This is a genomic window from Virgibacillus sediminis, assembly GCF_042643265.1.
GTDB lineage: Bacteria > Bacillota > Bacilli > Bacillales > Amphibacillaceae > Virgibacillus_O > Virgibacillus_O sediminis.
In genome coordinates this window covers 1-115343 of sequence record NZ_JBHRRZ010000017.1, presented here as the reverse complement: position 1 = coordinate 115343, position 115343 = coordinate 1, and the positions used below count along the sequence as shown (strand labels likewise).

General features: G+C 49.0%; 120 protein-coding genes and 2 pseudogenes (1 of these 122 running past the window's edge). 94 read left to right on the top strand and 28 right to left on the bottom strand.

The window, feature by feature from the left end:
* From ACFODW_RS11575 to csaA, 5 genes are all read left to right on the top strand, one after another.
* A protein-coding gene (locus ACFODW_RS11575; protein WP_390306566.1) for an aminopeptidase crosses the window boundary here: on the top strand, nt 1–1142 show its 3' portion. Its footprint begins 103 nt before the window's first position; the window shows 1142 of its 1245 coding nt (coding positions 104–1245); its start codon lies off the left edge, out of view; its stop codon occupies nt 1140–1142.
* A gap of 100 nt (nt 1143–1242) precedes the next feature.
* Nucleotides 1243–1482 (top strand): hypothetical protein, encoded by a 240-nt coding sequence (locus ACFODW_RS11570; RefSeq protein ID WP_390306564.1) that lies wholly within the window; start codon nt 1243–1245, stop codon nt 1480–1482.
* A complete protein-coding gene (locus ACFODW_RS11565; RefSeq protein WP_390306562.1) occupies nt 1458–2387 on the top strand; it encodes a DMT family transporter in 930 nt (309 codons plus the stop codon). The genes ACFODW_RS11570 and ACFODW_RS11565 overlap by 25 nt, the downstream gene beginning before the upstream one ends.
* Before the next feature lie 144 nt (nt 2388–2531).
* Nucleotides 2532–2777 carry a DUF6958 family protein gene (locus ACFODW_RS11560; RefSeq protein WP_390306559.1) on the top strand — a complete coding sequence of 82 codons (246 nt, stop codon included), beginning with the start codon at nt 2532–2534 and terminating at the stop codon, nt 2775–2777.
* Nucleotides 2704–3033 carry a chaperone CsaA gene (csaA, locus tag ACFODW_RS11555; RefSeq protein WP_390306557.1) on the top strand — a complete coding sequence of 110 codons (330 nt, stop codon included), beginning with the start codon at nt 2704–2706 and terminating at the stop codon, nt 3031–3033. The genes ACFODW_RS11560 and csaA overlap by 74 nt, the downstream gene beginning before the upstream one ends.
* A 78-nt stretch (nt 3034–3111) precedes the next feature.
* Here the strand turns inward: csaA and recQ are convergent, their stop codons facing one another.
* Nucleotides 3112–5253 carry a DNA helicase RecQ gene (gene recQ / locus ACFODW_RS11550; protein WP_390306555.1) on the bottom strand — a complete coding sequence of 714 codons (2142 nt, stop codon included), beginning with the start codon at nt 5251–5253 and terminating at the stop codon, nt 3112–3114.
* A 409-nt stretch (nt 5254–5662) separates the two neighbouring features.
* Nucleotides 5663–6970, bottom strand: coding sequence for a branched-chain amino acid transport system II carrier protein (brnQ, locus tag ACFODW_RS11545; protein WP_390306553.1), 1308 nt, complete (start codon nt 6968–6970; stop codon nt 5663–5665).
* Nucleotides 6971–7214: 244 nt separating this feature from the next.
* Between brnQ and ACFODW_RS11540 the strand changes: the two genes are divergently transcribed.
* Entirely contained in the window at nt 7215–9080 is a 1866-nt protein-coding gene (locus tag ACFODW_RS11540) for a cation:proton antiporter (protein WP_390306551.1), read from the top strand.
* A gap of 173 nt (nt 9081–9253) precedes the next feature.
* Here the strand turns inward: ACFODW_RS11540 and ACFODW_RS11535 are convergent, their stop codons facing one another.
* Both ACFODW_RS11535 and ACFODW_RS11530 read right to left on the bottom strand, forming a co-directional pair.
* Nucleotides 9254–9433, bottom strand: coding sequence for an SE1832 family protein (locus ACFODW_RS11535; RefSeq protein ID WP_390306857.1), 180 nt, complete (start codon nt 9431–9433; stop codon nt 9254–9256).
* Between the two features lie 73 nt (nt 9434–9506).
* Entirely contained in the window at nt 9507–10610 is a 1104-nt protein-coding gene (locus ACFODW_RS11530) for an AI-2E family transporter (RefSeq protein WP_390306549.1), read from the bottom strand.
* Between the two features lie 219 nt (nt 10611–10829).
* Here ACFODW_RS11530 and ACFODW_RS11525 point away from each other — a divergent pair, with 219 nt between their 5' ends.
* The 3 genes and pseudogenes from ACFODW_RS11525 (at nt 10830) to ACFODW_RS11515 (ending at nt 13750) form a co-directional block, all read left to right on the top strand.
* The gene (locus tag ACFODW_RS11525) at nt 10830–12566 is read left to right on the top strand and encodes a phospho-sugar mutase (RefSeq protein ID WP_390306547.1); all 1737 of its coding nucleotides are present in this window, start codon (nt 10830–10832) and stop codon (nt 12564–12566) included.
* Between the two features lie 304 nt (nt 12567–12870).
* Nucleotides 12871–13225, top strand: a pseudogene (locus ACFODW_RS11520) (DUF488 domain-containing protein).
* An 84-nt stretch (nt 13226–13309) separates the two neighbouring features.
* The gene (locus tag ACFODW_RS11515) at nt 13310–13750 is read left to right on the top strand and encodes an OsmC family protein (RefSeq protein WP_390306545.1); all 441 of its coding nucleotides are present in this window, start codon (nt 13310–13312) and stop codon (nt 13748–13750) included.
* Between the two features lie 72 nt (nt 13751–13822).
* Here the strand turns inward: ACFODW_RS11515 and ligD are convergent, their stop codons facing one another.
* Complete coding sequence (gene ligD, locus ACFODW_RS11510) at nt 13823–15613, bottom strand: DNA ligase D (RefSeq protein WP_390306543.1); 1791 nt, start codon at nt 15611–15613, stop codon at nt 13823–13825.
* Between the two features lie 154 nt (nt 15614–15767).
* On the opposite strand from ligD, the gene ku reads away from it, so the two are divergent.
* Nucleotides 15768–16625 carry a non-homologous end joining protein Ku gene (ku, locus tag ACFODW_RS11505; RefSeq protein WP_390306541.1) on the top strand — a complete coding sequence of 286 codons (858 nt, stop codon included), beginning with the start codon at nt 15768–15770 and terminating at the stop codon, nt 16623–16625.
* A 327-nt stretch (nt 16626–16952) separates the two neighbouring features.
* Nucleotides 16953–17954: an acyltransferase family protein gene (locus ACFODW_RS11500; RefSeq protein WP_390306539.1), complete on the top strand. Its 1002-nt coding sequence runs from the start codon at nt 16953–16955 to the stop codon at nt 17952–17954.
* Nucleotides 17955–18583: 629 nt separating this feature from the next.
* On the opposite strand, the gene ACFODW_RS11495 is transcribed toward ACFODW_RS11500, so the two are convergent.
* The gene (locus ACFODW_RS11495; protein WP_390306537.1) at nt 18584–19924 is read right to left on the bottom strand and encodes a YjiH family protein; all 1341 of its coding nucleotides are present in this window, start codon (nt 19922–19924) and stop codon (nt 18584–18586) included.
* 157 nt (nt 19925–20081) lie between these two features.
* Here ACFODW_RS11495 and ACFODW_RS11490 point away from each other — a divergent pair, with 157 nt between their 5' ends.
* The 5 genes from ACFODW_RS11490 to ACFODW_RS11470 all read left to right on the top strand — a co-directional run bounded on the left by ACFODW_RS11490 (nt 20082) and on the right by ACFODW_RS11470 (nt 23312).
* A complete protein-coding gene (locus ACFODW_RS11490) occupies nt 20082–21746 on the top strand; it encodes an ABC1 kinase family protein (RefSeq protein ID WP_390306535.1) in 1665 nt (554 codons plus the stop codon).
* Entirely contained in the window at nt 21739–22044 is a 306-nt protein-coding gene (locus tag ACFODW_RS11485; RefSeq protein WP_390306533.1) for a phasin family protein, read from the top strand. Before ACFODW_RS11490 ends, ACFODW_RS11485 begins: the two co-directional genes overlap by 8 nt.
* A 293-nt stretch (nt 22045–22337) precedes the next feature.
* Nucleotides 22338–22469: a hypothetical protein gene (locus ACFODW_RS11480; RefSeq protein ID WP_390306531.1), complete on the top strand. Its 132-nt coding sequence runs from the start codon at nt 22338–22340 to the stop codon at nt 22467–22469.
* A 142-nt stretch (nt 22470–22611) separates the two neighbouring features.
* Nucleotides 22612–22929, top strand: coding sequence for a YwdI family protein (locus ACFODW_RS11475; RefSeq protein ID WP_390306528.1), 318 nt, complete (start codon nt 22612–22614; stop codon nt 22927–22929).
* 14 nt (nt 22930–22943) lie between these two features.
* Nucleotides 22944–23312, top strand: a complete 369-nt coding sequence (locus ACFODW_RS11470; protein ID WP_390306526.1) for a DUF423 domain-containing protein — start codon at nt 22944–22946, stop codon at nt 23310–23312.
* Here ACFODW_RS11470 and ACFODW_RS11465 read toward each other — a convergent pair.
* The 3 genes from ACFODW_RS11465 to ACFODW_RS11455 all read right to left on the bottom strand — a co-directional run bounded on the left by ACFODW_RS11465 (nt 23307) and on the right by ACFODW_RS11455 (nt 24594).
* Nucleotides 23307–23558: a hypothetical protein gene (locus tag ACFODW_RS11465; RefSeq protein ID WP_390306524.1), complete on the bottom strand. Its 252-nt coding sequence runs from the start codon at nt 23556–23558 to the stop codon at nt 23307–23309. The two genes, ACFODW_RS11470 and ACFODW_RS11465, sit on opposite strands and share 6 nt — an antisense overlap.
* 115 nt (nt 23559–23673) lie before the next feature.
* Nucleotides 23674–24144, bottom strand: coding sequence for a spore coat protein GerQ (gene gerQ / locus ACFODW_RS11460; RefSeq protein ID WP_390306522.1), 471 nt, complete (start codon nt 24142–24144; stop codon nt 23674–23676).
* A 24-nt stretch (nt 24145–24168) separates the two neighbouring features.
* The gene (locus ACFODW_RS11455; RefSeq protein WP_390306520.1) at nt 24169–24594 is read right to left on the bottom strand and encodes a cell wall hydrolase; all 426 of its coding nucleotides are present in this window, start codon (nt 24592–24594) and stop codon (nt 24169–24171) included.
* A gap of 117 nt (nt 24595–24711) precedes the next feature.
* Between ACFODW_RS11455 and ACFODW_RS11450 the strand changes: the two genes are divergently transcribed.
* A complete protein-coding gene (locus tag ACFODW_RS11450; RefSeq protein WP_390306518.1) occupies nt 24712–24852 on the top strand; it encodes a hypothetical protein in 141 nt (46 codons plus the stop codon).
* A 160-nt stretch (nt 24853–25012) separates the two neighbouring features.
* Here ACFODW_RS11450 and hemQ read toward each other — a convergent pair whose 3' ends face one another.
* Nucleotides 25013–25762 carry a hydrogen peroxide-dependent heme synthase gene (gene hemQ, locus ACFODW_RS11445; protein ID WP_390306516.1) on the bottom strand — a complete coding sequence of 250 codons (750 nt, stop codon included), beginning with the start codon at nt 25760–25762 and terminating at the stop codon, nt 25013–25015.
* 193 nt (nt 25763–25955) lie between these two features.
* On the opposite strand from hemQ, the gene pta reads away from it, so the two are divergent.
* A complete protein-coding gene (gene pta, locus ACFODW_RS11440; protein WP_390306514.1) occupies nt 25956–26927 on the top strand; it encodes a phosphate acetyltransferase in 972 nt (323 codons plus the stop codon).
* A 109-nt stretch (nt 26928–27036) separates the two neighbouring features.
* Here the strand turns inward: pta and ACFODW_RS11435 are convergent, their stop codons facing one another.
* Nucleotides 27037–27933 carry a lipoate--protein ligase family protein gene (locus ACFODW_RS11435; protein ID WP_390306512.1) on the bottom strand — a complete coding sequence of 299 codons (897 nt, stop codon included), beginning with the start codon at nt 27931–27933 and terminating at the stop codon, nt 27037–27039.
* Nucleotides 27934–28026: 93 nt separating this feature from the next.
* Between ACFODW_RS11435 and ACFODW_RS11430 the strand changes: the two genes are divergently transcribed.
* The 4 genes from ACFODW_RS11430 (at nt 28027) to ACFODW_RS11415 (ending at nt 31124) form a co-directional block, all read left to right on the top strand.
* Nucleotides 28027–29346, top strand: coding sequence for an HD domain-containing protein (locus ACFODW_RS11430; protein WP_390306509.1), 1320 nt, complete (start codon nt 28027–28029; stop codon nt 29344–29346).
* Nucleotides 29336–29830, top strand: a complete 495-nt coding sequence (locus ACFODW_RS11425; RefSeq protein WP_390306507.1) for a YwgA family protein — start codon at nt 29336–29338, stop codon at nt 29828–29830. The genes ACFODW_RS11430 and ACFODW_RS11425 overlap by 11 nt, the downstream gene beginning before the upstream one ends.
* Before the next feature lie 236 nt (nt 29831–30066).
* Complete coding sequence (locus ACFODW_RS11420) at nt 30067–30582, top strand: YwhD family protein (RefSeq protein ID WP_390306505.1); 516 nt, start codon at nt 30067–30069, stop codon at nt 30580–30582.
* A gap of 242 nt (nt 30583–30824) precedes the next feature.
* Nucleotides 30825–31124 carry a TIGR04104 family putative zinc finger protein gene (locus tag ACFODW_RS11415; protein WP_390306503.1) on the top strand — a complete coding sequence of 100 codons (300 nt, stop codon included), beginning with the start codon at nt 30825–30827 and terminating at the stop codon, nt 31122–31124.
* A 25-nt stretch (nt 31125–31149) separates the two neighbouring features.
* On the opposite strand, the gene ACFODW_RS11410 is transcribed toward ACFODW_RS11415, so the two are convergent.
* On the bottom strand, nt 31150–33177 hold the full coding sequence (locus ACFODW_RS11410; protein ID WP_390306501.1) for a transglycosylase domain-containing protein: 2028 nt from the start codon (nt 33175–33177) through the stop codon (nt 31150–31152).
* Between the two features lie 169 nt (nt 33178–33346).
* Here ACFODW_RS11410 and ACFODW_RS11405 point away from each other — a divergent pair, with 169 nt between their 5' ends.
* The 59 genes from ACFODW_RS11405 to ACFODW_RS11115 all read left to right on the top strand — a co-directional run bounded on the left by ACFODW_RS11405 (nt 33347) and on the right by ACFODW_RS11115 (nt 96021).
* Nucleotides 33347–33787: a DUF1934 domain-containing protein gene (locus tag ACFODW_RS11405; RefSeq protein ID WP_390306499.1), complete on the top strand. Its 441-nt coding sequence runs from the start codon at nt 33347–33349 to the stop codon at nt 33785–33787.
* On the top strand, nt 33784–35454 hold the full coding sequence (gene argS / locus ACFODW_RS11400; RefSeq protein WP_390306497.1) for an arginine--tRNA ligase: 1671 nt from the start codon (nt 33784–33786) through the stop codon (nt 35452–35454). Before ACFODW_RS11405 ends, argS begins: the two co-directional genes overlap by 4 nt.
* A gap of 406 nt (nt 35455–35860) precedes the next feature.
* On the top strand, nt 35861–37969 hold the full coding sequence (locus tag ACFODW_RS11395; RefSeq protein WP_390306495.1) for a (Fe-S)-binding protein: 2109 nt from the start codon (nt 35861–35863) through the stop codon (nt 37967–37969).
* A gap of 150 nt (nt 37970–38119) precedes the next feature.
* The gene (locus ACFODW_RS11390; RefSeq protein ID WP_390306492.1) at nt 38120–39307 is read left to right on the top strand and encodes an acetyl-CoA C-acetyltransferase; all 1188 of its coding nucleotides are present in this window, start codon (nt 38120–38122) and stop codon (nt 39305–39307) included.
* Nucleotides 39308–39382: 75 nt separating this feature from the next.
* Complete coding sequence (locus ACFODW_RS11385) at nt 39383–40234, top strand: 3-hydroxybutyryl-CoA dehydrogenase (RefSeq protein ID WP_390306490.1); 852 nt, start codon at nt 39383–39385, stop codon at nt 40232–40234.
* A gap of 52 nt (nt 40235–40286) precedes the next feature.
* On the top strand, nt 40287–41420 hold the full coding sequence (locus ACFODW_RS11380; RefSeq protein ID WP_390306488.1) for an acyl-CoA dehydrogenase: 1134 nt from the start codon (nt 40287–40289) through the stop codon (nt 41418–41420).
* Nucleotides 41421–41442: 22 nt separating this feature from the next.
* Nucleotides 41443–42582: an acyl-CoA dehydrogenase gene (locus ACFODW_RS11375; protein ID WP_390306486.1), complete on the top strand. Its 1140-nt coding sequence runs from the start codon at nt 41443–41445 to the stop codon at nt 42580–42582.
* Nucleotides 42583–42622: 40 nt separating this feature from the next.
* On the top strand, nt 42623–43255 hold the full coding sequence (locus ACFODW_RS11370; RefSeq protein WP_390306484.1) for a TetR/AcrR family transcriptional regulator: 633 nt from the start codon (nt 42623–42625) through the stop codon (nt 43253–43255).
* Nucleotides 43256–43431: 176 nt separating this feature from the next.
* Nucleotides 43432–46674, top strand: a complete 3243-nt coding sequence (gene icmF, locus ACFODW_RS11365) for a fused isobutyryl-CoA mutase/GTPase IcmF (protein ID WP_390306482.1) — start codon at nt 43432–43434, stop codon at nt 46672–46674.
* Between the two features lie 216 nt (nt 46675–46890).
* A complete protein-coding gene (gene rpoE / locus ACFODW_RS11360) occupies nt 46891–47397 on the top strand; it encodes a DNA-directed RNA polymerase subunit delta (protein WP_390306480.1) in 507 nt (168 codons plus the stop codon).
* A gap of 256 nt (nt 47398–47653) precedes the next feature.
* Nucleotides 47654–49264, top strand: a complete 1611-nt coding sequence (locus ACFODW_RS11355) for a CTP synthase (RefSeq protein WP_390306478.1) — start codon at nt 47654–47656, stop codon at nt 49262–49264.
* A 184-nt stretch (nt 49265–49448) separates the two neighbouring features.
* Entirely contained in the window at nt 49449–49808 is a 360-nt protein-coding gene (locus ACFODW_RS11350) for a response regulator (protein ID WP_390306476.1), read from the top strand.
* A 100-nt stretch (nt 49809–49908) separates the two neighbouring features.
* Nucleotides 49909–50766 (top strand): class II fructose-bisphosphate aldolase, encoded by an 858-nt coding sequence (locus ACFODW_RS11345; RefSeq protein ID WP_390306474.1) that lies wholly within the window; start codon nt 49909–49911, stop codon nt 50764–50766.
* 165 nt (nt 50767–50931) lie between these two features.
* The gene (gene fsa, locus ACFODW_RS11340; protein ID WP_390306472.1) at nt 50932–51573 is read left to right on the top strand and encodes a fructose-6-phosphate aldolase; all 642 of its coding nucleotides are present in this window, start codon (nt 50932–50934) and stop codon (nt 51571–51573) included.
* Between the two features lie 70 nt (nt 51574–51643).
* On the top strand, nt 51644–52933 hold the full coding sequence (locus ACFODW_RS11335) for a UDP-N-acetylglucosamine 1-carboxyvinyltransferase (protein ID WP_390306470.1): 1290 nt from the start codon (nt 51644–51646) through the stop codon (nt 52931–52933).
* Nucleotides 52934–53378: 445 nt separating this feature from the next.
* Nucleotides 53379–54347, top strand: a complete 969-nt coding sequence (gene glpX / locus ACFODW_RS11330) for a class II fructose-bisphosphatase (RefSeq protein ID WP_390306468.1) — start codon at nt 53379–53381, stop codon at nt 54345–54347.
* A 324-nt stretch (nt 54348–54671) separates the two neighbouring features.
* Nucleotides 54672–55952, top strand: coding sequence for a transcription termination factor Rho (gene rho / locus ACFODW_RS11325; protein WP_390306466.1), 1281 nt, complete (start codon nt 54672–54674; stop codon nt 55950–55952).
* 156 nt (nt 55953–56108) lie between these two features.
* Nucleotides 56109–56354, top strand: coding sequence for a type B 50S ribosomal protein L31 (locus ACFODW_RS11320; protein ID WP_390306464.1), 246 nt, complete (start codon nt 56109–56111; stop codon nt 56352–56354).
* Nucleotides 56355–56593: 239 nt separating this feature from the next.
* Nucleotides 56594–57214 carry a thymidine kinase gene (locus tag ACFODW_RS11315; RefSeq protein WP_390306462.1) on the top strand — a complete coding sequence of 207 codons (621 nt, stop codon included), beginning with the start codon at nt 56594–56596 and terminating at the stop codon, nt 57212–57214.
* A 197-nt stretch (nt 57215–57411) separates the two neighbouring features.
* Entirely contained in the window at nt 57412–58482 is a 1071-nt protein-coding gene (gene prfA, locus ACFODW_RS11310) for a peptide chain release factor 1 (RefSeq protein ID WP_390306459.1), read from the top strand.
* Between the two features lies 1 nt (nt 58483).
* Nucleotides 58484–59332, top strand: a complete 849-nt coding sequence (gene prmC / locus ACFODW_RS11305) for a peptide chain release factor N(5)-glutamine methyltransferase (protein WP_390306457.1) — start codon at nt 58484–58486, stop codon at nt 59330–59332.
* Nucleotides 59333–59412: 80 nt separating this feature from the next.
* Complete coding sequence (gene spoIIR, locus ACFODW_RS11300) at nt 59413–60024, top strand: stage II sporulation protein R (protein WP_390306454.1); 612 nt, start codon at nt 59413–59415, stop codon at nt 60022–60024.
* A gap of 70 nt (nt 60025–60094) precedes the next feature.
* Nucleotides 60095–60496: a hypothetical protein gene (locus ACFODW_RS11295; RefSeq protein ID WP_390306452.1), complete on the top strand. Its 402-nt coding sequence runs from the start codon at nt 60095–60097 to the stop codon at nt 60494–60496.
* A 252-nt stretch (nt 60497–60748) separates the two neighbouring features.
* Entirely contained in the window at nt 60749–61777 is a 1029-nt protein-coding gene (locus ACFODW_RS11290) for an L-threonylcarbamoyladenylate synthase (protein ID WP_390306450.1), read from the top strand.
* 86 nt (nt 61778–61863) lie between these two features.
* On the top strand, nt 61864–62418 hold the full coding sequence (locus tag ACFODW_RS11285) for a manganese efflux pump MntP (RefSeq protein ID WP_390306448.1): 555 nt from the start codon (nt 61864–61866) through the stop codon (nt 62416–62418).
* Between the two features lie 139 nt (nt 62419–62557).
* On the top strand, nt 62558–63160 hold the full coding sequence (locus ACFODW_RS11280) for a low molecular weight protein arginine phosphatase (RefSeq protein ID WP_390306446.1): 603 nt from the start codon (nt 62558–62560) through the stop codon (nt 63158–63160).
* Between the two features lie 396 nt (nt 63161–63556).
* The gene (locus tag ACFODW_RS11275; RefSeq protein ID WP_390306444.1) at nt 63557–64129 is read left to right on the top strand and encodes a TIGR01440 family protein; all 573 of its coding nucleotides are present in this window, start codon (nt 63557–63559) and stop codon (nt 64127–64129) included.
* 144 nt (nt 64130–64273) lie between these two features.
* On the top strand, nt 64274–65509 hold the full coding sequence (locus ACFODW_RS11270; RefSeq protein ID WP_390306442.1) for a serine hydroxymethyltransferase: 1236 nt from the start codon (nt 64274–64276) through the stop codon (nt 65507–65509).
* Between the two features lie 177 nt (nt 65510–65686).
* Nucleotides 65687–66316 carry a uracil phosphoribosyltransferase gene (upp, locus tag ACFODW_RS11265; RefSeq protein ID WP_390306437.1) on the top strand — a complete coding sequence of 210 codons (630 nt, stop codon included), beginning with the start codon at nt 65687–65689 and terminating at the stop codon, nt 66314–66316.
* A gap of 51 nt (nt 66317–66367) precedes the next feature.
* Nucleotides 66368–67483, top strand: a complete 1116-nt coding sequence (wecB, locus tag ACFODW_RS11260; RefSeq protein WP_390306435.1) for a non-hydrolyzing UDP-N-acetylglucosamine 2-epimerase — start codon at nt 66368–66370, stop codon at nt 67481–67483.
* 62 nt (nt 67484–67545) lie between these two features.
* The gene (locus ACFODW_RS11255; protein ID WP_390306433.1) at nt 67546–69948 is read left to right on the top strand and encodes a S8 family serine peptidase; all 2403 of its coding nucleotides are present in this window, start codon (nt 67546–67548) and stop codon (nt 69946–69948) included.
* Between the two features lie 475 nt (nt 69949–70423).
* Entirely contained in the window at nt 70424–70816 is a 393-nt protein-coding gene (locus ACFODW_RS11250) for an ATP synthase subunit I (RefSeq protein WP_390306431.1), read from the top strand.
* A gap of 50 nt (nt 70817–70866) precedes the next feature.
* Entirely contained in the window at nt 70867–71589 is a 723-nt protein-coding gene (atpB, locus tag ACFODW_RS11245) for a F0F1 ATP synthase subunit A (protein ID WP_390306429.1), read from the top strand.
* An 87-nt stretch (nt 71590–71676) separates the two neighbouring features.
* Nucleotides 71677–71883 carry a F0F1 ATP synthase subunit C gene (gene atpE, locus ACFODW_RS11240; RefSeq protein ID WP_085994045.1) on the top strand — a complete coding sequence of 69 codons (207 nt, stop codon included), beginning with the start codon at nt 71677–71679 and terminating at the stop codon, nt 71881–71883.
* Between the two features lie 208 nt (nt 71884–72091).
* Nucleotides 72092–72556 carry a F0F1 ATP synthase subunit B gene (atpF, locus tag ACFODW_RS11235; protein ID WP_390306855.1) on the top strand — a complete coding sequence of 155 codons (465 nt, stop codon included), beginning with the start codon at nt 72092–72094 and terminating at the stop codon, nt 72554–72556.
* Nucleotides 72553–73098 carry a F0F1 ATP synthase subunit delta gene (locus tag ACFODW_RS11230; protein ID WP_390306427.1) on the top strand — a complete coding sequence of 182 codons (546 nt, stop codon included), beginning with the start codon at nt 72553–72555 and terminating at the stop codon, nt 73096–73098. The genes atpF and ACFODW_RS11230 overlap by 4 nt, the downstream gene beginning before the upstream one ends.
* 18 nt (nt 73099–73116) lie before the next feature.
* Nucleotides 73117–74625, top strand: a complete 1509-nt coding sequence (gene atpA, locus ACFODW_RS11225; RefSeq protein WP_390306424.1) for a F0F1 ATP synthase subunit alpha — start codon at nt 73117–73119, stop codon at nt 74623–74625.
* A gap of 112 nt (nt 74626–74737) precedes the next feature.
* Nucleotides 74738–75595 (top strand): ATP synthase F1 subunit gamma, encoded by an 858-nt coding sequence (gene atpG, locus ACFODW_RS11220; RefSeq protein WP_390306422.1) that lies wholly within the window; start codon nt 74738–74740, stop codon nt 75593–75595.
* A 99-nt stretch (nt 75596–75694) separates the two neighbouring features.
* On the top strand, nt 75695–77104 hold the full coding sequence (gene atpD, locus ACFODW_RS11215) for a F0F1 ATP synthase subunit beta (RefSeq protein WP_390306420.1): 1410 nt from the start codon (nt 75695–75697) through the stop codon (nt 77102–77104).
* 111 nt (nt 77105–77215) lie between these two features.
* Entirely contained in the window at nt 77216–77611 is a 396-nt protein-coding gene (locus ACFODW_RS11210; RefSeq protein WP_390306418.1) for a F0F1 ATP synthase subunit epsilon, read from the top strand.
* Between the two features lie 78 nt (nt 77612–77689).
* Nucleotides 77690–77902 (top strand): hypothetical protein, encoded by a 213-nt coding sequence (locus tag ACFODW_RS11205; RefSeq protein ID WP_390306416.1) that lies wholly within the window; start codon nt 77690–77692, stop codon nt 77900–77902.
* Nucleotides 77903–77946: 44 nt separating this feature from the next.
* Nucleotides 77947–78267 (top strand): hypothetical protein, encoded by a 321-nt coding sequence (locus ACFODW_RS11200; RefSeq protein WP_390306414.1) that lies wholly within the window; start codon nt 77947–77949, stop codon nt 78265–78267.
* Between the two features lie 311 nt (nt 78268–78578).
* Nucleotides 78579–78809: a DUF1146 family protein gene (locus ACFODW_RS11195; protein ID WP_390306412.1), complete on the top strand. Its 231-nt coding sequence runs from the start codon at nt 78579–78581 to the stop codon at nt 78807–78809.
* Between the two features lie 98 nt (nt 78810–78907).
* Entirely contained in the window at nt 78908–79621 is a 714-nt protein-coding gene (locus ACFODW_RS11190; RefSeq protein ID WP_390306410.1) for a YwmB family TATA-box binding protein, read from the top strand.
* A gap of 35 nt (nt 79622–79656) precedes the next feature.
* A complete protein-coding gene (gene murA / locus ACFODW_RS11185; RefSeq protein ID WP_390306407.1) occupies nt 79657–80985 on the top strand; it encodes a UDP-N-acetylglucosamine 1-carboxyvinyltransferase in 1329 nt (442 codons plus the stop codon).
* 270 nt (nt 80986–81255) lie between these two features.
* Nucleotides 81256–82080: a M55 family metallopeptidase gene (locus ACFODW_RS11180; RefSeq protein WP_390306405.1), complete on the top strand. Its 825-nt coding sequence runs from the start codon at nt 81256–81258 to the stop codon at nt 82078–82080.
* Between the two features lie 40 nt (nt 82081–82120).
* The gene (locus ACFODW_RS11175) at nt 82121–82927 is read left to right on the top strand and encodes a serine hydrolase (RefSeq protein WP_390306403.1); all 807 of its coding nucleotides are present in this window, start codon (nt 82121–82123) and stop codon (nt 82925–82927) included.
* A 41-nt stretch (nt 82928–82968) separates the two neighbouring features.
* Complete coding sequence (locus ACFODW_RS11170) at nt 82969–83898, top strand: ABC transporter permease (RefSeq protein WP_390306401.1); 930 nt, start codon at nt 82969–82971, stop codon at nt 83896–83898.
* A 4-nt stretch (nt 83899–83902) separates the two neighbouring features.
* Complete coding sequence (locus tag ACFODW_RS11165; RefSeq protein WP_390306398.1) at nt 83903–84859, top strand: ABC transporter permease; 957 nt, start codon at nt 83903–83905, stop codon at nt 84857–84859.
* A gap of 8 nt (nt 84860–84867) precedes the next feature.
* Nucleotides 84868–85872: an ABC transporter ATP-binding protein gene (locus ACFODW_RS11160; RefSeq protein WP_390306395.1), complete on the top strand. Its 1005-nt coding sequence runs from the start codon at nt 84868–84870 to the stop codon at nt 85870–85872.
* Between the two features lie 87 nt (nt 85873–85959).
* Nucleotides 85960–87621: a peptide ABC transporter substrate-binding protein gene (locus ACFODW_RS11155; protein ID WP_390306392.1), complete on the top strand. Its 1662-nt coding sequence runs from the start codon at nt 85960–85962 to the stop codon at nt 87619–87621.
* A gap of 210 nt (nt 87622–87831) precedes the next feature.
* Nucleotides 87832–88749: a S66 peptidase family protein gene (locus ACFODW_RS11150; RefSeq protein WP_390306390.1), complete on the top strand. Its 918-nt coding sequence runs from the start codon at nt 87832–87834 to the stop codon at nt 88747–88749.
* 21 nt (nt 88750–88770) lie between these two features.
* Nucleotides 88771–89877 (top strand): dipeptide epimerase, encoded by a 1107-nt coding sequence (locus tag ACFODW_RS11145; RefSeq protein WP_390306388.1) that lies wholly within the window; start codon nt 88771–88773, stop codon nt 89875–89877.
* A gap of 38 nt (nt 89878–89915) precedes the next feature.
* The gene (locus ACFODW_RS11140) at nt 89916–90872 is read left to right on the top strand and encodes a C40 family peptidase (RefSeq protein ID WP_390306386.1); all 957 of its coding nucleotides are present in this window, start codon (nt 89916–89918) and stop codon (nt 90870–90872) included.
* The gene (locus ACFODW_RS11135) at nt 90872–91888 is read left to right on the top strand and encodes an ABC transporter ATP-binding protein (protein ID WP_390306384.1); all 1017 of its coding nucleotides are present in this window, start codon (nt 90872–90874) and stop codon (nt 91886–91888) included. The genes ACFODW_RS11140 and ACFODW_RS11135 overlap by 1 nt, the downstream gene beginning before the upstream one ends.
* 54 nt (nt 91889–91942) lie before the next feature.
* The gene (locus ACFODW_RS11130; RefSeq protein WP_390306381.1) at nt 91943–92179 is read left to right on the top strand and encodes a hypothetical protein; all 237 of its coding nucleotides are present in this window, start codon (nt 91943–91945) and stop codon (nt 92177–92179) included.
* Nucleotides 92180–92375: 196 nt separating this feature from the next.
* Entirely contained in the window at nt 92376–93581 is a 1206-nt protein-coding gene (spoIID, locus tag ACFODW_RS11125; RefSeq protein WP_390306379.1) for a stage II sporulation protein D, read from the top strand.
* A 242-nt stretch (nt 93582–93823) separates the two neighbouring features.
* On the top strand, nt 93824–94747 hold the full coding sequence (locus ACFODW_RS11120; RefSeq protein ID WP_390306377.1) for a peptidoglycan DD-metalloendopeptidase family protein: 924 nt from the start codon (nt 93824–93826) through the stop codon (nt 94745–94747).
* 224 nt (nt 94748–94971) lie between these two features.
* Complete coding sequence (locus ACFODW_RS11115) at nt 94972–96021, top strand: homocysteine S-methyltransferase family protein (RefSeq protein ID WP_390306375.1); 1050 nt, start codon at nt 94972–94974, stop codon at nt 96019–96021.
* Between the two features lie 140 nt (nt 96022–96161).
* Here the strand turns inward: ACFODW_RS11115 and ACFODW_RS11110 are convergent, their stop codons facing one another.
* Complete coding sequence (locus tag ACFODW_RS11110; RefSeq protein WP_390306373.1) at nt 96162–96590, bottom strand: MarR family winged helix-turn-helix transcriptional regulator; 429 nt, start codon at nt 96588–96590, stop codon at nt 96162–96164.
* A 143-nt stretch (nt 96591–96733) separates the two neighbouring features.
* On the opposite strand from ACFODW_RS11110, the gene ACFODW_RS11105 reads away from it, so the two are divergent.
* From ACFODW_RS11105 to ACFODW_RS11065, 9 genes are all read left to right on the top strand, one after another.
* Nucleotides 96734–97225, top strand: coding sequence for a CarD family transcriptional regulator (locus ACFODW_RS11105; protein ID WP_390306371.1), 492 nt, complete (start codon nt 96734–96736; stop codon nt 97223–97225).
* Nucleotides 97226–97310: 85 nt separating this feature from the next.
* A complete protein-coding gene (spx, locus tag ACFODW_RS11100) occupies nt 97311–97709 on the top strand; it encodes a transcriptional regulator Spx (protein ID WP_390306368.1) in 399 nt (132 codons plus the stop codon).
* A gap of 271 nt (nt 97710–97980) precedes the next feature.
* The gene (locus ACFODW_RS11095; protein ID WP_390306366.1) at nt 97981–98994 is read left to right on the top strand and encodes an AimR family lysis-lysogeny pheromone receptor; all 1014 of its coding nucleotides are present in this window, start codon (nt 97981–97983) and stop codon (nt 98992–98994) included.
* A gap of 96 nt (nt 98995–99090) precedes the next feature.
* Nucleotides 99091–99246, top strand: a complete 156-nt coding sequence (locus ACFODW_RS11090) for a hypothetical protein (protein ID WP_390306364.1) — start codon at nt 99091–99093, stop codon at nt 99244–99246.
* Nucleotides 99247–99745: 499 nt separating this feature from the next.
* The gene (gene spoIIID, locus ACFODW_RS11085; RefSeq protein WP_390306362.1) at nt 99746–100027 is read left to right on the top strand and encodes a sporulation transcriptional regulator SpoIIID; all 282 of its coding nucleotides are present in this window, start codon (nt 99746–99748) and stop codon (nt 100025–100027) included.
* A 334-nt stretch (nt 100028–100361) separates the two neighbouring features.
* A complete protein-coding gene (gene mreB, locus ACFODW_RS11080; RefSeq protein ID WP_390306359.1) occupies nt 100362–101363 on the top strand; it encodes a rod shape-determining protein in 1002 nt (333 codons plus the stop codon).
* A 77-nt stretch (nt 101364–101440) separates the two neighbouring features.
* Entirely contained in the window at nt 101441–102244 is an 804-nt protein-coding gene (locus ACFODW_RS11075; protein WP_390306358.1) for a flagellar hook-basal body protein, read from the top strand.
* A 115-nt stretch (nt 102245–102359) separates the two neighbouring features.
* Nucleotides 102360–103187 carry a flagellar hook-basal body protein gene (locus tag ACFODW_RS11070; RefSeq protein ID WP_390306356.1) on the top strand — a complete coding sequence of 276 codons (828 nt, stop codon included), beginning with the start codon at nt 102360–102362 and terminating at the stop codon, nt 103185–103187.
* Between the two features lie 85 nt (nt 103188–103272).
* The gene (locus ACFODW_RS11065) at nt 103273–103599 is read left to right on the top strand and encodes a DNA-directed RNA polymerase subunit beta (protein ID WP_390306354.1); all 327 of its coding nucleotides are present in this window, start codon (nt 103273–103275) and stop codon (nt 103597–103599) included.
* 48 nt (nt 103600–103647) lie between these two features.
* Here the strand turns inward: ACFODW_RS11065 and ACFODW_RS11060 are convergent, their stop codons facing one another.
* Nucleotides 103648–103794: a lmo0937 family membrane protein gene (locus ACFODW_RS11060; RefSeq protein ID WP_390306352.1), complete on the bottom strand. Its 147-nt coding sequence runs from the start codon at nt 103792–103794 to the stop codon at nt 103648–103650.
* Nucleotides 103795–103912: 118 nt separating this feature from the next.
* Here ACFODW_RS11060 and fabZ point away from each other — a divergent pair, with 118 nt between their 5' ends.
* Together fabZ and ACFODW_RS11050 are read left to right on the top strand one after the other, a co-directional pair.
* Complete coding sequence (fabZ, locus tag ACFODW_RS11055) at nt 103913–104332, top strand: 3-hydroxyacyl-ACP dehydratase FabZ (protein WP_390306350.1); 420 nt, start codon at nt 103913–103915, stop codon at nt 104330–104332.
* Between the two features lie 146 nt (nt 104333–104478).
* A complete protein-coding gene (locus ACFODW_RS11050; RefSeq protein ID WP_390306348.1) occupies nt 104479–104781 on the top strand; it encodes a hypothetical protein in 303 nt (100 codons plus the stop codon).
* Between the two features lie 664 nt (nt 104782–105445).
* Here ACFODW_RS11050 and ACFODW_RS11045 read toward each other — a convergent pair.
* The 13 genes from ACFODW_RS11045 to ACFODW_RS10985 all read right to left on the bottom strand — a co-directional run bounded on the left by ACFODW_RS11045 (nt 105446) and on the right by ACFODW_RS10985 (nt 113315).
* On the bottom strand, nt 105446–105568 hold the full coding sequence (locus tag ACFODW_RS11045) for a hypothetical protein (protein ID WP_390306346.1): 123 nt from the start codon (nt 105566–105568) through the stop codon (nt 105446–105448).
* A 64-nt stretch (nt 105569–105632) separates the two neighbouring features.
* Nucleotides 105633–106241: a YtxH domain-containing protein gene (locus ACFODW_RS11040; RefSeq protein ID WP_390306344.1), complete on the bottom strand. Its 609-nt coding sequence runs from the start codon at nt 106239–106241 to the stop codon at nt 105633–105635.
* A gap of 342 nt (nt 106242–106583) precedes the next feature.
* Entirely contained in the window at nt 106584–106910 is a 327-nt protein-coding gene (locus tag ACFODW_RS11035; protein WP_390306341.1) for a gas vesicle protein, read from the bottom strand.
* Nucleotides 106911–106935: 25 nt separating this feature from the next.
* Nucleotides 106936–107220: a gas vesicle protein K gene (locus tag ACFODW_RS11030; RefSeq protein ID WP_390306853.1), complete on the bottom strand. Its 285-nt coding sequence runs from the start codon at nt 107218–107220 to the stop codon at nt 106936–106938.
* A gap of 19 nt (nt 107221–107239) precedes the next feature.
* Nucleotides 107240–107503, bottom strand: a complete 264-nt coding sequence (locus ACFODW_RS11025) for a gas vesicle protein (RefSeq protein ID WP_390306339.1) — start codon at nt 107501–107503, stop codon at nt 107240–107242.
* Between the two features lie 14 nt (nt 107504–107517).
* The gene (locus ACFODW_RS11020; RefSeq protein WP_390306336.1) at nt 107518–108321 is read right to left on the bottom strand and encodes a GvpL/GvpF family gas vesicle protein; all 804 of its coding nucleotides are present in this window, start codon (nt 108319–108321) and stop codon (nt 107518–107520) included.
* Between the two features lie 10 nt (nt 108322–108331).
* A complete protein-coding gene (locus ACFODW_RS11015) occupies nt 108332–108592 on the bottom strand; it encodes a gas vesicle protein GvpG (RefSeq protein ID WP_390306334.1) in 261 nt (86 codons plus the stop codon).
* Complete coding sequence (locus ACFODW_RS11010; RefSeq protein WP_390306331.1) at nt 108589–109359, bottom strand: GvpL/GvpF family gas vesicle protein; 771 nt, start codon at nt 109357–109359, stop codon at nt 108589–108591. The genes ACFODW_RS11015 and ACFODW_RS11010 overlap by 4 nt, the downstream gene beginning before the upstream one ends.
* Nucleotides 109356–110282: a gas vesicle protein GvpN gene (gene gvpN / locus ACFODW_RS11005; protein ID WP_390306329.1), complete on the bottom strand. Its 927-nt coding sequence runs from the start codon at nt 110280–110282 to the stop codon at nt 109356–109358. Before gvpN ends, ACFODW_RS11010 begins: the two co-directional genes overlap by 4 nt.
* A gap of 12 nt (nt 110283–110294) precedes the next feature.
* Entirely contained in the window at nt 110295–110561 is a 267-nt protein-coding gene (gene gvpO / locus ACFODW_RS11000) for a gas vesicle protein GvpO (RefSeq protein ID WP_390306327.1), read from the bottom strand.
* Between the two features lie 86 nt (nt 110562–110647).
* Nucleotides 110648–110920 (bottom strand): gas vesicle structural protein GvpA, encoded by a 273-nt coding sequence (gene gvpA, locus ACFODW_RS10995; RefSeq protein WP_390306325.1) that lies wholly within the window; start codon nt 110918–110920, stop codon nt 110648–110650.
* Nucleotides 110921–111095: 175 nt separating this feature from the next.
* Nucleotides 111096–111674 carry a gas vesicle protein GvpQ gene (gene gvpQ, locus ACFODW_RS10990; protein WP_390306322.1) on the bottom strand — a complete coding sequence of 193 codons (579 nt, stop codon included), beginning with the start codon at nt 111672–111674 and terminating at the stop codon, nt 111096–111098.
* A 972-nt stretch (nt 111675–112646) separates the two neighbouring features.
* Nucleotides 112647–113315: a hypothetical protein gene (locus ACFODW_RS10985; protein WP_390306320.1), complete on the bottom strand. Its 669-nt coding sequence runs from the start codon at nt 113313–113315 to the stop codon at nt 112647–112649.
* Nucleotides 113316–113512: 197 nt separating this feature from the next.
* Here ACFODW_RS10985 and ACFODW_RS10980 point away from each other — a divergent pair, with 197 nt between their 5' ends.
* Entirely contained in the window at nt 113513–113746 is a 234-nt protein-coding gene (locus ACFODW_RS10980; RefSeq protein ID WP_390306318.1) for a hypothetical protein, read from the top strand.
* Nucleotides 113747–113866: 120 nt separating this feature from the next.
* Here ACFODW_RS10980 and ACFODW_RS10975 read toward each other — a convergent pair whose 3' ends face one another.
* Nucleotides 113867–114202 (bottom strand): hypothetical protein, encoded by a 336-nt coding sequence (locus ACFODW_RS10975; protein WP_390306317.1) that lies wholly within the window; start codon nt 114200–114202, stop codon nt 113867–113869.
* A 667-nt stretch (nt 114203–114869) separates the two neighbouring features.
* Between ACFODW_RS10975 and tnpA the strand changes: the two are divergent.
* Nucleotides 114870–115260, top strand: a pseudogene (gene tnpA, locus ACFODW_RS10970) (IS200/IS605 family transposase).
* Nucleotides 115261–115343: the final 83 nt, after the last annotated feature.

The following is a 115343-nucleotide window of genomic DNA, read 5'->3' as shown; positions in this document are numbered from 1 at the left end:
GGGCGGACTTTACTAGAATCGTGGCTCGGAAGGCCTATGAAATGGGAGCGAAAAATGTGCATATCAATTGGGTGGATGATGAACTGGCCCTGTTGAAATATGAAAATGCCCCGGATGAGGTCATTGCCAGCTTTCCGGAATGGAAGGTACAGCTCCATGACAGTTTTGCGGAAGATGGAGCGGCCGTGCTGAATATCCGTTCCACCAACCCTGATCTGCTCAAGGATATCGATCCAGAGCGTGTAGCCAAAGCGAATAAAGCAGCAGCAGAGGCAATGAAGAATTTCCGCAAGTACACCATGAACGATAAGATTCCATGGTCCATCATCTCCATCCCGACCGGTGACTGGGCACAGAAAATCTTTCCGGATAAATCAAGGGAGGATGCCATCGAAAGTCTATGGGATGCAATCGTGAAGATTGTCCGTGTCGACCAGGAGGACCCGATTGCCGCATGGAAATCCCATAATGAGACACTTCGAACAGCCCGTGAAGTACTGAATGAAAAGAAATATAAAAAGCTGATTTTCAAGGCTCCGGGGACCGATTTGGAGTTGGAGCTGCCTGAAGGCCATATTTGGAAGGGTGGATCCGCAGAAGCCGAAACAGGGGTGACGTTCAATCCGAACATGCCGACAGAAGAAGTCTTCTCCCTGCCGCATAAATATGGGGTGAATGGTACGGTTTCCAGCACCAAGCCGCTAAATTACGGGGGAAGCCTGATTGATAACTTCAGCCTGACCTTTAAGGATGGGAAAGTAGTCGATTTCAAAGCAGAGCAAGGTGAAGAGACGCTCAGGCATCTGCTTGATTCGGATGAAGGAGCCAAGCGTCTGGGAGAAGTCGCCCTTGTGCCGGATGAATCACCAGTTTCCCAGTCTGGGCTGATTTTCTACAATACTTTATTTGATGAGAATGCCTCTTGCCATATCGCGCTAGGAAAAGCTTATCCTACCAATGTAGAAGGGGGAGCAGGCATGAATGATGAACAGCTCGATCAACATGGCATCAATGACAGCCTGACCCATGTTGATTTCATGATCGGTTCGAATCAATTGGACATCGACGGTATCAAGGCAGATGGAACCGAAGAAGCAGTATTCCGTAAAGGAACCTGGGCACTTGACGTAAAAGGAAATTAAGGTAGCTACACCGCCATGCCCTGGATAGGGGCATGGCGTTTTATATGGGGGAAGGAGCGGGCTGCGATATCGGCGGTGGCTCAGGAGATATCCAGCACGCATGGGATATCGGCCGGAGCGGAGCCTTATCGGCATCAGGCACGGGATATCCCTCGGAGAGAAAATATATCGGCATCACGCGGTGGGTATCGGCCGGAGCGGGGCCTTATCGGCACCAGGCCGGGAAATCGCTCGGACAGAAAATATATCGGCATCACGCGGTGAATATCGGCCGGAGCAGGGCTCTATCGGCAGCACGCACGAGAAATCGGCCGTATGCTTTACCAGGAGAGGAGGCTAACCATTTATGCTTATTTGTTCATGATGCTTGTGGTGGTTTTCTATGCAGGTAATATCCTGATGGGAAAAGCGCTGAACGAGTTGCCGCCTATTACAATCGCGTTTTTTCGTTTATTGGTGGCAGTGGTGGTTCTGCTGCCGCTCGGCTTGAAAGGGGCGTGGCAGTACCGGGGAACATTTTTCGCTTATAGGAAGCCATTCCTTTTGATGACGGTTACCGGAATCACCTTTTTTAACACCTTCATTTACTGGGCATTGAATTATACTACCGCCACAAAGGTTTCGGTTTTGGAGACGGCCATCCCGGTAGTGACGGTACTGTTAAGTGCTGTCATATTGAAGGAAAAGCTGTATGGTCTGCAGTGGATCGGTGTGGTGCTGTCCTTTTTTGGCGCCGTTTGGGTAGTTCTGGATGGGAATGTTTCTGTTGCTGGTGGTATGGGGTGGAACGCAGGGGACGCAATCATGCTGGCAGCTGTTGTTTCGTGGGCTGTCTATTCCATCTGTGTCAAGCAGTATATGCATCACTTTCCCGCGTATGGAGCCCTGTTTGTCATGAGTGCTGTTTCTTTAGGCGTATTATTTCCTCTCATGCTGGCAGAATGGATGATAACAGGTATTCCTGTGTTCGAATGGAGGCAGATTGGCGGCCTGTTGTACTTAGGGATATTCCCCTCGTTTATCGCCCTTATTTTGTATAATCATGCAGTAGGGGAGCTGGGGCCTTCTAGGGCATCTGTGTTCCTGAACTTCCTGCCGGTAGTGACCATGGCAGGGGCCTATTTGTGGCTTGGGGAAGAAATCACATCGGCCCAGCTGGCTGGGGCAATACTGGTGATGATGGGCGTTATGCTGACATCCAGGGCAGGCAGCAGGAGATTAAACAGGAAAACGAGAAAGGTATAGGGGGAATGATGTATTGGCAGAAAAAATCTAGCTATTGAATCTGGGTCCCGAAAAGAAAGGCGCACGCATTTCCGCTAAGAACGATGAAATAGTAAAAGAAACGATAATGGAAGTGATTGGAGAGCGAGGGCAGATCACTTTCAAATGGAAGCTGTAACAGGCAGGCTGAAGGGAAACTTTAAAGGCTCGCCGTCCTGGCATTGTACAGCTGTCAAACTGGACTTGGAAGCCCGGGGCATCATCCAGCGGGTGAACAGCGGCAGCCCGCAGATATTGCATTGGTGCAAAATAGTGAGTAGTAGAAGGAGGAGACGGTATGGCGACAATAGAGGATTTTGGCAAATTGGATGTACGTATTGGGACGATAATCAAGGCGGAACCATTTCCTGAGGCCCGTAAACCGGCCATCAAGTTGGAAATAGATTTTGGGGAGCTTGGAGTAAAGCAGTCCTCCGCCCAAATAACCAATAGGTATGTACCAGATCAGCTGATTGGCCGTCAGGTGGCGGCAGTGGTAAATTTTCCGCCAATGCGCGTGGCAGGCTTCAAATCAGAGGTGCTTGTGCTTGGAGGTACGCCTGAAGAAGGTGATGTCGTGCTGCTCCGGCCGGATGAGCGGGTGAAGAATGGTACGCCGGTCAGCTGAAAAAACGCCATGTCCAAAATGGAGGACATGGCGTTTGCATGTGGGCTGTAATGATGAGGCCATAAGCCTGTATATCCATTACATAAGATTGTTCTTCACCAGGACGGCTTTTATCTTTGTATAATCATATCCCTCGGGAAGTGCCTCTTTCAGCGGCTTCAGCTTCGGCTCGTCCACTTCTTCTTTTGTTGCGAGGATGCGGGCTTCCTCTTCCTCAGTGAAAAAGATTTCCCAAGCAATGGGGTAGCCCTCTTTGAATGCCTTGAACAGGTGTACTTCTACGGTCTGTGGCGATAACTCGCGAATGGCGGCAATGTCCTTTAAGGATTTGCCGGACTGGAACATTTGATAGCTTCCCAAGTGGCTAGGGCGGTCATCCTCTGTTTTCTTTTGCGGCCGTTTTGGCTGTGGAGCGTCCGAGATCCGGATCTTCCTCTTCACGTCAGGGTTTTGCTCGCGCCATTCCTGGATGCATGTGAGGAACTCCTGTCCATATTGTTCAAACTTCTTCTCACCCACCCCTTTAATGTCCAGCATATCCTCCTCGGTAATCGGGAAGTAGCGGCTCAGTTCTTTCAATGTAGCATCGGAGAAGAGGACATATGGCGGTACATCCCGTTCATCAGCCAGCTTCTTCCGTAAATTTCGCAGGGACAGGAACAGGTCTTCCTGGTAATCTGCTTCGTCACTGGATGGAATCGGTGCGGTGAACATCTCCACCTTCCTATTTCCCTTCAGCACATCGACCGAGTTGCGATTCAGTTTTAGAATCGGAAAGCGCCCTTCTTCTGTATCGAGAAGCTGCTCAGCGATCAGGAAATGGATCCATTCCGTAAGTTCCCGTTCGGTATAGGCGGAGAGGATGCCATAGGTGGTGAGGGATTTTAGGCCGAATTCCTTCAGTTTTTTGTCCCCAGAGCCCTTCAGCACTTTGGCGGTCATCCCCACGCCGAATCGTTCCCCCATCCGTTTGACACAGGAAAGAATCATTTGTGCTTCCGTGGTAAGATCGGTTTTCTCCTGCCGCTCCACACAGTTGCTGCAGCGCCCGCATGTTTCCCTGGATGCATCGTCATGGAAGTAATCCAGAATGAAGGAGGTAAGGCAGCCGTGGGTATGGCAGTAATTGATCATCGCCTGGAGCTTCCGGTATTCCAGTTGCTTAGCCTCATCTTCCATCATCGACTGTTCAATCAGGAATTTCTGCAGCTGGATGTCCTGCGGGGAAAACAGCAGGATACAGTCACTCGGCTCACCGTCCCGCCCTGCCCGGCCAGCCTCCTGGTAGTAGGACTCGATATTCATTGGCATCGCATAGTGGATGACGTACCTTACATTGGATTTGTCGATGCCCATGCCAAATGCATTGGTGGCAATCATCACAGGCTTTTCATCATGGATAAAGGCAGTCTGCGCTTCCTTTCTTTCCTCTTCAGACAAGCCGCCATGGTATTTGGCCACAGGCACGCCCCTGCTGGATAGCTGGGCATATAGGCTGTCCGTCTGCTTGCGGGTGGCCGCATAGATGATCCCGGATTCCTCCGGGTGCTCTTCAAGAAAGGAGCGGATATAACTGCTTCGATCCCTCCCCTTTATCAAATGGAAGGACAGGTTTTCTCGCTCGAAACCGGTGTTCACCACGTGGTCCATCCGGAGCAGACTCTGAATGTCCCCGATGACCTCCTCTGTTGCCGTTGCGGTAAGCGCAACGAAGACAGGAATATTGGATAGCTGTTTCAGGTTGCTGATGATCGACCGGTAGCTCGGACGGAAGTCATGCCCCCATTGGGATATGCAGTGTGCCTCGTCAAAGGCGACCAGGGAAAGGGGAATATTCCGGATGACCTGAACAAACCGGCCGGATTCAAACCTCTCTGGTGCCACATAGACAAACTTGTATTCACCTGCAGCGATGCCTGCGAGTGTATCCTGCTGCTCAGCGGCAGTCAGGGAGCTGTTTATGTAGGCAGCGGGTATTCCTAGCGAATTCAACGAATCTACCTGGTCCTTCATCAAGGAGATTAGCGGGGATATGATGATGGCGGTTCCGTTGCGGGAGAGGCCGGGAATCTGGTAGCACAGGGACTTCCCGCCACCTGTAGGCATGACAGCCAGTGTGTTTTCCAGTTTGAGGATATGTTCGATGGTCTCCTTTTGGCCAGGGCGGAAAGTTTCATAGCCAAAATACGTTTTCAGGATTTCTTCTTCTTTTACAAGCATCGGCGCTGGCCCTCCTTTTTACTAGATTAATCCTAACATATTTTTCTTTTTAAACGGATAGATTGGGAGAATTTTTGGATGGGGAAGGGGGTGAGTTGTTCAATCACAAGGATAGCCACGTTCAGCTTGCATCTATACTTTAATGGAAAATTTGTGAGCGGGCAATAGATCGATCAACCCGCTCACAATAATTTAAATAAACATTTCCCGGAATCTTGTTTAGTGGAGACAACCAGCTTCGGAAACATACTTCGCTTTCCACGGGCGGCTGATGAGCCTCCGAGTGCTATCGCACTTCGGTGTCTCATCTAGGCCTCTCCTCCCGTAGGAGTCTGCGTATGTTTCCTCCGCTAATATAGTGGATTGTATGCCTTCCTTAGTTAAACAGTTTAATTCACCAACCTTATTTTCATCTAGCAAATCGGTCCGGTGTGCTTTCTTCTTTGCCGGAAAGGAAGAAGCCGGCAAGGCCGCCGATGACTGCAGGGAGCAGCCAGCCAAGGCCAATGCTGAAGAATGGCAGTAACTGCAGAATTCGGCCAACTTGGTCAAGTTCGAGGCCGAATGCCGTCAGCCCGTCATAAAGGCTGATGATGGCTGTCAACAAAATGGCTCCGCGGTAGACGCCTCGTCTGCCGCCGAACAGCTTGTCCATGAATGTCAGCAGAATCAATACGATGGCAATCGGATAGATGAACGTCAGTACCGGCACAGATATACTGATAATCGTCTCAAGCCCTTGATTGGCAATAAGGAAGCTGGCAAGTGTCACAATGGAGATGATCCATTTATACGATAATGGAGTGACTTTGACGAAAAACTGCCCGGAGGCGACAACCAGCCCGACAGATGTGGTAAAGCAGGCCAGAGCGACGATTACACCAAGGAGCAGGGTTCCGAAGCTTCCAAAAATCATGTCGGCCGCATGGGAAAGGATATTGCCGCCGTTAGTAAAAGAGCCATGCAATGCCATCTTGGAACCGATCCAGCCGAGGACGCTATAGACCAATATTAAGCCGATTCCCGCGACAATCCCAGCTTTCAAGGTGGCCGATACCAACTGCTTCGGTGAGTCATACCCCCGATCTTTAAAAGCATTGACAACAATTATTCCAAAGGCAAGGGCAGCAATGGCATCCATCGTGAGATATCCTTCAAGGAATCCTGTGAACAACGGAGTGCTCCCATAATCTCCTTTAGGTGATGCGGCCGGATTGTCGAAGAGCAGCAATGCCCCTATGCTCAAGCCGACAATAGCAATAAGCAGGATAGGGGTCAGGTACTGCCCGATTCTGTCCACCATTCGGGAGGGGTTCAAGCTGACTAGATAGACAAGGCTGAAGAAAACTACGGTAAAAATGATTAATGGCGTGTTGGAAGCTCCCTCGGTAAAGGGATGCACACTCATTTCATAACCGACGGTAGCTGCTCTGGGAATGCCAAAGAAGGCACCGATGGCCAGATAGACCGTAGAGGTGAACAATAGGCCGAACAGGGGATGTACCCGGTCAGCCAGTTCCCTCGCGTCATTCTTTACAAAGGAAATAGCAGTAACCGCCAGAATCGGCAGGCCGACACCAGTAAGGATGAAACCGGTAATGGCCGGCCAGTAGGCAGTACCGGCTTCCATGCCGAGTACCGGTGGATAGATCAAATTGCCGGCGCCGAAGAAAAGGGCGAACAGCATGAAACCAATAGTAAATATATCTTTTCTCATCAAAGAGAAACTCCCTTCCGTATTTTTCATTATAATCAGACAATAATGCGCATAGGACCGCTATGCGATTTTTTTCAAACAAGAATTAATCCTAACAATGCCTTTGATGTCTGTCAATAATTAATTTAAATTGGGTGAAAAATAAGATCATACCCATTATTGCTGATAAGGATAAATTTGTTTACATCCCACTTCATCACCTATAGAATATCTGTTATATAAACTGGGAAATGGAGGGTTATTCATGGTACCTTCGCTTTTATTTGAGGTTATGCTCGTACTTCTCCTCGGGATCGGCTCTCAATGGGTTGCATGGCGGTATCGGCTGCCGGCCATTGTCATCATGGCTGCAACCGGCCTGCTTGCAGGGCCGATACTCGGGATCATCCATCCAGAGGAGAATTTTGGAGCTTTATATAGTCCGATTATTTCGGTGGCAGTAGCAATTATTCTTTTTGAGGGGAGTTTGAACCTCAGCTTCAAAGAATTGAGAGGGCTTGGGAAACCGATTTTCCGTATTTCTACGGTCGGCGCATTTATTGCCTGGATCCTCGGTTCTTTGACGGCCCACTATATCGCCGGGCTGTCCTGGGCGGTGGCATTTGTTATCGGCGGGCTGTTCATCGTGACAGGCCCGACAGTAATCATGCCACTGCTCCGCCAGTCCAAACTGAAACCTAGACCAGCAAAAGTATTAAAATGGGAAGGTATCATTGTAGACCCTATCGGTGCATTGCTGGCGGTATTCGCGTTTGAAATCATTACCTTCATGACGGCAGAAAATCCGGATGGAACTTTGCTGGTACTCTTCTTTGCCGCTTCGATATTTGCCGCTATCTTCGGCTGGCTTTGCGGGAAGGGGATCGGCTGGATGTTCGAAACCGGCCATATTCCTGAATTCCTGAAGTCTCCAGCTGTTTTTGTGGTAGTTATCTTGTGTTTCACCGTCGCAGATGAAATCATGCATGAAACCGGGCTGCTTTCCGTGACTGCAATGGGTATCACCCTTGCCAATATGGGGATAAGCTCGATATCCGATATGCGTCATTTTAAGGAAAATGTGTCCGTGTTGCTGATTTCAGCGATATTCATTATGCTGACAGCTTCATTGGAAAGGGAGACCCTCTATCAGATCTTCAGTCCGAACATTATCGGATATGTATTGCTGATGATGTTCATTGTCCGCCCATTATCCATCTTCCTGTCGACCATAGGAACGGAAATGACCTTTAGGGAAAAGGCGCTGGTAGGCTGGATCGCACCAAGGGGAATTGTTGCCCTGACGGTTTCCGGATATTTCGCCACAGTGCTGATGGCTTCCGGCTATGAGGATGCGGATCTTCTGACAGCCCTCACCTTTGCTTTAGTAATCTTCACGGTTGTCGCACATGGATTCTCCATCAGTTGGCTGGCAAAGAAATTGGGACTGTCCATGGAGGGTACACCAGGTGTGTTGATTGTTGGCAGCAATCAATTTACCGTCCGTCTGGCCAATTCCCTACAGACATCCGATGTTCCGGTGTTGATTGTCGATTCTTCCTGGGAAAGGCTTCGGCTTGCCAGAAAAGCGGGGATTCCTTTCTATCATGGAAGCATGCTGTCGGAACAGACCGAATACAATCTCGACACAATGCCATATGACTATCTGATTGCGGCAACAGATGACAATGCATATAATGCACTAATCTGTACTACATTTATTCCGGAATACGGGCGGATGAATGTATTCAAAGTAAGTCCATACAGACCGTATGAAGATGGATCGAGTGCGATGGTTTCCAAAGTCGGTGGACGGATTCTGTTCGATAAAAAGTTCCCGATGGAGATTCTCAATGACAAGTTGAATGAAGGATATGTATTCCGCAAGACGACATTGCGAGAGAGATTCACCTATCAGGATTATCTCAAGGAGAAGGATGAAGCAACTGTATTTCTCTATCTGCTTCGGCCGTCCGGAATGCTGAAATTCTATTCGGAAGAGATGCGGACTGTGCCGACGATCGGCGATACCATCATCAGCCTGACACCGCCGAACAAAGAAAAAGCGAAAATCCAAGCAAAGCTGGAAAACCAGCGGGCTAACAGCAACAATAATAATCAAAACAAATAAGAAGCGTGAAGCCGATTGGCTTCACGCTTCTTATTTGTTGCTAAGGACTGCTGATTAACAATGGCAGGTCCAATCGCAGGGACCGGATGTACTTACCTTTACATTTAGCGAACCGGACGGGCATCGGCGTCTCCCTTTATGGCGTCGCTGACTGGGTCCAAATGCTATTGTTCTTATTCCATATCTTCTAGTTGCCGGTTCACTTCTGCTATTTCCCCTTCCAGCCGGATCAGCTGCCCTTCGGCGGAGGAAACTCTTCCTTTCACGTACTCCAGTTTATCCAGATCACTCTGTATCCGGACATAATCGGATTTAAGTTCCGCCAGTTTAGCCTCAAGTTCCTTTTTAGAAATTGTCATATCCATTCCCCTCTCTATCTATCAGTTTAGCCGATGGGATGTAGACAGGACAAGGGGTTAGGAAGTATTAGATCAAGGCATCTTTCTCGTTCTTCCTGCTTTCCGTATAGGTTTGATAAAAATGTACAATAATTGTCTTGGCCACTGCATAGAATGGTACGGCGAACACAATTCCGATGAACCCGGCAATGCTTCCAGCAGCCAGGATGACGGTGATAATGGTCAATGGATGAAGGTCCAATGCCTGACCCATGACATTCGGCGAAATCAGATTGCTTTCAATCTGCTGGGCAACCAGCATGATGATTGACACCCAAATAAGATTCATCGGGTCCTGGATGCCCCCGACGATCAATGCGGGCACAACAGCAATATATGGCCCGATGAAAGGTATAACATTCATCATCAGCCCGAATAGGGACAAGGTCAGCGCATAATCAAGGCCGATGATCAAATAGCCGATAAACAGCATGATTCCGACGAAAAGGCTGACAATCAGCTGGCCCTGGATAAAGGCAGAAAGTACATGATCGATTTTTTCCAGAAGGCTGCGCAGGTTTTTCGCCTTCTTTGGGGTGAAAAACTGGGTGAGGAACGGAACCAGTTTATAGTCATCCTTCAGCATGAAGAAAAGGAAAAACGGAACCAGGACAAGCCCCGCAATGATGGTGAACAACTGGCCAAGGAATCCTCCGACCACGCTCACCAAGTTATTCAGGCTGTTTTCGATGATAGTCGGCAGATTGTTTGTAAAGTCATTGATGGCATTCAGCACAGGTGCCGGCAGCAAGGAATAGTTATCTTGCCAGTAATCGATGAAATCCTCCACGGACCTCACCATTCCTGGAATGGCTTCCAACAGGTTGGCCACCTGCCTCTGGGCAATCGGCCAGATATACAGGATAAATAAAGTCACTAGCAGGATAATCAGGAGGTACACTAGAATAATAGATACGACCCGGTTGATTTTTAACCTCTCGAAGAAATGCATTACCGGTTTGGACAGATAGAAAAGCAGACCTGCCCCAATGACTGGGAATGCGACTGCACCAATCAACTGGACCACTGGCGTGAAAATGAAGTCGGTGATGGAAACCAGCCAGATCAAGAGGAACAGCATAATCAGAAATGTCATAACATGGAACCATTTTTTATGTATCAATACAATCACTACCTCGTCGTAAGATTTCGATGGCTGACATGGATTCAGGGGGCGGAGATCCGTACCCGCTGATGGAAGTTTCTCTTATTATCTATCATACCTCAAGTACTGCATTTAGAGAAACTCTTAGTAATATAACCTATTTAGCAAGCGCTTAAACTGGTGCATAGAATATTGGGTGGAAGTGTGTTAAAATCTGAACATATATATGTAATGGGGGATATGATGATGTCAAATTGGGAAGCAGTCTATGAAAAATGGAATACATACGAAAATCTTGATCCTTCTTTAAAGAAAGAACTCGCGGATATACAGAATGATGAAGCAGCTTTGGAGGATGCTTTTTACCAGGAGTTGACCTTCGGGACAGGCGGGATGCGCGGAATCCTCGGTCCGGGAACGAACCGAATGAATATCTATACGGTGCGTAAAGCCGCCAATGGGCTTGCCAACCACCTGCTTGCCAACCGTGTCAATGTGCGGGACCGTGGTGTGGCCGTGGCCTATGACTGCCGGTATATGTCAAGGGAATTTGCTGTTGAAACAGCCAAAGTGTTAGGATCCTATGGCATCAGAGCCTATGTGTTCAAGTCCTTGAGGCCGACGCCGCTATTGTCTTTCACTGTCCGCCATCTAGGTGCCGTAGCAGGTGTCATGATCACAGCCAGCCACAACCCTCCGGAATATAATGGCTTTAAGGTGTATAACGAGGACGGGGGACAGATTACACCCGGGGAAGCAGATGAGATCATCGAACAAATCCGCCGGACGGAAAATGAGCTGACAGTCCCATATCTGGAGCAGGACGAGCTGGAGGAAGAAGAGCTGATAAACTGGGTTGGCGAAGAAGTGGACCATGCATACTTGGAGAGGCTGAAACAAATCACCAAGCTGGAGGAAGAAGAGCAGGAGCGCAAGAAGGAAATGGGGATTGTTTTCACCCCCTTGCACGGAACCGCTCATGACCTCGTATTGAAAGGGCTGGACCAGCTTAATTTCACCAATGTAGGCGTGGTCAAGGAACAGGCAGAGCCAGATCCGGAATTTTCCACGGTGAAATCCCCTAACCCGGAAGAACATCAAGCATTCACCATGGCGATCGAACAAGGGCAGGAGAGCAATGCGGCCATACTGCTTGGAACTGACCCGGATGCAGATCGCCTCGGTGTAGCCGTAAAGGATAAAGCAGGGGAGTATCAGGTTCTCACCGGAAACCAGCTGGGCTCCTTGATGCTTGATTATCTCCTTACCCATACGGATGAGCATGTATTGAAGACAGCACGACTGGTGAAAACGGTCGTCACTACGGAGCTTGGCCGGTCCATTGCCGATTCCTACGGAGCCAAGACGATTGATACACTGACAGGATTCAAATACATTGGGGAGAAAATCCATGAGTTTGACTCCAGCGGGGAGACATTCATCTTTGGTTTTGAAGAAAGCTATGGCTACTTGATCTCCAGTTTTGCGAGAGACAAGGATGCTGTCCAAGCAGCCGTAATGGCCTGTGAAATGGCATATTATTGGGATAAACAGGGAAAAACATTACTGGAAGCACTGGATGATATCTATGAAAAACATGGATATTACCTAGAAGGCATGTCCTCTTTAACGCTAAAAGGGAAGGAAGGCTCAGAAATGATCGCCTCCATTATGGAAGCGGTCCGCAACAAGCCATTTGAGGAAATTGGAGGCTTCTCTGTCAAGCAGACTGAGGATTATCTGGCAGGTGAACGGACACTTGTAGAAGAGGGGCGGAAAGAGGAAATCTCCCTGCCTAGAGAAAATATGCTGAAGTTCATCCTCGATGAAGATGCCTGGGTATGTCTTCGCCCGTCCGGAACCGAGCCGAAGATCAAGTACTATTATGGCGTTTGTGGAAGCAGCAAGGAAGACAGCCGGAATAAATTGAATGATATCAAGCAGGCACTGGATGAGGCGGTCGGCCAGATAACCCGGTCTTAATCCCGAGTGGCGATTGACAGTCATTATTTAATAGATACACAGACATTCCCTAAGGGAGCGCAGTACAGTATAAGTCGTAATGACGAGTGAATATCCCCGGCTTATAGTGGCAACGTACGTTGTTTGCGAGAACTTTATCGAAAAATGACTTTTGCCTGTCGGCGAAAGTCATTTTTTACAGATAAGAAATCGTCAGGTGCGGAGGGGTATCGGCAGCTGGAGCGTGAAATCAGCCGGAACAGAGATGAATCAGCAGCACGCCCTGGATATCATCTGAAAAGAGTACCACTTAAGGAGGATTCCAATGACTGTGAAAACGAAAAGAATCTATGATGGTTATGAAAGGGATGATGGCGTGCGAGTGTTGGTGGACCGGGTTTGGCCGCGGGGCGTGTCCAAGGAGGATGCGAAGCTGGATCATTGGTTAAAGGAAGTTGCTCCTTCGAAGGATTTGCGGAAATGGTTTAGCCATGATCCAGAGAAATTCCCAGAATTCCGTAGAAAGTATCAGCAGGAGTTGAACCACGGGGAACAGCTTAGGGCCTGGGAAGAATTGAAGAGCATGGCAAAAGGAGCAGGATGTGACATTGCTATATGCCGCTAAGGATACGGAGCATAATCAAGCGGTCGTACTGAAGGAAATGCTGGAGGGCAAGTAGCGGGGGACAGCGGCTGCCGCTGTCGCTTATTTGCTTTAACCAATCCCTGCCAATAGGTTAAAATAGTATCAAGAGGTGATAGACATGGCAGAACATCATTTTCATTTGAAAGCAGACTGGCCGGGCGGCAGGAACAGCGACGGTTATATGGAAGCAGGCAATCTGAAAACAAAGATTTCCATTCCCCCTGAGATGGACGGGCCCGGGGTTGGCACCAATCCCGATGAAATGCTGCTGGGAGCGGCTGCCACCTGCTATATCATAACCCTTGCGGCGATGATTGAGCGGGCGGACTTGCCGCTGGATGAAATGTCCCTGGAATCAGAGGGAATCATTGATGTAACAAATGGTGTGTTTACGTATAAGAAAATCATCCATCGTCCCACGGTTTCCCTGAAAAGCAATGCCGACAGCAATCAGCATGAAAAGTTGAAAAAGCTTGTCGAAAAAGCAGAGAAAAGCTGCATGATTTCCCGGGCAATAAAGGGAAATGTCGAAATGGAGCTGGAACCGGCTCTAAGTTAATGAATGTACTCCTCCGCGCGGGGGAGTTTTTTTATTATTGTAAGTGGCCGGTATCCCTGCTTCGTTATGGGGTCAGGACTTGATGAGTTCCAGCATCCGGTCCATCTTCTGTGTTTCGCCTGCTGTCCGGTAATCTTGGAACGGACAGCCTAATTCCCGAACCCGCTTAGCGGTATTCTCCAGGGTGAAGTTGCCTGGGTCCAATCCTTCCTTCACTTCCTTCCAAAAGAGCGGAGCGGCGACGGTTCCGTCTTTTGTCATCCTTGGTGAATAGGGCGCAATCAATGTTTTGTCTCTTCCGTGCTGTATATAGTCAATATATAATCTGCCGTTTCGCTTGTTTTTCATCCGCTCGGTCGTGAATAAATCCGGATGGGCATTTTCCACCGTCCAGGCAATGGCTTGTGTGAATACGGCGGTCTCCTGGTAGGTCACGGTGTCCTCGGGGATCGGGATATGGATTTGCAGCCCTTTATTTCCGGAGGTTTTCACGAACGAGGCCAGGCCCAAGTCATTGAGCAGCGGCTTAATGAGCAGGGCGGCCTTGATGGCGAGGTGGAATTTGCCACGGTCAGGAGGATCCAGGTCAAAAACAATCTCCAGCGGTGTGTCCTTCTGTATCAGTTGAAAGGGGATGTGGTATTCAACAGCGCCATGATTGGCGAACCAAACTAATGAATCCAGACTGTCGCAGACCATCAGTTGTTCATCCCCGGCAGGAATTCCTGTGACGAAATCAGGTGCATAGGCAGGCAGGTGTTTTTGGAAAAAATGCTCTGATTCCACTCCGTCCGGACAGCGGATCACCGTCAGGGCCCGGTCATCCAAAAAGGGAAGCATATATGGGGCCATCTCTCGGATATATGTGAGCAGGTCTCCTTTTGTATAGCCTTTGTCGGGCCAAAATAGTTTGCTTGTATTAGTGGGCTCCACCGTTTCAGGGAGCATGGCCATATCCAGCTGAAGCTGCTCGATGGTACAGTCCTTCGGTGGCATATTCGGCATGAGGGCGGCAAATTCCGGTTCTCTCAGTTCACCTTTGTAGAGGTCGAGGGTGTGAATGCTGGCGCAAATGGCCGGCGGGAGTACAAAAGCACCGCCTTGTTTTTCTCCTCGCGATGTAAAAATTTCTCTTAATGTCTGGGAGGCGTCTGTATCCAATCCGTGCTTGCATTTACCGATGATGTGGATGTCCTCTTGATCGAATACACCGACCGTGTAATAGCCATTTTCCGGCTGGTAGCTGGTCAAAAACCCTTGGATGCTTCGCCAATTTTTGATCTTATACCAGTCACGATGGCTTTTGCCGTCCTGGTAGGTGCTGCCCAGCCGTTTGGCGACAAGCCCTTCTCCCCGATGCTTCGCAAGCTTTTTCCAGATGCGGTCGGGATTTCGGTCTGCCTCCACTCCTTCTATCCCTAGTCTGGAAAGAACTTCTTCCAAGAATTGCTTCCGTTCGGACAGAGGTGTTTTCTGCAGATTACTTCCCCGCATTTCCAGGATGTCGAAGATGCGAATGGTGGCCGGCCTTTCTGCAGCAGCTGCCCGGATTCCGGGAAGGTTTTTGAGGCGTCCGCGCTGTTGAAGGCGGGCAAAGTTTGTTTGAAAGGGAGTGTTATGGATGACCAGTTCACCATCCAGCTTCAATGGAAGCAAGTCCTCCACCGAGCCTTTGGCTGACAAAAACCTTTCCTTGACTTCGGGGAATGATCCTGTAAGGTCCTTATGATTTCTGCTGATCAGCCGGATATCTCCATTTTTCTCCCATTCGACCAGGCAGCGAAAGCCGTCATATTTCACTTCATATATCCATTCGTCGCCAAGTGGCAGTTCTGTACTGGGAATTGGTTTCATGATATCCATTCCGAATGCCCCCTTTTTTAGCAATGGCGAAATTGATTTGCTGCGCACAGGCCATGCCTTTGTTCTTAGGGTGGCTAAGAACAAAAAAATAATCCGCGGATCGGATAAGATGCCTCCAGATCGGCAGACTAAGGGAGAAAGGGAGGTAATAGCCATGCATACGATGTGGAAAGGGACGATCAGCTTCGGGCTTGTTAATATCCCTGTAAAGATGCATGCCGCCACCGAAAATAAAGATATTAAACTCAGGCAGCTGCATAAGGAATGCCAGTCTCCGATCAAATATGAGAAGACCTGTCCGGTTTGTGATAAAGAAGTGGATAACGACGATATTGTAAAGGCATATGAATATGCAAAAAATAAATTTGTCATCCTTGAGGAAGAGGAACTGAAGGCCCTGCAGAAGGAGCAGGAGGATAAGGCGGTGGAGATCGTCGATTTTGTGAAGCTGGAGGAAATTGATCCCATTTATTTTGAGAAGACGTATTTCCTCTCACCGAATGAAGGCGGGAGCAAAGCATATAGTCTGCTCAGGAGCGCCCTCACGGATAGCGGGAAAATCGGGATTGCCAAAATGATCATCCGCTCCAAGGAACAGCTGGCAGTCATCCGGGTCTACCAAAACACCCTGGTGGCGGAGACCATCCATTATCCAGATGAAGTCAGAGACGTGCAGGACGTGCCGAACGTTCCGGAAGAAGGCAAAACGGATGAAAAGGAACTGGAAACAGCTAAAATGCTGGTCGAACAGCTGACCACGGAATTCAATCCGGAGAAATATACGGACGAATACCGCACTGCATTGCTTGAATTGATTGAGGATAAAAAGAACAACAAGGACTATACGGCAACAGCTGCACCAGAAGGAAAGCCGGCACCAGATGCGGCAACCAACCTGATGGATGCCCTGCAGGCTTCCCTTGACCGGGCCAAACAGGATAAACCGAAACCACCCCAGCCAAAGCCGAAAACAAAAGAAAAAGCAGTCAAAAAGAAGAAAGCTGCAACTTAAAGCCTCCCCCTGTGGAGGCTTTTTGCTTGGAAGAAATGTGCGTGGGCAAGGCTGGATTAGCAATACCAGTACCCGGTAAAAAACAGGGAAGTGTTGGAACGTTGGAAGGGGAGAGATCCCTTTTAACCAGGCAAAATATTGAATAAAGTGGTAGAATCAATCCATCGAAGTCTCAGTCTATTCCTTTTTTATGCCATATACTTTTCAATTCAGTTACATCTTCCTAACATCTCGCTAAAAATAGGCAGATGCATAGATATTTACGTTTTTTTAAGGGTATAGTGAGGGTATGACGACTTGCTTACTATACTAAAGGGATGGATTTCCATGGAACGAAATGCTTTTTTTGATAATGCGAAGGTATTGTTGATCTTTCTAGTGGTGTTCGGGCATATTATTCAGCCGTTTACCAGCGAATCACAGGGAATGAATACGCTGTACCTATGGATCTACACGTTCCACATGCCAGCTTTTATTCTGCTTTCCGGATTTTTTGCGAAAGGCTACGGAAACAAAGGGTATGTAATGAAGCTGGCAAAGAAGTTATTGCTTCCTTATTTCATATTTCAAACGCTATACACGGGCTACTTTTTCCTAATTGGTAATGATGATTGGCTGAATGGATTGTTTTACCCTCATTGGTCGCTCTGGTTCCTGTTCAGTTTGTTCTGCTGGCATATGCTCCTCTATTGGTTTAAAAAGATACCAGCGCCTTTGAGTATTTTGCTGGCCGTACAGATTGGATTGATTGTCGGGTATTTCGGAGATATCGGCCATACCTTCAGCCTATCCCGTACATTTGTATTCTTTCCGTTTTTCCTGACCGGTTACTGGACATCGGAAAAGCAAATCATGCAGGTGAAGCGGCAGGGGGTAAAAATTGCTTCCATAGGAATCATGGCTATCGTAGCTGTGGCCATTTACTTCGCACCGGACTTTTCTTCGGGATGGCTGCTTGCTTCTAAATCCTACGGGCAGTTAGGGGCAGCCGAGGCTGGCGGTCTCTTCCGTTTTGTAGTATACGTTACTGCCGTATTGATGACCATCAGCGTGCTCGCCTGGGTGCCGAAGCATCATACATGGTACACGGACATTGGAACGAGGACATTGTATGTATACCTGTTGCATGGCTTTTTTATCCAGTTTTTCCGTGCGGCAGATTTATTCAAAGTGAATAATGTCTTTGATGTGCTTGGGCTTGCAGCTATATCAGCGCTTATAGTGCTCCTGCTCTCCAGCAGGCCGATTGTCGGCTTATGGCAGCCAATGATAGAGGGGAAATTCACCATGCTGAAGAAACTGGGCAAAGGAAATAGTACAACGGTTTGATGGAAAAGATCCTTATAAATAAAAAACGAGGCTGGGACAGAAGTGTTTTGAATGTGTCCAGCCTTGTTTTCATTTGGTAAGGAAAAACCATTTGGCTGTATGATATCGCCTGCCTTGAAGTGGCCAAACACCCCTAATTTACTCCTGTCTTCCTTAACAATTCCGAAGCGAATTAAAATCTTACCTACCAGGGATTTATTTATACTAATTGATAAAGAGCCAGAAATTAAGGACGTGATCTTCTTTGAAGCGGATTTGCTATAGAATTAAGCTCAAAGGATGAACGAAGCACCTAAACCAGCGTAGGAAATATACGGAGACTCCTACGGGAGGAAAGGCCTAGGCGAGACGCCGCAGTGCGATAGCACAAGGAGGCTCACCAGCCGCCCGTGGAAAGCGGAGTATATTTCCGTAGCGATTGTCTCCACTACCCAAATGTAGACCTTACCATCTCAATCACTAATTTCCTTCTTTCACAAAAGCATCTGCAGAAGCCAATTAACCCACGTGAGAAGAGGCGGCTAACTCTAATGTGTGGCACCAAAAAAAAAACACGCTATTACCGTTAGGAATAGCGTGTTAAAGGTGTTATATTTTCAAAAAGTTTTATCTCTATTTCCATCCATATCCTAGTAGATGAAGTGTGCGATCAGTACGATGACCGGCAGCGTGATGATGGTACGCAGCAGGAAGATGATCGCCAGGTCTTTGAAATTGACTGGCACCTTGGAACCAAGCAGCAGTCCGCCGACTTCGGACATGTAGATCAGCTGGGTCACCGACAGGGCAGCGATAATAAATCTGGTGATCTCCGCTTCAATGGAAGAAGCCAATATCGCCGGCAGGAACATATCGGCAAACCCGATCAGCATGGTTTCTGAAGCTGCTTCTGCCTCAGGCACCTGCATCAGTTCCAGAATCGGGACAAATGGTGTGCCGAGCCATTGGAAAACTGGTGTATATTCAGCAATGATCAAGGCGACCAGGCCGAAAGCCATAACGACCGGGGCTACTCCCATCCACATATCAAGGATGTTCTGCCCGCCTTCTTTGAAGAATTTATAGACACTGTTTTCCTTGCTGGCACGATTCAGTGCTTTTCTATAGCCGAAAGTCCAGAGATTATCTCCTTCCGGTACTTGTTCATCGATACCTTCTGCGTCGTCGCGGATGTAGGATTCAGATTTTCTCGATAGCGGTGGAATCCGCGGCATGATGAGGGCCGCAACAAGCCCTGCTGCAAATACAGTCAGATAAAATGGGATGAACATATGCTCCAGGCCGACTTCTGCGATGACCACCAGGGAGAAGGTGATGGATACAATGGAAAATGTCGTACCGATGACGGCAGCTTCCCGCTTGGAATAATATCCTTCTTCATACTGCTTGCTTGTAAGCAGAACCCCGATGGTTCCGTCGCCGATCCAGGATGCCAGGGAATCGATCGATGCCCGGCCAGGCAGTTTGAACAAAGGGCGCATGATTTTGGTCATCAGTGTACCGAATAGTTCCAACAGCCCGAAGTTCATCAGAAGCGGCAGGAATAGCCCGGCAAACAGGAAGACGGCGAACAGCACATGCAGAAGGTCATCCAGCAGCAGTTGTCCCGTATTCGGGCCATGAACGGCTTCCGGTCCCAGACCGAAGTAGACCATAATTGCGAAAACAGCTGCAAGCACTCGTGTCCCCGTCCAGAACCAGCTGGTATGGAAAAGGTTCTGGAAGAAAGGAGTTCTGGCGAGAGCATCCTTGCCGCCGATTTTTGCGTAAACAGTCATAATCGCAGTGACTACAATAATAATCATCATTATAAGCGATAATTGCCCGGCTAATAGATCCTGCACATAGCCGGCGAGTATGGCGATGGGTATGGTAATGCCGTCCTCTATCGGAAAAGGGAACATAAATAGGAAAATGCCGATCAGAGATGGCAGTATAAATTTCAATTGGTTTTTAGTTTGGGTACTCATGATGTAGGTCTCCTTAGGTTTGATTTCTTATCCAATTATAAGTGAATTTCTGTATAAATCAATACTTTTTTGTATAAATATGCATGAAAACTTGTCCCTATGCCTTGAATGTTTATCTTCTTACTCGGGAGGGGAAAAGGGAAATGGGGTGTTGTCCGTGGAAAAAGCCAGGAAGTACAATTTCTTTTACCGTAATACAGTCATTGTCTGGATGGCTGTTAAATTCATTTTTCAATTATATTTTTTCTCCTTCACCCACAGAATTTGGGATGATCGGACCGTCAGGCAATGGAACCGTATGCTGGCGGACATGGCTAGCGAATTCCGGGAAACGGCGGTCAGGCTTGGAGGAGTTCTTGTAAAGGTGGGGCAGTTCCTCAGTACAAGGTCGGACTTTCTGCCGGAAGCGTTCATTCGTGAGTTGACTGGGCTGGTCGACCAGGTGTCTGCCATGCCGTTTGAAATTTCCAAGGAATTGATGGAAGAAGAATGGAACAGCAGTCTGGACAAGAATTTGAAAACTATTGAGCCAGAATCGATTGCCTCGGCGTCGATTGGGGAAGTCTACCGGGCTGAATTAAAGGACGGGACAAAGGTGGCGGTAAAAGTGCAGCGGCACCGGGTCCGTGAGATTTTCCGTAAAGATTTCGTGGCCTTAAAGATGGTATTCTGGATTATCAAGGTGTTCACTAACTTTGGCAGAAAAGCTGATTTGACGGCGCTGTACAAAGAACTAGTGCGCGTGATGGACAGGGAGCTGGATTTCCGGCAGGAGCTTAAGTATGGAAATTACTTCCTTGAGCGGTACAGGAATATGCCATCCATACATATCCCTTCCTATTATAATCACCTGTGCACCAGCAGAGTACTTGTGATGGATTGGGTGGAGGGTGCCAAAATTACCGATGTGCAGTACGTGAATGAGCAGCGTCTTAATCCGGAACAACTGGCCAGAACCCTGTTTGATTTCTATATCGACCAGTTTTTGCACCCCGGCTACTTCCATGCAGATCCGCATGCAGGGAATATCCTTGTCCAGGAAAATGGCAAAATAGCCATACTTGACTTCGGGATGGTCGGTGAGATCAGCAAACAGGATACGGTCTATTTTAAACGGGTCGCAAGAGGCTTCATCACCGATGACTATCAATTAATGATAGATGCGTTGGAAGATATGGATTTCCTGTTGCCGAACGCTGATAAGGTAAAACTTGAAAAAGCGATCAGACAGGCTCTCGACCTCTATCAGGACGGATCGCTGAAGGAAATGGACAGCGATACAATGGCACAGATTGCCGATGAGTTTAAGATGATGGTTCAGGAGCAGCCGATTCAGCTTCCGGCGGATTACGCGTATTTTGCAAGGGCGGTGTCCATCATCGCGGGTCTGCTTTATGCCATTTATCCGGAGATGGATATAGAAAAATGGGCCAAGCCGCAAGTGAAGAAATGGTTTGGCTACCGCAATCTTGCAGAAGCCGTGGCCAAACAGAAGGCCAAGGAAACAGCGGAGCCTGTCCTTGCATTGCCGAGGGCCATGTTAAAGTGGCTGGAAAACGGGGAAAAGGACAGAGAATGGGACAAGATAAAACAGGAGCTCCGCCTGAAACATCATTTCTATCTGTTTCTGGAAACCATTAGCTTTATAATGGTACTGATTGGCGCAGGTGTGATATTTTATGGGTATACCACCGGTTTGACAGGGATTGCCGTAACAGCGCTGTCAGCTGTCGCCGTACTGGTGTTTTTCATCATTATCTTGTTCTATAAGCATTACCGCATGATTCAATTCAGGAAACGAGGGGGTGTTGCGAATGAGTGATACACTGAGGAAAGGTTTTCTGCTGGGGCTTGGTGCCGCTATTTCCGGCAAGGAAAAGTTGGATACCAAATTAAAAGAAATGGTGGATAAGAATGAACTGACCCAGGAGCAGGCTAAAACCATGATGGACAGCTTTGTCGTCAAAGGTGAGATGAAGAGGGATGAGTGGAATTCCAAACAGTACGATCAGACCAGGAAACTGGCGAAGGATCTGGGCCTCGCCACCAAAGAAGACATCAATGAATTGAGAGCGCGCCTCACCCAGATAGAAGCAAAACTGAATCAGAATGAGCAATAGATAAGGAGGGTGGACTTTTAACAGTTCACCCTTTTTCTCTTTAGAAAATGATAATTCTGGGTTTGCCGATAGCTAAAATACGGGTAGAATTACAGCCGAGCATAGATGGCGGCGAGTTGCGGGGATTCCTGGACCCACATGGGATATTGGGGTTACATGCGAAACCTGTCAGATTTGGCATTTATCTGTAAATTCTGCCTATTTATAATTTTGCCATTGATTTTTAATTATATATTCGGTAGAATTAGGATAACAAATAATCGGCGTTTCACTACAGGGGGCTTGGGTGTAATATGAAGAGTTTTATTCACCTATTTGAAGAAACACAGGAGGAACTTGGCAGGAAGCTGGAAGAAGAGGAAGTCGAATTTCTCGACTGGCTGTATCAACGCTACATAGAAGAAAAGACAGAGAAAATCTCGTGAATAGGCAGAAGTAGAATCCTGGAAGGCTGATTTCCAGGGTTTTTTGATGGGAAAATATAAGAGGAGTCCCGCAGCGAATTCGGGAGGAAAACATGTTATACTGGGGGAAAGATAATTATTGGTACATAAGGAGAGATCGCGCGTGGCTATTGCGAATGAGACAATCATTCAAAAGATGATGAAGGAATTACAGGAAGCAAAGGCGGAGCAGCATAAGCCTGAGAAATTGACCATGCATATGGAAAAAATCCGTCTGCTGTGTGACTTGTTCTTGGAAGGTGATTCCACTCCGGAGGACAAAAAGGCTCCAACCGTCCAAAAGGCCGATGAGTTCTCAGAAGAAGAGATCAAGGCCATGCTCGGTAATGAAGCTGCCGCCAGCCGGAATACAGGCAAGGCACGCAGATCTGTCATCGATGAGGACGATGATGCTAACGGCGACTCTATATTTGATTTTTAAAGGAAGGGTTCAAGATGAAATTATTTCTGCTTATTGGAATGGTTAACGGATTCCTTGCAGTCGCACTTGGTGCGTTCGGCGCACATGGATTGGAAGGGAAGCTGTCACAGAAGGCATTGAACACATGGGAAAAAGCGGTCAACTATCAGATGTTTCATACGGTGGCACTGCTCGTGACCGGGCTATTAGCCGAGAAAATTACTGGAGCAAGCATCACCTGGGCTGGCTGGATGTTCTTCATCGGGATCATCTTGTTCTCCGGCAGCCTTTACATCTACTCGACAACGGCCATCAAGACCTTCGCGATGATTACGCCGCTTGGTGGAGTGGCATTTTTGATTGGTTGGGTGCTGCTTGGCACAGCCGTCATGAGATTTTTATAAATGGAAAAACAAGTAGGTTGTAAAAATAAAAAGCAGAACGGCGCGGAGGCCCTGTTTGCCTGCATCTGGAGAATTGCCCGTCTGCCATAACAACATGGCCTCACATAGGAGGCTGAATGCGAGCAGATAAAACGATAGTAGAATGAACAGAAGAAATCCTTGGATCAGGGCAATGACACCGAAAAGAATGACAGAGGCAATGGCGGCAAGTTCCATACGGACGAGCTTTTCATAGGGGTGGCGCATCTTAGTTCCCTCCCAAAATCTTGTCTTTACCTGCAGTGGCAGACAGGAATATAAGCGGCCGATCTGCTCTTTAATGGTTGGAAAGGGATGGCACATCATGTGCCATCCCTTTCATTTATCTAGGCGGATATGCTGAGAATTGCCCGGTGCCGCCCTGGAATGGATAGGAGTAGTTGATCTCTTCCCCGAATTCTACATAGTCCAGGTAAATCATGAGCAACAGATACCATCTTCCGCTTTCCGTATCATTCAATACGATGTGATCCCTTCCTGCTTCTTCGATAATGCCGGTGAATGTACGGGAATCCCCCTGGCCTCCGTTCTCAAAGGTCATGTACACCCTGGCCTGCTTTCCACGGTTCAAACGCAGAATATTTTCGATATAGGATTGTTCCATCGGCAGGCCGGTTTGCTGGAACTGTTGCATTTGCGGTTGCTGCTGTTGCCCTAGCTGGGTCTGCGGGGAAATTTGCCGGGACTGGAAAGCCGGATAATATGCCGGTGAACCCTGCGGATAATAATAGTACGGATATGCCTGATATGGATTGCTGTGCTGCTGTTTGTCGTCATCATACTGATTGCTCATGTGAACACCCTCCTGATTAGGAAATTATCGTACTACACGCGGACATGCTGATGCGGTAGGAGCGAAGAAGCAGTGTGCCTTGTAACGGCCTGTATTCCACTGATTGAACCACTGGGCCGGACAGGCTCCTTCCGGCCTGAAGAACCATAGGGAATTGGACGCCGGATGCTGACGTTCTCCTTGGATTGCCCTTCTGGCAAGGCGCTTATCCTGTTCTCTTGCACGCTGATAGAAGTAGCCCTTCTGGGTTGCTTCAAAACCGCCGGGACTTTGGAAGACCATTTCTCTTATATTACGGATCCCCGGGAAGTCCAAGCAATCCGCGATAACCCTGTTTACGCCGGTATTCCCGACCATCAGCATGCCGAGCTTCCCATCTCCCTCAGCTTCCGCCCGCATCAACCTTGCCAATAAGGCAACATCTTCTTCCGTATGTTTGATTACAGCCATAAAGATACCTCATTTCTGCTGAATTCTTGGTGCTGGCTCACTAAATATATCTATGAGTAAAGCCCGGGAATGATGACAAGGAAATGGCCGAGGAAAAATTATTGTGTGGAGGGTTGGGTGGGTCAGGACGTGATAGATATCAGCGGAAGGCGGAATAAATCAGCAGTACGTGATGGATATCGGAGGGAGGAACGTGTAATCGGCAGGAGACGTGGTGAATCAGCAGCAGGTAGTGGAAATCAGCAGGAGGCGAAATAAATCAGCAGCACGAGATGGAAATCGGCGGGAGGAACGTGGAATCGGCAGGAGGCATCGTATATCGCCCGGAAGCCCGCAACAACAATCGCTAAGCTCAACTCCGCTCCTTTTCATCATAAAAAGGCTGCCACTCCAATACAGGAGTGGCAGCCTTTCATCATTATACTTCCAGGTATTTAGGAATGTCTTCTCTTGGCAGCAGGTTGCCGACGAAGAATTCACCGAACTCGCCGTAGCGGGAGCTCACTTCGTCAAAACGCATTTCATATACAATTTTTTTGAACTGGAGGGGCTCATGTGCAAAGAGGGTGACTCCCCACTCCCAGTCATCGAGGCCGATGGAGCCGGTGATGACCTGGCTCACTTTGCCGGCGTATTTCCGGCCGGTTTTGCTGTGTTCATATAACATCTTTGCGCGTACGTCTTTTTCCAGAGTATACCAGTTTTCCTCTCCGCTGCGGCGCCTGTCCATCGGGTAGAAGCAGATGTGCTCCCACTTCGGAAGGATCGGCTTGAGGCGTTTCTGTGTCTCGGGAAGGGTTTCTGGGTCTACGCCATCTTTGGCCGGGCGGTATTTGGACAGTTCTACTACCGATACATAGGAATGTGCCGGCAATAGGAATTCGCCCATTTTGGATTTATTCAATTCCGTTTCCATATCAGAAAGTTCTTCCATGGTGGGGCGCAGGAACATGAAGATAAGGTCTGCTTTTTGACCGACCACTTTATGCAGGACCTGGCTTCCATTTCCTGCCTCTTCTACCGTCTCCCACTTGGCAATCAGCTGATCCAGACTGTCGATGGCTTCCTTGCGCTCCGCTTCGGATGCCAACTTCCAGGAAGACCAGTCAATTGTGCGCAGGTCGTGCAGGCTGTACCAGCCGTCCATGGTTTCGACTGCTTCTACCATATCTATCTCTCCTTAATTTGCTGTAAATGACTTATGTTTTTAGTCTATCATAATTAGGGTAAGATAATCATATATGATGGCCCTCCGTCTCAGGATTTTTCTTTAGTTGTCATGGGAATGTCAATTTTGATTTCTTCCATAAACAAGGAAAATCCTTTATGATGGGATAGATGCAGCTAGGAGGAATGTCAAAATGAGTAGTTTATTTGATGAATTAAAAGCAAAAGTGGAAACCAAAAATAAAAAGATTGTTTTCCCGGAAGGATTGGATGAGCGTATCCTGAAAGCGGCCAGCCAGCTGGGTGCAGCCGGGATTCTTACCCCGATTCTGGTCGGAGATAAAGCTGAAATCAAGCAAAAGGCAGAGGATGTCGGTGTCGATGTGGGCACAGCGGAAATCCTGGACCCTAAGTCATTCCCGGAGTTCGACCTGATGGTGGAAACCTTTGTGGAACGCCGGAAAGGGAAAGCCAGCGAGGAGGATGCCCGGAAGATCCTACAGGATGAGAATTACTTCGGCACCATGCTTGTGTATATGAACCAGGCGGACGGCCTTGTAAGCGGTGCGGCCCATTCAACTGCCGATACCGTTCGCCCGGCACTGCAGATCATTAAGACCAAAGAAGGCGTCAAGAAAACATCCGGTGTGTTCATCATGGTTCGGGATGATGAGAAATATGTCTTTGCAGACTGTGCAATTAACATCTCCCCTGACAGCCAGGACCTTGCCGAAATCGCGGTGGAAAGTGCCAACACAGGAAAGCTGTTTGGTGTAGATCCAAGGGTTGCCATGCTCAGCTTCTCCACAAAAGGGTCGGCTAAATCCGAAGAAACCGAAAAAGTGACGGAAGCATTGCAGATTGCCCGTGAAAAAAATCCGGATATCGTCATCGATGGTGAGTTCCAATTCGATGCGGCCTTCGTGCCGAGTGTGGCAGAGAAGAAAGCTCCGGATTCCATCCTAAAAGGCGATGCTAATACGTTCATCTTCCCAAGCCTTGAAGCTGGAAACATCGGCTATAAAATAGCTCAGCGACTGGGAGGTTTTGAAGCAGTAGGGCCGATCCTGCAGGGGCTCAATGCACCTGTCAATGATCTGTCCCGCGGCTGCAGCTCGGAAGATGTCTACAATCTTGCCTTGATTACAGCAGCACAATCAGAGTAAACGTAAAAAAGCTGAAGCGGCCCGGCCGCTTCAGCTTTTTTTAACATCTATATCTGACATGTATGCAGGATTAGCATATTTAGGCCTACGCTTTGGCCCTAGCAATAATTTACCCCTGGTCGCTGGAAATAGTCCGTACGTCGCCGGCTGGCGGATGCAGCATTTCCGCAATGTCTTTATTCCGCTTTTTCATCAGTTCCATCCGCTTTTTGAACGTTTCTTCTTCTTTCACAGAAAAATCATCGGTAACAATTTCGTCGTTCAGATCCTCCAATGCGCGGTGGACCCGTTGTTTCATATCCCCGACGGTCATCTTGCGGCCGAGCAGCTCGGAAAGGGAACCCATCACTTCCGGATTTATTTCCGGATAGTCGAACTTGGTCTGTTCTCCTTTTTTGCTGAGCCGATAGAACTCGCGGATAAGTGAAGCCCGCCGATGGCTGTCTCCTTCCACATCAAGGTAGATCTGAATGGCTGCTCCATCCTTGATGCGGCGCTGCGAAATTCCTGCAAACTTGCGGCCGCTGATGCTCAGGTCAAAATCGCCGGGGCAGTAGGAGTCCTCGATTTCATATGCCTCAATCTGGTCGGTGACATCGTTCAGCATATATTTGACGAAGCTGACCATCGCTTCGTAACAATCATGGATGGATATATTTTTGACCCCTGGAAGAACCAGGGAGATATTCAATACTCCTTCATCCAGTGCGACGGCAAGACCGCCCGAATTGCGGACAACGACATGATAGCCCTCGCCGGCAAGGTATTCGACTCCCTCTTCAATATACGGGAGACGGGCATCCGGAATACCTAGTACGATGGTGTCTGGGTGGACCCAGAGCCGGATGGCCGGGGGAGAGGCATTGTCGCTGATGGAAAGGGCGAGTGCATCGTCCACGGCAAAGGAAGTCATTGCTGTATATGGTTCTTCGTAAAAAAATTTTTTTGTTGAGTGGTCCAGGTGCCGAAATGTCGTGTGGCTCACGATTTCCTTCCAGTTTTTCATAGCTGACCTCGCTTATTAACCTCTTTTGTCATTCTCCAACTTATTATATACTAATTACTATCAAATCGTCGAAAAGAAACGGGTTGAAAATAAATGGAATATAAGGATGAACAATTGAATGAAGAGAAGGTATTCAAGGATCCCGTCCACCGCTATGTCCATGTCAAGGACAGGGTGATCTGGGATCTGATTGCTTCCCCGGAATTCCAGCGCCTGCGCCGGATTAAACAGTTGGGGACGACCAATTATACCTTTCATGGAGCAGAGCACAGCCGTTTTAACCATTCCCTCGGTGTCTACGAAATTGTCCGGCGAATTCTTAATAATTTCCAGGACAGGCCGAATTGGAATAAGGAAGAACGGCTGCTTTGCCTGTGTGCAGCGCTTTTGCATGATCTCGGGCACGGACCTTTTTCCCATTCCTTTGAGAAAGTGTTCAAACTGGATCACGAAGATTTCACCCAGCGGATTATTCTGGGGGATACCAGGGTAAACAAAGTGTTAGAGCGGGCAGAAAAGGGGCTTGCACAGAAGGTCGCCGATGTCATCGCCAAAACATATCCCAATAAGCTTGTCGTCAGCCTGATATCGAGCCAAATCGATGCCGACCGGATGGATTATCTGCAGCGGGATGCGTATTTCACCGGGGTGAGCTACGGCCATTTTGATATGGAAAGAATCCTTCGGGTGATGCGCCCTACCGAGGATCAGGTGGTGGTTAAATCCACGGGCATGCATGCGGTGGAGGACTATATCATGAGCCGTTACCAGATGTACTGGCAGGTATACTTCCATCCTGTTACAAGAAGTGCGGAAGTGATTTTGTCAAAAATCCTGCACAGGGCCAAGTATCTATATGAGCGGGATGATTTTACCTTCAAACTGCAGCCGACCCATTTCATTTCCTTCTTCAAAGGAAATGTGGACTTGGAAGAATATCTGAAGCTGGATGAAATGATCGTGCATTATTATTTCCAACTCTGGCAGGAAGAAGATGATGAAATCCTCCGTGATCTATGCGAACGGTTCATGAACCGCCGTCTGTTCAAGTATGTGGAGTTCAACCCGAACCTGCAGATGAGAGAGTGGATGGAGCTGCACCGGCTATTCCAGGAAGCGGACATTGATCCGGAATATTATCTGGTTGTTGATTCCTCTTCCGACCTCCCGTATGATTTCTATCGTCCGGGTGAAGAGGAAGAAAGGCTTCCGATCCATCTCTTGATGCCGAATAATGAACTGAAGGAGCTTTCCAGGAATTCGGATATTGTAGAAGCCATCTCGGGGAAAAAGCGGACCGACCATAAATTGTATTTTCCGACCGATTTATTGGATGCATTAGAGGATGAACATAGAAAACAGCGCATTTATGAAATTTTATATGGGCAGGGAGAGATAGTTGATGCTGACTAATCATGCAAGATTGATGCAGTTTTTTGCCGAAGCCGATGAGCTGACGGGAAGGAAAAAGCTGCAGAAAATGATTTATATCATGCAGAAATGCAAGATGCCGTTTGAGGAAAAATACGAGTTTCATTTTTACGGCCCATACTCCGAAGAACTGACACTCCGAGTAGAGGAATTATGCAACCTTGGGTTTGTGAGCGAAGTCAAAGAGGATAAAGGGAATTATTCGCAGTACCGCTATACTGTAACAGAGGATGGGCATTCCTTCCTCCAGCAGTTTTCCAGTGAGATGCCGAACCTGGAGGAATATGTATCATTAATGCAGAATAAGAGCTCGAGATTCTTGGAGCTCGTTTCCACCCTCATGTATTTTGACCATCTTCCACTGGAGGAAAATATTGAAAAAGTCCATACGGTCAAACCAAAGCAGAAATACACCGATGAAGAAATTGAGGAAGCCATCCAATTCATCCATAAACTGAAGCACTGACTGGGCGAACTGGTAATGCCGCAGTGCGATAGCACAAGGTGGCTTACCAGCCGCTCGCGGAAAGCGGAGTATATTTCCGGGGCAGTTAATATCCACTCACCAAACTTTCCCGTTGGTTCAGATTTATCATTGGATAAAACACCACGACTGGCTCTCCCTCCTGCAGTCCCGTCATTAGGAAATGGGGCATCTGCTGTGCTACAATGGAGAAAAAGCCAGAAAAGGAGGGCTTATAGGTGAGTTCTGATCAGGAGAAGAAGAAAAACTCATTTACTATTATTAAAGACGATTCCACCGATGGACATGGCGGTTATGGTGGTGGGGCAATCAGCTTGGAAAACATGTCCGCTGTCATCGTGGACCCGAATGAAGACAAGGCATATGTTGATATGGGCGCCATGCATGCCCGCAGTGATGTCGAACGCCGGGTCAAATTCCAGCCGGACAAGGATAAAGTACCGAACGGCAAATTGTACTGGATTGTCTGGGTCAATGTAGCCCGGGGCGAGAACGGACCATATTATTCAGGCGTGACCGGCTGTGAAATCCGGGTTGACCGCTCCATCAAACTTGCGTACAAATCAATGCCGGAGCATGTCAAACATATGGAAAAAGCCCTTAAAGGCAAAGTGATCGTGGACCATATGGATGACCATTCCAAAAAGCTGCTGCGTGATTTCCTAGTGGATTTCAATGAAGATATGTGGAATAATTCCACCGATGAATTGAAAGAGGCACTGCCGGAATCGTGAACAGTTTGTGTCCGAATTATGAATAAATAATTAAATTGTTGTACTTTGTTCAAGAAATTTGTAAAATATTAGTACATGGGCTGACTCATGTATTACTAGGACAAAAAGAAGCCGACAAACAAGGGAACGGACCCCTTGGATTGTCGGCTTCTTTTTTTGTCGAATTTATACAATTTGATAAGTAGCGTATGGTACAATTCAATTGACTGATTTTTCTATACCCTTGCTGAGGAGGCTTGAGAATGCCCGTTTGCCAACAATGCCACAGCTCCTGGAGTTGGAAAGAGACGATCAAGAAATGGTTCAGTTTAAAAAATTCGATGGCTTGCCCTCACTGTGGGGCAACACAGTATGCTACAGCCAGGACGAGGAAAGTGACCAGCCTCATGAATTTCATAGCCATCACCGTCATCATGACGATGAATTTGTTCTTAGGCCCTTCTATTATGGTCGTTATTGCCCTGCTGTTGCTCTTCCCATTACATTTAGCCATTTACCCTTATATATTAACACTGTCAAACGACGAAGAGCCGCTTTGGTGATTTCGTTGAAAAAACAATATCCTTCTTAGAAAAACAGCTCAAACCATTTTTCGATGACTCCTTTTCCATCTCTCTCTTCCTCTTTTATATCCTTTTGGTGGTAATGCTCCGAGCAGTACTGCCTGGGCTCGGTCCCTTTTTCAAAGTACATTACACGGCTCGCTTCACAGTATGGTGTCGCCCGTTCACCTGTCTCCGGATCGATCGGGATGCCGACGACTCCTGCCGGGACATCAAATGCCTGCTGCTCCATCCCTTGATGTGCCCTTTCCATGAATCCTGCCCAAATTTTCTTGGCGTAGCGGGTTTCCGCCGTCTTATCCATCGACCGGTTATCGTCGTAGCCGACCCAGACCCCTGTCACAAGGGAGGGGCTATAGCCGATCATCCAGCTGTCGCTTGCGGTCGTGCCGGATTTGCCTGCATAAATATGGCTCAGCTGCCCTGCAATCGGTGAGCCGGTCACAGCCATATAGCCGTCCAGCTCCCGGTCGAAAATGCCTGTCAGCATATGGGTCAGGATGAAGGCGGTTTTCGGATCAAGAACCTGTTCGCCTTCTGTTTCCTCTCTTTCATATAATACCTTTCCATGACGGTCGGCGATTTTTTTAACGGTATGGCTTTCGATGTCACGTCCGCCATTTGCCAGCATGCTGTAGGCCTGTACCATTTCCTCTATGGTGACTGCTGCCGTTCCGAGTGCAAGCGAAGGCACTGCAGGCAGGTCGCTGGTAAAGCCGAACTCCTTTGCTGTATCAATCAGCAGGTCGGGGCCGAGATACATATTGGTTTTTACGGCATAGATATTATCAGACAATGCAATGGCCTGTGCGAGAGTGATTTCTTCGTTGGCATAATAGCCATTGTAATTGCTCGGCTGGTAGACCTCCCCGTCCTCCAATTGAAAGGAGGTAGGTTTGCTGATCAGTTTGGTTGCCGGTGTGTAGCCATGCTGCAGGGCAGCATAATACAGGAACGGCTTGAAGGAAGAGCCTGGCATACGCTTGGCTGACACCGCCCGGTTGAAGCTGCTCTCCTGATAGTCCCGTCCTCCGCTCATGGCCACAATCGCTCCGTTTTCCGGATTCATAGCGAGCACTCCCGCCTGAGCCTCACTGGAAGGGTGGAATTCCTCCGCCAGTTCATTTTCCAACTTCTTTTGCTGACGGAGATTTAAGGTCGTATGTATTTCATATCCGCCTGACCGGATATCCTCCGGCTCCATATCTAGAATCTCCGCCGCTTCCGACAAGGCGGTATCCTGGAAATAGGGAGCTTCTTTTTCGACTTTCTTTGTTTGTTTCGGAGCGTAATCCAGTTCTTCTGCCACCGCTAACTGATATTCGGCATCCGAGATAGCGCCATGGTCCAGCATGATCGCGAGTATCTGATTCTGCCGGTTTTCGGCATTCTCTTCATTGTTCCATGGCGAATAGTAGGTAGGGCCTTTCGGAATGGCCGCGAGCATGCTTGCTTCGGCAATGCTCAGATCCTCTGCCGATTTTTGGAAGAACAGCTGGCTGGCTGATTCCGCTCCATAGGCGCCATGGCCGTAGTAGACGGAATTTAAATAGCCCTCCAGTATGTCATCCTTTGAATAGAACATTTCCAGCCGGATCGTATAGAATGCTTCCTTCAGCTTTCTCGACCAGGTTTTTTCATGGGAAAGATACAAGTTTCTCGCATATTGCTGGGTCAGTGTACTTGCACCTTCCTTCAATGTTCCAGTACGGATGTTTTCCCACATGGCTCCCATGATTCGTTTAAAATCAAAGCCTGGATGGTCATAGAAGTGCTGGTCCTCAATCAAGATCGTGGCAGATACCAGGTCGGAATCCAGTTCATCGAGCTCTTTCCAGTCCCCGCCTTCACGCCCTTTTTCCTCACCAAATACATCACCCGACTCCGTATAGTAGGTAGTATGCTGTTCCTCATGGAGAGGTGGAGGTCCAAGCAGATAACTGATACCATATATTCCGGCAAGCACCACAGCGGCGAGAAGTGCCAGCCGGAAGCCTGCCTTCCATAGAAAACGTCTACTTTTCTTTCCCATTATGATTTCTCCTATTGGTGCGCAATTAGTACCATTATGGGAAAAAATAAAAGGAATTAAACGATACGGCGGGCTTGTTGAGGAAAACTTTCACGATTGTATTGCGAATGGCTGACATTTATCGCTATAATGATACAATAACGACTAGAGGCGAAATAGAGGAGATGTTATGGGTCTACAGTTTAAGCAAGTAGCAGTGGAACTTCGAACCATCATTGATGATAATGGCCAGATGGAGTACAACACCGTCAAACAGCCGGGAAAATTCTACCAGAAAGGGAAACTGGATGTCCTCACCTTCGAGGAAGAGTTAGAGGGACAAGGAGTAACCGATAATCTGATTACCATCCAGTCCGATAAGGTGACGATCAAACGTACCGGACTGGTAAAGATGAACCAGAAATTCACGGAGAACGGAACGACGGAGAATCTTTATCATCACCCACATGGGAAGATACATATGGAGACATATACCAATAGCATTTTCTATCAATCGGTGGACGAAGCCGATACAGGATATTTGAAAATCTCCTACCATGTCAAATTGAATGGGCAGGAAGAGCGCAAGCACCAACTAGAGCTGATCATTACCGAGGAGGAAAGCAAATGAACGTCCTGGCACAGACAGAAGAGACATTGAAAAAGGAAATTGCGGATGCCGTCACAGGTGCAGGCCTGGCAACCGCCGAAGAGCTGCCGGAAATCATTCTGGAAAAACCGAAAGAGAAGGCACATGGTGATTTTGCAAGTAATATTGCCATGCAGCTGGCCCGGATCGCCAAGAAGGCGCCGAGGCAGATTGCTGACGATATCGTGAATAATCTGGATCAATCCAAGGCGTCGATTGAGAAAGTGGAAATTGCCGGACCGGGTTTTATTAACTTTTTTATGAAAAATGATTTTCTGGAAAAGGTGATCCCATCCATTCTTGAGGCCGGCTCAGAATATGGGAAGACCGATGCAGGACAAGGCGAGCGTGTCCAGGTGGAATTCGTATCTGTCAATCCGACCGGAAAACTCCACCTAGGCCATGCGCGTGGGGCCGCTTTCGGGGACGTCCTCTGCAATGTGCTGGCAGCGGCCGGCTATGAAGTGGAGCGGGAGTACTATATCAATGATGCAGGAAACCAGATTGACAATCTCGCATTGTCCGTCGAAGCCCGCTATCTCCAGGCACTCGGCCGTGATGCAGAAATGCCGGAGGATGGCTACCGCGGTGAGGACATTGCGGAAATCGGCAGAGCCTTAAGCGAGGAATACGGGGAAAAATGGGCAGACGCCGATCTGGAGGAACGGTTGGAGTTCTTCAAGGAGTACGGATTGAAGCATGCCCTCGGCAATATTGAAAAGGACCTGGCCGATTTCGGCGTTCAATTCGACAACTGGTTTTCGGAAAGATCCCTTTATAAAGAAGGAAAAATCACCGAGGCATTGAAAAAGCTGGAAGACGCCGGCTATATCTATGAACAGGACGGGGCGACCTGGTTCCGCACGACAGACCTTGGCGATGACAAGGACCGTGTGCTGATCAAACAGGATGGAAATTACACCTACCTGACACCGGATATCGCTTATCATCAAAATAAACTTGAACGCGGCTTTGACAAGATCATCAATGTCTGGGGCGCCGACCACCACGGCTATATCGCCAGAATGCGGGCAGCCATCCAGGCCCTCGGCTATTCCGTGGACAAATTCGATGTGAAGATCATTCAGATGGTCAACCTGTTTGAACAAGGTGAAAAGCAGAAAATGAGCAAGCGTGCCGGCACGGCCGTTACATTAAGGGAGTTGATGGACGAAATCGGAAATGACGCGGTCCGTTATTTCTTCGTGGCCCGTTCCAATGATTCCCAGCTGGATTTCGATATCGAACTGGCGCGTTCGCAGTCCAACGACAATCCGGTATACTACGTGCAGTATGCCCATGCACGAATCTGCACGATGCTCGAACAGGCGAAAGCAAAAGGGTTCGACACCGACAGCGAGTTCGATGCATCCCTTCTGACCGCCGAAAAGGAAGTCGACCTGCTGAAGAAACTCGGCGAATTGCCGCAAGTAGTAACAGAAGCTGCAGAGAAACATACCCCGCAGAAGGTGACCAATTATGTGTTCGACCTGGCATCCCTGCTGCATAGCTTCTACAATGCAGAAAAAGTGCTGGATCCCGAACAGCCAAAACGGACCAGCGCCCGCATTGCATTGATGAAAGCAGTCCGCACCACCATCGCCAATTCACTTGGCCTGATCGGTGTCCATGCACCGGAAAAAATGTAATACATTATCGGAGAAGGAGTACCGGAGACGGTGCTTCTTCTTTTTTGATTGAAAGGAGCGCGGGGATTGGTGGGGGTGGAATCAGCGGGAGAGCGGTTTTATCGGCGGTAGGCTTAGGATATCGCTAGGAGCACAGGTTTATCGGTAGCACCCACAGGATATCGCTCGAAGCACAGATTTATCGACACTTCGCACAGCGATTGGCCAATAAGTGTGGTGTATTCCCGATCACAATCCTTTTGTTTATTGGTAAAACTAATAATAATCTAACTATACTGAAAATAATTCTTGACTGAATGATCATTCATATTTATAGTAGAGTTATAACATGCCCGCACTTGATTTCTAGTAAATTGTAATCGCTATCATAGTAGGGGAGAGCAGATTCAAAGGGGGAGTATTTTTCATGAACACTTTTTTGCTGATCAACTGGATTGCGTTTCTTGCAATTACAGCGTATGGGCTTTATTTGTTTGGGAGAGTAGTAGCCACGAGGGTAGCCTTTATCAAGCTGGGGAAGAAGTCGGAGTTTGATAAGGATCTAAAGTGGAGGATGAAGCGGGTCGGGAAAATTGTATTTGGGCAGTCGAAGCTGCTGAAGGATAAAAAATCAGGCACCATCCATGTGATGATGTTTTATGGTTTCCTTCTCGTGCAGTTTGGGGCGATTGATCTGTTCATCAAGGGTCTTGCGCCGGGGAACCACTTTCCGCTTGGGATTTTCTACCCGGGGTTTGTGTTTTTCCAAGAATTGGTGACATTGATGATTTTGGTGGCAGTGGCCTGGGCCTTCTACCGTCGCTATATGGAAAAGCTTGTCCGGCTGAAACGGGGATTTAAGGCAGGGCTTGTCCTCCTGTTCATTGGTACATTGATGGTATCCGTGCTGTTCAGTAACGGGATGGCGCAGATCTGGCACGGCCATGAGGCTACATGGACAGAACCTGTTGCCAGTTTGATAGCAATGGCGTTCAGTTGGCTTTCCGCTGAAGCGGCTATGGTTCTCTTCTATGTTGGATGGTGGGTACATACCTTGACCATTCTCACCTTCCTGGTTTACGTGCCGCAGTCCAAGCATGCCCACTTGATTGCAGCACCAGTCAACGTGTTTATCAGTAAGAAGGTGCCTGGGAAGCTAAGCAAGATTGATTTCGATTTGGATGAAACGGAAGAGCAGAATGAGGAGGATATCTCCTTTGGCGTCGGCAAGGTGGAAGATTTTGAGCAGCGGCAGATGCTGGATTTCTATGCCTGTGTAGAGTGCGGGCGCTGTACGGATGTGTGTCCGGCGGCAGGTACCGGCAAGATGCTGTCGCCGATGGACATTATGATCAAGGCGCGTGACCACCTGACGGAAAAAGGTGCAGCAATTACCGGTAAGTCTCCATGGGTGCCTTCTTATGCTTTTGCAGGCACAAAGGGCAACCAGGCCAGCGCCGGCAGTGAGGCGGCTGCAACGGTACAGAGCGCCAGCCTGATCGGTGATGTCATCACTGCTGAAGAATTGTCCGGATGTACAACCTGCCGCAACTGTGAGGAAGCGTGCCCGGTGAACAATGAGCATGTCGGCACGATTGTGGATATGCGCCGCTACTTGGTCATGACGGAAGGGAAAATGGATGCAGAACAGCAGCGTGCTGTCATGAATATCGAGCGCCAGGGAAATCCGTGGGGACTTTCCAAAAAGGACCGCATCAAGTGGCGTGACATAGATGAATCCGTGTCCATCCCGACGGTCAAGGAGCTGAAAAAGGAAGACAAAGGCTTCGAATATCTTTTCTGGGTAAGTTCCATGGGCTCCTATGACAGCCGGAGCCAAAAGATTGCCATCGCTTTTGCCAAGCTGATGAACCAAGCTGGTGTAAGCTTTGCCATCCTTGGCAATAAAGAAGCCAATTCCGGGGATACTGCACGCCGGATCGGCAACGAGTTCCTGTTCCAGGAAATTGCCGAGAAGAATATCAAGGAGTTCAATAAGCATGACGTGAAGAAGATTGTCACCATTGACCCGCATGCCTATAATATTTTCAAAAATGAATATCCTGATTTCGGTTTTGAAGCAGAGGTCTATCATCATACACAATTATTGTTTGACCTGATCATGGATGGAAGGCTCAAGCCGGAAGGGCCGATTAATGAACGGCTGACCTACCATGATTCCTGCTATCTGGGAAGATATAACGGGGTTTATGATCCGCCAAGGGAAATTCTGAATGCTATTCCGGGGCTGGAACTGGTGGAAATGAGACGGAGCAAGGAGAATGGTATGTGCTGTGGCGCAGGCGGCGGTCTGATGTGGTCGGAGGAAACGACCGGAAACCGAATTAATGTCGCACGTACCGAGCAGGCCATCGAGGTTCAGCCATCGATGATATCCAGTGCATGTCCATTCTGCCTGACCATGCTCAGTGATGGCACCAAAGCAAAAGAAGTGGATGAAGATATCAGCACCATGGATGTTGCTGAGATTCTGGCAGTTTCGGTCTTTTCCAAAGAAGCGACGAAAACTGCTTAAGGGCAGGCTGTGCTGGTTGGTGGTCGACGTAGATGAATGGGGCAGGACTCAGTTTGAGGTACCTGCCTCCATCCATGTGGAAGGCCTGAACGAGCGTTCAATCAAATTAAAGCGTTTTCATAACAAATACGTTTAAAGGGGAGAAACAGGATGAGGAAATCTGTTATTGTGTCTGGTGCCAGAACGCCTTTTGGAAAATTCGGTGGGGCTTTGAAGCCTTTGACGGCCTCCCAGCTTGGAGGAATTGCCATCAAGGAAGCGCTGGAACGTGCGGGCATGGATGGGAAAGAAATTGACGAGGTGATCATGGGGAATGTGCTGCAGGGAGGACAGGGGCAGATTCCTTCCAGGCAGGCAGCTCGTGAAGCAGGTATCCCATGGGAAGTGAAGACGGAAACGATCAATAAGGTATGTGCCTCAGGGCTTCGGAGTGTGACGATGGCCGACCAGCTGATTCGGGCAGGGGACGAAGATGCCATTATTGCCGGCGGAATGGAAAGCATGAGCAATGCACCTTATTTTCTGCCGGATGCCCGCTGGGGAAACCGGATGGGGGATAAAAAGGTCGTAGATATGATGGTGCATGACGGTCTCACCTGCTCGTTTGCCGGTGTGCATATGGGCAGCTATGGAAATTCTACGGCAGCGGAGTATGGACTGACAAGGGAAGCACAGGATGAATGGTCCTACCGTAGCCATCAACGGGCGGTAGAAGCGATGGAGACAGGGAAATTTATGGAGGAGATTGTCGCTGTCGAGGTGCCGCAAAGAAAAGGAGATCCGCTAGTAGTGGATGCCGATGAGGCGCCAAGGAAGGACACGTCGAAGGAAACACTGGCCAAACTGCGCCCTGCTTTTGATAAAGACGGAACCATCACCGCAGGCAATGCACCAGGTGTCAATGACGGAGCCTGTGCATTTATTGTGATGTCAGATGAAAGGGCGGAGGAATTGGGCAAAACACCAATGGCTGTAATACTGGGGCATGCAGAGGTAGCAGTGGAAGCCAAGGATTTCCCACAGACACCTGGCCTTGTCATCAATAAATTGCTGGAGAAGACCGGGTACCGTGAAGAGGATATTGATTTGTTCGAGATTAATGAAGCCTTTGCGGCTGTATCGCTTGCCAGCGGGAAAATTGCCGGCATAGATCATCAGAAGGTGAATGTGAATGGAGGGGCTGTTGCGCTTGGCCATCCGATTGGTGCCAGTGGTGCCCGGATCATTTTGACGCTGATCCATGAACTGAAACGCCGTGGCGGCGGTCTGGGAGTTGCTGCCATCTGCAGTGGCGGCGGACAGGGGGACGCCGTGCTGATCGAGGTACCGAAGCAGTAAGTGGAAAAAAGTCCGGAAAACGATCGATGGAGTCGTGATCTAACTTATCTAGATTCATATGAAGGAGGAGTTTAAGTGGCTATCCATAAAGTAATGGTAATCGGGGCAGGCCAGATGGGGGCGGGAATTGCTCAGGTCTGTGCCCAATCAGGCTATGAAGTAGTTTTGAACGACCTGTCGGAAGAGGCCTTGGATAAAGGGCTCAAAGGGATTGAAAGGCAGCTTGCCCGTTCCGTTGAAAAGGAAAGGATGACGGAAAAGGAAAAAACAGAAGTGCTCGGCAGGCTGAATACGTCTCGACAGCGGAGCGATGCTGAATCCTGTGACCTGATCATCGAGGCTGTCGTTGAAAACATGGAAGTAAAAACGAAGGTGTTCGCGGATTTGGATGAGATTGCGCCGGAACATGCCATTCTTGCCTCCAATACGTCATCACTGCCGATTACCGAAATAGCTGCAGCAACCAAACGGCCGGATCAAGTAATCGGCATGCATTTTATGAACCCTGTGCCGGTTATGAAGCTGGTAGAAATCATTCGCGGCCTGCAGACAAGTGATGAGACCTTCAAGGCCATAGAGGATATGACCGTCCAATTAAGCAAAACGCCTGTAGAAGTGCAGGATTTTCCCGGTTTTGTGTCCAACCGTATTCTCATGCCGATGATCAATGAGGCAATCTATGCTGTTTATGAGGGGATCGCTTCACCGGAGGATATCGATACGGTCATGAAGCTTGGGACCAATCATCCGATGGGACCGCTGACGCTTGCGGATTTCATCGGTTTGGATACGTGCCTCTATATCATGGAAGTGCTTCACGACGGCTTCGGGGACAGCAAGTACCGTCCATGCCCGCTTCTAAGGAAGTATGTCAAGGCTGGCTGGCTCGGCAGGAAATCCGGCAGAGGCTTCTATCAGTACGAGTAAGCAGTGCCCGTGTAAAGGTTTGTTTCTACATTTAGAGAAGGGATGACACCCAATGAATATGAACTTTACCGAGGAACAGCGGATGATGCAGAAGATGGTCCGTGACTTTGCCCGGAAAGAGGCTGCCGGAGAAATTGACAGGATGGAATCGGAAGACCGCTTCCCTGTAGAAGTCGTGAAGCGGATGGGCGAACTTGGCCTGATGGGAATCCCCATCCCGGAAAAATACGGAGGGAGCGGGATGGATTACCCTTCCTATATCCTTGCGATTCATGAACTTTCCAAGGTCAGTGCCGCTCTGGGGGTCATTTTGTCTGTCCATACCTCTGTCGGCACGAATCCGATTTTATATTTCGGCACCGAGGAACAAAAGAAACGTTACATTCCGAAGTTGGCCTCGGGGGAATACCTTGGCGCTTTTGCGCTGACGGAGCCGGCGGCAGGGTCGGATGTGGTGAGCATGAAGACGACGGCAAAAAAAGCGGGAGACCATTATATCCTAAATGGGGCAAAGGTATTTATTACCAACGGCGGTGCAGCGGATACCTTCATTACGTTTGCCAGGACCGGAGAGGGATCCGGAGGGGTTAGTGCATTCATTGTAGAAAAGGATACGCCGGGCTTAATCATCGGAAAGAACGAAAAGAAAATGGGGCTGCATGGGTCGAGCACCGTCCAGTTGACTTTTGACAGCTGCAAAGTGCCTGCCGCCCAGCTGCTCGGAAAAGAGGGGGAAGGCTTCAGTATCGCCATGTCCAATTTGAATGTCGGTCGGATCGGCATTGCCGCCCAAGCCTTGGGGATTGCAGAGGCTGCTTTGGAGCACGCGGCGGCCTATGCCTCGGAGCGCCGGCAGTTCGGAAAGCCGATCAGTGCCAATCAGGGCATCTCATTCAAACTGGCAGATATGGCTACAGAGACAGAAGCGGCAAAACTATTGGTCTATCAAGCTGCATATCTAGTGGAGCAGGGGCTTCCATGCGTAAAAGAGGCCTCCATGGCAAAAATGTATGCCTCCAAGACGGCGATGAACAATGCCATCGAGGCTGTCCAAATATTTGGCGGCTATGGCTATACAAAGGATTACCCCGTGGAACGCCTCTTCCGTGATGCGAAAGTGACCCAAATCTATGAAGGCACCAATGAGATTCAGCATATGGTGATTGCCAAACAGTTAATAAAATAATAGCTGAATAGGAGGAAATCCAATGAATTTTCAACTGACAGATGAACAGGAAATGCTGCGTAAAATGGTCCGTGACTTTGCCTTGAAGGAAGTGGAACCGACGGCCGCGGAACGGGATGAGGAAGAGCGTTTTGACAGAGGGATATTTGATAAGATGGCCGAACTTGGGCTGACAGGGATCCCATGGCCGGAAGAGTATGGCGGTATTGGAGCGGATTATGTCAGTTATGTCATCGCCGTTGAAGAGCTGTCCCGTGTCTGTGCCTCCACCGGTGTAACGCTTTCTGCCCATCTTTCCCTTGCCAGCTGGCCAATCTTTACATATGGGAATGAAGAGCAGAAGAAGAATTTCCTTTATCGGCTGGCGACCGGGGAAGCACTGGGAGCCTATGCATTGTCAGAGCCAGGATCCGGAAGTGATGCAGCTGCCATGAAGACCACGGCTGTTAAAGATGGGGACGACTATATTCTGAATGGAAGCAAGGTGTGGATCACCAACGGCGGTGTGGCAGATATCTATCTCGTTTTCGCATTGACCGACCCGGACTCCAAACATAAAGGGATCAGTGCATTCATCGTGGAAAAAGGGACGGATGGTTTCAGCTTTGGCAAGAAGGAGAAGAAGCTGGGGATCCGCTCGTCCCCGACAACCGAGCTCATATTTGAGAACTGCCGCATTCCTAAGGAAAACCTCCTGGGCGCGGAGGGAGAAGGGTTTAAAATTGCCATGACCACCCTTGATGGCGGGCGGAATGGTATCGCCGCACAGGCTCTCGGGATTGCTCAGGGTGCATTGGATAAGTCGGCAGAATATGCCAAAGAGCGCGAGCAGTTTGGAAAGCCGATTGCCGCCAATCAGGGGATTTCCTTCAAGCTGGCCGATATGGCGACAGATGTAGAAGCGGCCCGCCTGCTAACCTATCAGGCTGCATGGCTGGAGTCCGAAGGGAAACCGTATGGGAAAGCATCAGCCATGTCCAAGTTATTTGCCGGGGATGCAGCGATGCGGATTACGGTCGAAGCAGTGCAGGTATATGGCGGCTACGGCTACACGAAGGATTACCCGGTGGAGCGGTACATGCGGGATGCCAAGATTACCCAAATCTATGAAGGAACCAATGAGATTCAGCGTCTGGTCATTGGCCGGATGATCACAAAATAAGCGAGCACGTATCAGGGAAGGAAAGGGGGTCTGGCAGCTGATGACACAGGATCGGATCGTTTCGTCCATCAAAGATCAGGAGCTTGTTGCGAAACGCCGCCAGCAGATTGTCCAAGGAGCGGTCAGACTGTTCCGGGAAAAAGGATTCCACCGTACAACCACCAGGGAAATCGCCAAGGAATGCGGCTTCAGCATCGGCACCCTGTATGAATATATCCGCACCAAAGAGGATGTATTGTTTTTGGTCGTCGATTCCATACACCACCAGGTCCGTGAGCGCCTCGAAGAAAAGATAGATTTGCAGAATCCCTCGGCGGAAAACTTCATTGCCACATTGGAGTCGTTTTTCCGGCTGATGGATGACATGCAGGAGGAAGTGCTGATCCTCTATCAGGAAGTGAAGTCCCTGAAAAGGGAGTCGAAGCGGTATGTATTGGAGAAGGAGCGCTTGATGGTCGGCATGCTCGAGCGGGTGGTTGTCACCTGTATGCCGGATGATATTTCACCGCAGGATGCGAGGCTCCTTGCGAATAATCTATTTGTACAGGGGCAGATGTGGGGGTTCCGGCGCTGGATCCTCCAAAAGCAGTTCACCCTTGATGAATATATCGAAAGGCAGATCCAGTTCCTGCTGCCTGGGCTGGGGATCGTGCATAAGGGCCGGGAACTGTAAGGGCACCGGCCCGGTCTTTCCTAATGGAGTAACGGCAGATCTTGGCTGTAAGTGGCAGTACCGGCGCAAACCAAGATGCGCACATTCCGGTTCGTACGTCTTCGGGCTGGGAGCCCTGCCGCCTTTGTACACTTGGGGGATAGCAGGCATTGAAACTATGAGGGAGGAATTTCAAGATGGCAGAAACGGAGATTTATAAACCGAAGAATCCGGTCCGATTTGTGACGGCGTCCAGTCTGTTTGACGGCCATGACGCTTCCATTAATATTATGCGCCGAATCATGCAGGCAAGCGGAGCAGAAGTCATTCACCTCGGGCATAACCGTTCGGTGGAAGACATTGTTTATGCAGCCATCCAGGAAGATGTTCAAGGGATTGCCATTTCGTCCTACCAGGGCGGCCATGTCGAGTATTTCAAATATATGGTCGATCTGCTGAAGAAATTGGGCGCTGGCCATATAAAGGTGTTCGGCGGGGGCGGCGGCACCATTATCCCAAGGGAAATCAAGGAGCTGCATGATTACGGGGTGTCCTGGATCTTTTCCCCGGAGGATGGCAGAAAGTTCGGCCTGCAGGGGATGATCAACAGGATACTTGAACAGTGTGATTTTATTCCGCCGATCGATGTGGAAAAAGAGCAGGAAGGGCTCGTAAAGGGAGAGAGGAAATCTGTCGCCAAGTTCATCAGCTATATGGAGAACCCGGAGGCAGAGCCGGAGGAAAAGCAGAAGCTGCTGGCCGCTCTGCGGGAGAAAGGGAACAACAATGCTCCCGTGCTAGGGATTACCGGTACTGGCGGGGCGGGGAAGAGCTCCTTGACGGATGAGTTGATCCGCCGCTTTGTCAATGAAATTCCTGAGAAGAGGGTCGCCATCATCTCCATTGATCCGACGAAAAAGAAAACAGGCGGTGCACTGCTTGGGGACAGGATCCGGATGAATGCCATCTTTAATGAGCGGGTATACATGAGGTCGCTGGCCACCAGGGATTCCAGGGATGAGCTGTCGCGGTCCATTCAGGATGTCATCGATGTAGTGCGTGCCGGCGGGTATGACCTGATCATCGTGGAAACAAGCGGGATCGGCCAAGGCGATGCATCGATCACGGATGTTTCCGACCTTTCCATGTATGTGATGACAGCAGAATTCGGTGCGCCTTCCCAGCTGGAAAAAATTGATATGATCGATTTTGCCGATTTCATTGTCATCAATAAATTTGAACAGAAGGGTTCAGAGGATGCACTGAACCAGGTGCGCAAGCAATATCAGCGCAGTCATATGCTGTTCCACGAGGACATGGAGAAATTTCCGGTATTCGGCACGATTGCCAGTCAGTTCAATGATGCGGGCACCAACGCCCTATTCGCATCCTTGATCGATAAACTGAACGAGGAATACGGCTGGCAGGAAGAGCTCACATTTGACCGCCATGTCATTGCTGAGAAGCAGAACCTCATCATCACCAATGAACGCCGGCATTATCTCCAGGAGATTGCCCAGTATGTGCGCAGCTATCACGAGAAAACAAAGAAGCAGAGTGAGGTGGCAACAAAACTCTATCAATTGCAGGGTGCCATGGATGTGGTGGAAGATGAGACGGCGTCTGAGGCGATGGAACAGGCCTTCAACCACTACCGCAATCAGCTGGATGCAGGCTCTCAGACCCTTCTGGACAGCTGGGAGGAAACAAAGGAGCAGTACAGCCGAGATAAAATGACATTCACTGTCCGGGATAAAGAGATTGAGATGGATATCGTCACAGAATCCCTGGCAGGGACCAAGGTGCCGAAAGTTGCGTTTCCGAAATTCCGGGACTGGGGCGAGCGGCTGACCTGGCTGATGAAGGAAAATGTCCCAGGGGCTTTCCCGTTTACGGCAGGGGTCTTCCCGTTCAAGCGTAAGGGAGAGGATCCGACCCGCCAGTTTGCCGGGGAAGGTACACCGGAACGCACCAACCGCCGATTCCATTATCTGTCGAAGGATGAACAGGCGAAACGGCTTTCCACCGCCTTTGATTCCGTCACCCTTTATGGGGAAGATCCGGCAGAGCGTCCGGATATCTATGGAAAGGTCGGGGAAAGCGGAGTGAATATCTGTACACTGGAGGATATGAAGAAACTGTATGACGGCTTTGACCTGATTGCTCCAACCACCTCCGTATCGATGACGATCAACGGCCCTGCCCCGATCATCCTGGCGATGTTCTTCAACACGGCCATCGACCAGCAGATCGACAAGTTCACGGAAGAAAACGGCCGGGAGCCTTCAGCGAGTGAATATGAACAAATCAAAGAAGACACACTGAAGGTTGTCCGCGGCACCGTCCAGGCAGATATTTTGAAAGAGGATCAGGGGCAGAACACCTGCATCTTCTCGACGGAGTTCGCCCTTCGGATGATGGGGGATATCCAGGAATATTTCATTGATAAAAATGTACGGAATTATTATTCGGTCTCCATTTCCGGCTATCATATTGCAGAAGCGGGCGCCAATCCGATTACCCAGCTGGCATTTACGCTGGCCAACGGCTTCACTTATGTGGAATATTACTTAAGCAGGGGCATGGATGTGAATAAATTCGCCCAGAACCTGTCGTTTTTCTTTTCGAATGGCCTGGATCCGGAGTACACGGTGATCGGCCGGGTGGCACGCCGCATATGGGCGATTACCATGCGGGAGAAATACGGGGCCAATGAGCGGAGCCAGAAGCTGAAATATCATATTCAGACATCCGGCCGCTCCCTGCATGCGCAGGAAATACAGTTCAATGACATTCGGACCACATTGCAGGCTTTGCTGGCCATCCAGGACAATACCAATTCCCTGCATACCAACTCCTATGATGAAGCGATCACAACGCCGACAGAGGAATCGGTGCGCAGGGCGATGGCCATCCAGATGATCATCAACAAGGAATTCGGCTTGACGAAGAATGAGAATTCCCTGCAGGGCTCCTTTATTGTAGAGGAACTGACCGATTTGGTAGAGGAAGCCGTATTACAGGAATTTGAACGGATGAACGACCGCGGCGGGGTGCTCGGTGCCATGGAGCGGCAGTACCAGCGCGGGAAGATCCAGGAGGAATCCTTATACTATGAAGGGAAAAAGCATTCCGGAGAGCTTCCGATTGTCGGGGTGAACACCTATCTGAGCCCGACACCGCCGTCAGAGGAAGCTATCAATTCGATGGAGCTTGCCCGTGCCTCCAAGGAAGAGAAGGAGCATCAGATCAGCGAGCTCCATAAGTTCCAGGAGAAAAACAAGGAGGAAGTGGATGAGGCGCTAAACCGGCTGAAACAGGTGGCTGCGGGGGGCGGCAATATCTTCGCAGAGCTCATGGAGACCGTGAAAGTGGCCAGCCTCGGCCAGATCACCAACGCCCTTTACCAGGTAGGCGGCCAGTACCGGAGAAATATGTAACTAGGCCCTGTCAGCTCCGGTTCAGAGGGGACGGCTACGGGCCATATAAAAGCCAGCTTGACGGCACGCGGAGATTTTCCGCCTTTTCTCTAGCATATTGTCATTATATTTGTTTATAATGTAAGGTATCATTTGAAGTGTGTTGAATGGTAAAATACGGATATGTTTAATATGGCAGGGAATGCTGCAATATATAAGGTAAAGGAGTGCGTTGCCGTGAGCTTGAATAATAACAGCCACGAAGAATTGAAGGGAATGTCCATGCTGGAACTGGCCAACATGGTCCTTGTAGATGAGAAGAAGGCATTGGATTTCCAGGAACTTTTCTCCAGAGTTGCCGATTTCAAAGGATTGACCGATTCAGAAAAAGAGGCAGCAATTGCCCAGTTCTATACGGATATGAATGTCGATGGACGTTTTCTGACCCTTGGTTCCAATGTATGGGGGCTGAAGCGCTGGTATCCGGTGGAACAGATGGATGAGGAAATCACTGATTCACCGAAGAAGAAAAAGAAAAAGAAGCCGGAGAAGAAGAAAGCGGCAGAAGAGGAAGATTTTTCTGCCGAGCCGGATGATTTGGACTTCGATGACGATCTTGATGACTTACCCGTGGAGCTTGGGGAAGAAGATCTGGAAGCCGATGCCGACGAACTTGGGGATGAAGACGAGTTCGAAGAGGATAATGTTGCAGGGTTCGAATCGGACGAAGAAGAACCGAAATAAAGATCATCTTGACTTTTCTGGGCCGTATGAGTAATATTTTACTTGGGCTCTTTAAAATTACTTAATCAAAGCGTTTCCCCGTTCTATGGGGAGGCGCTTTTATTATTGTTCAGGAAATTATAGAATTTTTAAGCCGAATGCGGCAGCCAATGGTAGGGCCGCACCCGGCGGCCAGAGAGATCTGGAGTGATATGGCTTCAAAGGTATAAGGCAGGAAGATTCAACAGAAGATAAACTAGAAGAAAGAGGGATGAATGTGACTAAGTACATTTTTGTGACAGGCGGGGTTGTATCTTCTCTGGGAAAAGGGATTACAGCAGCTTCTCTGGGACGTTTATTGAAGAACCGTGGATTGAAGGTAACCATCCAGAAGTTTGACCCTTATATCAATGTGGACCCGGGGACCATGAGCCCGTACCAGCATGGTGAAGTATTTGTGACGGAAGACGGTGCGGAGACGGACCTGGACCTCGGACACTATGAGCGGTTCATTGACAACAACTTGAATAAATATTCAAATATCACCACAGGGAAGGTATACTCCAGTGTAATCCGCAAAGAACGCCGCGGCGACTATCTTGGTGGAACGGTACAGGTAATCCCGCATATCACCAATGAGATCAAGGAGCAGGTTTTCCGTGCAGGTGAAGCAACCAAGGCGGATGTGGTCATTACAGAAATCGGCGGGACCGTCGGAGATATTGAGTCACTGCCGTTCTTGGAGGCAATACGCCAGATTAAGAGTGATGTAGGCAGGGACAGTGTCATGTATATACACTGTACACTTGTTCCATACATTAAGGCTGCCGGCGAGATGAAGACCAAGCCTACCCAGCACAGTGTGAAGGAACTGCGTTCACTCGGTATTCAGCCGGATGCCATCGTACTGCGGACAGAGCACGCGATCGGCAAAGAAATGAAGGAAAAGATCGCCTTGTTCTGTGACATCAATGAACGTGCTGTCATTGAAATGCTGGACGCAGACACCTTGTACCAGATTCCGATCGCCCTGCAGGAGCAGAACCTCGATCAGCTGACCTGCGACCACCTCGGCCTCCAATGCGACCCGGCGGAAATGAGTGAGTGGAGTGCATTAGTGGACAAGGTGCGGAATCTCTCCAAGAGAGTGGAAATCGGCCTGGTCGGAAAGTATGTAGAACTCCCGGATGCTTATATCTCCGTTGCCGAATCGCTGAAGCATGCAGGATTCGCCTATGATACAGATATTTCCATTCATTGGATCAATTCCGAGAAGCTGGATGCAGACTCTATCAAGAAAGAGCTGGATCATGTGGATGGCATTCTGGTTCCAGGCGGCTTTGGCGACCGGGGAATCGAAGGAAAGATTGAAGCCATCCGTTATGCCAGGGAAAATAAGATTCCATTTCTTGGGATCTGCCTTGGCATGCAGCTTGCAACGGTAGAGTTCGCCCGCAATGTCTTGGGGCTTGACGGCGCCCATTCTGCAGAGATCGATCCGCAGACACCGCATCCGATCATTGACCTGCTTCCGGAACAGAAGCATATTTCCGACCTTGGGGGAACATTGAGGCTCGGTGTCTATCCTTGCCGCCTGAAAGATGGCACCAAGACGAAGGAAGTGTATGGCGGAGCGGATATGATTGAGGAACGCCATCGCCACCGCTATGAATTCAATAATTCTTATCGTGAGCAAATGACAGAGAAAGGCTTCCTGTTCTCTGGGACAAGCCCGGACGGAAGACTCGTCGAGACCATTGAGCTGAACGACCATCCATGGTTCGTGGCAAGCCAATTCCACCCGGAATTCACTTCCCGTCCGACAAGGCCTCAGCCTCTTTTCAAAGGCTTTGTCGGTGCATCTTTGGATCATCACGAAAGCAAGTAAATCCAAGACTCCGAAGAGGAAATTCCGCCTAGTGCGGGAATCCCTCTTCGGAGTTTTTTTATGGGAATTGCAGGAAATTCGACTTCAAGCAGCGAAATTAGATAATAAGGCCATAATCGATGGAGGGAACCGTACATATATAATTAGGATAAGTATCTGTTATTGGTTACGGGAAGGGGATTATATGGAGAAGGAGATATTGGTTGTGGATGATCAGCCGGGCATCCGCCTGCTGCTGGAAGACTTGCTGACGAATGAAGGCTACCAAGTCACCACAGGCAAGACGGGAAAAGAGGCATGGGATCTCATCTGCTCACACACGTTCGCGCTGGCCATCCTGGATTACAAACTGCCGTTCTTGGATGGAGCGGAGATATTGGAGAAATTAAAACAAAGGGAAGAGGATCTGCCGGTCATCCTGATCAGCGGCATGACGGAAATGCTGCCGCAGGAGGTCATCCGGCAGCACCATGTGAAGGCGGTATTGGGAAAACCGTTCAATATTAACGATCTGCTGGGGCAGGTACAGACGATTCTTGAATAATTGATCACCTAATGTTGCGCCTTTCAGTGTAAGTTGGTATTCTTATACTGTAATAAAAAACATGCAGATGAACGTTTTTCATCAATGAGGAGGACATACAATGCCACTAGTATCTATGAAGGATATGCTGGAAAAAGGAAGGAAAAACGGTTATGCGGTTGGACAATTCAACCTGAATAACCTTGAATATATTCAAGCCATCCTTCAGGCAGCGGAAGAGGAAAAATCCCCGGTAATCCTGGGTGTATCAGAGGGTGCGGCAAGATACATGGGCGGCTTCAAAGTCGTTGTCACCATGGTTGAAGCCTTGATGGAATCTTATGGTACAACTGTTCCGGTTGCCATTCACCTTGACCACGGATCAAGCTTCGAAAAATGTGCAGAGGCCATCCATGCCGGATTCACTTCTGTCATGATCGACGCTTCCCACGATCCATTGGAAGAAAATATTGCTCTCACAAGCAAGGTAGTGGAGCTGGCTCATATCCATGGTGTTTCCGTAGAAGCGGAACTCGGTACAGTCGGAGGCCAGGAAGATGACGTGGTAGCAGAAGGTGTAATCTATGCAGATCCTAAAGAGTGTCTGGAGCTCGTGGAACGGACAGGCATCGACTGCCTGGCGCCTGCACTTGGATCCGTACACGGTCCATATAAAGGTGAACCTAATCTCGGCTTTAAAGAAATGAAGGAAATTCATGATACCATTGTCTTGCCGCTTGTGCTTCACGGTGGTACCGGAATTCCGACAAAAGATATCCAGAAAGCCGTTTCTCTTGGAACAGCTAAAATCAATGTAAATACAGAGAATCAAATTGCTCAGGCAAAAAGAGTCCGTGAAGTATTGGCGGAGAAACCGGATCTCTACGATCCACGTAAATATCTTGGGCCTGGAACAGAAGCCATCAAAGAAACCGTCATCGGCAAAATGCGTGAGTTCGGTTCATCACAACAAGCGTAACCACACCATTAGAACAGTCTTAACTGACAAAAACATGAGCCACGTCCCTGCGCCGGTCTCGGCGCGTTTAGCTGCATGGGCAGCTGGGCGTGGCTTATCTATAACCGAAAACCCAGCTTGCCGCTGGGAAATTCTATTTAATAAAAATACAGGGGGAACAGTAATATGAAATTTTTTGTTGATACAGCTAATATTGATGATATCCGTGCAGCAAATGAACTTGGGATTCTGGCCGGAGTGACAACCAACCCGAGCCTTGTAGCGAAAGAGGGCGTCTCTTTCCATGATCGCCTGAAAGAAATTACGGATGAAGTATCCGGCTCGGTCAGTGCGGAAGTCATTTCGGAAGATGCAGAGGGCATGATTGCAGAAGGCAAGGAATTGGCGGCTATTGCACCGAATATCACGGTGAAAGTGCCTATGACCCTGGAAGGGCTTAAGGCGGTTAAAGCCTTCAGTGACCTCAATATCACGACCAATGTTACATTGATTTTCAATGCGAACCAAGCCCTGCTTGCAGCCCGTGCAGGTGCCACATATGTGTCGCCGTTTTTAGGAAGACTTGATGACATCGGCCAGAACGGGGTGGATCTGATTGCCTCTATTTCCGAACTGTTTGAGATCCATGATATCAAGACGGAAATCATTGCAGCATCCATCAGACATCCGATGCATGTAACAGAAGCTGCGCGAAATGGTGCACATATTGCGACCATTCCATATAAAGTGTTCGGCCAGCTTGTCAAACACCCATTGACAGATCAGGGTATTGAGAAGTTCCTGGCAGACTGGAACAATCAAAAATAATTGCATAAAATTGGAAGAAAGTGCAAAAGGTATAGGTAAATGAACAACCCAAGAAACGGGGTATTATAAAATGCAAAAAATGTTAGTGGAAGGCGGCCGGCTATTAAACGGCAAGGTCCGCATCAGCGGGGCCAAGAACAGTGCGGTCGCATTATTGCCGGCTGCCATATTGGCGGACTCCGATGTGACTATTGAAGGTCTCCCGGAGATATCTGATGTGTATACCCTCGGGGAATTGCTCGAGGAAATCGGCGGTTCCGTGTCATGGAGCTCCAGCCAAAAAGTTCATATCGATCCCTCCAGGATGATAGCGATGCCACTACCGAATGGCAAGGTGACCAAACTGCGGGCATCTTACTATTTCATGGGTGCGATGCTCGGGAAATTCAAAAAGGCGGTCATTGGACTGCCTGGCGGATGTTATCTCGGCCCTCGCCCAATCGACCAGCATATCAAAGGATTCGAAGCATTGGGCGCTGAAGTTACCAATGAACAGGGAGCCATCTATCTTCGTGCCAAGGAACTTCGCGGTGCCAGAATCTATTTGGATGTGGTAAGTGTTGGTGCAACGATCAATATTATGCTTGCAGCAGTCAAGGCGAAAGGGAAAACGATCATTGAAAATGCCGCCAAGGAACCGGAAATCATTGATGTGGCTACCCTGCTGACCAGTATGGGAGCGAAGATCAAAGGTGTCGGCACCGACGTCATTCGGATCGAAGGCGTCGATTCATTGAGCGGATGCAACCATACCATTATTCCCGACCGTATTGAAGCGGGCACCTATACCATTGCAGCAGCAGCACAAGGAAAAGAAGTAATTGTGGATAATGTGATCTCCCAGCATCTGGAGTCTGTATTGGCCAAACTCCGGGAAATGGGTGTCACGGTGGAAGAAAGTGATGAACAGCTGCTGGTCAGACCAGGGAAACGGCTGAAAAGTGTGGATATCAAGACACTTGTCTATCCGGGCTTTCCTACAGACCTGCAGCAGCCATTCACTTCACTGCTTACAAAAGCCGAAAACACCGGTGTTGTCACGGATACCATCTACTCCGCCCGCCTCAAGCATATAGATGAATTAAGGCGGATGAATGCTTCCATTAAAGTGGAAGGCGGCTCGGCCATTGTCTCCGGACCCGTTCAGCTTGAAGGAGCAAGGGTAAGAGCCAGTGACCTGCGTGCCGGGGCATCCTTGATCATCGCCGGCCTGATGGCGGAGGGTGTGACAGAGATTACCGGACTGGATCATATCGATAGAGGATATGAAAAAATCACGGAAAAACTGAACAGCCTCGGTGCCAAGGTATGGCGTGAAGAAATGACTGACTTGGAGATCAGGCAGTTCCAGAATTCTTAAATGTATCATCAGCATCCGAGAACCTTCTGGATTTATGCAGGGGGAGATTCGGCAAACTTGTCCGCTTTTCTGCGACAGGACCGAACGGGCCCTTGCTTATGCGTCCGTTTCTAATCGGTCGCCACAGCCTTTCTGTTGTCTGGCTTTCCGGGCTAGCGGCTCGTGACATAAGCAGCCGACACTTTAAGCGGGAAACCCATCCGCTCTAAGGTCTTCTGCTTATGCATGTCGCCGCTGATCGAGCCCGCTCAGCCTTTCTATTGTCCGGCTCTGGCTTCCAGGACCTGCCGTCATAAGCAATAGCCACTTCAAACGCCAAAGATCCGGCGTTTTACGGCCTCTTGCTTATGCGTCCGTTCCTAAACGGTCGCCACAGCCTTTCTATTTATAAATATTCTTTTTGGGATGAGGATATTTTATTTTGATATAAAGGGAGAGGTTTTATATGGAGAGAAGTTTATCGATGGAGATTGTTAGGGTTACGGAGGCGGCTGCGTTGAAGTCTGCTAGATGGATGGGGCGCGGTAAGAAAGAGGAAGCTGATGATGCGGCGACCACTGCTATGCGGGATGTATTTGATACGATTCCGATGCAGGGTACGGTAGTGATCGGGGAAGGTGAACGCGACGAGGCGCCGATGCTTTATATTGGGGAAGAACTGGGGACTGGTTCCGGACCGGGAGTGGATGTAGCAGTGGATCCGCTGGAAGGTACGGACATCGTCGCACAGGGTTCCTGGAATGCCCTGGCTGTCATTGCTATTGCTGACAGGGGGACTCTCCTGCATGCACCTGACATGTACATGCAGAAAATAGCTGTCGGTGCGGAAGCTGTCGGGATGATAGATATAAACGCATCCACCCGTGAAAACCTGGAAGCTGTTGCCAAAGCAAAGAACAAGGACATTGAAGATGTGGTGGCTACAGTATTGGACCGTCCGCGGCATCAGAAGCTGATTGAAGAAATCCGTGAAACAGGTGCCAGAATTAAACTGATACCGGCTGGTGATGTGGCTGCAGCGATGAATACTGCCTTTGATGATACTGGGGTGGATATCCTTCTCGGGATTGGCGGAGCACCAGAGGGTGTACTGGCGGCTGCTGCATTGAAATGCCTCGGCGGTGAGATTCAAGGAAAACTTGTTCCGTCCAATGAAGAAGAGAGGGAACGCTGTCTGAAAATGGGAATCTCTGATCTGGAGAAGGTCTTCTATATGGAAGATTTCTGCAGCGGGGATGATGCTATTTTTGCGGCGACAGGCGTAACCGATGGCGAGCTGTTGAAGGGTGTACAGTTCAAAGGGTCCAGCGCGACAACGGAAACAGTTGTCATGCGGGCGAAGAGCGGAACTGTCCGTTTTATCGGTGGAGAACACAGCCTCCAGAAGAAACCGAACCTGGTCATTAAACCATAATTAAATCTACCAAAAGGAAGCCATATTTTATTCTGGCTTCCTTTTGTGTAGGTTCCAAAGGGGTGCCGCCATCTTGCGGAATCACCGTTATCTAGCAAAACTTTAAAATAGAGTTGAATATTGCTAACTGAAAGAGTAATATATGGTATATGTGAAGATGATATTGGCTATCATAAATATACTTATTCTATTTCCGTGACTCTTCGGACTTCCAATCTATCTTCTGACCATTCTTCCAAATCTTCGGAAAGACCTTCCTAAAAAAGGCATTCATATATTTTATTTTTAAAACTGAACTAAAAACTGATAGGCGTGGTGAATATCATGGCAGAATTGACAATCTCCCATCTGGAGACATTAACATTGAAAGAAATATACGCATTGGCCAAAGAATATAAGGTTTCCTATTATGCGAAATTGACCAAAAGGGAACTGATCTTTGCCATCTTGAAAGCGCAGGCTGAGAAAGACGGCTTCCTGTTTATGGATGGTGTGCTTGAAATCATTCCTTCCGAAGGCTTCGGATTTTTGAGGCCGATCAATTACTCAGCAAGCGCGGAAGATATCTATATTTCCGCCTCCCAAATCCGCAGGTTCGACCTCCGGAACGGGGATAAAGTTTCCGGGAAGGTCCGGCCGCCAAAAGAGAACGAACGATACTACGGGCTGCTGCATGTGGACGCCGTCAACGACGAAGACCCCGATTCCTCCAAAGACCGTGTACATTTCCCTGCATTGACTGCACTCTATCCGGACAGGCTGATGAAGCTGGAAAATGAGAAGGGTACGCTTTCCACCAGGATCATGGATTTGATGACACCGGTAGGCTTTGGACAGCGCGGACTGATTGTCGCTCCTCCAAAAGCCGGTAAGACGATGCTGCTGAAGGAAATTGCCAACAGCGTCACACAAAACCATCCGAAAGCTAAACTGATCATCCTCCTGGTTGATGAGCGCCCAGAGGAAGTCACTGATATTGAGCGTTCGGTATCACCGGATGTAGACGTGGTAAGTTCGACGTTCGACGAAGTGCCGGAGAACCATATCAAGGTTTCCGAATTGGTGCTCGAGCGGGCGATGCGGCTGGTGGAGCATAAGCGTGATGTCATCGTCCTGATGGACAGTATCACCAGGTTGGCACGTGCCTATAACCTGGCGATCCCGCCAAGCGGGCGTACACTCTCCGGCGGTATTGACCCTGCAGCATTCCACCGTCCGAAGCGCTTCTTTGGGGCTGCTCGGAACATCGAAGAAGGCGGCAGCTTCACGGTGCTGGCTACCGCTTTGGTAGATACCGGCTCGCGTATGGATGACGTCATTTATGAAGAGTTCAAAGGTACTGGCAATATGGAGCTTCATCTAGACCGCAATCTGGCTCAGCGCCGGATTTTCCCGGCCATGGACATTCTCAAATCCGGTACAAGGAAGGAAGAGCTGCTGCTTGATAAGGACCATCTGGACAAAATGTGGACAATCCGCAAAACTATGCAGGATTCCCATGACTTCCTGGACCGCTTCCTGAGAAAACTGAAAGCATCCAAATCCAACGAAGAGTTCCTACAGCAAATGGACCAGGAGATGAAACGGAAGGGTATGAAGAAATAGCGGATTGGCAATAACTTTATCCAGCCCTGCTATTGCATTCACCCTCCCGGACTGTTATAATCTTTCTATGTGAGTTTAGAGAAGGTATTGTACCTGTGACATCTCTTACAATAACTCTGTTTCCAAAGGATTCAGGGCAAAAAGGAGTGGAAAGACATGAAAAAGGATCTTCATCCAGAATACAGAAAAGTAGTATTTCTTGATACTAGTTCTGATTACAAATTTCTGACTGGCTCAACTAAGAGCTCCGACGAAACCATCGAATGGGAAGACGGTAACACGTACCCATTGATTCGCGTGGAAATCAGCTCTGCTTCACACCCATTCTACACTGGTAAGCAAAAAGCTGATAAAGTCGGCGGCCGTGTAGACCGATTCAAGAAAAAATATAATATGAACTAAGAGGCTGTACCCGCCTTTAGCGGGTGGGTCGGCGCTGCCACCGGGAGCGGCGGCTTTAGCCGACCTTCCATCTTTAATTTATGGAAGAGTTAGGAAGAGGACAGGCAAAATGTCTATATTTTGCCTGTTCTTTTACTTTTATTACCAGAAAAAAACGGTTAGAAAAAGCAGTAAAAGTGGTAAACTATTACTGCTTGTATACATAATCGTGCAGACCAAATGGAGAAGGAGAACCTAGAATGTATGTAATGAAACAAAGCGGGTGGGTCGAGGTCATTTGCGGCAGCATGTTTTCAGGCAAGTCGGAGGAGCTCATCCGCCGTGTCCGCAGGGCTACCTATGGAAATTTGTCTGTTCGTGTATTCAAGCCGGCCATTGATAACCGGTATGACGAGGAATCCGTTGTCTCCCACAATGGCTCGTCGACCGTGGCCCGGCCTGTTAAAGAGTCATGGGAAATTCTGGAGCATGTAGATGAAAATGTGGATATCGTCGGAATTGACGAGGTCCAATTCTTTGATGAAGATATTGTCGAAGTTGCTGAAACGCTGGCCAATCAGGGAATCCGTGTCATCGCCGCCGGGCTGGATACCGATTTCCGCGGCGAGCCATTCGGAGTCATGCCTGAGCTGATGGCATTATGCGAATCGATGACCAAGCTGAATGCCATATGTCCGGTTTGCGGTTCTCCTGCTAGCCGCACCCAGCGCCTGATTGACGGCAAGCCTGCTTCCTACGACGACCCGATCATATTGGTCGGTGCATCGGAATCCTACGAGCCTAGATGCCGCCATCATCATGAAGTGCCGAATAAACCCAAAAGCAAAAAAATAAAGAGCCTAACCGAAAGCTCCAATTAAAAAAGTGCCTATACAGGCACTTTTTATATATCCAGGGTTGGATGCCTATTTCGACTCGGGCCGCATGCCCACTCACTTGGGCTTCAGCACCCGCACTCGGGCCGCAGCACCACCCACCGCGCCCAGCCCAAATAACTTTGACCTGACCCCTTGTGTATACTATAATTATACTGTTAATCGAAAAAGAGGTGAACGTGATGTTAGACCGATTGCAAGCGCTTGAGGATCGTTACAATAAATTGAATGAATTGCTGAGTGATCCAGAGGTTATTAATGAAACAGGCAAGCTTCGCGAGTATTCCAAGGAGCAGGCGGGCTTGGAGGATGTCGTGCAAGCATACCGGGAATATAAAGATGTTACCAGCCAGCTGAAAGATGCAAAAGAGATGCTGGAGGACAGCTTGGATAATGAAATGGAAGAAATGGTGAAGGCGGAAATCTCCGAATTGCAGGAATCCAAGGAAGAGCTGGAAGAGAAGATGAGAATTCTCTTGCTGCCGAAGGATCCGAATGATGAGAAAGATGTATTCATGGAAATCCGCGGGGCTGCTGGTGGAGATGAAGCTGCATTGTTCGCTGGCGACCTGTACCGGATGTACTCCCGCTATGCGGAGTCGCTCGGCTGGAAAATCGAAGTGATGGAGGCAAGCTCCACTGGTGTAGGCGGATATAAAGAGATCATCTTCTTGATTAAGGGAGAGGGCGCCTATTCCCGACTGAAATACGAAAATGGTGCACACCGCGTGCAGCGTGTGCCGGAAACGGAATCTGGCGGACGTATCCATACTTCCACTGCCACGGTAGCCGTACTGCCGGAAGCAGAGGAAGTGGAAGTGGAAGTGCATGAGAAGGATATCCGTGTGGACACCTTCGCATCCAGCGGCCCTGGAGGCCAGAGTGTCAACACAACCATGTCTGCTGTCCGTCTAACCCATGAGCCGACAGGGATTGTGGTTTCCATCCAGGATGAAAAGTCCCAGATCAAGAACAAAGAAAAGGCCATGAAAGTGCTGCGTGCCCGCATTTATGATAAATATCAGCAGGAAGCACAGGCGGAGTATGATGAAAACCGGAAGTCTGCGGTTGGTACTGGGGACCGTTCTGAGCGGATCCGGACGTATAATTATCCGCAGAACCGTGTGACAGACCATCGTATCGGCCTCACCATCCAGAAGCTGGACCAGGTGATGCAGGGCAAGCTCGATGAATTTGTCGATGCCCTGTTGATGGAAGAGCAGGCGAAGAAACTGGAACAGATTGGTGAATAACATGAGCAGGAAACAGTATGAAGTCCTTCAATGGGCTTCTTCTTTTTTAGAAGAACATAAACGGGAAGCAAGAGTGGCGGAAATCCTGCTGCAATACCATCTCGGTTTGTCGCGGAGCCAGTTTCTGATGCAGATGCGCGAGCCTTTGCCTCATGATGTGGTTGAAGCATTTACGGAAGATATACAAAGTCATGCGGCAACAGGGGTGCCCGTCCAGCATCTGACCGGCCGGGAGATGTTTTGGGGAAGGGAATTCACCGTCAATCGGCACGTCCTGATTCCGCGGCCGGAGACAGAAGAGCTCATCCAGCATATTCTCATGAGCGTCAAAATAGAGCGTCCAGTCATAATGGACGCAGGTACGGGCAGTGGTGTCATTGCTGCTACCCTTGCCCTGGAACTGCCTGGCTCGCAAGTGTATGCCACAGATATATCCGCCAAAGCACTGGAAACAGCCAAGGCAAACGCGGAGAACCTTGGGGCGGATGTGCGTTTTCTGGAAGGTGATTTCTTGAAGCCTCTCATCGGCCTGGGGGTAAAAGCGGATGTCATTGTGTCCAATCCGCCCTATATTTCTGAAGAAGAAGCACCATCCTTATCCGACACCGTACGGAATTTTGATCCGGAGCTTGCGCTTTTTGCGGAGGAGGAAGGGCTTGCTGCCTATAAGCAGCTTACCTCCCAGGCGAAGCATCTGCTGGCTGAGGGCGGCCTGCTTGCGTTTGAAATCGGCTATCAGCAAGGGAAAGCTGTCCAGCATATCATCAAACAGGTTTTTCCGCAAAGCAAACCGGAAGTCATTCAGGATATCAACGGGAAGGACCGGATCGTTGCCGCCGAAATTAAATAGGAATTTTGCGAGAATACTAGTTTAGAATCATTTGGCTCTGCCCATACTGTGGATAGAACAGTTCCAAGGGGGAAGGACAAATGAGGAAACTAGTATTTTTTGCTTTTATATTTCTTTTAATTTTTTTTAGTCTGCCGGCACAGGGAGTCAGTGAACAAATAGATGAAGAAGTCATGGAATTTCAGGTAATCCCGGATGAAGCGATCCGCCTCCGGATTCTGGCCAACAGTGACAGCGAGGAAGACCAGGAATTGAAACGGGTGATCAGAGACCGTGTGAATGAGGAGATTACCGACTGGGTCCAGCATCTCACAGATATTGATGTGGCAAGGGAATTGATTGCCGAGCGCATTCCACAGGTGGAAGCAGTGGTTGCCGAGGTGCTGCAGGAGGAAGGCAAGGAGCAGTCCTTTGAGGTGGAATATGGCAAGAATATCAGCTTTCCAACAAAGCTGTATGGAAACTATCTTTATCCAGAGGGTGAATACGAGGCAGTGCTGATCTCGATCGGCGAGGCAGAAGGCGCCAATTGGTGGTGTGTCCTCTTCCCGCCGCTGTGTTTTCTGGACTTCTCCAATGGCACCTCCGTGGCAGCTGCTGAAGGGGATGAGCAGGGATTGGAAGAGCAGGAAGCAGCCGAGGAAGAGACGGAAGTGAAATTCTTTCTGTTTGAATGGCTCGGCTGGTCATGAAGTAGAGATGATGTGCATAGAATGATAGAAATCAGCCAATACTAGACTAAAAAATAGAGGTGAGCTGCACATGAATCTGATTCCTGCCTACCGTGCACCGGAGGAGAAGTTGAACAAGTACTTAAGCAATAATGAGAGCATCCAGAAGGAAAGCCTGCTGTTAAAAGGCTATGTAGTAGAAATTGATGGAGTAATCGAGGGCAGTTTTCAGCTGGAAGAGATGGAAGACGGGGTATACTGGCTGAAGAAGCTGTATATCACACAGGCAGAAGCAGCCAGACTGCCATTCCTGCTGGATGCCATTTTGACATTGGCCCGCAAGAAAAATGCCAAAAAGCTGTTTGTCCACAGTCATCAGCCATTCCTGGATTTATTATTGGAAGCCCTTCAATTCCATCCCCAGAATGAACACGCAGTTGTGGATAGATACCGTGCATCTGAAGGAAATTGGTGGTCCTACAGCGTATCATAATAAGATATACACAGTATCCACAGGGGCATGTGGGTAACTTGTTGGAAAAATGTGAGTAAACGAATATTTCTGTGTATAAAATGAAGGCTGATCTTGTTGAAAGCCGTCGATAAAACAAAAATCCTGTGGATAAACATTCCACGGGATTTTTAATATGATTTGCTAAGAAGATTTATCCCCAGGTCCTTCTATAATGTTTTACTCCCTGTGGATTATCCTCTAAAATGTAGGATAGAAAAGAGGGAAGATGCGATGGAAACAACAAGATGGAAGATACAGGAGAATGGAAGATGGAACAACCAAGCGATTCAGGAAGCGGCAGAGCTCCTGAGAAGAGGGGAAGCCGTCTCCTTCCCAACCGAGACTGTCTATGGTCTGGGGGCAGATGCGACGAGGGAAGAAGCTGTAGCAAAGATCTTTGCAGCGAAAGGCCGCCCGCAGGATAATCCCCTGATTGCTCATATTGCTGGAAGGGAGCAGCTGTATCAGCTGGTAGAGCGCCCGCTTCCATATGTGGAAAAGCTGCTGGATGCCTTCGCTCCCGGGCCGTTGACCTTGGTGCTGCCGAGCAATGGTGCCTGTGCTGAGAACGTCACGGCCGGACTCCCTACGATTGGTGTGCGCATTCCCGACCATCCGGTTGCCTATGAACTGCTCAAGGCCTGCGGTTTGCCGGTTGCTGCGCCGAGTGCGAACCTGTCCGGTAAGCCGAGCCCGACAACGGCAGATCATGTCTGGGCCGATCTGAATGGAAAGATTGCTGGGCTGTTGGACGGAGGACCGACGGGTGTCGGCTTGGAATCCACCGTGGTGGACTGTACCGAGGAGATTCCAATCATCCTCCGCCCAGGCGGCATTACCCGGGAACAGCTGGAGAAGGTGATCGGCAAAGTGATGGTCGACCCTGCTCTTGCCGGGGAGAATGATCGGCCGAAAGCGCCCGGCATGAAATACAGGCATTATTCTCCTGAGGTGCCTTTATGGCTGGTGAAAGGGAATATACAAGCCATTCAGGATCTGATTGACAGGGAAAAGCAGAACGGGAAGCGGGTCGGCTTGCTTGCCGGAACCGCTCTTTCCGGACTGCTGGATGCAGATCACAAGATGGAGCTAGGTGAAAATATCGCGGAAATCGCAGCAAATCTCTATGACGGGCTGCGGACCTTTAAGGAAGGGGATATCGACCTCATTATCTGTGAAGCTTTTCCGGAAGAGGGACTTGGCCAGGCAGTCATGAACCGGCTGAAAAAAGCCGCAAGTGATTACGTGCTGTTGGATTAGGCGCCCTTTGATGGCCTGCATTGCACCCATCATATTCCCCCTTGGACATGCATATAGTTAATAAGCATGTGCAGGGGGGAGATCGAATGCAGGGGTATTACATAGCGGAAATCGTCTCATTGGTATTTATGGCAGCCGCACTCGGGATGGACGCCTTTTCCGTCTGTCTGGGCATTGGTATGCAACAGCTGCGGCTAAAGCGGATTGCCTTGATCGGCTTGACTATCGGCATCATGCATGTGGTGATGCCTTTTTTAGGAATATTGCTCGGGACATTCCTTTCTGCCCAAATCGGGCAGCTGACCACGCTTGCCGGAGGGCTGCTGCTGTTCGGGATTGGCGCCCAAATGGTATTTTCCGCCTTTTCGGAAGGGCCATCCAGCCCGATGCAGCCGGTCGGGGTTGGGCTGCTCCTGCTGGCCTTCAGTGTAAGCATTGACAGTTTCTCCGTCGGTCTCAGCCTCGGGCTTTCCGGAGTGAAAATCATGCTGGCCCTGATGCTTTTCGGAGCCATCAGCATGATGCTGGCATGGAGCGGCATGTTGCTCGGGCGGAAAGTGCAGGGGCTGCTTGGGATATACAGCGAAATATTGGGAGGCAGCATCCTCTGCGGATTTGGGCTGCATGTATTATTCGGCTGAATGGTATATGCAGCTTCTCTATTCACCTGGATGTATATTTCTGCCTGGCATCCGCCCTGTTTATGCCCTTGCTTTCCCCTCTCGTTTTTCCCATACATATGATATATTTGAAGGAGAGTAATGAAACGGGGGATCTTGGATGAAAATTTTGTTTGTATGCACGGGAAATACATGCCGAAGTCCGATGGCGGAGGCACTGCTGAAGAGAAAAGTGCCTGAGGCCGAGGTCCAGTCGGCGGGAATTTTTGCCGGGAAAAATCAGCGCGCCAATGCGAATGCCATTCGTGCATTGAAGGAAAAAGGTGTGGAGGCGGATCATCTATCCCAGCCAGTGGTCCCAACTCTCCTGCAATGGGCAGACATTGTGCTGACAATGACCACACAACATAAACAATCGTTGATTATGGAATATCCGAGTTTCCAAGATAAGTACTACACGTTGAAGGAATATGTCTCTGATACCGATAGACAGGTATGGGACCGGCTGAAGAAAGCCTATGCGGATTACGAGGAAAAACGTTCTCTGTTCATTCAGGAAAATGAAAGGAAATTTGATAATAAGGTGCTGGATCGCAAGCTGAGGGAGCACCTCCGTGAAGATGCGGAACATATCCAGCAGCTTGAAGCGGACCTCATCAATTATGATATATCCGATCCATTCGGCGGTGACCTTCATGTTTATCAGGAGACATTGGCCGAAATGGAGAAGTATATTGATATGCTTGCCGTGAAAATTAAATGAATGTGTATGGATGAATGAGTTGGTTGCTGCCTTGGTACTGCAGCCTGACCGTCTTTTTGCGCATTGCGGTATGTAACGTGAACCGGCTGGGTCTTACTTCGGCCGCTTTTTTCGGAGGGCAAGCCATGCGCCGGCAGGGGTTTTCCGCGGAGAAATTAAGAAGCATTTCATTATCCTGGCTGTTAGAGAGCATCCGCCATTTTTGCGCCCATTCATCTCCAACATGGCATTTTATAAAAAACATTAGTTAATTTACAAAAAAGACTTAAAAACTGGAACAAAATAAGGCATAATGTAGATAAGCAACAGTTAATTCCGAACTATATTATTAATTTGCTTAATAATATACGTGAATATGCAGATTCACAAACTATTGGACAGGTGGGTGATCAGCTAATGACCGAATTCAATCAGCAAGTCCAGCGGGATATAGAAGCAGTCCTAGAGGAATGGAAGGACAGCGGATATTTGCATGAGGGGGATTTGTTTGTGGTCGGCTGTTCGACCAGTGAAGTCATTGGGGAGAAGATCGGCACAGCGGGAAGTGAGGAAATTGCTTCCATCCTGTTCCGCGAACTAAACCGGCTGAAGCAGCAGACCGGTATTTGTCTGGCTTTTCAATGCTGTGAACATTTGAATCGTGCGCTCGTGGTGGACAGGGAGATAGTCAGGTCTTCCCAGCTCGAAGAAGTCTCAGCCATTCCGGTACCCACAGCAGGCGGTTCCATGGCTGCCCATGCATATAAGCAAATGGATGACCCTGCGGTAGTGGAATTCATCAAAGCAGATGCAGGCATGGATATCGGCGAAACGATGATCGGCATGCAGATCAGACACGTGGCTGTACCGCTCAGGTTCAAGCAGCGCTTTATCGGCAATGCAAGGGTGTCAGGCGCACGCAGCCGGCCGAAGCTGATCGGCGGAAAACGGGCCAATTATGAGGACACCAGGCTGAACAACAAGTGTTGAATCGGCAAATGCTGCCGTGCTTTCCATCATCCAAAAAGCGGCAGCTCGGCTATCCGCACGTCTCTTAGCGGGAGCCCTCTAGGCGGGTTTTAACTGCTCCGTCCGGCGGAGTGTTAGATATAATCATATAGGGGAGGAACAGTAATGGACCATCTTAAGCAATCAGACCAAGAACTATTCAATGCAATTCAAGCGGAGACCAAACGGCAACAGGACAAAATTGAATTAATCGCTTCAGAAAATTTTGTTTCTAAAGCAGTAATGGAAGCGATGGGCTCTGTCCTGACCAATAAGTATGCAGAAGGATATCCGGGTAAGAGGTATTATGGCGGATGTGAACATGTGGATGTCGTGGAGAACCTGGCGCGCGACCGGGCGAAAGAGCTCTTTGGTGCCGAGCATGCCAATGTCCAGCCGCATTCCGGTGCACAGGCGAATATGGCTGTTTATTTCAGCATTCTTGAGCCGGGCGATACCGTGCTCGGGATGAACCTCAACCATGGCGGGCATCTTACCCACGGCAGCCCTGTCAATTCCAGCGGCAAGCTTTATAATTTTGTCGACTATGGTGTGGACAAGGAAACTGAACAATTGGATTATGATGCAGTGAAAGCGAAGGCGGAAGAAGTGAAGCCGAAGCTGATCGTCGCTGGGGCTAGCGCTTATTCCCGTGAAATCGACTTTGCCAAATTCCGTGAGATTGCCGACAGTGTGGATGCTTACCTGATGGTGGACATGGCCCATATTGCCGGACTTGTAGCAACCGGCGTTCATGCGAGCCCAGTGCCACATGCCGACTTTGTAACCACGACTACCCATAAGACGTTGCGCGGCCCACGCGGCGGCATGATTCTTTGCAAAGAGGAATATGCCAAGCAGATCGACAAGGCCGTATTCCCTGGTATGCAGGGCGGACCACTGATGCATATTATTGCTGCAAAAGCCGTCTGCTTCAAGGAAGCATTGTCCGACGATTTCAAGGAGTATGCAAACCAGATCGTCAAGAATGCAGCAGTACTTGGCGAAAGCTTGTCTGGCGAAGGCTTGCGCATTGTTTCCGGCGGTACGGACAACCATCTCCTATTGTTGGATGTTACTTCCTTGGGAATCAGCGGTAAGATAGCTGAACATGTATTGGATGAAATTGGCATCACTACCAACAAAAATACTATTCCATATGATACCGAAAGCCCATTTGTTACCAGCGGCGTACGGATTGGAACGGCAGCCGTCACCAGCCGCGGCTTCAAGGAAGAGGAAATGAAGGAAATCGCCGAGATCATTGCCCTCACTGTTAAGAATCATGAGGATGAAGCAACATTGAAAGAAGCGGCAGAACGGGTAAAAGAACTGACAAAGAGATTCCCGCTGTATCAATAAGCTTCTGATTTATAAAAATCAATATTGTCCATGAAATAGAAAATAGTACGTACACATCAGGGGTTCCCGGGCCGGGAGCCCCTTTTTTCGATGGAAGCTTTGATAACCCGGCTTGAAACGGCCGGGTTTTATTAGTACAATTTTAAAGATATAACATTTAAAGGAGTGTTCGGCATAATGGGCAATGTATTCGTACTGGATCACCCGCTGATTCAACATAAATTAACGTACATAAGGGATAAACGCACAGGCACCAAAGAGTTCCGTGAATTGGTGGATGAGGTAGCCATGCTGATGGCGTTCGAAATCACCCGAAACCTGCCGGTACAAGAGATTGATACCGATACACCGGTGACAACCGCAAAGACCAAGGTGCTTGCCGGCAAGAAAATCGGCCTGATCCCGATCCTCCGTGCAGGACTAGGCATGGTCGATGGTATGCTCGACCTAATCCCAGCAGCAAAAGTGGGGCATGTCGGACTGTACCGTGATCCGGAGACGCTGACACCGCATGAGTACTATATTAAACTTCCTTCCGATATTGAAGAGCGTGAATTGATTGTCATCGACCCGATGCTCGCTACAGGCGGTTCAGCCAATGACGCGATTGAATCGTTGAAAAAGCGTGGAGCCAAAAATATCCGGCTGATGTGCCTGATTGCTGCGCCAGAGGGTGTGGAAGTGATCAAGGAAGCGCATCCGGATGTCGATATCTACCTTGCTGCACTGGATGAGAAGCTGGACGAGAAAGGCTACATCATTCCGGGACTCGGTGATGCAGGAGACCGTCTATTCGGAACCAAATAAGGAATTTCTGGTATCGGAAACCTACTATGCTGATGGAGTGAGATAAATCAAATGACGAAGCGTATAAAAGTGATGACCATTTTTGGGACAAGGCCAGAGGCGATCAAGATGTCTCCGCTTGTCCTGGAACTGAACAAGCGATCGGAAGAATTCGAATCTATCGTCACCGTAACGGCCCAGCACCGGGAGATGCTCGACCAGGTATTGGAAATCTTTGATATTCAGCCGGACTACGATTTGAATATCATGAAGAAAAAGCAATCCCTGGCACAGATTACCACCCGTGCGCTTGAAGGACTGGATGAAGTCATGAAAGAGACCAAGCCGGATATGGTGCTGGTACATGGGGACACGACCACGACCTTTGCCGCCTCCCTGGCCGCATATTACAACCAGATTGCCATAGGCCATGTGGAAGCGGGTCTGAGGACATGGGATAAATATTCTCCGTACCCGGAAGAGATGAACCGGCAGCTGACCGGCGTCATGGCCGATCTTCATTTCTCTCCGACAGATAAATCAAAGAATAACCTGCTGGAGGAACATAAGCCGGAGGAGTCGATTAAAGTAACCGGCAATACAGCGATTGATGCGCTGAAAACGACGGTGAACGACAACTATTCCAGCCCGGTGCTCGATGACCTGGACGGCAAGCGGCTCGTACTGATGACCGCCCACCGCCGGGAAAACCTGGGAGCGAATATGCAGCAGATGTTCCGTGCGATCAAACGCCTGGTAGAGGCCCATGATGATATTAAGGTCATCTATCCGGTGCATTTGAATCCTGTTGTCCAGGAGACGGCCAACGAAATTCTTGGAAATGATGACAGGATCCAATTGATAGAACCGCTCGGTGTAGTCGATTTCCATAACTTCGCCTCCAGAGCCCACCTGATCCTGACTGACTCCGGCGGCGTACAGGAGGAAGCACCTTCCCTGGGTGTTCCGGTACTTGTGCTCCGTGATACAACGGAGAGGCCCGAGGGGATCGAAGCCGGTACATTGAAGCTAGCCGGAACAGAGGAAGACAGGATCTTCGAGCTGGCGGATGAACTGCTTTCTAATGAGGAAGAGCATCGAAAAATGGCGAAGGCCTCCAACCCTTATGGTGATGGAGAAGCCTCCCGCCGGATTGCCGATGCCATCCTGGATTATTTCAACGGCTGAAAATAGGCATGTACTTTTTATAGGCCGCATCAATGAATCGCTCATTGATGCGGCTTTTTTATATGGTGAAGGATACATGGGTAGGATGGAAATATCGCCTGTATCGAGTGGGAATCGGCCGGAGAGCGGAAGTATCGCTAGGTGCGTGTGGAAATCAGCAGGAGAGCGGAAAAATCGCTAGGAGCCCACTCACTTCACCTACTCTCCTGCCAGCCGACATGGAAGATGGTATATTTACGCCATATCCGCCAAAGCTAAGCAGAAAAAGGAGTCTTGCCATGCACCGCTGTACAGCTGGGGTTATTTTCATCTTATCTGCTATCTTCTTTGCTTTACCGGGGATCCATGCTGCGCCCAAGGATAGTGAGGCACAGTCGATTATTGTCGAAGTTGAAGGAGACCCCTGGGAACATAAGGAATATTTGGAGAGCTACCACCCGATGATTGAAGTGGTTGAAGTATATGAGCAATTATTCGGTGGATTGGCATTAAGGGGCCGGCCGGAGAAGCTGGAGGTGCTGAATGAACTGGAATTCGTGACATCACTCCATCAGGTGAGGACCTATGAGGCCGCTCCTGACCAGATGTCTGCTGTAATGGCCGAGCCTGGTGAGGAAGGGGTGCTCCCATCTTCTTTGAACGATACCTCCTATACCGGGAAAGGAATCAAAGTAGGGGTGGTGGATACGGGGATTGACTATAACCATCCAGACCTTGCGGCAAACTACCGGGGAGGCTATGATTTGGTCGATCTTGATGATGATCCGATGGAGACAGTAGCCGGAGAAGGGATTCCGACGGTACACGGAACCCATGTTGCGGGGATCATTGCAGCGGACGGGGTGATGAAGGGAGTCGCTCCGGATGCGGAGATCTATGCATACCGGGCACTCGGACCGGGCGGCAGGGGCACAAGCATCCAAGTAATTGCGGCGATGGAGCAGGCTGTAAAGGATGGCGTTGACATTATGAATCTGTCGCTTGGCAACACGGTGAACGGTCCGGATTATCCGACAAGCATGGCTGTCAACCGTGCGAGTGAATTGGGCGTGGCGGTCGTGCTGGCCAATGGCAATAATGGCCCGGGCGACTGGACGGTTGGTTCGCCGGCGACGGCTTCTGGCGCATTGGGCGTGGGTGCATCCAGTCCAGAAAGGAAGCAGCCGTTCCTTTATCATTTTCCCTCGGATACGACGATACCTTTAGCTGCGATGCATGGGTCGGTTCCATGGCAGCTTGAGAGGGCCGCCCAGGTCGTCCGTGGGGATGGGGAGGCCCTCACCGGGAAAATCGCTTTATTCCAACGGGGAGAGGTGCCCTTTTATGAGATGGCAAAACATGCAGAAGAGGCCGGTGCAGCAGGGGTGATTATTTATAATCATGAAGATGGCCCCTTGAATGGCTCTGTTGATGGCGGGAACGATCCAATCACCATTCCTGTCGCTTCTATTGCCCGGGAAGCAGGGCTTTGGCTGGAGGAACAGCTCCAGCAAGGCCCGGTAAGGTTGGAGACCAATTACATGGATATGGAAAAAGCAGTGGCGGAATTTAGCTCGCGGGGCCCGGTGACGGTAAATTGGGATATCAAGCCGGATGTGATTGCTCCTGGAACGGAAATCATCAGTACCGTGCCGGACGGCTATCAGCAGCTGCAGGGGACCAGCATGGCAGCACCCCATGTCACCGGTGCGCTTGCCTTGCTGAAGGAAGCACATCCCGATTGGAGCAATGAACAGTTGTTTGGTGCACTAATGACGACGGCATTGCCGTTGGAGGAAGACGGGAAACCCAGTGAGAAAGCGACTATCCAGGGAATGGGGGAAATCCGGCCCAAGGAGGCTGTCGAGGCGGAGACCATCATCCATGATCCGATGATTTCCCTTGGAACCATGGCAGGTTATAGGGAATCAGCGACAAAGGTTCTCAAAGTGGAAAATCACGGCAGCAAGCCAAAGACCTATACATTTGACATTCCTCGCAAGCAAAGGGGATTGACCTGGGAGTTTCCCACGACAGTGGAAGTGGCACCGGGAGAAAGTGCCGAGCTGCCGGTGAAACTGGTTGTGAATTCACAGCAGCTGGAGGAAGGTGTCCACCAGGGTTGGATTACCCTGATGGAGGAAGAGCAGCGGATCCACTTGCCATATCTCTTTGTCAATCAACAGGCAGGGCAGCCGAAAGTAATGGGGTTTGAGCTGGAACCGCGGATGTTCGAAGACGACATGTATGAATACCACCTGTACCTGACCGAGAAGGCAGTACTGGCAGAGGTGGATTTGTATGATCCTGATACCCTGATGTATGAGCGGAACCTGCTACGGGTGGAAGAACCGGAGACAGGGCAGAATGAAGGGAAGCTGACAGGCGAAGATCTCGGGCCCCCGGGGTACTATATCGCTGTAATCACAGCCTATTTGGAAAATGGGGAGCAGGAGAGTGTAGAACTGCTTCTTCACTTAGAATAGCACCGCTATAGTGGCATGATTGTGAATGACTAGGGAAAGGATAATATCCATTCTCGTAAGTTCACAAAAATGTCACTTTTTCTGTTTCCATGAACCTGCAGGCGCGAAAATTACCGTCATTACGCCATCGGTAAGGAATTGCCGGCATAACGGCATGGAAAGGCCGGATAAGCGGGTTTTGCCAGCATAAATGGATGCCGGGCGGTGAAGGGCTTAGTAAAACCGCGCCCAGCAATGAATACTCACTCTAAATAACCCGCCAAAAATTGCCGTATATATATAAGAAATAAGGTAGGAGTTGCAATTGACAATAGAGGTTGGGCTATTGTAAACTTGCTTAGTGTGGGATGAGAAGGTTTTCAACAAATGTCAGTATTTGTAATTTTCAACAGAAATTTGTCTGAAAAGCAATCATCCACAGGTATATGCGGAGTGTTTCAGCAGTGATGTAACAGGTGTGAGGAGAAGGATGGACATGTTCGATTATGATTCAATGCTAAAACGTCAGCGCAAGTGGATGTTCTATCTTCTCGCATTATTGGTTCTTGGAGCCGGTTTCACGCCATACATACGTATCTTCAATGGACTGCTGCTGGGCAGTGCTGTCAGCTTTTACAACCTTTGGCTGCTCCAGCGGAAAACGGACCTGTTAGGGGAAAGTGTAACAAAGGGCGGTTCCAGGCTCGGAATCGGCACTTTCTCACGGATGGCTGCAGCAGCAGCGGCCGTACTGGTGGCTCTCCGGTTTGAGGAACAATTTCATATTATCGCCGTCGTCATCGGGCTTGTATCTTCATACATAGTTATGATGCTGGACCTATTTATTCAACTTATAGTCAACAAAAAGAAGGACAGCCCTGAACGGTAGTGCGGTAGTATGGATTAATTCAATAAAATAGCATAAGAGAGGTGAGAGTATTGGATCATACAGCTCCAATTGTGGAAGATGTATTTGGAATCTCCTGGCTGGATTTCAATCTGGCGAACGTATTCATGATCGCTGTGACCTCATTGATCGTGTTTGTTCTATGTGCGCTGGGGGCCAGGAAGCTTCAGATGAAACCAAGCGGGGCTCAGAATGTCATGGAGTGGATCCTCGACTTCATCAAAGGGATCATCAACGATACCATGGACTGGAGGACAGGCAGACTGTTCCTTCCGTTGGCAATCACGCTGTTCACCTACATCCTTGTGGGGAACCTGCTCGGGGTTATCACCAACGGGGTTGTCGGCCATGACTTATGGTGGAAATCACCGACTGCCGACCCTGGAATCACCCTGACACTGTCAGCAATGGTTATCATTCTGACCCACTATTATGGTATCAAGCTTCGCGGTACCAAAGAGTATGCAGCAGATTATTTCCGACCGCTGCCATACCTCTTCCCTATTAAAATAGTGGAAGAGTTCTCGAACACCTTGACGCTTGGCTTGCGTCTATTCGGTAACATCTATGCCGGGGAAGTTCTCTTATCCCTGCTAGTGGGACTGACGACATCAAGTGTACTCGGATTCCTAGGCGGTGCTATACCATTCCTTGCATGGCAGGGATTCAGTGTATTCATCGGCGGTATCCAGGCATTCATTTTCACCATGCTTTCCATGGTGTACATTTCGCATAAGGTCTCTAATGACCACTAGAATGGTGAGTTAGCCAGTTTTAATAGAATGCTCTATTAGAATTGGAATAATAAAATTTTATAAAAAACACTGAGGAGGATTTATATTATGGGAGCTTTAGCAGCTGCAATTGCAGTAGGATTGGCGGCACTTGGTGCTGGTGTAGGTAACGGTTTGATTGTTAGTCGTACAGTTGAGGGGATTGCCCGTCAGCCTGAACTTAGAGGTCAACTTCAGACAACTATGTTCATTGGTGTAGGTTTGGTTGAGGCGATGCCGATCATCGCGGTAGTTATCGCATTAATGGTAATGTAATTGAATGCAGTCGAAATGATGGCGAAGATTATCTTCCTGAAGAACCTTCGCCGTTGTTTGTACTATGGTTGACACACATAGGCGATTTTAATCGAAACGAACATATACAATACCGCTGAAATGGCCAATGAAAGGAGTGAATTCTGTGCATACATTTGCCGATAGTTTGATCATTCACGCGACCCTTGGCGGACTGCATGTAGGGGACATGCTTACACAGCTGTTCTTCTTCATTGTACTCCTTCTACTTGTGAAGAAATTCGCTTGGGGACCGGTTATGAATATGATGCAGAAGCGTGAGGAGTACGTGGCTGGCGAAATTGAAGCTGCTGAAAAGAACCGCGCCGATGCAGAAAAAGCCTCCCAGGAGGCAGCAGAACAGCTGAAGCAGACGAAACAGGAAGCCCAGCAGCTGATTGAAGATGCCAAATCCGCCGGAGCAAGGCAGGAACAGGAAATCATCGAATCTGCCCGTCAAGAGGCAGCTCGCATTAAAGAAGCTGCACAGGCTGACATCCAGAACGAGAAAGATAAAGCACTGCAGGCATTGCAGGATAAAGTGGCCTCACTGTCCGTGCTGATAGCCAGCAAGGTTATTGAGAAAGAGCTCAGTGCACAGGATCAGGAAAAACTGATAAATGACTATATTAAAGAGGTAGGAGAAGAGCTATGAGTGAAGCACTAGTTGCCAAGCGATATGCAGAAGCTCTTTTCCAGCTGGGAAACGAAAAAGCTGCACTGGAGAAATTCGTGGAAGAGTTTCGTGTAGTGAAGGAAGTTTTTCAAACCGACACTAATCTGGTCACATTCCTGAAGCATCCCCGTGTCAATAATGAGAAGAAGAAACAATTCATTGATGAAGTGTTTCAAGGTCTCGACAAAGATGTCGTCAACACCCTGAAAATCCTGGTGGAACGCCATCGCGTGGAGTTCACTCCATCCATTATTGATCATCTGATTCAATTCAGAAACGATGCATTGGGAATAGCAGAAGCCGAAGTATACTCGGTGCGCCAGCTTTCCGATACAGAATTGAAAGAACTCGAAACTTCCTTTGCCAAACGGATCGGCAAGAAGGAAGTCAAATTGAGCAATGTGGTGGATCCTTCCATTATGGGGGGCATCAAGCTCCGCATGGGCAATACGATTTATGACGGTTCCATCAGCGGAAAACTGAAACGGATCGAGCGCAACATTGTTACGGCAGATAAATGAGGATAGGGGTGAAATGGTATGAGCATCAAAGCTGAAGAAATCAGCACACTTATAAAACAGCAAATTGAATCGTTTGATGCAGATATTGAAGTAAGTGATGTCGGCACGGTTATTGAAATCGGTGACGGTATTGCTCGTGCTCATGGCCTTGATAACGTCATGGCCGGGGAGCTGCTTGAATTCTCAAACGGTGTGATGGGTATGGCCCAGAACTTGGAAGAAAATAACGTCGGTATCGTAATCATGGGGCCTTACACAGAGATCAAAGAAGGCGATGAAGTTCGCCGTACCGGTCGGATCATGCAAGTACCAGTCGGAGAAGAACTGATTGGGCGCGTTGTGAATCCGCTAGGACAGCCAATTGATGGGCGCGGTACAATCGAAACGTCTAAGAGCCGTCCAATTGAAGCACCGGCTCCAGGAGTTATGGACCGTAAATCGGTTGACGAGCCATTGCAGACTGGGATCAAGGCGATCGACGCCCTTGTACCAATCGGCCGCGGACAGCGTGAATTGGTCATCGGTGACCGTCAGACAGGTAAAACAACCGTAGCAGTGGATACTATCCTGAACCAGAAGGATCAGGACATGATCTGTATCTATGTAGCTATCGGCCAGAAAGAATCTACCGTAAGAAGTACAGTTGAAACCTTCCGCCGCCACGGTGCCCTCGACTACACCATCGTAGTCTCTGCAGGTGCATCCGATCCGGCTCCGCTATTGTACCTGGCACCATATGCAGGTGTGGCGATGGGTGAAGAATTCATGTACAACGGCAAGCACGTACTCGTCGTATACGATGACCTGTCAAAACAGGCTGTCGCATACCGTGAACTTTCCTTGCTGCTTCGCCGTCCACCGGGCCGTGAAGCATTCCCTGGTGATGTATTCTACATCCACTCACGCCTTCTGGAACGTGCGGCTAAGCTGAGTGATTCCTTGGGTGGCGGTTCCTTGACTGCACTGCCTTTCGTTGAAACGCAGGCAGGCGATATCGCTGCATATATCCCAACGAACGTCATCTCGATTACCGACGGACAGATCTTCCTGCAGTCCGACCTATTCTTCTCCGGTGTACGTCCGGCCATCAACGCTGGTCTCTCCGTGTCCCGTGTAGGTGGTTCCGCACAGATCAAAGCCATGAAGAAAGTTGCCGGTACACTCCGTCTTGATTTGGCATCCTTCCGTGAACTGGAAGCATTCTCCCAGTTTGGTTCCGACCTGGATAAATCAACACAGGCCAAACTGAACCGCGGTCAGCGTACCGTTGAAATCCTTAAGCAGGGGCTCCATAAGCCAATGGCAGTTGAACATCAAGTGTTGAGCCTATATGCACTGACAAGAGGATACCTTGACGATGTGGCAGTCGAAGATGTGCTCCGTTTCGAAGAGGAATTGATCACATGGGCTGACAACAACCGCAGAGAAGTACTCGATTCCATCAAGCAAACAGGCAAACTGCCGGAAGAAAGCGAAATGAACGACATAGTCGAATCATTCAAAAAAACATTCCTGCCTAGTGAATAATAAGGCGAAAGCGTTGGTTTGAAAGGGATTTTCCCTTTCATGCCGGTGCTTAAACATCACTGGAACGAAATAGATTACACGCAACCTTCGAATGAAAGGGCGGTGAACAAGCTTGGCATCACTTAGAGATATTAAAGGTCGGATCGATTCGACAAAGAAGACGAAAAAAATCACTTCCGCCATGGAAATGGTCTCCGCTTCCAAAATGTCGAAAGCCGAACAGAATGCAAAGAACTTTGTCCCATATAGTGAAAAGATCCAGGAAGTGGTTGCCAGTATTGCATCCACTACTGATTCGGGCCACCCGATGCTGACGGAAAGAGAAGTGAAGAAGGTCGGTTACCTGATCATTACAGCAGATAAGGGCCTGGTAGGTGCTTATAACAGTAATGTACTGAAGAAGGTCTACAAGACGATTCAGGAACGCCATTCCTCCAAGGATGAATATACCATTATCGCCATCGGGCGGATGGGGTATGAATTCTGCAAAAAGATGGATCTTCCTGTATCAAAGAGCATTACAGGAGTTGCGGACCAACCGGAATTTGCTGATATCAAGGAACTTGCTTCAGAAACAGTACAGATGTATACAGATGAAGAAATTGATGAACTTCATATCTTCTATAACCACTATGTCAGTGCGATTTCCCAGCAGGTGACTTCCAATCAGCTCCTTCCTATCATGGATCTCGGCAACGAAGGCAGCAGCCAGAGCCAATATGAGTATGAGCCAAGTGAGCAGACGATTCTGGAAGTACTCCTGCCGCAATATGCGGAAAGCTTGATATATGGAGCGTTATTGGATGGTAAAGCTAGTGAGCACGCAGCCAGCATGACGGCTATGCGAAGTGCCACCGACAATGCTAAAGAGCTTATTGATGACCTGACCCTGTCCTATAACCGTGCACGTCAGGCGGCCATTACACAGGAGATCACGGAAATCACTGGTGGAGTTGCTGCACTGGAATAGCTTCTTGACCGTTCCGGCAGCCCAGCCGGAAAAAAGTTTAAGGGAAAACCTCTGATACAGAGGGCGGGTTTTTCCGCAAGTTAGTTAGGAGGGAAATTGATGAGCAAAGGACTTGTTACACAAGTAATGGGACCTGTTGTCGACGTGAAATTCGAAGACGGACAGCTTCCCGATATATATAACGCCTTGAAAGTCAAAATTGTGCCCGAAGACGGCGGCGCAACAACCGACCTTGCGCTTGAAGTAGCCCTGCATCTGGGTGACAACAGCGTGCGCACCATTGCCATGTCTTCCACAGACGGTCTGAAGCGTGGCGCAGAAGTAGAAAATACAGGCAATCCAATTTCCGTACCAGTTGGGGAAGATACTCTGGGAAGAGTTTTCAATGTACTTGGTGAAAACATCGACTTGGATGAGCCATTATCACAGGATGTACGCCGTGACCCGATTCACCGCGCGACTCCTGAGTTTGAAAACCTGACCACAGAAACAGAAATCCTGGAAACAGGTATCAAGGTTGTTGACCTGCTGGCACCTTATGTTAAGGGTGGTAAGATCGGTCTGTTCGGTGGTGCCGGTGTTGGTAAAACCGTACTGATCCAGGAATTGATCAACAACATCGCCCAGGAGCACGGTGGTATCTCCGTATTCGCCGGCGTTGGGGAGCGTACCCGTGAAGGGAACGACCTTTACTATGAAATGAAGGACTCCGGCGTTATCGCCAAGACAGCGATGGTGTTCGGCCAGATGAACGAACCGCCTGGTGCACGTATGCGTGTGGCCCTTACCGGTCTGACAATGGCTGAATACTTCCGTGATGAGCAAGGCGCAGACGTGCTATTGTTCATCGATAACATTTTCCGTTTCACCCAGGCAGGTTCCGAGGTATCCGCCCTGCTCGGACGTATGCCATCCGCGGTTGGTTACCAGCCGACACTGGCAACGGAGATGGGGCAATTGCAGGAACGTATCACGTCTACGAAGACAGGTTCCGTAACATCCATCCAAGCGATCTATGTACCAGCCGATGACTATACTGACCCGGCACCGGCAACTACTTTCGCCCACTTGGATGCAACAACCAACCTGGACCGTGGCCTATCTGAGCAAGGTATCTACCCAGCAGTGGACCCGCTTGCTTCCACTTCCCGTGCTTTGGACCCGGAAGTAGTCGGCGATGAACACTATCAGGTAGCAACCGAAGTACAGCGGACCCTGCAGAAGTACAGAGAGCTGCAGGACATCATCGCCATACTTGGTATGGATGAGTTGAGTGATGAAGATAAACTGACGGTATCCCGTGCCCGCCGTATCCAGTTCTTCCTTTCCCAGAACTTCCACGTAGCCGAACAGTTCACAGGACAAAAAGGTTCCTATGTACCTGTTGCGGAAACAGTAAAAGGATTCCGGGAAATCCTGGACGGAAAACACGATGACCTTCCAGAGGACGCATTCCGCCTGGTCGGACGTATCGAAGAAGTAGTCGAAAAAGCTAAAGGAATGGAATAACAGACAGGAGGTTGAAGGCTGGAAGATCCCTGATCTCCAGTGACGGCTGATACTTTTTACCTTACATAAATTTATCAGCCGGCTTCAAACCAGTCTTTAGGAGGGGTTGCATTGAAAACACTAACTGTGAGTGTTGTTACTCCTGATGGACCCGTATTGGAAGAAAGCTTTGATATGGTAAGCTGTAAGGCTGAAAGCGGGGAACTGGGTATCCTTCCGGGCCACATTCCATTGGTAGCACCGCTATCCATTGCTGCTGTGCGTCTCAAGAACGGAAATAAAACCACACCATTGGCAGTGAACGGCGGATTCATGGAAGTACGACCGGACAAGGTCACCATCCTTGCACAATCTGCAGAAAAACCAGAAGACATCGACGTCCAACGTGCCAAAGAGGCAAAAGCCCGTGCAGAGCGCCGCCTCCAGGCCAAACAGGACAATATCGACTTCCAAAGGGCAGAATTAGCACTCAAACGAGCAATGAACCGCATTAATGTGGGTCAATGATCTTGAAGGAAAATCTCTTATAACATCTGTTATAAGAGATTTTTTGCATTCAGGAAGTGGAATGCGGGAGAGTGTTGATTGTTCGGCAGGTGGGGTGGGAATCAGCAGGAGGCGCAGGAAAAAAGTCGGAACGAGAACTTATCGGCAGAACGGTTAGGTTATCAGCAGGAGCATAGGTTAATCAGCCGGAGGCGCAGGATATCGTCCGGAGAGCAATGTTATCAGCAGCCTCCGCTGGGTATCAGCAGGTGTACGGTATTATCGGCAGCACTCCTCGGGAATCAGCAGTAGCATAGGTTAATCAGCAGGAGGCACAGGATATCGTCCGGAGAGCAATGTTATCAGCAGCCCCCGCAGGGTATCAGCAGGTGTACGGTTTTATCGGCAGCACTAGCCGGAAATCAGCAGTAGCTCAGGTTAATCAGCCGGAGGCACAGGATATCGCCCGGAGAGCAATTATATCGGCAGTACTCGCAGGGTATCAGCTGGTTCGCGGATTAATCGGCAGTACTCGCCGGAAATCAGCAGGAGCTAAGGTTAATCAGCCAGAGGCACAAGATATCGCCCGGAGAGCAGTTTTATCAGCAGGACACGCTGGGTATCAGCAGGTGTGCGATTATATCGGCCGCACCCGCCGGAAATCAGCCGAAACATAGGTTAATCAGCCGGAGGCACAGGATATCGCCCGGAGAGCAATGTTATCAGCAGCACCCTCCGAAAATCAGCAGGTGCATGTTTTATCAGCAGAACAGCCCGAGTATCTGCACACCCCGACCGCCCACCAGCTGTTTAGCATCACGTATATTTGTCGATATTTCCCGGGAAATGGATGTCAGTATATTCCAATGTTTCTCCAAAACTTTCTATCCATTGACATATCCCTGCAATCATGTCAAAGTTACTAAAGGCTTTCCTTTATATAGCAATCAAGTATTCAACTAATTTATAAATAGATAAGGTGGTTATCATGGCAGATATTGGCCAGCAGGCACTAATTAGCATAATTTCACATATCCTGTTTATATCCTTGACGTGGAAGGTAGTTGTTTCCCTGAATTTCGACGCCTTACTGGTTAAGGGGAAGACGACGGAAGCAAGGGTTTTGCTGCTGTTCCTCACGATTGTCATCGGCGCTGGTGTCAGCAGGTTTTTCCTGGAAATTCTTCAATGGTCCCAGGATCTGAGGTATCTCTTTTAATCTATCAGTCAACTAAATATTTAATAGATTCATTGTATGCAAAACTCCCCTGATGTCCATACTGGAGAATAAGCAAATTCGGACAGGGGGAGTTTTTTATGATGAAATGGATGGCTGCTGGTGTCTTTCTTTTATTGATGATCAATGGTACGGAAGCTTATTCAAGTGAGGAAACTGATGAATTGATAGATATGGCTGAGGTTGTCGAAGTGGCAGGGCTTGAAGTTTCGGAGTGGCAGTACATTGTGAAAGAGGCCGTGGACAGGGAGACTGTAGAAAAAGTAGTCGGTAATCTGGAAAATAGTCATAAAGTCACTGTGGAAAAGGATGAAAACAGCGTAAAATATGTATTTGTGGACAGACGCAAAACAGGTGGCATTAACGAATATTATACTGTAATCCTCCCTGAACAGGAGCATGCAGCCGCGCAATTTACGGCTGTGATCGAGGGCTCCAGCTGGGAAAAAGGCTCAAAGGAAGTTTATCAGTCAAAGAGGGAAAGTTTAGATGAAATGTTTACAAAAGCTTCACAAAGATTTGCTTGGCTGAGTACTGTGGAGAGTGGTATAATGGAAAGCGATAGTTTTTTACATATGCTAAAGGAAGAACTGGGTTTTGAGCATAGTAAGACACAAATCGACACAGTAAGAAATTCGAAGCATAAAAAAATCGTATACGGGTATATACCACTATGGACACAGAAACTTGCCTTTGACGATGGGCCCAGGAATTTTCAGATGGCTGTAGCAGACGAAGGTACAGGGGCTGTCACGTATACGTTAGGCACACCTATCTTAATACATGAATACTAATAATAATGAAATCGTATTTGAAGGAGAATTTGAATATGGAAAAAATCATCGTAAGAGGTGGACACCGGTTAGACGGCACCGTTAGAGTGGAAGGTGCTAAAAATGCAGTACTCCCTGTGATTGCGGCAAGCCTTAGCGCAAGTGAAGGAAAGAGCATCATCCGGGATGTTCCAGTCTTGGCTGATGTCTATACCATCAATGAAGTTCTGCGCAATATGAATGCGGATGTGAACTTTGAAAATAATATAGTGGAAGTGGATGCGTCCAGCAGACTTTCCACGGAAGCGCCGTTTGAATATGTACGCAAGATGCGTGCGTCCGTCTTGGTGCTTGGTCCATTGCTTGCCAGATATGGCCATGCGAAAGTGGCAATGCCGGGCGGCTGTGCTATCGGCTCCCGTCCGATCGACTTGCATTTGAAAGGCTTTGAAGCAATGGGGGCCAAGGTCCATGTCGGCAACGGCTTTGTAGAGGCGAACGTGAATGGGCGCCTCAAGGGTGCGAAGATCTACTTGGATATGCCGAGCGTCGGTGCTACGGAGAATATCATGATGGCTGCTGCACTGGCTGAGGGCAAAACAGTGCTTGAAAATTGCGCCAAAGAGCCGGAGATTGTGGATCTTGCCAACTATCTGAATAAAATGGGCGCCGATATCGTTGGTGCAGGTACGGAAACGATTCGCATTAATGGGGTTGATAAACTGCATGGTGCAGACCACAATATTATCCCCGATAGAATTGAAGCAGGGACCTTCATGGTGGCTGCAGCTGCCACTGGCGGAAATGTCCTGATCGAAAATGCAGAGAGTGAGCATCTTCGTTCCGTCATTTCCAAGCTGGAAGAAATGAATGTAACGGTGAAGGAAGAAGGAGACGGAATCCGCGTCATTGGCCCGGAAGTCCTCAAGTCGACAGACATTAAAACACTCCCCCATCCCGGATTCCCCACAGATATGCAGTCCCAGATGATGGCTCTGATGTTGCAGGCCCAGGGTACAAGTATGATTACTGAGACGGTTTTCGAAAACCGGTTCATGCATGTGGAAGAGTTCCGACGGATGAATGCTAAAATGAAAATTGAAGGAAGAAGTGTCATCATTGAGGGAGGAAGTAAGCTGCAGGGTGCAGAAGTGGCGGCAACCGATCTGCGCGCGGCTGCAGCATTGATTGTAGCCGGCCTCAATTCGGATGGCTTTACCCGTGTGACACATCTTCATCATTTGGACCGCGGTTATGTGAACCTGACCAGCAAACTGGCTGCACTGGGCGCTGACATTGAACGTGTGGATGAAAAAGGCAACGTGGTCGAACCAATTGTACAAGTAGAACTGCCGAATGAGGAAGCAGTGGCAAAATTAACTTGATAAGATATGACAAATTGAGCAGATGGTCTATAAGGGCCATCTGTTTTTTATTGAGAAAAAATAGTATTCCGTGCGTGGGCAGGGATAGCTGCATCCAAATGCAACTCCAATAACTTGTAGTAGATTCTTAATGTAATATTACCTCACATTAGAAAGCGATTGCAATTAATTAAATAGGAACAATGTAAAGAATTGTCTTTATATTTCAGTGACTCTGTGGTAATATTAAAAAAAGTTGTTAAGTTTATTTCGCTTAAAGGAGTGTACACGATGAAGCTGTATATTTCGGCGGATATGGAGGGCATTACAGGACTTCCGGACCATACATATGTGGACTTCACTAAACATAACTATGAGCGGGGCCGCCGGATTATGACCGAAGAGATCAATTATGTGATTGATGCGGCTTGGGAGTCCGGTTGTACGGAAATCCTGGTTAATGACAGCCATTCCAAGATGAATAATATTTTAATAGATTTGCTGCATCCGGAAGCAGAACTGATTACGGGAGAGGTCAAGCCCTTTTCCATGATGCAGGGCCTTGATGCTACGTTTGATGGAGCGGTGTTTGTCGGCTATCATGCGCGTGCCGGCCAGTTCGGTGTGATGTCCCATGCAATGATCCATGCTGTCCGGAACTTTTTTATTAATGACAAGCCGATGGGAGAGATGGGCCTCAATGCCTATCTAGCTGGGTATTATGATGTTCCGGTGCTGATGGTGACAGGGGATGACCAGGCTGCCGCTGAGGCGGAAGCACTCATGCCGGGTGTCATTACCGCTGTGGTGAAGGAGACTATTTCCCGCTCATCCGTCAAAAGCCTGACACCGAAAAAAGCCGGAGAATTGCTGAAGGAAAGAATGCGGGCGGCGATGCAGGGAAGAGAGAAGGCAAGACCGCTCCTGCCGCCGGGTAAGCCCGAACTGAAGGTGGAATTCAACAATCATGGGCAGGCGGAGTGGGCCAATTTGATGCCGGGCACGGTAATTCTGCCGGGAACAACCATCGTTTCCTATCAGGCAGGAGATATCCTCGAAGCCTACCAGGCAATGCTGGTCATGACAGAACTGGCTGTTAAATCGACTTTTTCCTGATGATGAGTCTGGCAAACTTGTACGAAAGGGAGGTGCATAGGTGGAACAGCTCTCGGACAGTATTCAGTCGATCATTTCCCGAAGCGGCGGCACCTGGGCAGCGGTGTTGGAGGATCTGGATACCGGGGAACATTGGAAATGGAAAGAATTGAAAGCGTTTTATGCAGCGAGCATCATCAAGGTGCCGATCATGATTGCTGTGTTCAGGGAGTTGGAGAAGGGCAGCATCATGGCTTGTGAAAGGAAGAAGCTGCGGCAGGAAGATCAGGTAGGAGGCTGTGGAGTGCTTCAACATCTGACGCCGGGCACTTCTTTGACCATCTATGACCTGGTGACCTTGATGATGATCCAAAGTGATAATATGGCCGCGAATATGCTGATTGATCTGGTCGGGGCAGAACAGATCCAACAGACCATGAAGGAAATCGGTATGAATGACAGCATGTTTTGCCATAAGCTGATGACTGCACCGGGGGAGAGAAACGGGGAAAATACGATCACAGCCGGGGAGATGCATACAGTGCTTAAGAACATGGTTTCGGGGCATATTATTTCCCGCCGGGCATGCAGGGAAATGATCGGAATCATGAAAAAGCAGCAGCTGCGGCATTATCTGGCCGGTAAGCTGCCGGTAGACGACCTGGCTGATGGACGGCGGATGGATTGGGAGATGGCCGATAAGACCGGCGAAGTCAAAGGGGTACGACATAATACAGGCATTATTTATGTGGGAAAGCGCACGATGCTTGTGACCGTTCTTTCAAAGGGGGCGGAAGCAAGCAGGTCACTCAAAGGGATGCAGGAAATAGGATGGGAGATATATAAGTACATGGACAAACAGAGATAAGCAGCCGGAGATGGGATATCAGGCTGTATGGGGGTGGAGAAATGCTTGGTTACATATTGAAACGATTACTGATCATGGCGATTACCTTGTGGATCATCATTACCCTGACCTTCGTGCTGATGGTCAGCATACCGGGGTCGCCGCTCAATGCAGAACGCTCCTCGAATGAGCAGGTGCAGGCAAACCTGGAGGCCCATTATAATCTGGACGAACCTTATATCGTCCAGTACGGATTATACCTTAAGTCGATTGTCACGTTTGATTTCGGCCCTTCCATTAAAAAGCCGGATCAGTCGGTCAATGATCTGCTTGGCCGCGGCTTTCCGATTTCATTCGAGCTGGGGATTGTCACCATCGTGGTCGCTGTCATTTCCGGGATCATTCTCGGCATAATTGCCGCCTTAAGGCATAACGGAATCATTGATTATCTTGCGATGGGGCTCGCAGTCCTTGGGATCTCGATTCCGAACTTTATCCTGGCGACACTGCTGATCCAGCAGCTTGCCGTCAAATATGAAATCTTTCCGGTGGCCACTTGGTCGAGCCCGATGCATATGGTGCTTCCGGTACTTGCCCTCGCTACAGGACCAATGGCCATCATCGCCAGGCTTACGAGGTCAACCATGCTTGAGGTGCTGACACAGGACTATATTAAGATGGCCCGGGCAAAAGGATTGTCGCCATGGAAAATCACCATCAAGCATGCGCTGAGAAATGCGTTGATGCCGGTGGTAACGATCATGGGGACCCTGCTTGCCGGAATCCTGACCGGAACGTTTGTTATTGAAGAGATTTTTGCCATTCCGGGCATGGGCAAGTACTTTGTGGAAAGCATCAACCAGCGGGATTATCCTGTGATCATGGGAACCACCGTATTTTACAGTGCCTTCCTGATTCTCATGCTTTTCCTGGTCGATATTGCATACGGCATCTTGGACCCGCGCATCAAAATGAATAAAAAGGGAGGGTAGTAGCATGAAGCCTGCAGAGGAATTTAACAGAAAGCTCTCCCCGGGGGCCGTACCGGATGAGCTGTTCACCTGGAAGGAAAAGGATAAGGGTGCAGCTGAGCAGGTTTCAAGGCCATCCCTTTCCTATTGGAAGGATGCCTGGAGGAGGCTGGTCAAGAATAAACTGGCTATGGCCGGGCTGGGCTTCCTTATCCTGCTCACCTTCATGGCCATCTTCGGCCCGGTGATTTCACCGTATGATGTGAACAGGCAGGACCTGCCGAACCAGTACCAGCCGCCATCCAGTGAGCATTGGTTCGGGACGGATTCCGCCGGCCGGGATGTGTTTACGAGAACATGGTACGGAGCAAGGATCTCCCTGTTTGTCGGATTAATGGCCGCATTGATCGATGTCGTGATCGGCATCATCTATGGAGGAATTGCCGGCTATAAGGGCGGCCGTGCTGACAGTCTGATGATGCGGATTATCGAGATTCTTTATGGACTTCCGTATCTGCTGGTAGTCATTCTGCTTCTTGTCGTGCTTGGTCCGAGTCTGACGACCATCATCATTGCCCTTACCGTGACAGGCTGGGTGGGGATGGCGCGGATTGTAAGGGGGCAGGTACTGCAGATCAAAAACTATGAATTTGTCGTCGCATCCCAGTCGTTCGGAGCAAAGTCTTCGCGGATCATCCGGAAGAATCTACTGCCGAACACCATGGGGCCGATCATTGTCCAGATGACATTGACCGTTCCCACCGCCATTTTTGCAGAGGCATTCCTGAGTTTCATCGGCCTGGGCATCCAGGCGCCTTATGCCAGCTGGGGGGTAATGGCCAATGACTCATTGGGTGCCATACTTTCCGGTAATTGGTGGACCCTGTTTTTCCCGGCATTTTTCATTTCCTTTACGATGTTCGCATTTAATGTATTAGGGGACGGGCTCCAGGATGCACTGGATCCGAAACTCCGGAAGTAGGTGTGCATATGGAAAAAATACTCGAAGTCAATAACCTGCATGTAACATTCACCACCTATGGGGGAACCGTCAAAGCGGTAAGGGGAGTCAACTTCCACCTCCATAAGGGGGAGACACTAGCCATTGTCGGCGAGTCGGGCTGCGGAAAGAGTGTTACATCGAACGCAATCATGCGGCTGATCCCCGATCCGCCGGGAAAGATTTCCCAAGGAGAGATTCTTTTTAAAGGAAAAGATCTGACAAAAGTGCCGGAAAAAGAGATGCGTTCGCTCCGCGGGGTGGATATCTCCATGATCTTCCAGGACCCGATGACCGCGCTCAACCCGACATTGACCATTGGCACCCAGCTGATGGAGGGGTTGAAGCAGCATCAGAATATCAGTGGCAGCGATGCCAAGAAGAAAGCGCTGGAAATGATGGATTTGGTGGGCATACCGAATCCGGAAGAACGGCTGAAGCAGTATCCCCATCAATTCAGCGGGGGAATGCGGCAGCGGATCGTCATCGCGATTGCCCTGATATGTGAGCCGGAGCTATTGATTGCCGATGAGCCGACCACGGCGCTGGATGTGACCATACAGGCCCAGATTCTGGAGCTGTTCGGCAGGATACAGGAGGCGACTGGCGTGTCGATCATTCTGATTACCCATGATCTCGGGGTGGTAGCCAAAATAGCCGACCGGATTGCTGTGATGTATGCCGGCAAAATCATCGAAACAGGCACCAAGCGGGAGATTTTCTATGACCCGCAACACCCATATACCAAAGGATTGCTTAAGTCGGTTCCCCGCCTGGATCTGCAGGGGGAGAAACTGACGCCGATTGATGGAACACCACCAGATTTATTCTCACCTCCAGAGGGATGTCCATTTACTGCAAGATGTCCATTCGCGATGGAGGTGTGTGATAAAGTTTATCCCGGCGATTCTAAGCTGAGCAGTACACACCATGTGAACTGCTGGCTTCAGGATGAACGGGCTAAACAGCTCCTGGCCGCTTCAACGGCCAGGTAATTTCCGGCTTTTCCTCTGGGAGGGCTGGGGAGTTTTACCGATTTCTGCCGGCAGACGGCGGAAGGAATCATACTATTTTTAGGGGGAATGAGGATGAAGAAGTTTCTGTTCATGCTGCTTGCCGTCTTCACTGTTGCTGTACTGGCAGCCTGTACGGCGAATGAAGAGGCGGGAGAAGAAGCTGCAGCCGACGCGGAAGTGGATGATGCCACCGAAGCTGATGCAGCAGAGGAATCGGGAGAAAAAGTGTTACGGATGAACAACCTGGAAGAGCCGACGTCATTCAATCCATCGATCGGTTTTGATGCGGTATCCTGGGATCCGCTCAACAACTTGATGGAGGGACTGACCCGTCTGGATGAGGATTCAACCGCCCAGCCTGGGGCAGCCGAAGACTGGGAGATTTCAGAGGATGGCCTGACCTATACCTTCTTTATTCGGGAAGATGCCAACTGGTCCAATGGCGATCCGGTAACGGCGGAGGATTTCGCCTATGCATGGAAGTACATGTTGGATCCGGAAACAGCCTCTCCGGCAGCATTCTTAGGGTATTTCATTGAAGGTGCGGAGGCGTTCAACAATGGAGAAGGATCTGCAGACGATGTTGCTGTGACCGCTGTCGATGAGAAAACATTGGAAGTGAAACTGGAAGCGCCGACTGGATTCTTCCTTGACCTATTGACCAACCCTGCTTTCTTCCCTGTCAACCATCAGGTTGCAGAGGAAAATCCTGATTGGCATACAGAAGCAGATACGTTCGTGGCGAATGGGCCATTTATGCTGGAATCATGGGATCATGACAGTGAAATGATGTTTGCCAAGAATGAAGAATATTGGGATGCAGAGGCAGTGAAATTGGATAAAGTCCATTTTGCCATGGTCAATGATACCAATACACAGTACCAGATGTTTGAAAGCGGGGAGCTTCATACTGCAAGCATTCCTCCTGAATTATCCGATGAGCTGATTGATGGGGACAACGTGTTTATCGGCGATTACGGCGGATTGGAATTCTTCCGGTTTAATGTAACGGAAGAGCCTTTCCAGAACAAGAAAATCAGACAGGCGTTCGCCTACGCCATCCAGCGTGAGGATATTGCCGAATATGTGGTGAAAAACGGAGTGGAGCCTGCATATGGTTTCGTTTCTCCAGGATTCACCACGCCATCTGGAGAGGACTTCCGCGATGTGAACGGGGATCTGGTCAGCTTCGATCCGGAACGGGCGCAGAGCCTATTGGAAGAAGGGATGGCAGAAGAGGGGTATGATGAGCTTCCTCCTGTGACGCTGTCCTATAATACCAGCGACACCAACAAAGCGGTGGCCGAGACCATCCAGGACATGCTGAATGAGAACCTTGGCGTGGAAGTGGAACTAGAGAACCAGGAATGGAATGTGTTTGCAGAAGCACAGAAGAACTTGGAGCTTCAGTTCTCCCGCAGTTCCTTCATTAACGACTATAGTGACCCGGTCAACTTCCTGGAAAGCTTTGTGACGGATTCCTATATGAACCGTACCGGCTGGTCCAACGAGGAATATGACGAGCTGATTGAAAAAGGAAAGACAGAAACAGACGAAGAGAAGCGCTACGAGTATCTCTATGAAGCAGAAAAAATGCTGGCAGAGGAAATGATTGCTATGCCGGTCCGCTATTATAACACAGTTGTTCTAGAAGCGGATGAAGTATCGGGTATCCTGCGTCATCCTGTAGGCTATTTCGATCTTAAATACGCTGATTTGGAGCAGTAGAAATATCCACTGCTGCAGGGATCTGACAGGCTGACGAGGCCGCATGCCCCCGCAGCACATGAAGGAGGGGGCGGCACATATACCGGCATGTATATGGGCTGCTCCTGTTTTTCATCTTTCCTGCTTAGAAGGATATTCCCGTAGCGGAAGCAATACATTTATACATAAGAGAAGAATATTTTCCTATCCAATTCAAAGGGAGGAATCGTAATGATGTATCCGCAGCGGCTCCGTAAGGGCGATATGGTCGGGGTGATAGCGCCGGCCAGCCCGGTGAAAAGAAGGCGATTGGACAAGGGGCTGAAGTTTCTGGAGGAGCTCGGGCTGCAGGTGAAGCTTGGTAAGCATGTGGACATGGTATATGGCTACCTGGCCGGGGAGGATTCCGCCAGACTCGCTGATTTCCATGACATGGTAAAGGATCCGGATATAAAGGCAATCATTTTTGCGCGTGGCGGCTATGGAACGCCAAGGATTGCTTCTGCTGTCGATTACCAGCTTATCAGGGAGAACCCGAAAATCATCTGGGGCTACAGTGATATTACGTATCTGCATACAGCTATTCGGCAGAAAACTGGCCTGGTTACCTTCCATGGCCCGATGGTGGCGTCGGACATGGCCAAGGATGACTTCGACGATTTATCCAGATTCATGTTCCAGCAGCTGTTCGGACCCACCACCCTGATTTATTCGGAAAAAATATCGCCGCTTCAAACAGTTGCTGAAGGAGAAGCGCAAGGACAGCTGACTGGAGGGAACCTGTCACTGCTCGTCAGCTCGCTTGGCACCCCATTTGAAATAGATACAAAAGGAAAGCTTCTCCTGCTTGAGGATATCGGCGAGGAGCCATACCGGGTGGACGGCATGCTGAATCAGCTGAGGCTGTCAGGGAAATTGGAGGAAGCTGCCGGGATTGTGGTCGGTGATTTCGCGGAAGCAGAGGCTAAACTCGACACCTCTCTTACATTGGAGGAGGTTTTCGAACATTATCTGGGTGATCTTGGCTGCCCTGTCTTGTCCGGCTTCCGCATCGGGCACTGTTTCCCGCATTTTTCTGTACCACTTGGAACAACCGCTAGACTATCATCCAGAGAGAAGACGCTAGTGGTGAATCCGGGAATTCAATAGAGATAGCAGGAGGAGAACAGAGTGAACATTCAACAGGTGGAAACATTGCGTGCGGCGGTTCCGCTGCATACGCCGTTCAAGACGGCATTACGGACTGTGACGGTGGCGGAAACGGTCATTGTGAAAATAACGGATGCCGAGGGTAATATAGGCTGGGGCGAGGCGCCCCCGACACATGTGATAACCGGGGACAGCGTTAAGAGTGTGGAATTTGCGGTGAATCAGGTGTTCAAGCCTCTGATCGAAGGAGAATCCATCAAGCATCGGGAACGGCTGTTTGAAAAGCTGGATGGAAGCATGGTGGGAAATACAAGTGCCAAGGCAGCTGTAGATATGGCGCTTTATGATTTGGCGGCACAGGCTGCCGGTATGCCGCTTGTGAATTTTTTGGGTGGTTATGCCGGGTCCGTAGAAACGGACTATACCGTGAGTGTCAACAGCCCGGAGGAAATGGCGGCACATGCCGGGGAATATACGGCTGACGGCTTCTCCATCCTGAAAGTGAAGGTCGGCAAGGATGAGGTTGAAGAAGATATCAAAAGGATCCAGGCCATCCGCCGGAAGATAGGCTCGGGGGTACAGATCCGCCTGGATGCCAATCAGGGCTGGTCGCCCAAGGAAGCAGTCAAGGCGATCCGCAAGATGGAAGACCTAGGACTGGATATCGAGTTGGTTGAACAGCCGGTGAAGGCCCATGATATCGATGGGCTGAAATATGTGACACAGCATACCGACTCCCTCATCATGGCAGATGAAAGTGTCTTTTCCGCCAAGGATGCAAAACGGGTGCTTGTGGAAGGTGCTGCCGATTTGATCAATATTAAGCTGATGAAGGCGGGCGGCATCCATGAGGCATTGAAAATTGCCAAGCTTGCAGATGTCTTTGGGGTCGAGTGCATGGTCGGAAGTATGATAGAAACAGAGATTGGTATTACAGCTGCCGCCCACTTTGCTGCAAGCCAGCCGAATATCACCCGCTATGACTTTGACGCTCCGCTCATGCTGATAGGGAATCTAGTGGAGGACGGGGGTCTTGCTTATCAAAGAAGCACAATCGATTTGGGGGAGCGGCCGGGCCTTGGCATTTATAAATTGGCAGATCAATATCTACTTCAGGAGAAGGTTTAACATTTTTATATAGTAAGAGAAACAAAGGGGGAACTTCCATGATTAAACAAACGTTTGAACAATTTCCAGACCGGATGTGGGTGACTGCCGTCCAGGTGGCAACACTGTGGACCAGCCCTGAGTCTGCCAGGGACATCGATGCACAGGGCACAGCCAACCCGACGAACATCGATGCCTGGGTCGACAGTCTTTCCTATAAGGACAGCCTGGCCCTCTGTGATGAGAACCGGGTACAAAGCCAGCTGCTGTATGGGGAGCCTGTGTTGGTCACAGAGATCAAGGGCGGATGGGCGCATGTAGTTATTCCGTCACAGCCTTCTGGAAAAGATGTGCGGGGCTACCCCGGCTGGCTGCCGCTCGAACAGCTGAAGCAGGTGGATAAAGGCGAATGGGCGACTGAAAAATATGCCGCAGTTACGGCAGACAAAACCGTGCTCAAAACGGAGAATAGCGATTTTTCCATCAAGGTCAGCTATATGAGCATCCTTCCCGTCGCAGAAGAAGGCGGGGATCAGGTGGTGGTTCGCACCCCGCATGGGAAACAATATGTACCGGCTGAGGATGTACATATCTATCCTGGTGAGGAAGGAACGGTCAAAGGGAGCGGCAAGGAAATTGTGACAGCCGGTGAGCGTTTTATCGGACTTGATTATTTCTGGGGCGGCATGAGCTCGTTTGGCTATGACTGCTCGGGCCTGGCATATGCCGCCCATAAAGCGAATGGCTATATGATCGCCCGGGATGCGGGTGACCAGGCCAAGGCGGGCCGGGAAGTAGCTTTTGACCAGCTTCAAACGGGCGACCTGCTGTTTTTTGCCTATGAAGAAGGAAAGGGCAAGCTCCATCACGTCGGGATCTATTATGGGGACGAGAAGCTGCTCCACTCCCCGCAGACGGGAAAAGGAATTGAGATCATAGAGATGGCCGGCACCAAATACGAGAAAGAGCTGTGCGTAGCAAGACGATATTGGGAGAAGGCAGGGGGAGAAAGTTAATGGAAGAGAAAATCTTGCAGGTCAGGAATCTAAAGAAGCACTTTGACATGGGCAAGGGCCAGGTGCTAAAGGCCGTGGATGATGTGAGTTTCTACGTAAACCGTGGGGAAACCTTCGGGCTTGTCGGGGAGTCGGGCTGCGGCAAGTCGACCATCGGAAGAACGATTATGGGCCTATACAGCAGTACGGATGGAGAGGTTCTCTATGATGGAGAGGATGTCCATGCCATGAAGGAGAAGGAAAAGTTCCGTTTCCACCGGAGGATGCAGATGATCTTCCAGGATCCCTATGCATCCCTCAACCCGCGCTCTACCGTCAAGGAAGTGATCTCCGAGCCGATGGAAGTCCACGGTTTGTATAAAAATCAGAAGGAACAGAATGACCGGGTCTATGAACTGCTGGAAGAGGTCGGCCTGAACCGGGACCATGCCAACCGCTACCCGCATGAATTCAGCGGCGGCCAGCGCCAGCGGATCGGTATTGCCCGAGCGCTTGCACTGAACCCGGACTTCATTATCGCTGACGAGCCCATCTCCGCGCTCGATGTATCAGTCCAGGCCCAGGTCGTAAACCTTCTGAAAGAGCTGCAGGAGGAGAAAGGGCTGACCTTCCTGTTCATCGCCCATGACTTGTCGATGGTAAAACAGATCTCCGACCGGATCGGCGTCATGTACCTGGGCAATCTCGTAGAACTCACCGCAAGCGGGCAGCTCTATGACAAGCCGCTCCACCCGTATACACAGGCACTGCTTTCCGCCATCCCGATCCCCGACCCGGATATTGAGGAAAAACGGGAAAGGATCATTCTCGAAGGTGACCTGCCAAGCCCGATCAACCCGCCGAGCGGCTGCGTATTCCGCACCCGTTGCCCCATGGCCATGGAGGTTTGCGCCAAGCGAGTGCCATCCTGGATGGAAGTGGAGCAAGACCACTACGTTGCCTGCCATTTATATGATGAAACCATAGAAGATAGACAGCCGATCAGGCAGCAGAATAAGCAAACGGTCAAACAATAAGAAGAGGGAAAACCTGTACAAGGCGTTAGATGCCTGTGCAGGTTTTTTAATGGAGTGCGGTGCTGGGGGGAATCGGCTGGTGGAGCGGGATATCAGCTGGAGAGTGGGTTAATCGGCAGCAGGGGTGGGATATCGGCTGGAGAGCGGGATTATCCGCAGCACACACAGGATATCGCTCGTAGCGCAATTTTATCAGCAGCACGCACGAGATATCAGCAGGAGAGCAATTTTATCAGCAGCACACGCAGGATATCGCCCGTAGCGCGGGTTTATCAGCAGGAGAGCGGATAAATCGGCAGCACGTACAGGATATCGGCTGGAGAGCGACAATTATCAGCAGCACACGCGAGATATCACCCGTAGCGCAAACGTAATATAGGATCCTCATTTCGAAGGTTCTATCAGCGGGGCTTTTTGTATAAGTATTAATAGAGGCCTGTTGAATGGCCGCAGGAAATCATAGAGTTTACTTGAAGAGGAGGAAGCCATGTATAAGCGCAACTATCGCTACAAAGCCATCCCAAAAAGCCGTAAAAAAAAGACAGCCAAGCTATTGACGGAGATGCAGAAAAAGAAGAAACAGCAAACCGGAAAGCAGTTTGCCATGCCGCCGAATTCTTCCAAGCCTGTATTGGGGGGCAAGAAACCTCGCAATCTTTATGGACAGAGGAGCCGGCTTTCCCTCTGGAAGCTGCCGGCGGCTGGTTTGCTGGGTGTCCTGATGTTTATCATTTTAGCATTGCCGGCGATGATTGTGATTCCTTTCGGAGATGATGAAGATGCGGCAACGGAAGTGCAGGAGAAGCCAACGGAGGAAGCGGCCCCGGCCGAAATGGAGGAGGGTTCCTCGTTTGCCGTGGAGGTCATGCGCCATGCATCCGAGACGGTGGAGGATGTCCCGCTGGAGTCCTATGTTGCAGGAGTGGTGGCGTCGGAAATGAGCGCCGATTTTGAGGTGGAGGCACTGAAAGCCCAGGCGCTTGCAGCCAGAACCTACATTGTCAATCATGTCCTCTATAAAAATGATCCTAATGAGTTTGATGTGACCGATACGGTTCAGCATCAGGTATATAAAAGTGAAAATGATCTCAGGAAGCAGTGGGGCAGTGACTATCCGGAAAAGATGGGAAAGATCAGGGAAGCTGTGGCTGCGACGGAAGGGCAGATCCTTACTTATGAAGATGCGCCGATCACGCCGGCGTTTTTCTCGACAAGCAATGGCTATACGGAAAACTCGGAGGATTATTGGGAAAGTGAACTTCCTTATTTAAGAAGTGTGGAAAGTCCATGGGATAAAGACTCACCAAAATTCCTCGACCAGCAGATATTTACCGTTCAGGAAGTAGAAACGGCTCTCGGGGTGGATTTGCCTGCTCAAGCATCACAGGGCATGAAAGTGAGCCGGACGGAAAGTGGCCGGGTGGCTGAGCTGCAATTGGGGGATCAGGCATTGAGCGGCCGGGAAGTTCGGGAAAAGCTGAGCCTGCGGTCGAGCGATTTCACCATTGAACAGAAGAACGACCACCTCATTTTTACCACAGAAGGATATGGCCATGGCATCGGAATGAGCCAGTACGGGGCAAACGGCATGGCAAAAGAAGGGAAAAGCTACAAAGACATTATCGCCCATTATTATCAGGGTGTGGAGATAAATACCGTGGATGATACCGCGCCGACCCTCGTTGCAAGATGACGGGGGTTTTCTTCTGCAGCTGGAATCACACCTTGAAACAGAACACAGTATAACGCCGGAAGCACCCCTCCTGCTTCAGATATCACTACCTGCTTTGTCGGGCCGCACCCACTTACACTTGCGAAATTAAATACTTACCTTTCCCTATCTTCTGCGAATCATCCATAAAAACAAGAATTTTTATGGTTCGGAGGTATATATTCCCTTTTTTCTGCTCAGAATGGGGGATGAGGTGATGAGCTATGAAAGAAGAAAACACAGGGGCTTCAAAAAATAAGTGGAGCCGTATTTTCCGCAAGAAGTGGTTTTTCCCGGCACTCTATTTGACGATTGCTGCACTGCTTCTATCGGTTGTCGTATGGTATCAGAATCTGGATAATCAGGTTCCGGATGCTGCAGAAGATCAGGAAGAAATTGTGAATGATGGGGACTTCGCTCCGACACCAATGGACGAGGAAGCCAATCCGGTAGTAGATCAGCAAGAATCCATTAAAATGCCTGTAGCGGATGAGGATCAAGCAGAAATCGTAACTAAATTTTATGATTACAACGCAGACCAGGAGGATCAGGAAAACGCTCTGGTTCTTTACAACAACCGCTTCTATCAAAGCACAGGTGTGGACATTGCATCGGCAGACGGTGAAGCATTCAGTGTACAAGCAGCATTAAGCGGCACAGTCAACGAAGTGAAGGAAGACCCGCTTCTAGGAAATGTCGTCATCCTTTCCCACGGGAATGAGATCATGACATATTATGCAAGCCTGGAGGATGTGACTGTACAGGCTGGCGAGGAAGTGAAGCAAGGAGACGAACTTGGTACTTCCGGGCAGAACCTGTTCGGCAAAGAGAATGGAACCCATGTTCACTTCCAGCTGAGAAAAGATGGAAATGAAGTGAACCCGGAAGAATTCTTCAATCAGCCGGTTACTAAACTGGACAGCGTAACGGAAGAAGCATCAGAAGGATCCGAGTCTCAGGAGGATGCAGAAGCATCGGAAGAATCCGAAGCTGCAGAAGATGCTGAAGAGCCTGCCGCAGAAGGTGAAGAAGAGGCAGCAGAAGACACAGATGAAGATGTAAAAGATGATGAAACAGAAGAAGATAAAGATGCAGCAGAAGACGACGCGGAGGATGAATTGGATTCCCCGTTGTTGGAACAGCCCTAGGTTAAATGAAAAATCCCTGGCATAAAGCTGGGGATTTTTTGTCTTTCTTCAAGGAGGTTACAAATACTCCCGGCTTTTCCCCCTGTTTGGGAAGCCCAGGCATGCATTTTTCAGATATAGGCTTGAGCTATACCTGGATATGATTTTTAAGTGTTATGCTATAGCTGTTTTGCCATGCTAGAATGATCTTACATTGAAACGAAAGTTAAGGGGGAGGAAATCATATGAAACGCAGCTTAGAAGAAAGACTGAAAGACGGGACAGTGATTGCAGGGGAAGGGTATTTATTTGAATTGGAACGCCGAGGGTATCTGCAGGCAGGATCATTTGTGCCAGAGGTGGCCTTGGATAATCCGGAAGCACTGAAACAAACGTACCGTGACTATATGAACGCAGGCTCTGATGTGGTGCTGGCCTTTACCTACAACGCACATAGGGAAAAGATGCGTATTATTGGCAAAGAGGATCTGCTGGAGCCGTTGAACAGGAATGCGATACGTCTAGCGAAAGAAGTCTCAAAGGAGCATCCGACAGAAGAAGCGTTGGTGGCAGGGAATATATCCAACACCAATATCTTTGACCCGGAAGATGCTGAATCCAAAGAGAAGGTCAGGAGCATGTTTGCTGAAATGGTGGAATGGTGCAAGGATGAGAGCGTTGATTATATCAATGGCGAAACATTCTATTACCATGAGGAAGCAGTTATAGCATTGGAAGAAATTCAAAAGGCTGGATTGCCAGCTGTCATCACATTAGGATTGATGGGTGAAAATATTTTGCGCGATGGTTATACGGTGGAAGAATCATGTAAAATCCTTTCCGAAAAGGGCGCGTTGGTGGTAGGAATGAATTGTTTCCGTGGACCTCGTACGATGCAGCCATATCTAGCCGAGATCCGCAAAAATGTCGATGGCTATGTAGGCGGATTGCCTATCCCGTACCGCACAACGGAGGAGCATCCTACCTTTTTCAATTTGCCTGACGGTGGATGCAGCTGCCATTTGCCATTAGAAACCACGTTCCCGACTTCCCTTGATCCGCTTTACCACAACCGTTATGAATTGGCTGAGTGGGCCAAAGAAGCGAAAGACATTGGCATAAACTATATCGGCTTGTGTTGCGGAGCGTCTCCTGCAATGCTGCGCGCGGTGGCAGAAGCTGCGGGTGTCGAAACGGTCAATTCCAAATACTCCCCGGACATGGAAAAACACTTTTTGTTTGGAAAAGACGAAACCTTGAAAAAGCATAACTTGGACTATCGCTTGAAAGCCTAATAGGCAGGGGCGGGTTACCAGCTCTACAGTCCGATGACATGTGTGTGAACGATAATTTTTAAAGCAAATAAGCAACAGACAGCAACATCAAAGAGTGGGAGAACTGTTTTCCCTCTTTGATGTTGTTTTACGTTTTAGGCTTATAGATCCCAATCCAATTGAAGGATCTCTTTCAGCAGCCGCAGCTGTTCATGCCCGATTTTATTCCCAATTTCCTTCTCCAGGTTCGCCTTCAATCCTTCATTCTTTTCATAGCATTCCTCCCCCAATTCGGTTAGCCGGATGCATTTGTCTTTTTTGTTGTTCTTCACATTGCTAATTTCGACTAATCCTTTGGCTTCCAGTTTTTTGATGAATTTATGGGTTGCCTGCCGGGAGATGTCTACATGTTTGGCAACATGCGCGATGGTGGGCTGCTTTTTATATATTCTGGCCATAATGAACCATTCGGAATTGGACAAGTGTATATCGCTGCTGTCATTCCATAATTTTTCCGTGATTTGCCGAAGCTGGTGGTGGCGTTCGCTTAATGCATCTATGAGATCCAGATTTTTGAGATGAGAATCCAACCGAATTCCTCCTATCCATCTTTCTTGCCATATAACTATAAAGAACCGCTCCAATATTGTCAACCAAGTTGACAATATCTTCAAAATGGCGTATGCTAGTTTTGTAAACTAAGTTGACAATCACAAGAGCTGGGGGCTACACGATGTTCAATGTTGGAGATGTAATCATCTATTCTGTCCATGGTTTGAGTAAAATTGATGATATATGTGATAAAACCTATGGGGATGTGACGAGAAGCTATTATGTACTGCACCCGCTTGAAGATCCGAAGTTGACCATCAACACCCCCGTCGACAATGAGCGGGTCGTCATGCTGGCGGTGATGGAAAAGGAGGAAGCGGAAGAAATCCTGCAATCCTTCCAGCAACCGGGCATCCAGTGGATAGAGGATGTAAGGCAGCGAAGGCAGACATATAGGAAGCTGGTGAATTCGGGGGACCGCAGGGAGATTGCCAAAGTGGTCAATACATTAATACGGAGAAAGCGGGAGGCGGAAAGGGAGCATAAGAAATTGCTGGACCAGGACCGCCATCTCTTGGCAAATACACAAAATATTATGTTCAAGGAATTGGCGGTGGCACTGAGAATTTCTGCGGAGGAAGTAGCTGATGAGGTGAACCGGATGATTGAATGACCTATATGGCATGCTTCATCTCCCTGGATGAAGCAGCTGCTTTTTACATATATTCTGCGCACGAAGAAGAGGAGAGAGAATCGGCATGGTAACACTGTTTGTCACACCAAGCTGCACGTCCTGCAGAAAGGCCAGAAAGTGGCTCCAGGCAAATGATATTGATTTTGCCGAACGGAATATCTTGTCGGAGTCATTGACATTACCGGAGATCATGGAAATTTTCCGGCTGACCGACAACGGGACCGAAGACCTGATTTCCACCCGTACTGAATGGTTCGAGAAAAACATCGATCATTTGGATGGGATGCATCTGACAGATTTATACTGCTTTATCCAAGACAATCCTAGTATATTAAGAAGTCCCATCATCCATGATGGAAAACGCCTGATGGTCGGGTTCAACGAATTTCAGATTCGGCGGTTCATTCCCAAATCGGTTCGTACCTCCCTGCTGCATGAAGCCCGCTTGTTGGATAGGGCGTAAACTAAAAGTATATGGTAAAGGAGGAGGGCCACAGGCTATATCCGACTATTTACCTATGAAGGCGCATGCACCCCTCTCTTTTTTCTTATAAGGATGAATGCTTAACCTCCGCCACTGCCCTGATGGTCACGCTTTTGTTCGTATTTGTCGAACGATAGGCCACTTATTTCGGCATAAGTTGTGGTAATATTAAAATTAGGTAAATATTTCGCAAAGATGTAGGGGATTGGAGGAGGATCGCTTCATCTATTACTGAAAAGGGGGCCTTCAAATGGTGAAATCAGCCTGGGCATTATATACAGAATATGGACAGGACTACTTGGAGAATATCCAGCAGTTACAGACGGCAGATGATACAGAACCAATTATACTGGCCTTGCGGGAACGATGTCTGAACGAAAAGACACCGGCCATGTTGAAGAAAGGTATGGAATTCCTATATATAAACGGTTTTTATGAGGACATGGATGAAATGATCCACAAGAACAGGACAACGGGAATTCCGTCGAATCACAGGTGGGCCGATGTCTATGAGTTGATGATGTATGCTGTTAAAGAAGATAAATCCCCATATCTCATTCTCCAGCAGGCCGAGCATTTCCCCACAGACGAGCCGGAATTGAAATGCCTTTTGGAATTCATTAAGCTGAATGCCTATCTCAATATGAACCGATTCACAGAATTCGGCAATTTTCTGGAGAAGTATCAGCACAGTTTGGATCAGGTTAACGACTGGATGTTGAAACATTGTTTCCAGTTAAGGCTGTATCAGATTTTCCTCTATTATCATCTCATGCGGAATGAGGTGCTGATGGCACGGAAATTCGGCTATCGTCTGATCAACCATGCCTATAATGATAGGGCGAAAATAAATGCGCATATCAAAATGGGCCTTTCCTACACCTTTGAAAGCTACGAACAGGGCATGTCCCATCTCCAAGAAGCATTGAAGCTAGCCGAAAAACGGCAACTGCAGAAAAAAATCCATATCATCAAGAATAATAATATCCCATTCCTGTCTGCCCATTTCAGGCGAGTGGAAGGAATTACGACTGTCGACAAGGCGGAACAAGCCCATTTAGAAATTGCCAAGGGAAACAATGACTTCGCGGTAGACATCCTCGAAGGACTGGACAGGGAAACGCCATTTAGAGTGTATTATTTGGGGAAGGCAAAACATGACCGGGAAATCCTGCTGCGTGCCTACCGGATGTTCATTGAACAGCGCAAAGACTTCTTTTTCAGCCGGCTTTCCCTCCAAGCCATCCGTGATTATGCTCTATGATTACTTATTGAACGAACGCTCAATCTGGAGAATGTATTTGATTAGAAGAGGGGGCTGCCGCCGGCCTTCAAGCTGGAGGGGGCCCATCTTATTTAAATGGCAAAGGTACCGCAAGCTAAACGAATAGGGGTGTGCTGCATGAAATCGGGGAAGAAATTATTCTTTTTAGCAATAATCACTGTATTTATCCTGACATCACCAGATCTATTGGATGTCCTCCTCCGCGATCCGGATCTGGGCGGAATCGACTGATAGAAACATTGGACAAACTGAAAAGTAGGTTGGCAAACCGGATTTTCGCACAGCGGGAATCCGGTTTATTTTAGGCGAGTCGATCTGCCCGCGTTTCTGAGCACCGGCCAAATTTCCTCGCGCCTTGGTGCGGGAATTGTAACGGAATTGTAAAAAATGGCCAGTCCCGCAGATTTATGCACAAAAACTAAGCATAAACCCCTCCCCCTGGTAATAAACATATACAAACCAAGCATACAGAAGTGTCTGAGGTGAGAGCTTGTGTGGCTTTTCTACATACCCAGCAATGAATCTTATGCCCAGTAGTGCCGGGAAAATATACTGAAGATTCTGTTATATACAAGCGGTTTTCCACAACACCGTTCCTTCTATTCATATCTTATCTTTGTACAGGACTTCAACCATATCCTTTTGACCTTGTCCAGATCGCCAGCCACAAGATAACTTGCACCTTGTCTCAAATACACCTCAGAAATACCTACACAGGGAGGCGAACGGTGTGCATGATTACATCAAAGAAAGGACAGTCCGGATAGGCGAGTATGTCGTCGAGTCCAAAAAAACAGTCCGGGTGATAGCCAAAGAATTTGGTGTGTCCAAAAGCACAGTCCACAAAGATCTGACGGAACGTTTACCAGAAATAAATCCCGAGCTGGCCAATCAGGTCAAGGAAATCCTCGAATACCACAAATCCATCCGCCATCTGCGCGGAGGAGAGGCAACCCGGAAAAAATATAAAATCCCAGCACCTGAAGGAGGCGAAGCAAAGCCGATAGGGTGATTGATATGGATAGAGGAAGGTATATCGAAAAATAGACGGATAAAACCCAGCCCAAGAGGCTGGGTTTTTTGGGTGAATTAAGTGGTGGTGTGGATGGTGCTTGGGATGGGCTGGTGTGGAGAGGGTATCGGCGGGGGATCGGTTAATCGGCAGCACCCCCCAGATACCCACCACCCCCCGCCAAACCACACCTGAAAAACACCCGATCAAGGCTTTCCTAAAAATTTTAGGAAACAGCAGTTAATTGTTGAAAACTGTGGTAAAATATAGTATTAGCAGTATCAGGTTTTTTGACAGAGGTAAGACAGTTATTTATACTAGGAGGATTTTGATCATGTTTTCCAGAGATATTGGAATTGATCTTGGAACAGCCAATGTGCTGATCCATGTTAAAGGGAAAGGGATTGTCCTGGATGAACCGTCTGTCGTTGCCATGGACCGCCAGACTGGCAAGGTGCTTGAGGTCGGTGAAGCGGCAAGGCGCATGGTCGGCAGGACGCCGGGAAATATTGATGCAATCCGTCCGCTGAAGGATGGGGTTATTGCTGATTTTGATGTAACTGAAGCGATGTTAAGGCATTTTATCAATAAAATAAATGTAAAAGGGCTTTTGACCAAGCCGAGGATGCTGATCTGCTGCCCGACGAATATTACGAAGGTCGAGCAGAAGGCGATCAAGGAAGCGGCCGAGAAGTCAGGCGGCAAGAAGGTCTACCTGGAAGAGGAGCCGAAAGTGGCTGCTATCGGGGCCGGCATGGAGATCTTCCAGCCGAGCGGAAACATGGTCGTTGATATTGGTGGCGGCACGACGGATGTGGCGGTGCTCTCCATGGGGGATATCGTGACGTCAGAGTCGATTAAGATGGCCGGGGATAAATTTGATCAGGAAATTCTTCAATACATAAAGAAGAAGTACAAACTCCTGATTGGTGAGCGTACGGCAGAAGATATCAAAATCAATGTGGCTACCGTATACGAGGGAGCGCGCTCTGAGGAAATCGAGATTCGCGGCCGGGATATGGTCAGCGGTCTGCCAAGGACCATCACCGTTTATTCCGACGAAGTGGAGGCTGCGCTTAGGGAATCCGTCTCGCTAATTGTCCAGGCGGCCAAATCCGTGCTGGAACGCACTCCGCCTGAATTATCTGCAGATATTATCGACCGCGGGGTCATCCTGACAGGCGGCGGGGCGATGATCCACGGAATTGATCAGCTGCTTGCCGAGGAATTGAAAGTACCGGTATTCATTGCAGATGAGCCGATGCACTGTGTTGCCAAAGGGACAGGGATCATGCTGGAAAATATCGATAAAATTGAACGTAGAAGAATCGGCTAAACCGAACCGATAGAAAACTAAAACTGCTGCCCATAGCCATACGAAAATTGTTATAAAAAGATGTGGGGGAAATCATCTTGTTGAGAGGTTTTTATACAGCCGCAAGCGGCATGATGGCTCAGCAGCGCCATCAAGAGGCATTGTCGAACAATATTGCAAATGCAAATACGCCGGGATATAAGGCGGATCAGTCTTCATTACGGGCATTTCCGGAGCTGTTGATCCAGAAGATGGGATCAACAGAGCTGCCGGTCACCCGGGGATACAGGGCGATGGACAGCCACCCGATCGGGTCATTGAATACGGGTGTCTACGTCCAGGAGCATACACCGAACCACAGCCAGGGGGATATCAGAGAAACAGGCATCACTACCGATTTGGCGATTGTCAACGGGGATTTGCCGGATGAAGAGGGCGGCCTGTTTTTCACCGTCCAGAATGCAGCTGGCGAGGAGCGGTACACCCGGAACGGTAATTTCACCGTCGATGGTGCAGGATTCCTGACCACCAGCCAAGGATATTATGTGCTGGATGAGGCAGGGAATCCGATTCAGACGAACGGGATGGAATTCACCGTAACGGGCGATGGGGTTCTTCAGACAGCGGGCGGCGATGTGCCGTTGGGCATTGCTTATACGCCTGATGCCAATGAATTGGCCAAGGAGGGCAATGGCCTATTTGCCAGCGAAGCAGAACTGGCTCCTGCAAATGGGAATTTTCAAATCCATCAGGGGCATCTGGAGAGGTCGAATGTCGACTCGCTGCAGTCCATGACCCAGATGATGGAGACATACCGCAATTTTGAGATGAATCAGCGTGTCCTTCGTGCATATGATGAAAGCATGGGCAAGGCTGTCTCGGAAATCGGGCGGTTGGGATAGATAGCGGATAGCGGCAGAAGGAAGATATGGTCAATAACCGCAGCCGTGTTAGCTGTGGGGAAAATATGACGGCAGGGCGCTTTGTCCTGTTTCGTGAAGAAAAAGGAGAATCTCTATGTCCAACCCGATGATCCAGGCAGCTGTGACAATGAATCAGCTGCAACAGAAGATGGATGTTATAGGAAACAACCTGGCCAACAGCCAGACAACCGGATATAAAAGCCGCCAAGGGGAATTTTCCTCCCTGCTTTATCAGCAGATCGACAATATGAAGCACCCGGCAAACAATGAAGGCCGCCGGACACCGGATGGCATCAGGGTCGGTACGGGAGCGGGACTCGGCTCGATTACTGCCAACCAGACGAGCGGAGCGATTGCCGAAACCGGCAGAGCACTGGATGCCGCTCTGTTGAATGACCGGCATTATTTTCAAATCCAGGTGACCGAAAATGGCAATTCAGAAACGCGCTATACCCGGAACGGCTCTTTCTACCTGAATCAGCTTAATAATCAGGGAGACCTTGTGCTGTCCGCCGCGGATGGCAGTCCGGTGGTCGGCCAGGACGGACCGATTGTCATAGAGGAAGGATTTGAAGCGATCCAAATAAATCCGGATGGCCGGGTGATGACCACCCGTAATGGCCAGCAGCAGCTGGAAGGTACCCTCGATGTAGTGGAAGCTGTCCGTCCGCGCCTGCTGGAAGCGGCAGGGGACAGCTACTTCCGCGTGCCGGCGAATAGCGGTTTTAATGTGGGTGACATTATTCAGGGAGCTGCCCCGGCTGGTGATTTGATACAGAGCGGGGCACTGGAGCAGTCCAATGTGGATATGGCCAAGGAGATGAACGATCTCATAATGGCCCAGCGTTCCTATCAATTCAATTCCCGGACCATTTCCATGGGGGACCAGATGGCCGGCCTGATCAGCCAGCTGAGAGGATGAATCGATAGTCCGTGATTCATCTATGAAAATATGATACAATTTAGCCAGATTACGTATTTTGTCGAGAATTAAGGAGTCACAGCCGATGTCAAATAACCAATCAGAGCAGCAATCAAGGAAAGCCTATAAAAAGTCGAAAAAGAACCAGTCGGCCAAGCCGGCCACAGATGCCACATCCCGGAAAGAATGGAAGGAGCAGAAGCAGGAAGAAAGCCTGGCAAGTTTCCAGCGGAGACGCCGTGCCTTTCCGATTTGGCTGCGTGTCATCGTGGTCATACTGCTTGCGGCCATGGCATTGATTGTCGGCCTCATGATTGGTTACAGTGTGCTTGGTGATGGACATCCGATGGAGATATTGAGAAAAGATACCTGGCAGCATATTTATGAAATTGTTTTCCAGGGCACCAATTAAAAAGCATCCTGATTTCAAGCGTGAAATCAGGATGCTTTTTGTGTGAGGCTAAGTCCTCCGGTTGCCCGTAATCAGACGATAGATCAGGACAATGAGTGCGATCACCAGCAGGATATGGACGAGGCCCCCGGCAATTTCAAATACAAGGCCAAGCACCCAAAGAGCCAGCAATATGAGTAGAATCGTCCAAAGCATTCGGCATCCTCCTTACTTTAAGCTGCCGTATTATTGGTTTCATTCCTTTTTGAGCGGATAGGCAAACATAACTTTGGTATAATGGGGCAGACAGTAATAACGAAGGAGAGATCTTATCATGGACATTGAACAAATCAAAGAAACCATCCCACACCGTTATCCATTCCTTCTCGTTGATAAAGTGACGGAAATGGAAGAGGGGAAGCGTGTGGTCGGATTGAAAAATGTATCGGTAAATGAGCCGTTTTTCCAAGGGCATTTTCCCGACTATGCGGTCATGCCAGGCGTACTGATCATTGAAGCACTAGCCCAGGTCGGTGCCATCGGCGTGCTCGGCATGGAAGCAAATAAAGGCAAGCTCGGATTTCTGGCAGGTGTCGACAAATGCCGCTTCAAACGCCAGGTAAGACCAGGCGACCAACTGCAGCTCGAGGTCGACATTGTCCGGATAAAAGGCCCAATTGGCAAGGGAAAAGGCATTGCCAAAGTAAACGGCGAAGTAGCCTGTGAAGCGGAAATCACCTTCGCAATTAAATAAAACACCACTAGTAGCTAGCATGCCCTGAAAAATTCGGCCAGTATCCCAAACGATAAGAAAAAAATTTTCCGGAAAAAATATGTATCACTTCCTTGATAGTGGTTAAGCTAATCGCGATAGCGAACCACAAAGGAGGAAAACATAACATGAATAGAAAATTGCTTATCAAACTTGGTGCCCCTGTTTTGGCACTGTCCCTGGCTGCAGCTTGCGGTACTACAGAAGAAGACCAGCAGCAGGACGATCAAATGATGGAAGAAGAAGCTCCTGCCACAGAGGAAGATGAAGCGCCATTAAACCAAGAAGATGATAATAACAATGAAAATCCAGTAGAAGAAGATGAAGGCATGGGCGAAGATGGCGGAATGGATAATGGCAACAACGGCAATGGAAACGGCGGAGCCGGCGGCGAAAATGAAAACGGCGACGGTGGAATGGGCGAACAGTAAAAATTGTATACATGTATAAAAGAAGCAGAACGGCATTTGACAAGCGTTCTGCTTTTTTACTTGGAAGGCGGGAACGACTGCCGGACTTTTAGGCAGGTAGTATATGTAGGTAGCGGCGGATCATGTGAGTGAGGTGGGGATAAGCTGTGACACCTGGTGATATCGAACGCGGGCGGGGGATAATTTTTTATACCTGGCGATAAATTGCGTGAGGTGCTGATAAAAGCGCGCTCTTGCTGATACCGCTTGTGACCAGCGGATAAATATGCTCACCTGGCGAAAAAATCTGTCAGTTGCTGATAACCTGTCGCACGTGCTGATATCGCGCGTGACCACCGGATAAAGTTATTCACCTGGCGAAAAAATCTGTCAGCTGCCGATAATCGGTCGCACCTAGCGATATCCCGCGTGACCAGCGGATAAATATGCTCACCTGGCGATAAAATCATTAAGTTGCCGATACCCTGTCGCGCGTGCTGATACCGTTTGTGACCAGCGGATAAATTTGTGTACCTAGCGAAAAAATCTGTAAGCTGCCGATACCCTGTCGCACCTAGCGATATTCCGTATCAACTGCCGATAACCTTAGCACCTGCCGATACCCAAACTTCAAACCCCCACACACCAATAAAGACAGCCACTCTTCAACGAGTGGCTGTCTGCATTAGTCTTCTTTTTGTTCTTCCTTATTGCCTTTAGCTTCATCCATTTGGTTGTCCTGAAGCTGTGACCCCTGTTCTGTGTCTTTTGGATCACGGATGACATCTTTTTTATCTTTATCACTCATTGTATATCGCCTCCTATTCATGGTTTACCCGCTCCAGACGTGCGGGCAAACATTTACATTAGGATTAAGCTTTCACTGCTGGTGTTGCTTGGTTTTTCTTTTTTGGCGACTGTTTTCTAACAGGCGCTTTTGCTTTGTTGGTTGGTGTTTTGGTGTCTATTTTCGGTTTGGAAGCATCTTTTTCCTCTTCATTGCTTTCATTGCTGTTTTCTTCCTGATTGTTACTGTTTTCATCGCCATCGGAATTTCCGTTATCCGCTTGCCCCTGTGCTGCTTTCATATCATTTGACTGTAGCTGGGAGTCGTCGTTTGTATTTTGCTCTTCGTCTTCGTTCTGTGGTTCGCCTTGTTGCTGGTCACGCTTTTTCACTTTGCTGCTCAGCTGTTTGGTTTTGTCGCTGGCAGTAGTACGGATTTGGTCATATTTATCGCGGGCATTGGTGCTGATTTCGTTATATTTTTCCCTGGTAGTATCGCTTAGCTCTCTGGATTTGGTGACAGTCTTATCCTTGATATTGCCTGCCTGGCTGCTGACATCTTCACGCATTTCCTTCCCGGACTTCGGCGCCATGAATAGGGTAGTAGCCACGCCAAGAGCATAGCCGATCATGCCCCCGCGAATCACGTCCTTCTGTGTGTATAGTTTCTTTTCACTGTTTTTTTCTTCACTCATGCTAAACCCTCCTAAAAGATTTTATTTAATAAAATAATTGATTTGGAAAAGCACACCCCATCCTATCGCATTCGGGCCTCACCCACCTCAACTCGGGCGCCACGCCGCCAGACTCGGGCCCCGCACCCCGCGACTCGGGCCGCACCCACCGCGACTCGGGCGCCACACTGCCGGACTCGGGCCGCACCCACCTCAACTCGGGCGCCACACTGCCGGACTCGGGCCCCGCATCCGGCAACTCGGGCCTCATCCTCCACAACTCGGGCCTCATCCTCCACAACTCGGGCCCGCATCCCGCCACCCACCACAGCCCAAGCGTCACGCCCGCCGCTCACCCTCATCCTACAACCGACTGTCTTCTCCCAACTTGCTTTCCAGCCTTTCAAGCCGCTGCTGGAGCTGTTCGTTTTCCTGCTTCAGCTGATTTTGTTCGCTTTTGGCTGCTTGGGAATTGAGGTATGGATCATTTTCCCACCAGTCCATGCCGATTTCCTTGGCTTTATCGACAGAGGCGACGATCAGCCGAATTTTGATGGACAGGAGCTCGACGTCGGCGATACCGACACGGATGTCACCGGCGATGACCACCCCCTTATCGAGGACGGTTTCCAGGACATCGACGAGGTTGCTGGATTGGTTCATGGTTTGGGGTGAATGTTCACTGGCCATGGCAATGGCCTCCTTTCGAGTGGATTTATAGTAGATTTCCAAGCGGGCCGAGGTCGATGTTCAAGTCCTCATCATCCAGCCCGAAAATATCTTTCAGCTCTTCCATTTTCATATCGAGATTCATCAGGGCGACGCCGATATTTTCAATTTCTTCTTCACTCAAGGTGCCTCCGTCGACGCGTCGGATCGCCTGGCGTTCGACGAGCTGCCTCAGCAGTTCGATGATGGTAAGCACCAGCTGGGCCAGGCCTTCTTCTGCACTGTCGGAATCGATCTGGATCCGGCCGCTTTTTTCTGGGCGGTGGTCCAGGTCATTCAAGGAACCAGCGTTATTCAGATTGATGGATGACACGGTTCAATTCCTCCTTTTCCCGGTCAAATTCTTTGGAAGACAAGGCTTCCGCCGTTTCCTGGTTGGACTCGATCAGGGTTTCCACCGAGGAAATCAGCACCCGGAGATCCAGGTAGACGAGGTCCACACCCGCGATGGACAGGATTAGATCACCTTTGATGGCGACACCCTTGTCCAACACGACATCAAGCACGTCAATCAGGCCGACTTCCTTGTTTTCAAATTCATGCCGATTTGCCACAGGATCCCTCCACTCTAGCTGATTTTTGCGAAGTGGTAGGATGGCCATGGACCGGTCACTTCCATGATCCAGCCGTCATCCTTCCACTGCTCCTGCTGCTGTTTGACCTTCTCCAGAAAATCCTCTACTTCATCTTTTTTCAGCATGTAGACACTGTTCCAGCACATTTCTTCCTGCCTGCCGGTTACATCGCGGTTCCAGTTCTTCTTCACTTCGGTGTCTGCGCTCATTTCTTTCAGGTTTTCATGGATGTTTTCGGAAAAACGGTGCTTCTCCCGTTCAGCTTCCTGGTCAATCAGCTGATCCAGCTTGCGTTTCTCCAAATATTGCCGGCCGGGGGACAGCTTGGATATTTCTTCGCGCTTTGCCTCCACATTATCATTTCGGGCAGCGACGGTTTCCTTGATTTTATTAGCATCGCAGTAAATTTTCAGGATCCATTCTTCCTTGCCCTCAATCTCCCCGAACAATTCCTGGATCCGCTCCTTATGCGGTTCCAATGTGTTTTTCAGGCTTTCTTCACTAGAATAGATGGTGCAGAATTTCATCGGGATCACGGAATATTTTTCATACAGCTTCATGAGCGCTTCGTGATGATGGAAGGCCTTTTCGTGAAGCCAGTTCGGATCCTCGGTCTTCTGCTTCAGTTGTTCCTCTCCGTATTCTTCTGCATCAAGCTCGCAAACGACCGCCTCAATCCCATCGAGCAGCAGGCTGTAGGTGTCATGCTCGCCGTCGAGCCCTTTGCAGGCGGGAAGGGGGTCGGTATGTTCCTCCCGCTCTGGGATGATTCCGTATAAGTAAATAAGATTTCCCATATTGATTCCCTCACTTCTTGTTTCGCTTCGTCATTTCTTCTATTTGTTCCATTTCGCGTTTTTTGGCTATTTCATAGCGGATGAGCAGTTCGGATTCCTGCTGCTTATAGGCATCGTCCTCAATTTCCCCGAGTTCATACATCATCTGCAGGTGGATCAGTTTCTGCTGGATATGCTCCAGGTCATAGAATTCCCTGTCCACTTCTTCCTTCACTTTCTCGCCGATTTTGACGACCATGTTAATGGGGGAAGTGAAGATCTTATGGATCATGGGGTTTCCTGCTCTTCTACTTTCAGCTTGATATTGATGAAATTATAGGCGGGCCATGGTCCGGTGTATTTAAAGTCCACCCGGTCCTGCCACTGATCATGCAGTTCATTGACCATCTCATCAAATTCCGCTTCCTTGTCGTGGTCGATCAGGTACGCGGCATTGAGCAGCATCTTCTCGCCGATCGGGTCATTTGTCTTGGCCGCTTCTGCCAGTGGCTTCAGTGGTTCATGGATCTCCGTCTCCATTTCGCTCTGCATGCCCTGGAAAAAGTCTTTGGCCATTTCGCCGAGCTGAATCCGGTCAAAATAGCCGGCAGCCTCGGACTTGGATTGGACGACCTGTTTCTTCTTGGCCACGTTCTCGTTTTGGTTGATATTTTTCTCGAGCCATTCCTTTTTGCCGATCACTTTCAGCCCGACTTCGATTTTTCCTTTGATTTTCGGGAATAATTTTTCCAACTGTGGATAAAGGCTTTCCGCCAATGCAGCCACATCTTCATCGGTATGGAAGACATTGCCGAAGCTGATCGGCACCACGGTATCGGATTTTTCCATGACAGTCGAGATGACCTGCTGGTGCATCATCAGATTTTCCCTGCTTGGATGATAGATTTTCATCGGCACCTCGGTGACCACCATGGCCGCATCCTTATAATGGATGGTGCGGATTTCCCGCTCCTCGCCTTCAAATTCGACCGTGCCGAAAGAGGCTTCCTCGTCTGTCTGTATGCAGCAAAATACATAGATTCCCTGCTCTTCACTCATGTTTCTTCCCCCACTTTCACTTTTCTGCATTCCTGTTCCAGCTGCTTTCTCACCCGGGAATGGTGTTTTTCCTCGACGGAATTCTTCAATGGGAACCAGGTGACATCCAGGCAGAGCTGGACAAAGCCTTCATCATTTCCATCGATCGGCACCTCTTGGCGAGAGGCGATTTCCGCAATCATGAGGCATGCACGAAGGCCGGGGCCGTTGCCATCTTCCTTCTGTGAGGTGAGGCTGCGGACTTTCTCCATCAAGCGGACGATTGCTTCTGCCTCTGCTTGTTCCACGTCCGTTTTACTCATCACCGCGGTGACTTTTGCCTCCGTATCCATCGCATCCATCGGCAGGGTCACCATCCGGTCGAGCAAGGCATCCTGGGTGGAATAGACGCCGGCATACTCCGCCGGATTGCTGGTAAAAATGACCGAGAATTCTGGATGGACATTCACATAGGTGCCTTTCTGCTTGGTTCCGTACAACGGCAGAATCCGCTCCTCGAGAATCGGCAGGAAAATGTTATTGGTCTCCGGACGGGAGCGGGTGAACTCGTCATATACCAGCGTATAGCCCTTCTGGATAGCCTCCAGGAGCCGCCCGTCCGTCCAGGATTCACTGACATTTTCTTCTATCTTATAGACGCTCCGCACATAGTTGTCCTTCAGCTTATTCCGCGTGTATCCGGAGTAGGTGCCGATCAGGTCCTCATTGGACAGGTCTCGGTTGCCATGGATCAGCATGACCGGGCGGTTCCGCTGTTTGGCGATATGGAGGCCGAGTGTCGTCTTGCCGATACCGGACGGGCCGGTGAAATGAATCGGGTAGCCTGCGTCCAGATAGCCCAAGCTGCGATAGATGAGATCCTGGTAATACGTGGATTCCTCATACAGCTGATTCTGTTGTTGGATTGTTTTGCTGTCCGCCATGACATGATCCTCCTATGCCTGTTCTTCCAAATCGCTGCGGTACCTGAGGCTGATCCGGGAAAATCCCATCACATCCAGTTCATCATCCAGAAAAATTTCATACAGGCCGATCATCTGGTCATTCCCGTATTTCTTCATATATTCCTTTTCCTCAATGACTTCGACCAGGCCGCGCCAGCCTTCCTGTTCCTCATCTTTTCGCCGGGTAACAGAGATGATTTTATGCGGCGGGGCTATATGCTGCCGGAAAAATTGGTTGATCTCTTCCATTACTTGCATGAAAAACCTTCCTTCCTATCAGTCTCGTAAGTATGAGGCAGAACCCCGCTGCCGCCGGGCTCTGCAAATGGATGGTCTATGGGATATTAAGCATTTTCGTAGTCATATTCATAGTCGGTGCGGGCGGAAAGCCTGTCGGACAGACCGTCTTCCTCTACATCGTCATGAAGCAGGCCGACCGCTTCCGCATAGCGGAGCCACGTATCGACACTGGCAACGACCACCCGGGCCTCGACTGTAATCAGTTCAATCCCTACAACGGAGACGCGGGCAAACGCGTCGATGACAATCCCCTTATCGAGAATGCGGTCAATAACCTCTGCCAGACCGGAACTATCGGTTGATTTTTGAATAGCCATAATGAAACATGCTCCTTTCTGAATTAGTATCTATTGAAAAAGCTGTAACAGCTTTTTATCTTCGCCCTCTCATCTTGAAGCGGGAGGCTGCTTTCAAATCCAGCAACTGCCCAGATTCTTCTGCCGATGCGTCCTAATGATCTATCCGCAATTGGCCCAAGCAGGCTGTCTCCGCCTACCGGTTGCTTGCATAACCGTTGATGTTTTTGACACCTTTGATGCTGCTGACACCCTTGATGTCTTTTGCGCTTTTGATATGGCTGACGCCTTTAATGTCCTTGGCTCCGTATACCCTTCGCTTGCTGCGAGAAGAACTGGAGGAAGTCCGCCCGTCCAAGCGGTCCTGGAAATCTTCGCCGGCCTCCTTGGCATTGGCGAGTTTCTCCCGTACAGTCAACAGGGCATCTTGAGCCTTGTCTTGGAAGTCCTCCGCATTGGAATGGACCTTCTCAGCATTTTCCTCTTTCTTGTCCTGTAGCTGATCGGCTGCCTGCTCGATCTTGCCCTGGATGTTTTCCTTCAATTTATCCTTAAACTGGTCGGCCATCTCATCCCTTGCTTCACTCTCCACTTCTTCCTTGAACTCCGCCGGGTCATCTGCCCGTTTAACGGCCCGCTTGACTCTCGGCAGCTGATTCGAGATGCCGTCTTTCAGCTTCGGCAGCAGAATGGGAGTCGCCGAACCAAGGAAAGTCAGGGTGCCGGTGATCAGCGATGCCTTCGTTCCCGGACTAATATTCCATTTGTCTCCCATAGATAACCTCCTTCTATTCAAAAGGGGCCGGATGACCGACACCTGGAAGAAACCCTATAGATGGATACCCTTTATAAACAATTGAAAACTGGCTAATATTTCCTAATTAATTCGTATACCCTAAAAATAAAGAACGAATAACCCCGAATTTGCTGATAAAACCGCTTTCCAAGCGATATTTCAGCCGTACTGGTGATATTTAACAGGTGCTGCTGATAAAATTTCGCACCGGCTGATATGTGAAGCGAGCTGCTGATAAATCTGCGCACCAGGTGCTGCCGGGCACGAGCTGCCGATAAATTTATGCACCAGGTGATATCCCGCGTGAGCTGCTGATAAATTAGCGCACCTGCAGATATCCTGCGTGTGCTCTGCGGATAAATCTGAGCACCAGGTGATATCTGGTGTGAGCAGCTGATAAATTGGTGCACCTGCAGATATCCCGCGTGAGCAGCTGATAAACTAGCGCATCGGCTGATATCCTGCGTGTGCTGCCGATAAATCTGTGCACCAGGTGATATCTGGTGTGAGCAGATGATAAATTCGTGTACCTGGTGATATCTGGCGTGAGCTGCCGATAAATCTGCGTACCAGGTGATATCCCGTGTGTGCTGCTGACAAATTCGCGCATCGGCTGATACCAGGCGTGGCCCCATGTAGTTTCCTAACGTATCTCCTTCTAGGAATCAACCACAGAATTGTACTTCCGCACTAGGAACAAGATGGAAGGCGAGACGCTCATCGCGGCATACGGATTCTTCAAACCATACAGAAATGACGCCCCGTCTCTGTGGTGCAACGCAAGCTAGACGGAAAGAATGCATAAAAAAGCCGCGGTAATTTGTCCGTAAGAACGAAATACCGCGGCATTCTCAGAATCTATCACATGTGAGCCAGCATAAAACCGTTTTAGTGTTTTTTATTCATATGTTTAATCTGTCCAAGCAAGGACGGCGAATGTATCCTATATTATCAACGAGGATAACAAGAAAAACTGTGGGTAGCCCCTACTCTTATGTCCTGAATGACGATTCCTGTATTGTACCGGTTGCAGAGATTTATCGTCGCTGCACCCAATGTCGGAATGGCCACGATCATCGCGGTCAAAACGGTTGGGCTTTTGCCCCAAATTTTAGCGATGGCCGCCATCATTCCCCAAAATCCCCCATTCCAAGCGGAACCTTTTACAATATCAGTAACCTGCTGATGGGTCAGATAATACCTTTTCACGCTTCTAATACTGTAATTAGGCTCTACCATGCCGGGTTCGGAAAAGCTACTGGAAGCTGTGTTCAGGAAAGAGAGCACTTCCTCCGGAGACACATCCCCCTTGCCATTCACCTTATTGGCCTTTTTGGTGTATAAATAATACAACTCCTGCGCTTCGTTACTTAGTTGTTTAATGTCGCGTTTCTTGTTTTTTGATAAGTTTTCCATGTCCAAATTCTGATCCAATTCCTCAATAGCGTTCACCATAACTTGCACTTTTGCTAGATCCTCTTCGCTGACATCCACTTGCACAGACTTACTTAACTCGGGCGCGTCTTTCACCATACTGTCACCCTCCGCAAAAGCGACACTGCTACCAAACGTACTGACCAACAAAGTGGTTGCAATGATCAATGAAAACAGCTTTTTCACGCGTATTCCCCCCTTCTATTAAATTCACTTTTAAAGTATCATAATCTATTTAACTTTGGTATAGTTCGAACTATTCATACCTTCGACATATTCAGTCAGCCAAATAGAGTAATAGAAATAGGGATATCGGTATATTGATTTCTTAAACCATCAGTAATAGGATAAGGGGGAATAACAATCAAACAAGTGGGACGGGGTTGATTTCACGCATGTTCTTTAAAAACGCCAGTCAAGAAGAAAAAAAGAATGCAGACATATCCGGCCGGGCTACTTTCATCTTTTGGGGAATATTCCTTTTAGTGAATGCTGCCTCTGAATTGGTCTATGACAAACCAGTGATAAGCAGCTCATTGATTATCCTCATCTCCGGGCTGGTTGTATTTTTTACCACCGACCTTATCCTAAAGTTGAAACGGCGCAATGGAAAGTGAAGGAATCGTCCAAAACAGTATAAAATTCCCTTGGAACGTAACGGGTTGAGTTATAGGGGGAGAAAACAATAAATAACACTATTTAGGGGTACGAATGGCATAACTTTTCGTGCTCCTTTTTCATTGATAAACACTTATTAGTTCCAAATACCCAAATTGACATGGTAAATAGCGCAACTGCTGATATATGAGCGTGCTGCCGATAAAGCTATGTTCCGACTGATATGTGGCATGAGCTGCCAATAAATCTGTGCCCCAGCTGATATCCTGTGTGAGCAGCCGATAAATCCGTGCATCAGCTGATATTCCGCGTGATCTGCTGATAAATTCACGCATCGGCTGATATCCTGCTTGTGCTGCGGATAAATCTGAGCACCAGGAGATATCTGACACGAGCAGCCGATAAAATTGCGTACCAGGCGATATCCCGTGTGAGCTGCGGATAAATCTGAGCACCAGGTGATATCCTGCCTGAGCAGCCGATAAAATTTCGCACCAGGCGATATCCTGCGTGTGCTGCCGATAAATCCGTGCACCAGCTGATATTTCGCCTGAGCTGCTGATAAACCTGCACCCCCGTCAATACCCCCGCCCTGACCAACTCACCCCAGCCAGTCACCTCTCCTGACTGTCCGGTCATTTGTGGGAAAAATCTCTTTCTCAAGAAGTGTATATTTGACTTGCTAGAGCGCTTGGCCCCTGTATATAATGGGAAAGATGCAGAATATATAGAAATGCATGTGACTGACCGGTTAGTCATATAGAATAAAGGTAGGCAAAAGTAATCTAAGAATGTGGCGTAATCGCGATAAGTTAAGCCTGCATCAGGTTCGGCTTCAGCAGTACCGGGAAACAAGCGGAACTTTTTATATACATAATTAGGTCGCTAAATCTGGGCTGTGCACCATCCAACAGCTGTGATAGGCGTTCAGCTTTCGCCAATCCGGGCAATTACAGATGTTCCGAGCGAGAAAGCCCACGGTTTTAATCGTGGGATGATAGCTCGGTCGGATACGGAGTACCACTAAAAAACGCAAAGTTTATGATACTTCAAGTATCCGAAAATTCCTTCTCTTTAGGTTTGTTTGTTGTAGTCTGGCGAATAAGCAAATACAATAAGTATATGAATGAATACAGAAGAACAAAAACCACCGTATCATTAGTAAATTACCATTTCGTTTTTTGTCCTCGATACAGAAGAAAAATATTCCTCCGTGCGGATGTAGAGGAACGTTTTAAACAGTTAGTACAAGAAATATGTGGAGAATTGGAAATTATCATTGTCGCTTTAGAGTGCGATAAAGACCATACCCATTTATTTCTAAACGCACCCCCAACATTTAGTCCTGCTGGAATTATGGCAAAAATCAAAGGAGTGACTTCTAAAAAGTTGCGAGAGGATTTTTCTTATCTTGCCAAGCATATGGACTCGTTCCTACTTTGTATCTACCGCGGGGAATGTATCGAGCCAAACCATTAAACATTATGTGGAACAGCAAAAAACAAGGGGGTGAAACTGTGTCGCAGACTATAACCGTCAAAATAAAACTGCTTCCCACAAAAGAACAAGCAACTATCTTGCAAGAAATGAGTAAGG

Bases quoted from the DNA above. Each gene is read 5' to 3' on its own strand.
- ACFODW_RS11570 (WP_390306564.1), top strand. From the start codon at position 1,243: ATGGGATATCGGCCGGAGCGGAGCCTTATCGGCATCAGGCACGGGATA.
- ACFODW_RS11565 (WP_390306562.1), top strand. From the start codon at position 1,458: ATGCTTTACCAGGAGAGGAGGCTAACCATTTATGCTTATTTGTTCATG.
- ACFODW_RS11560 (WP_390306559.1), top strand. From the start codon at position 2,532: ATGGAAGCTGTAACAGGCAGGCTGAAGGGAAACTTTAAAGGCTCGCCG.
- csaA (WP_390306557.1), top strand. From the start codon at position 2,704: ATGGCGACAATAGAGGATTTTGGCAAATTGGATGTACGTATTGGGACG.
- recQ (WP_390306555.1), bottom strand. From the start codon at position 5,253: ATGCTTGTAAAAGAAGAAGAAATCCTGAAAACGTATTTTGGCTATGAA.
- brnQ (WP_390306553.1), bottom strand. From the start codon at position 6,970: ATGAGAAAAGATATATTTACTATTGGTTTCATGCTGTTCGCCCTTTTC.
- ACFODW_RS11540 (WP_390306551.1), top strand. From the start codon at position 7,215: ATGGTACCTTCGCTTTTATTTGAGGTTATGCTCGTACTTCTCCTCGGG.
- ACFODW_RS11525 (WP_390306547.1), top strand. From the start codon at position 10,830: ATGTCAAATTGGGAAGCAGTCTATGAAAAATGGAATACATACGAAAAT.
- ACFODW_RS11515 (WP_390306545.1), top strand. From the start codon at position 13,310: ATGGCAGAACATCATTTTCATTTGAAAGCAGACTGGCCGGGCGGCAGG.
- ligD (WP_390306543.1), bottom strand. From the start codon at position 15,613: ATGGATATCATGAAACCAATTCCCAGTACAGAACTGCCACTTGGCGAC.
- ku (WP_390306541.1), top strand. From the start codon at position 15,768: ATGCATACGATGTGGAAAGGGACGATCAGCTTCGGGCTTGTTAATATC.
- ACFODW_RS11500 (WP_390306539.1), top strand. From the start codon at position 16,953: ATGGAACGAAATGCTTTTTTTGATAATGCGAAGGTATTGTTGATCTTT.
- ACFODW_RS11495 (WP_390306537.1), bottom strand. From the start codon at position 19,924: ATGAGTACCCAAACTAAAAACCAATTGAAATTTATACTGCCATCTCTG.
- ACFODW_RS11485 (WP_390306533.1), top strand. From the start codon at position 21,739: ATGAGTGATACACTGAGGAAAGGTTTTCTGCTGGGGCTTGGTGCCGCT.
- ACFODW_RS11480 (WP_390306531.1), top strand. From the start codon at position 22,338: ATGAAGAGTTTTATTCACCTATTTGAAGAAACACAGGAGGAACTTGGC.
- ACFODW_RS11470 (WP_390306526.1), top strand. From the start codon at position 22,944: ATGAAATTATTTCTGCTTATTGGAATGGTTAACGGATTCCTTGCAGTC.
- ACFODW_RS11465 (WP_390306524.1), bottom strand. From the start codon at position 23,558: ATGCGCCACCCCTATGAAAAGCTCGTCCGTATGGAACTTGCCGCCATT.
- gerQ (WP_390306522.1), bottom strand. From the start codon at position 24,144: ATGAGCAATCAGTATGATGACGACAAACAGCAGCACAGCAATCCATAT.
- ACFODW_RS11455 (WP_390306520.1), bottom strand. From the start codon at position 24,594: ATGGCTGTAATCAAACATACGGAAGAAGATGTTGCCTTATTGGCAAGG.
- hemQ (WP_390306516.1), bottom strand. From the start codon at position 25,762: ATGGTAGAAGCAGTCGAAACCATGGACGGCTGGTACAGCCTGCACGAC.
- pta (WP_390306514.1), top strand. From the start codon at position 25,956: ATGAGTAGTTTATTTGATGAATTAAAAGCAAAAGTGGAAACCAAAAAT.
- ACFODW_RS11435 (WP_390306512.1), bottom strand. From the start codon at position 27,933: ATGAAAAACTGGAAGGAAATCGTGAGCCACACGACATTTCGGCACCTG.
- ACFODW_RS11430 (WP_390306509.1), top strand. From the start codon at position 28,027: ATGGAATATAAGGATGAACAATTGAATGAAGAGAAGGTATTCAAGGAT.
- ACFODW_RS11425 (WP_390306507.1), top strand. From the start codon at position 29,336: ATGCTGACTAATCATGCAAGATTGATGCAGTTTTTTGCCGAAGCCGAT.
- ACFODW_RS11415 (WP_390306503.1), top strand. From the start codon at position 30,825: ATGCCCGTTTGCCAACAATGCCACAGCTCCTGGAGTTGGAAAGAGACG.
- ACFODW_RS11410 (WP_390306501.1), bottom strand. From the start codon at position 33,177: ATGGGAAAGAAAAGTAGACGTTTTCTATGGAAGGCAGGCTTCCGGCTG.
- ACFODW_RS11405 (WP_390306499.1), top strand. From the start codon at position 33,347: ATGGGTCTACAGTTTAAGCAAGTAGCAGTGGAACTTCGAACCATCATT.
- argS (WP_390306497.1), top strand. From the start codon at position 33,784: ATGAACGTCCTGGCACAGACAGAAGAGACATTGAAAAAGGAAATTGCG.
- ACFODW_RS11395 (WP_390306495.1), top strand. From the start codon at position 35,861: ATGAACACTTTTTTGCTGATCAACTGGATTGCGTTTCTTGCAATTACA.
- ACFODW_RS11390 (WP_390306492.1), top strand. From the start codon at position 38,120: ATGAGGAAATCTGTTATTGTGTCTGGTGCCAGAACGCCTTTTGGAAAA.
- ACFODW_RS11380 (WP_390306488.1), top strand. From the start codon at position 40,287: ATGAATATGAACTTTACCGAGGAACAGCGGATGATGCAGAAGATGGTC.
- ACFODW_RS11375 (WP_390306486.1), top strand. From the start codon at position 41,443: ATGAATTTTCAACTGACAGATGAACAGGAAATGCTGCGTAAAATGGTC.
- ACFODW_RS11370 (WP_390306484.1), top strand. From the start codon at position 42,623: ATGACACAGGATCGGATCGTTTCGTCCATCAAAGATCAGGAGCTTGTT.
- icmF (WP_390306482.1), top strand. From the start codon at position 43,432: ATGGCAGAAACGGAGATTTATAAACCGAAGAATCCGGTCCGATTTGTG.
- ACFODW_RS11350 (WP_390306476.1), top strand. From the start codon at position 49,449: ATGGAGAAGGAGATATTGGTTGTGGATGATCAGCCGGGCATCCGCCTG.
- ACFODW_RS11345 (WP_390306474.1), top strand. From the start codon at position 49,909: ATGCCACTAGTATCTATGAAGGATATGCTGGAAAAAGGAAGGAAAAAC.
- fsa (WP_390306472.1), top strand. From the start codon at position 50,932: ATGAAATTTTTTGTTGATACAGCTAATATTGATGATATCCGTGCAGCA.
- ACFODW_RS11335 (WP_390306470.1), top strand. From the start codon at position 51,644: ATGCAAAAAATGTTAGTGGAAGGCGGCCGGCTATTAAACGGCAAGGTC.
- glpX (WP_390306468.1), top strand. From the start codon at position 53,379: ATGGAGAGAAGTTTATCGATGGAGATTGTTAGGGTTACGGAGGCGGCT.
- rho (WP_390306466.1), top strand. From the start codon at position 54,672: ATGGCAGAATTGACAATCTCCCATCTGGAGACATTAACATTGAAAGAA.
- ACFODW_RS11320 (WP_390306464.1), top strand. From the start codon at position 56,109: ATGAAAAAGGATCTTCATCCAGAATACAGAAAAGTAGTATTTCTTGAT.
- ACFODW_RS11315 (WP_390306462.1), top strand. From the start codon at position 56,594: ATGTATGTAATGAAACAAAGCGGGTGGGTCGAGGTCATTTGCGGCAGC.
- prfA (WP_390306459.1), top strand. From the start codon at position 57,412: ATGTTAGACCGATTGCAAGCGCTTGAGGATCGTTACAATAAATTGAAT.
- prmC (WP_390306457.1), top strand. From the start codon at position 58,484: ATGAGCAGGAAACAGTATGAAGTCCTTCAATGGGCTTCTTCTTTTTTA.
- spoIIR (WP_390306454.1), top strand. From the start codon at position 59,413: ATGAGGAAACTAGTATTTTTTGCTTTTATATTTCTTTTAATTTTTTTT.
- ACFODW_RS11295 (WP_390306452.1), top strand. From the start codon at position 60,095: ATGAATCTGATTCCTGCCTACCGTGCACCGGAGGAGAAGTTGAACAAG.
- ACFODW_RS11290 (WP_390306450.1), top strand. From the start codon at position 60,749: ATGGAAACAACAAGATGGAAGATACAGGAGAATGGAAGATGGAACAAC.
- ACFODW_RS11285 (WP_390306448.1), top strand. From the start codon at position 61,864: ATGCAGGGGTATTACATAGCGGAAATCGTCTCATTGGTATTTATGGCA.
- ACFODW_RS11280 (WP_390306446.1), top strand. From the start codon at position 62,558: ATGAAAATTTTGTTTGTATGCACGGGAAATACATGCCGAAGTCCGATG.
- ACFODW_RS11275 (WP_390306444.1), top strand. From the start codon at position 63,557: ATGACCGAATTCAATCAGCAAGTCCAGCGGGATATAGAAGCAGTCCTA.
- ACFODW_RS11270 (WP_390306442.1), top strand. From the start codon at position 64,274: ATGGACCATCTTAAGCAATCAGACCAAGAACTATTCAATGCAATTCAA.
- upp (WP_390306437.1), top strand. From the start codon at position 65,687: ATGGGCAATGTATTCGTACTGGATCACCCGCTGATTCAACATAAATTA.
- wecB (WP_390306435.1), top strand. From the start codon at position 66,368: ATGACGAAGCGTATAAAAGTGATGACCATTTTTGGGACAAGGCCAGAG.
- ACFODW_RS11255 (WP_390306433.1), top strand. From the start codon at position 67,546: ATGGTGAAGGATACATGGGTAGGATGGAAATATCGCCTGTATCGAGTG.
- ACFODW_RS11250 (WP_390306431.1), top strand. From the start codon at position 70,424: ATGTTCGATTATGATTCAATGCTAAAACGTCAGCGCAAGTGGATGTTC.
- atpE (WP_085994045.1), top strand. From the start codon at position 71,677: ATGGGAGCTTTAGCAGCTGCAATTGCAGTAGGATTGGCGGCACTTGGT.
- atpF (WP_390306855.1), top strand. From the start codon at position 72,092: ATGCTTACACAGCTGTTCTTCTTCATTGTACTCCTTCTACTTGTGAAG.
- ACFODW_RS11230 (WP_390306427.1), top strand. From the start codon at position 72,553: ATGAGTGAAGCACTAGTTGCCAAGCGATATGCAGAAGCTCTTTTCCAG.
- atpA (WP_390306424.1), top strand. From the start codon at position 73,117: ATGAGCATCAAAGCTGAAGAAATCAGCACACTTATAAAACAGCAAATT.
- atpD (WP_390306420.1), top strand. From the start codon at position 75,695: ATGAGCAAAGGACTTGTTACACAAGTAATGGGACCTGTTGTCGACGTG.
- ACFODW_RS11200 (WP_390306414.1), top strand. From the start codon at position 77,947: ATGTTATCAGCAGCCCCCGCAGGGTATCAGCAGGTGTACGGTTTTATC.
- ACFODW_RS11195 (WP_390306412.1), top strand. From the start codon at position 78,579: ATGGCAGATATTGGCCAGCAGGCACTAATTAGCATAATTTCACATATC.
- ACFODW_RS11190 (WP_390306410.1), top strand. From the start codon at position 78,908: ATGATGAAATGGATGGCTGCTGGTGTCTTTCTTTTATTGATGATCAAT.
- murA (WP_390306407.1), top strand. From the start codon at position 79,657: ATGGAAAAAATCATCGTAAGAGGTGGACACCGGTTAGACGGCACCGTT.
- ACFODW_RS11180 (WP_390306405.1), top strand. From the start codon at position 81,256: ATGAAGCTGTATATTTCGGCGGATATGGAGGGCATTACAGGACTTCCG.
- ACFODW_RS11170 (WP_390306401.1), top strand. From the start codon at position 82,969: ATGCTTGGTTACATATTGAAACGATTACTGATCATGGCGATTACCTTG.
- ACFODW_RS11165 (WP_390306398.1), top strand. From the start codon at position 83,903: ATGAAGCCTGCAGAGGAATTTAACAGAAAGCTCTCCCCGGGGGCCGTA.
- ACFODW_RS11160 (WP_390306395.1), top strand. From the start codon at position 84,868: ATGGAAAAAATACTCGAAGTCAATAACCTGCATGTAACATTCACCACC.
- ACFODW_RS11155 (WP_390306392.1), top strand. From the start codon at position 85,960: ATGAGGATGAAGAAGTTTCTGTTCATGCTGCTTGCCGTCTTCACTGTT.
- ACFODW_RS11150 (WP_390306390.1), top strand. From the start codon at position 87,832: ATGATGTATCCGCAGCGGCTCCGTAAGGGCGATATGGTCGGGGTGATA.
- ACFODW_RS11140 (WP_390306386.1), top strand. From the start codon at position 89,916: ATGATTAAACAAACGTTTGAACAATTTCCAGACCGGATGTGGGTGACT.
- ACFODW_RS11135 (WP_390306384.1), top strand. From the start codon at position 90,872: ATGGAAGAGAAAATCTTGCAGGTCAGGAATCTAAAGAAGCACTTTGAC.
- spoIID (WP_390306379.1), top strand. From the start codon at position 92,376: ATGTATAAGCGCAACTATCGCTACAAAGCCATCCCAAAAAGCCGTAAA.
- ACFODW_RS11120 (WP_390306377.1), top strand. From the start codon at position 93,824: ATGAAAGAAGAAAACACAGGGGCTTCAAAAAATAAGTGGAGCCGTATT.
- ACFODW_RS11115 (WP_390306375.1), top strand. From the start codon at position 94,972: ATGAAACGCAGCTTAGAAGAAAGACTGAAAGACGGGACAGTGATTGCA.
- ACFODW_RS11105 (WP_390306371.1), top strand. From the start codon at position 96,734: ATGTTCAATGTTGGAGATGTAATCATCTATTCTGTCCATGGTTTGAGT.
- spx (WP_390306368.1), top strand. From the start codon at position 97,311: ATGGTAACACTGTTTGTCACACCAAGCTGCACGTCCTGCAGAAAGGCC.
- ACFODW_RS11095 (WP_390306366.1), top strand. From the start codon at position 97,981: ATGGTGAAATCAGCCTGGGCATTATATACAGAATATGGACAGGACTAC.
- ACFODW_RS11090 (WP_390306364.1), top strand. From the start codon at position 99,091: ATGGCAAAGGTACCGCAAGCTAAACGAATAGGGGTGTGCTGCATGAAA.
- mreB (WP_390306359.1), top strand. From the start codon at position 100,362: ATGTTTTCCAGAGATATTGGAATTGATCTTGGAACAGCCAATGTGCTG.
- ACFODW_RS11070 (WP_390306356.1), top strand. From the start codon at position 102,360: ATGTCCAACCCGATGATCCAGGCAGCTGTGACAATGAATCAGCTGCAA.
- ACFODW_RS11065 (WP_390306354.1), top strand. From the start codon at position 103,273: ATGTCAAATAACCAATCAGAGCAGCAATCAAGGAAAGCCTATAAAAAG.
- ACFODW_RS11060 (WP_390306352.1), bottom strand. From the start codon at position 103,794: ATGCTTTGGACGATTCTACTCATATTGCTGGCTCTTTGGGTGCTTGGC.
- fabZ (WP_390306350.1), top strand. From the start codon at position 103,913: ATGGACATTGAACAAATCAAAGAAACCATCCCACACCGTTATCCATTC.
- ACFODW_RS11050 (WP_390306348.1), top strand. From the start codon at position 104,479: ATGAATAGAAAATTGCTTATCAAACTTGGTGCCCCTGTTTTGGCACTG.
- ACFODW_RS11045 (WP_390306346.1), bottom strand. From the start codon at position 105,568: ATGAGTGATAAAGATAAAAAAGATGTCATCCGTGATCCAAAAGACACA.
- ACFODW_RS11040 (WP_390306344.1), bottom strand. From the start codon at position 106,241: ATGAGTGAAGAAAAAAACAGTGAAAAGAAACTATACACACAGAAGGAC.
- ACFODW_RS11035 (WP_390306341.1), bottom strand. From the start codon at position 106,910: ATGGCCAGTGAACATTCACCCCAAACCATGAACCAATCCAGCAACCTC.
- ACFODW_RS11020 (WP_390306336.1), bottom strand. From the start codon at position 108,321: ATGGGAAATCTTATTTACTTATACGGAATCATCCCAGAGCGGGAGGAA.
- ACFODW_RS11015 (WP_390306334.1), bottom strand. From the start codon at position 108,592: ATGATCCATAAGATCTTCACTTCCCCCATTAACATGGTCGTCAAAATC.
- ACFODW_RS11010 (WP_390306331.1), bottom strand. From the start codon at position 109,359: ATGAGTGAAGAGCAGGGAATCTATGTATTTTGCTGCATACAGACAGAC.
- gvpN (WP_390306329.1), bottom strand. From the start codon at position 110,282: ATGGCGGACAGCAAAACAATCCAACAACAGAATCAGCTGTATGAGGAA.
- gvpO (WP_390306327.1), bottom strand. From the start codon at position 110,561: ATGCAAGTAATGGAAGAGATCAACCAATTTTTCCGGCAGCATATAGCC.
- gvpA (WP_390306325.1), bottom strand. From the start codon at position 110,920: ATGGCTATTCAAAAATCAACCGATAGTTCCGGTCTGGCAGAGGTTATT.
- gvpQ (WP_390306322.1), bottom strand. From the start codon at position 111,674: ATGGGAGACAAATGGAATATTAGTCCGGGAACGAAGGCATCGCTGATC.